The organism is Lysinibacillus sp. GW823-FHT06C08, assembly GCF_058795135.1.
On the sequence record NZ_JBXAHN010000003.1, the window covers coordinates 1 to 115,343 of the forward strand.

A 115,343-nucleotide genomic window follows, 5' to 3' on the forward strand; every position below is an offset into this window, starting at 1 on the left:
CAAATAAGCAAAAAGGGAAATCGAACAGCATCGATTTCCCTTTTATCTTGAATATTAGCTAGTTTTGTCCCAGCCTCATTTTTATGCCAACATTTGTGTTAATTAGTAATGATTATACGAATTGTCTATTATGATGCCTAACAACTTGACAGAAGTCTAAATGGGGAGTACTATACATTGGTCGCGAAAAAAGCTATCGTGGCGTAACATTATTTTAAATGCAATGCAATACTTATAATATAAGTTAATAGACATCAAGATTAAATTCAATAAGTACAAGGTAGGTGCAAGAAATGAGAAATTTATTAAGTAAAAAAGACGACCTATTGAATAACTTTTTTGGAATATATGTAGTAGCTGTTTTAATGTTATGGATTAAAACATACGTCTCTCAACAAACACAATTTGACCTAGGTGTAGAAGGAGTAATTCAACAATTCCTTTTACTATTAAATCCACTTGGCTCAGCCATGCTATTTTTAGGATTTTCATTTATCTTTAGAGGAAAACGAAAATATACATCACTTGTTTTAGTGTACACGCTGATGTCCATTCTTTTGTATGCTAATATTGTTTATTACCGATTTTTTAGTGATTTCATTACATTACCAACACTTTCTCAAACGCAGAACTTTGGTGATTTAGGTGGTAGTGTTCTTTCTTTATTAAAACCATATGATATCTTGTTCTTCGTTGATGTATTCGTAATGTTCTACCTACGATTCTCAAAAAGAATTCAAAAAGATACAAAACGTTTTGGCTATAAAAAGGCAATGGCGATCATTACATGTGCATTAGCTATTTCAATTCTTAATTTAGGGTTAGCTGAGGCTAATCGTCCACAGCTATTAACAAGAGGTTTTGATAGAAACTATATTGTGAAATATTTAGGAATGTATAACTATACGATCTATGATTCAGTAGAAACGATGAAAGCATCTTCACAAAGAGCTTTAGCGGATAGTAGTGATATTACAGAAGTGATTAACTATACTAAAGCCAACTACGCAAAGCCTAATGCTGATTATTTTGGTAAAGCAAAAGGAATGAACGTGATCTATTTACATTTAGAATCATTCCAAAACTTTCTTATCGACTATCAATTAAACGGTGAAGAAGTTACACCATTTCTAAACTCATTAGCAAAAGATAAAAATACATTGTATTTTGATAATTTCTTCCATCAAACTGGACAAGGTAAAACGTCCGATGCAGAATTTATGCTAGAAAATTCTTTATTTGGGTTACCGCAAGGTTCTGCTTATATTACAAAAGCACAAAATACGTACCAGGCAGCTCCTAGTATTTTAAAAGATTATGGTTATACATCGGCTGTATTCCATGGCAATAACGGAAGCTTCTGGAACAGAAACGTGATTTATAAATCCTTTGGTTTTGATAAGTTCTATGATGCTAGTTATTATAATACGGGGACTTCAGGTGACATGGCTGAGTATGGATTATTAGATAAACCATTCTTTGAACAATCGCAAAATCTTTTAAGTTCTTTACCACAACCGTTTTATACAAAATTAATTACGGTTGGGAATCACTACCCATATAAAATGAATCAAGACTTAGTAACAATCGATAAAGCAAATACAGGCGATGCAAGTGTTGATAATTATTTCCAAACTGCTCGTTATGCAGATGAAGCAATCGAACAAGTTTTCCAACAATTAAAAGAATCAGGTTTATATGATCATTCGATGATTGTTCTATATGGCGACCATTATGGTATTTCAGATAATCATAACGCAGCCATGAGTCAAGTAATTGGAAAAGATATTACACCATATGAAAGTGCTAATTTACAACGCGTTCCATTATTCATCCATGTTCCGGGTATGGAGGGTGGTACTAACCATACGTATGGTGGGCAAACAGACCTTCTTCCAACGTTATTACATTTACTAGGAATTGATACGCAACAATTTGTTCAATTTGGATCTGACCTATTGTCAGAAGAGCACCATGAAATTGTGCCATTTAGAAATGGCGATTTTGTCAGCCCAAAAATCTATTCAGTGAATGAAAAATTTTATGATAATGAAACAGGTTTACCACTAGATGATAGTCAATTAGAGTCTGCGAAAACAATTAAGAATGAAGTAGATCTTAAATTGCAACTATCTGATAAAGTCGTGAATGGTGACTTATTGAGATTCTATAAGCCAACAGGGTATACGCCAGTTGATCCATCTCAATATAATTACTCCAAAGAAGACGATGTAGAATCGAATTAATGGTAATCCTTTGCTAGGCAGGTTAAGAAAATGAGTAAGGTATCAAGGAGAGTATGTTTGAGTGCTCAGGATACCTTACCATTAGCTTGACCTGTTTTTTTATACCTGATGATTCAGCACGAAGTAAAATAATTAAGGTAAACCTTACAGCCACTAAGGTTGTAAGGCTTTTTATTTTTTTGTAGGAAAGATGCTGTGAGTTTAATGCAAATAGCGAGTATTAGCAATAATAACGCGAAAATTGTGAGAAAATGGAGGAAAACTATTCATATATGAAGAAGTAATAAAGGGCTATTATTTTATTTTCAAGAGGGGGATTTTTTTGCAATTATTGTTTAAATATAATTGGGTGGTAAGAGAAGATTGGTTCCGTTGGTGTGAAGAGTTGAGTGAAGAAGAACTTTTAGAAAATAGAACAGGTGGTATGGGTAATATACTACATACACTCTTCCACATAGTGGATGTAGAGTGGAGTTGGATACGTGTGCTACAAGGTAAAGATGATTTTCAGGAGAATTTTGATGACTATAAAAGCCTTGAAAAAGTTCGGAAATTAACAGATGAGTTTCATTTAGAAGTAGCAAGCTTTGTAAACAAATGGGATGCTAGTATGGAAGAGCGTTTACTTCATCTTCCATTAGAGGATGGAACAATCGAGACGCATACATGGGGTGAAATCGTTCGCCATACTATTGCACATGAAATTCACCATATAGGACAATTATCAATTTGGGCTAGGGAGATGGGGAAAAAGCCAGTTTCTGCAAACCTAATTAGACGAGGTCTTCCCTCAGCATTCGTGGATTCGGTAGATGCACTTCAAGCAGACCCAAAATAAAAAGCCACTCAGATGAGAGGCAATTGTCTTTGAATGGCTGAATAGATCAGTGATAAACCTCTCTCTTTAGGGTGAGGTTTATTTTTATGCAATTCGTTCCGTATTCTTTACAGAATGGGTGCCAAAATATAATCTAATAAATACTATCTTTTCATCTTACGAATATATGCTAATTGTCCAATATGGTAGGCATTATGAGTGGTGGCATTGGAGATGATAGCCCACCATTCGGCCTTCACTGGAAAACCATTTACATCAGATAGTAGTTGCTCCTCTTCAAGAAGTTCCTGCCACTGAAGTAGCGTTTTTAACAATTTATCCTTTAGCTCCAAGAAAGTGACCTCATCTCTAAGAAGAAAGGTATCATCATTGCTTTTAACTTGTGGAATGGCTTGGACATGATTTTCCTTATATCTGATTTGCCAAGTTTCATTCCAATAAATGAGATGTTGGACAATTTCAGCGATACTATGACTGGATTCATCGGGTTTCCAAAATGCATCTTCCTCAGAAAGTCCTTCAACTACTTCATGAAATGACATATACCAGCTACGATCATTTGCATTTGCTAGAAGTTGATCTAACAAAATAGTCTTAGCATCCATCATTCACGTTCCATCTCCTTCCTAGTATACTTCTTACTAGTTTATCATGTTAATGACTGGCCTGAAAACAATACATCAATACGAGCTATATCTGTACAAAACATTCGCATAAAAGACTTTTGATTACGATAGGCGAATTGTTATAATAAAAAATGCACCTATGACACAGATAAAAAAGGATTTGGAGGAAAAAAATGAATAAAGAGCAAATTATAGTGAAAGCTATTTGTGTATTTAGAAAAGAAGATGCAATACTTGTCTGTGAAGGCTTTGATGAAGTAAAGGGGACATTTTATTATCGACCAATAGGCGGAAAAATTGAATTTGGTGAAACGAGTTCGAAAGCGGTAAGGCGAGAAATATTGGAAGAAATCGAAGCGAATATTACTAACTTAAAGCATGTAGGTACAATTGAGAATATATTTACATATAATGGTGATAATGGGCATGAAATAGTGTTTGTCCATGAAGCAGAATTTATTGACATGTCCTTTTATGAAAAAGCTTCTTTTTGGGGGCTAGAAGATAATGGCATACGCTTTAAATTGCTGTGGAAGCCCATTAGTGACTTTTCAAACAATAAATGTAATTTAGTTCCGGATGGATTATTTGAATTGCTCTAGGTTTTACGTAATGACTATAAGTATCGTATGAAAACTAAGTTTAATGGGGTGAGGACATGAGTAAAACTAGGCTATTTGTGATATTTTTATTATTTGCATTTGTAGGCTTATTTGTAGCCGGTTTTTATTCTATTAATCATGTACAAGTTGAAAGCACCTATCTACTTGAAGAACAAAATATTGTCGAAAAGAACGGCCAATATTATTTGTTAATTGATGACCGAGAGCTGATTTTATCAAAGAACTTTTACGAAAAAATACAATTAGAAAAGTATAATGAATATAAAATTAATTATGTATATAATCGTTTAATCAATAACGATGGTGAAGTTGTGAAGCTTAAAAGATATGGTGAACAGCCATGGGGAAAATAACAAAGCGCTATGAAAGTTCAGCGTTAATTTTCATTGATAGTGGTTCACGACATTAAGATAGATCTGCAATTAATCTACCAACACCTCTAAACAACCAAAAAATTAATCTGAATGGCAATAAAATTAGCTCTGGTATCCAACAAAGCACATCTAGAAGTAATTCTAATAGGGAGTACTTATTATGTTCTTTGCTTTTTCTCGTTTTTCTTTTCTTACTTTGCCACCATTCAATCATAAAACAAACCCCGTTTCCCAAAATTCAGTCGAATCGTATAACTTTTATTAAATAAATTTACGTTCAAGATTGGATTTAGTTTCATTTTTTGTAGCGTTTCATTATTTTAAAATAGCTAGTTACTCATGACTATTCGAGTAACTGGCTATTTATTTAATCCATGGGATTAAGGAGATTATAATGGTATATAAAGTTTAATAATATGATTATGATTGTTCATAGCTGCTAGATCATCCCATTGTTCGATATCAAATGGACGCGGGGTTACATAGTTATGGTCTTCCAACCAATCATTCATAGCCATATAGGTATTATCGATATTTTCCTCAGGTCCTTGGTGCTTAAATACTAAAAATTCACCGTTAGGAATGGTATGTGTAATCATAGCGTTTGGTACAAATGAAAAATCACTTACTTCCACTGCTACAATATGTGTATAAGGGGTGTCAGGTGTCCATTCTTCTTCATCATATACTTGGATAAGAAAAATGCTATTATCTATCCTATTTTTGATGAAAGGAAGTTGAATTAAAACTTGTTCTCGTAGATTTTTTACAATGTTTAATTGAATGTCCTCGTTTAGACTGGCCTTCGTAGAAAATCCTATGAAATTCATCCTTTGTTTATGGACCTTTTCAACATCTTTTAATAACATTTACTCACTAACCTTTCACCTTTAGAATATCCTAACAAAAGCTTGTTGGTATATGGTCCAACATTCCATAGACAATTAATCTAGCACTTTCCTTTTTGTCATAATGAGTATAATCCCCCATGTTAAATATAGAATACAAGCCATTATAATGCTATCCAATAATACCGATATAGAGGTCGGTGCCCACACTTTAATAAAGGTCCAATTTAAACCGCCAAGTAATACTTCTGGTGCCATAAAAATCGCTGTTATCAGGATGGCAACGAGTAATGAATGGACCATTAATAAAATTATTTTCTTGTTAGTTAGCTTAGTCAATTGGCGTCTTTTTTTATAAATATTGGTGGCCGTTTTGATTAAAAGATAGCAAAGGATTAGACAGATTCCTATTATAATGATACTTATTATCGTGACGATTTTATCTAGCTTTTGATAGCTATTAGCATGTTGGGGAGCTGTTGTTTTACCTTCCCACAAATCCATGATTCCTTGGCCGATAGCAGTTGTCGAGCTTGTATTCATATTGGCTAAAATTGCAACCCCTATTTGCTCATCAGGCTGCATCATGAAATACGATGTAAACGTCGGATTTTCACCAGCATGGTAAATGTAGGGCTTGTTTTCATTGTCAACCACTGCCCAACCAGTAGCATAAAAAGTATTTGTATCAAAAGGTTCTACAGAGTGGTCAGGGGTATGGGATTCTTTAATGGTGTTAGCGTCAATCGAATAAATGTCACTATTGCCTAACTGTAATTTCAACCATTTTGCAATATCATTTGCGTTACTGATGATATAGCCAGCAGGGATATTTCCTCGGTAGATAGGGGCTGTAAAAGGTCGCTCTTTCATAAGCCCTATTTTATAACCCGAAGCCATATGAGGGGATTCTACTTGATGAATTCCTACAAACGATTCATACATACCGATAGGTTCTAAAATTTTATGTTTGACGTATTGATCATAGGGCATTTTGGATACTTGTTCAATGAGTAGTCCTAACACATCGTAATTAATCGTTGCATATTCAAAAGAGCTTCCTGGTTTTCGATTTAATGTTTGATGTAGTAATGTTTTGACCGTTTGTTCAAGGGCGTTTTTGTCAGTGCTTTCTGGAATTTGAACTATGGAATTAGAAGGAATCCCACTTGTATGCGACAGTAATTGCTGAATCGTTATAACTTCTTTTTTTCCATTATAGGTTAACGTTAGCCATGGGATATATGTTTGAATATCATCTGAACGTTTCAGTACTCCCTTTTTTTCCAATTGGAGAATGGCAAGGCCAGTAAAGGCTTTAGATGTCGAGCCTAGCTCAAAAAGAGTATCTGAAGTGACGGGTGTCTTTGACTTCGTATCTGCATACCCAAATCCTTTTTGATAAACGGTTACCCCCTTATCAACAATAATTACTGAAAGGCCAGGGATTTTACTAAGAGCTTGTTGTTCCTCAATAAAGTGTTCAATTTTACGGATTTTTTCTTTGGATGTTGCATGTGCGAATTGTGGTAACATCGTACAAAATACTAGCATTACAGCAATCATCACAGATTTTTTAATAAATAATGTCATGCTCATTTCTCCTTAACATATAAATTGCTTGTTACAACAAGGATTACTATATCAAGCAATTTATGGTCAAACTATCGATTAACATGACTATTCCATAGAATACATGACAATTTTGTCATATAAGAGAAAAGGGCTACTCCTATAGTAAATAGGAGAGCCCTAATAATATTATTTTGTTTGTTCTGGAAGTAAGTCATTCCCGTGAATGATTAATTTCGATGCCGAAATCAGAATGTCTCTATTTGCCAAATAATAGGGATCTAAAATTTTATAAAAGGCTTCCCATTGGGCAGCAGCCTTTTCATCTTCACCTTTTTGATCTAAGGCATTTGCTTCCTCATAGAGCTGTTTTAATTTTGTGTAATCCGATTCGCTAATGTCAAATTCGATATCTGACATATATTCTTCAAAGGAAACTGGCTTATAATATGAATTAATGACTTCGTAGAATTGATCCCATAGCTTGATGGAAAGCTCTTCGTTTTTATCTTTATCAGCTTTTTGAGCCTCCTCATAAATCGCCTTTAGCTTTACGAGATCCTCTTTTGTTATGTCTAAATCCATATCAGTCATATACTGCTCAAACGTTAGTGGAGGATATAGCTCTTGGAAGTATGCCTCTAAAATAGTAAAGATTTTATCTATTTTTTCTTGTGCCTCATCTGATTTATCTTCTTTAGTGAATTTTACCCAATCATCATAAAGTGCTTTAAGCTGTTCTTTATCTTGTTTTTTGATGACGATGTTTTGCTCAGCAAAAGCAGCTTCATTAATGAATTCTTCAAAAGGCTCAGGCTGCCAATTTGCCAATTCATAAGGTCTTGTAATTTTATTCATGGCCTCATAAACTCGGTCCATTTCTTCATAATTCTCTTCTTTTTCTGCTTTTTTCATGTCAGTGAAGAGCTTTTCTAATTGAACTAATTCTTCTTTTGTGACTTCTTTAGGTAAGCTTTTTTTATACACATCAAAAGTATAGAAATCTGAGTAATCTTCTACAATACTTCCTTCAACAGCGATTTCCTGTCCTTCTACTAGCTTCAATTGTTCGATTTGCTTGTCAGAGAATTTGTGTAAGCCAATAAAATAATTTTTGCCGTCAGCTCCTTTAATAGAAAGGCCATCGCCATCAAAGTACTTAATGGTACCTTTTATCTTTTGTTCTACTTGTATAGTGACTTGTTTAGTTGTATCCACTGATGTTGCACCAGCTTGAAGCGGGGTCATTACGGCCATTCCTAGTGTTAATGCGGAAGCTAAAATCCAAGTTTTCTTAAAAGGTTTTTTCATTTTTATCCATTCTCCTTTAGGTTAACTTCTGTTACCAATTATTAGACGTTTTACCAAAGGAAAAAGTTTTATCTTCTTTAAGAAAAATTTAAAAAGAATATGGTGGTGGTTTCTAAGGCAAAAAAGGCATCCCTTTTTAAGGGAATGCCTTTTTTATAATGAAATAAGGGTAAGCCATTGATTCTCATTACTCGGTCAAGCGATAGCACTACAACCATCGTGTGTGAACTTCTCGAAAGGCATCCCTTATTTATATTTCATCCTGGAAATAAATTTTATAAAATTTTCGATTTGTTGCCTCATCATAGCCAACTTCAATCAGCTCGTCTATTTGATCGATATGCTGAATATTGACTTGAATTTCAATATTGGAATCAAGCTTTATTTTGCGTTTATATTTCTTTTCAGCTTTTTCTAGTGCGCTGTCAGAAATAACGGTTTCATAAGGTTTGACTGAATTGACGAGGATATCCTTTTGGGTAGCATCCGCTTGCTTAAATACAGTGTCAATATAATGGTCAACTTGAAATTCCTCTTCATTTCTAAAATAATCTAACGTTTTATTTAAAAAGCCTAGCTTCTCTGTGTTCGAGTAATTCTCTTCTTTTAAAATATACTTCTTGCATTCATTAAGCGCTAAATCAGTTTTATGGTAATGCTCATCTGCTGCTTTAATTTTTAAAAATCGTTCCTGCCAATAGACAATATCCTCTTTTCGCTTCGTCTTTATAAATACAGCAGGGGGTTGCTCTTGTCCCATATCTACGATGATCGCCATATTATTAATTTTTTTCACATTAATGCCATCCACACCGTGAATGCTCATTTTATTATTGTCATTTTTGACATCTAAAAACATTTCTTTTTCATCAATTTTAACAATGGCAATGACCTTTTTAACCTCATTTAATAGAAAACAATTTTCAAACAAGCCAATAAATAGCTCTCCGCTTTTAATATTTGGGTGCTGGGATACACTATGTAAGTGCTTCGCCATATTTTGAGATTGTTCAAGAAAGCTACTGTCCTGCTCAAATATTTTTTGGGAATAGGCAAAAACTTCATTCAGCGCTATATCTGTTTCATGGAAAAATTCATATTGCTGCTCCAGCTCTATTTTACTAAATGCAAGCTGTGTAAAGGCAGCCTCTAGCATGAGCTCCGGCTGTGTAAATTCCTCTTCTCCTAAAAGAAGTGTCGACTCGCTCAAAAAATGGATACTATAGTGTGCTAATTTACTTTCATTAACTTCTAGCATATATGTCACCTTCTAATTTTTCATAGTAGCTAGTATACCATATCTTATTTTATAGATTTCAATGATTCGGATAAATAAAAGGGGATATAAAGGGCTGAGGAAAGCCCATGAATTTAATCATTAAGCTAAAAACACGCCTCAATGCGAGCACTTTGTCATGGAAAGATGTTGACGTTTAGAAGTTTAAAATAGGACTGCTTAGATAATGATAAAAACATGTAGTAATTCTATGTTCGATTGTATTAAAGAGGGTGATCATTATGTGGGAAAGGATAATATCCTACATACCACATTGGCAAGTTTTTATGCAGGGTTTTTTAGCATTCATTATTCCATTTTTGATTTTCAAATTATTTAATGGTTTAATACTTGAAAAAAAGAAGAATGGCAAGATCGATATGAAGGAATACACGAACCAAAAGGAAGCAGATCAGCCATTTAGTCAAGAAACAGTCGACCCGCTAACAGGTGATTTTAACAAAGATTTTGAACGAATAAAAAAAGAAATTGGGCATAATTGGGATGCCCACTTTAGAGAGTTTCACATAGGAAATACTGATATTCGTGCGGCCATCGTTTTTCTGGAAGGACTGGCAGATAAAATGCAAATCGAAGAGCATATTTTGACTTCGATTATGGAGCGTTTTTCGGACATATCCGCCTCTAATTTAACAGAAAAAGGAAATATACAGAACCTCATGAAAAATAATATACCTATCGGTGATGTCCTAGAAGAATCAACGATGCAAGGAACAATAAGTAAAGTACTAACAGGATATACAGCTTTATTTGTAGATGGTATGCCTAATGCTTTATTACTTTGTACGATAAATGGCAAGACGCGAAATATTGAAGAGCCTATTTCAGAAGCGGTAGTTAGAGGGCCAAGAGTAGGCTTTACAGAAAGATTAAGTGACAATACAGCTCTTCTAAGACAGCAAGGTGAAAATCAGCAATTATCTATCATTCAGATGGCGGTAGGGGAGAGGGTAAAAAAGGAGCTAGTCATTGCCTATATGGATGAGATAGTAGATCCAGAGTTGGTGGAGGAGGTAAAAAAACGGATACAAACAATCGATCTTGATAACCTATTAGAATCGGGCTATATAGAGCAATTAATTGAAGATAATTTTCTGAGCCCCTTTACACAAGTGCAGAACACGGAGCGTCCTGATCGCGTGTATGGGGCATTAATGGAGGGGCGAGTTGCCATTATATTAGATGGCACACCATTTGCTTTAATTGTACCAGTTACCATTAATATGCTACTACAATCGCCGGAAGATTATTATGAACGATGGTTTGCTAGTTCGCTTATCCGTCTTCTACGATACTTAGCAGCTGGGATTACTCTTTTTGGTCCATCCATGTATATTGCTTTTGTGTCGTTCCATCAGGGATTAATCCCAACTAAGCTAGCACTGTCTATGATGTCCACAAGGGAAGGAGTTCCATTTCCTGCGTTAATCGAGGCGCTTATTATGGAGGTAGCAATCGAAATTTTACGAGAAGCTGGACTTCGCTTGCCCAAACCGATAGGTCCTACAATGGGGATCGTCGGAGGTCTTGTTATTGGAGAAGCCGCCGTCCAAGCTGGAATTGTAAGTCCGATTATGGTGATCGTCGTTGCTTTAACCGCTATTTCATCCTTTGCCATCCCTCAATATAACGCTGGGATTACATTACGAATGCTCCGATTTGTGGCCATGTTTTTCGCTGCAATATTTGGTCTTTACGGGGTCATTTTATTTTTCCTGTTCCTGTGCAGTCATTTAGTGAAGCTGAAGAGTTTTGGTGTTCCTTATGTTAGTCCAACTGTCCCATATAGAGCAGGGGATTGGAAAGATTTTATGGTACGTATGCCATTAATGATGATGAAACGCCGACCAAAATTATTACAGCCAAAAGATTCTGTTCGTAAAGGGGAAATACGAGGAAAGGAAAATAGTAGCCATGATCACCAGTCCAAAAGATAAAATTACGACGTCCCAAACAATAGTCATTATTATTAATTATATTCTTGCAACTGGCATTCTCACCTTGCCTCGTGCCTCGGTAGAGAAGGTGAAAACACCAGATGTATGGATTAGTGTTTTTTTAGGCGGTCTTGTCGCCATGATTGCAGGTGTGATTATCGTCAAGCTAAGTCAACAATATCCAGATAAGACATTTTATCAATACAATCAAGATATTGTTGGGAAATGGCTAGGCTGGTTGATTAGCGCGCTTGTCATTACTTATTTCTTTACGATTTCTGCATTTGAGGTTCGAATCATGGCTGAAGTAACCTCCCTCTTTTTATTGGAGGGAACACCCACATGGGCTATTATTTTGCCTTTTTTATGGGTGGGGCTCTATTTGGTGAGTGGTGGGATTAATTCAATCGGTCGTTTATTCGAAATTATATTTCCCATTACCTTTGTGATTTTTTTACTTGTCGCTTTTTTAAGCTTAGGAATCTTTGAAATCGATCATCTTCGACCTGTTTTAGGGATGGGAGTCGTTCCGATATTGAAAGGAATCAAAACGGCGACTTTAGCGTTTCTAGGCCCTGAGATTATGCTACTCTTAGTGGCATTTATGTACCCATCTGATAAAAAGAAAGCAGTCAAAGTCGTCTTAGTGGGCATAGCGATTCCATTACTTTTTTATGTTATTACAGTTGTAATGGTGATAGGCGCTCTTTCCATCGAAGGGGTCATGACAAGAACATGGCCAACAATCGAACTCATGCGGAGTTTTGAAATTCCAGGATTAATTTTTGAGCGCTTCGAATCATTTTTACTTGTTATATGGATTATGCAAATCTTTGCTACCTTCACCATTACCTATTATGCTGCCGCTCTAGGATTATCTCAGCTTTTTAAGAAAAGCATGCACCCTTTTCTATATGGGTTATTACCGATTATTTATATTATCGCGATGACACCTAAAAATATTAATGACTTGTTTAAGTTTGGCGATAAAATCGGTCATGCTGCGTTATTTTTATTTGGTGTACTACCCATAACCTTACTCCTTATATCAAAACTGAAAGGCGATAAAACATGATGAGACTCTATCAATATTTGCGTATTTCTCTTATGGTAATGGTATCTCTCCTACTTACTGGCTGCTGGAGTAGTAAAGAGATTGAGGATTTAGGATTGATTGTTGGTACCTCATTAGATTTAGCAACAGGAGAGGCTACCACTGAGGAACAAACAGAGGCTAAATATGCTAATAGAACATTGCTTACCGTTACGAATCAATTGGTCACTTCTGAGACAACTGTTACTGGAATGAAAGATGGAACATTACGAGAAAAGGCATATAAAAATGTTTCTGAAACAGGGGATGTTGTTTTACCTACTTTACGAAATATGCTATTAAAGTCAGACAAACATTCATTTGCGGAGCATTCCAAGGTCACCATTATTGGCGATGAACTTGCTAGCACCATTAACCTGCAACAATTGTTGGACTTTTTTCTAAGAGAGCTCGAAATACGACCAAGCGGACTTCTTCTTATTGCTCAGGGGCGGGCAAGTGATACACTTGAAACGAATGAGCCAACGAAAATCCCTGCCTTTCAATTAGTTGAGATGATGGAGGGGCATGAAAGAACAACTAAAATTTTGCCACCTATGACCATTGCGAAATTAGAAGGAAAATTATATTCGGATTCAAGCTTTTTATTACAAAACGTTATTTCAGAAGATGGAGAAGTAAAATTTGTAGGCGCTGCTGTCATTGATGGGAAAACTAAAAAGCTTCGAGGTTTTCTGAATGAAAGTGACTTAGAGGGTATTTCATGGATCACAGGGAAAGGTGAAGGAGGTTTAGTAAAGAGTTTTGATGAAGACTCGAGCTCACCTATCGTTTATGAAATCATGTCTATGAAAAGTAAGATTGTACCAAAAGTAGAGGGTGACCATATTTCTTTTACAGTAAAAATTCAATCTGAAGGAAGAATTGCTGAACATTGGGTACTGTCAGATAAAGCATTTAATAATAAATTTTTAAAAAAAGCAGAGAAAACAATCGAGCAAGAAATTGAACGATTAGTCATGAAAACGTCGGAAAAGCTTCAACAGGAATATCAAACAGATGTTTCAGGATTCGGCAATAAAATAAGAATTAAGTATCCGAAAGAATGGGAAAAGATAAAAAAAGATTGGGATGAGATATTTAGTGAGGTACCTATAAAATGTGAAGTGAACGTAACCATCAAGGATTATGGAACGTCGGGTGATTAATACGTTAATCACCTTTTTTTTATTTATTCCTATATACTGGAATTAGGGAATGGGGATGATGGAATGCAATATATGATTCAACCAGTTGCTACAGTTAGCAATAGCCGGAAAACAATAAAAGATGATCATTGGGGAGAAATTATTTCAACCATTGAACTCTCAGAAAATTTGCATGAAGAGTCGTTGAAAGGATTAGAAGATTTTTCTCATATAGAGATCATTTTTTATTTTGATCAGGTTTCAGACGAACAAATTCAGTATGAAGCAAGGCATCCAAGAAATAATCAAAACTATCCAAAGGTCGGCATTTTCGCACAAAGAGGGAAAAATAGACCTAATAAAATAGGCATTACGATGGTTGAATTGGTAGAGGTCAAACAGAGGACTTTGATTGTAAAAGGACTTGATGCCATTGATGGGACGCCTATTATAGACATGAAGCCAGTGATGAAAGAATTCCTACCGAAAGGAGTTATTAAACAGCCAGCATGGTCAACGGATATAATGAAAGCATATTGGGAATGAATGTAACTAATGTGATATTAGCTTATTTTCGATTCAGATGCCTAATTCGATAGGCTAAAGGGGGAGTGGTCTGTTCCCCCTATTAAATAACTCCCTCTTGATATAAAATACTGATGGCATGAGTGCGATTTTTGGCCTGTAACTTTTTGATGGCGGATTTTACGTATTGATTGATCGTTAATTCACTTAAATTCATAAAATCGGCCATTTCCTTCGTACTATCTCCTAAAGCAATTTGTCTCATGACCTCTAATTCTCTCTTACTAAGTATACTTCCCTTTTTATGGTCTCTAGCTTGAATGATGAGCTGACCAATCACATTGCCAAAGGCTGTAAAGTCATCTAGTAGCTTTTCAGTTATTTTATCCATATCTATTTGTGTACTGCAAATATAACCAAACACATAATGTCCAATAAAGATAGGAACAATTAAAAAAGCGTTGTTTTGAGAGGAGATGGAATATTTAATACTAATGTTTTTTAAATAGTCCATGCCCGTACAAAATTTAGCTTTTTTCTCAACGATAGCTGAATAAATAATAGGGAAGCTTCGTATTTCCTCACGAATTTCTCCGATATGACTGCCACCTTCTTCATTTAAAAAAATAATACCTTCAGCGACAAAGCCTATCGGTGAATACCTTAATAAATAAGCATCCTTAATCGGAAAAGAATCTAGATATACCTGCAAAATGTGAATCAACAACTCTTCGTGATTGGAATAGTTTTGCACAGTGTCGAAACGTTTTTGAATGGTATAGAGATTGGACATGACCTATCCCCTTTTTTAAGTATATACTACGCTTAAAATAAGGAATTTTCAATATTTTCTGTAAGTTGTAGCATTTATGTTAAGAAAAGCTATTTTTTTCTTAATGTTCACTTGAGAATTTATTAGATGAGGGGGAATGATGTGAAAAATCAACCAATTAAAGAGGTAGATGCAGTTATTCTAGGCGCAGGATTTGCAGGCTTATATATGTTACATCAATTAAAGAGTAAAGGATTTTCAACGATCGTCTATGAAACTGGTGATGGTGTAGGAGGCGTTTGGTATTGGAATCGATATCCTGGTGCTAGATGTGACATTGAAAGTATTTATTATAATTATACTTTCTCTAAAGAATTATATGAAGAATGGACGTGGACATCTAGATTTCCTGAGCAAGAAGAAATATTACGGTATTTAAACTATGTGGCAGATCGTTTAAAATTACGATCCAATATTCAATTCAACACACGCGTCAAGGCTGCACATTTTGATGAGGAACAGCATAAATGGCTGGTTCATCTAAATGATGGGCATCAAGTTTTAGCGAAGTATTTTATTACAGGGATAGGCTGCCTTTCTGCAGCGAATGTTCCTAAGTTTCAAGGGTTAGATCAGTTTAGTGGAAAATGGTACCATACCGGGCATTGGCCACATGAAAAGGTAGATTTCACAGGCAAAAGAGTAGGGATTATTGGAACGGGCTCCAGTGGTATTCAAGCCATTCCGGTAATTGCTAAAGAAGCCAAGCATTTAACCGTCTTTCAACGAACACCACAGTATACAATTCCTGCTCGTAATCATCTGTATGATGAAGACTTTATACGAGAGACTAAGGGGAATTTCAAAAATCTAAAGCATGCAATGAGGAATTCTGTTTCAGGCACCCCTTTTGCCTATAACCACCCATCTGCCATTGAGGATAGTGATCATCATAGACAGGAAGTTTTTGAGGAAGCATGGGCACAGGGTGGTTTTGCCTTTGCATCGACTTACAAGGATTTATTAACAAATGAACAGTCGAATGAAAAGGCGGCAGCATTTATTCGTTCTAAAATACGCGAAACTGTTCAAGATCCGACCGTTGCAGAGAAGTTATGTCCCAAGTATATGTATGGTACAAAAAGACAAGTTTTAGATAGCGATTATTTTGAAACCTATAACAGAGATAATGTTTTATTGGTGGATGTAAAGGAATCGCCCATCTTAGAGATTACTGAAACAGGGGTCCAAACAGCTAGCGATCATTTCGAGTTAGATATTATCATATTTGCAACGGGCTATGACGGCATGACGGGTCCCTTATTTAAAATAGATATTCGTGGAAGGAATGGCGTGACATTAAAAGACAAATGGGAAAATGGTGCATCTGTTCAAACCTATCTTGGACTAGCTACAGCCAGCTTTCCAAATCTATTTATGATTACAGGTCCAGAAAGTCCTTCTGTCCTTGTAAATATGCCAATCGCTATAGAGCAACATGTAGAATGGATAGCACAATGCATCGATTATTTACGTGAACATGATATCGATGTCATGGAGACAAATGCGGAGGCAGAGCAGGCATGGAGTAAACATTGTCGAGAGATTGCGAATGAAACATTATATGTAAAAGGCGATTCGTGGTATACAGGCTCAAATATTGCAGGGAAACCACGTAGCTTCTTAATCTATCTAGGTGGCTTCGATTATTACACAAAACGCTGTCAGGAAGTTGCCCAAAATAATTATGAAGGCTTTCAGCTATTAAAATTAAAATCTATATCATAGTGTCTGAGGAAGGAGCATAAATAATATGGAGCAGCAAGTAGTGATTATTACTGGTGCGGGAAGCGGAATAGGTAGAGAAACAGCTAAACTACTAGCGACAAAAAACAAGGCATTAATATTAGTAGATTTTGATGAAAGGAGTGGTCAGGACACTTTAAAAGCTGTGAAAGAGCATCAGCAGCAGGCCATTTTTGTCCAAGCAGATGTTTCCAACAGTCAAGATGTAAGGAAGTATGTGGATGCTGCCAAGCAGGCTTTTGGTCGAATTGATGCTTTCATTAACAATGCGGGCATTTTAAGTCCACCCACATTGTTAGGTGATTTAGATGAGGAGATGTTTGATCGTGTAATCTCGGTCAATCTGAAAGGGGCATTTTTAGGTTTAAAGTATGTGCTAAAAGAGATGGAACAACAACAATCAGGTGTCATCGTGAATACCGCCTCAGCTGCTGGAATACAAGGGCAGCCCTATATGGGAGGCTATTCGGCAAGCAAGCATGGTGTCATCGGGCTAACTAAAACGGCTGCTATAGAATATGGACCTAGCGGCGTCCGCGTAAATGCTATATGCCCCGGTGGTGTTAGGACCAACATGACAAAGGGACTTGAAACAGGCCCTGAGGAGAATGGGCCTCTAAGAAGATTAGCAAACCCTACTGAAATCGCAAATGTAATCGCTTTCTTAATTTCGCAGGAGTCTTCCTATATGAATGGTGCAGTTGTGACAATTGATGGCGGACTTACATCATAAAGAATTGATAAAAGAGAGGATGAAGCTTAATGGAACATCGTATTGATCCGGAACTAAAAGAATTATTAGCTGTTTTTCCACCTTTAGACTTAGACAATGTACAAGCTACAAGAGATGGGATGGCGGCTGTAGCTGTACCAGCAACAATAGACGAGCAGATTATAGTTACTAATAAAATGATTCAAGGACCTGAAGAGGGTGTTGCACTGCGCATTAGAATCTACCAGCCAAAAGACCAAAGTGAAATTTACCCAGCATTGGTGTGGATTCATGGAGGTGGCTATGTTTTAGGAGCTCCAGAGGGCGATGATTTGCTTTGTCAGCGCTTCGTTACAGATGCAAAGTGCGTCGTTGTATCAGTAGACTACAGACTTGCACCTGAGTATCCTTACCCAGTACCACTCGAAGATTGTTATACTGCGTTAAAATGGGTGGCAGATCATGCAGATGCACTAAGGATTGATAATCAACGTATAGGGATAGCCGGGGCAAGTGCTGGGGGTGGGCTAACCGCTGCTCTTGCATTGCTAGCACGTGATCGCAATTATCCAAAGCTTAGCTTCCAAATGCCTTTATATCCAATGATAGATGATCGGAATAATACACCATCCGCCTTAGAAATTACTGGTCATATGATCTGGAACCATTCCCTTAATCAAAAGGGATGGGAAATGTATTTAAATGGAGAAAACGGTAGTGACAATGTGCCACCATACGCTGCTGCTGCAAGAGCCGATGACTTAACTGGGCTTCCCTTTACTTACACATGTGTTGGTCAGCTAGATCCGTTCCGTGATGAAACGTTACAATATGTAACGAAGCTCTGTCAGGCAGGTGTCGATGTTGAGTTTCATTTATATCCAGGATGCTATCATGGCTTTGAAAGCTTAGTGCCAACTGCCACGGTTAGCCTAAGAACTGTTACAGAATATGTAGAAGCCGCTAAATATGTTTTAAATCGAACAGTGTCAGTTCCTTTATAAATATTGACGAAAATCTCGATACCTTGTTAGTTTAGGGCTTCGGGATTTTTTTGCTGAATGCGAGAAATAGTTTGTAATTCCTCTTTTTAGGATAGACTTTTATTAAGTGAAAGGAGGAGGTTTCAAATTGCTACAGTTTGATTCAAAAATAGTTGGAAAAGAGATAGGCTATGGTTATTTGCGAGATCATATTATTGATCGCGGTTTTACAATTGGTGGGAATTGGGAGTATCATAAAGGGAGCTTTGACGCGGTACTATGGAGAGGTGGCGGCGAAACGATCTATTTGCGCGTGCCCTTTATCGTAACAGTTGGGGAATTAGATAATGAAGATGCCCAAATTCGATTTCAAAAGCCGTTTGTTATTAAACATGTTGCTAACGTTGGTTTAGATTATGATGAAGGCTCTTTACTGGATGCTACAGGAGCTAGTCAGTTCCAGACGCCGCTTGATAAGGATGGGCATATTCATGATAAAAGTAGATGGATACAGGCGGGTGAACAAGTTGTAGAAGAAAAAGTATTGCCTTTTTTTATCAACTAATTAGATAAATATGTATATTCTTTCGAGAAATCGTATGTCTTTTATCCTTGGATTTTTGGGAACTTATAATCAAAAATAGAAAATAGAATTGTCGTAAGAATTTACCAACCTTATAATAGTGTTAGCATACACTACTATAAGAGGTGAGTTTATGGATAAAATAACAATAGATGATTTTTATTATTCCTATCAAAAATTACGACAAGAACGACTCATCCATCGAAAAGAAGCTTATCTTAAAGTACTAGAGCACACAAAAACATTTGGTGAAATAATTATGTTTGAAAGTATAAAAATAAGTAAAAGAGACGTCTAGGGCCGACGTCTTTTTCTATTTTCAAAAAAGGAGGAGACAAGATGAAGCGAATGATTCCCATTTTGCTGCTAGCCATTTTTATGTGTGCGGCCTGTACTTCTACCAAGGAGAAGAATGAGAGGATGGTAAAACAAGAAGAACCCTCAAAAGTCATTCCAAACGTTGAAATAATAGCGAAGCAATTACGAACACCTTGGTCGATTGAAAAAAGCGATACAGCATTATATGTAACAGAAAGACCAGGCAATATTGTGAAGATCATGGAAGGTGAAGTTGCAAGACAACAGGTCCTATTAAAGAAGGAATTATCGACAGCTCCTGAAGCTGGCCTCCTAGGATTTGTGTTATCTCCTGATTTTACGACAACCCATATTGCTTATGCTTACTATACGTATGAAGAGGGATCAGCACAATTTAATCGGGTTGTAACATTAACGCTAATCGATAATAAGAGGCAGGAAACAGATCTCTTAATTGATCGAATACAGAGCGGTACATATCATCATGGCGGACGTTTAAAAATAGGTCCCGATAGGAAATTGTATGTTACTGTCGGAGATGCCACTCAGCCATCTTTAGCACAGGATTTAGATGCATTGGAAGGAAAGATTTTACGACTCAATTTGGACGGTTCCATACCGAATGATAATCCTTTTCCTCGTTCTTATGTGTATAGCTATGGGCATCGAAATCCGCAGGGATTAGCATGGGCAACGGATGGTACGATGTACGCAAGCGAACATGGCAATGCGGCCAATGACGAAATCAACATGATTGAAAAAGGGAAGAATTATGGTTGGCCACTTATGGAGGGAACAGACAAACAGCAACATATGGTCACGCCACTATTTACCTCAGGCTCGACGAAAACGTGGGCGCCATCTGGTATTACTGTAGTAGATGATCATTTATATGCTGCAGCACTAAGGGGGACTGCGGTGCTAACATTTGATGTAAACATGAAAAAACAAGATATGCTACTATCGGAATTTGGAAGAATACGAGATGTTTTTATGGATGGTAGCTACTTATACTTTATTAGTAATAATACGGATGGACGCGGCAATCCTCAACCCGATGACGATAAACTATACAGAATACCGTTATGATATAATATTTGTGAAAACATGGAATGGCATGATGAATGGAGAGGACTAAATATGGCTAATTATTTTAAAATCGCAGTAGCAATTGATTTCTCAGAACAATCATTGAAGGCTTTAGAAAGAGCGAGTCAAGTAGCAATGCAACACAATGCTACTTTGCAATTAGTGAATGTGATTGATACAAAATCTTTTGGAGCGGTGTCAGCATATGATTTAAAATATGCGGAAGAATTGAAGAAAGAAAACAAGAGCAAAATGGAAAGCTTAGAAAAGCAAGTGGTTCAGACAGGTGTTCAAAGTGTAGAATCTGTAGTAGAAACGGGTTCGCCAAAGGGGATCTTGACACAGCTTACGAATGTTGATTTGATCGTATGTGGGGCAACCGGGTTAAATCGAATGGAAAAAATGATGCTAGGGTCTGTAGCAGAAAAAGTAGTACGTCATGCTCATTGTGATGTATTAATCGTTCGATAATTTTACGGAAATCTTCGTCATATTTATATGGATAAAGACAAAACAAACCTGCTTGTAGATAGATGACAAGCAGGTTTGTTTATTATTCGATTGTTTGTGCGTTATCTACAATGCTTTGAGGAATATCAATTGTTTTAAGATGATTGAAATCAGTATAAGTAACGACTGATTTTGTATTCATTAACAATTCATCGCCTTCTACTGCCATTTTTAAATCAAAATTCATATCCATTTTTTTCGTATCGAAAGTCTCTTTATCAATGTGTAGCACATAGTTGATTTTTTCGATTGTTAATTGATCCATAGGGTTTTCTTCTAATCCCATGTCCTCTATTGATTTATTAATCTCAGAATCAATTAGCTCTTTAAATTTATCACCTTTTGCTTCTAATGTAAGGACATATTCTTTATCGGTTTGTTCAAATGTAAAATCATTAATAAACTTTTTAAGTTGTTCTAACTGTTCTTTAGCGTCAGCAGAAGCAGCCGTTTGATCTAAAATAGCATCAAAGTTCTCATCAGGAAGCTTTAACCAGCTGTCTGTAGTCACATCTTTCATGAAAAGGCCAGCGTCTTTTTTCATATACATTTCAATAGGCATGTCCGTTGTTTCTTGGCCTTCACTCATCATATCTGGCATCGACATAGAGCCTGATAAATGCATTGCTAGTGGGTCGACGATAATGTCCATTTCCATTTTAGAGTTAATAGAGAACTCCATCGCCTCTTCACCAGATCCAACCTTCGTTACCTGTGTCATATCCATATTGGCACTAGCACTTTTAATGTCAGACTGACGATCCACTGCCTTGTCATACACTTGTTCTAAAGTGAGGTTGCTAGTTTTAGTTGTGTCTTTCGTAGGTGTGGCACTTGAATTACAAGCAGCAAGCGTCAATGCTAGTGTTCCAACTGCTAGTACTTTAAAAATCTTCTTCATTACTTTCATCTCCTATTCTTGGTAAAAAACACTATCTACTAATATACGCCCAAGAAAAGGAAAAGTTTCGTTATTCTATAAAATGTATCTAAATACTTAGTAAAAAAACAATAATCTTGCAATAATGACCAGAAAGAAGCATGAAAATTAATAAAAAAGCTGTCACCAACCAATCGTTTAATACGAAAGTAGGTGACAGCTTTTTGAGGAGCTTTTCAATAAGCTCGAAAATATCTACATGTAATTGCTTAGTAACCCCAGATCATGGCGAACAATGTACCAATGATTGTTACAACACCTACGAATACTGAATATAAAATCGTTGTATATAACGTTTTCTTATCTTCAGATTCACCGATGTGCATGAATAACACTAACTGTACAGTTGCTTGTGCAAGGGCAGTGACAAGTAAAATAGCAAATGCCACTTTATAACTCATATCAAAGGTTACAACGGCTAAAGCGACAAGTGTCAGTAATAGTGAGAAGCCGAAGCCCATGACATGTTGTTTTGGGAATAATTCCTTCATCAGCTAATCAGTCCTTTCAAATAGACGAAGCTGAAGATGAAAATCCAAACAACGTCTAGGAAATGCCAGTACAATGAGAAGATAAACGCTTTGTTCGCTGTTTGTGGATTTAAACCACGTTTAGCTACTTGGATAATGATAGCTAGGCCCCAGAAGAAACCAAATGTTACGTGGGCACCGTGTGTTCCAAGTAATGTCATTAATGATGACAGGAATGCGCTTGTTTGAATTGTCGCACCTTCATGTACATAAGTGATGAACTCATCAATCTCAATAGCTAAGAAACCTAAGCCGAGTAAAAGGGTAATGATGAAGAAAGTCATCATTGCCTTTTTACGACCAATACGCATTGCATGAACACCCAGACCAATTGTGAAACTACTTGTTAATAATAAGAATGTTTCCCATAAAACTGGTGTTAACTCAAAGATTTCAGCACCATTCGGGCCACTACCTGTCCGTGTGTGAAGTGTGAAATACACAGTAAACAATGTGGCAAATAACACGATCTCGGCGCCAAGGAAAATCCAGAAACCAAAGATTTTTAGGCGATTTTCCTCTGTACTATATTCTAATGGAAGTGAAGAATCGATTTTCATATTATTTATCACCTCTCAAGCTTTTCTCAGTTGCCATGACTTCCTCAACTGAAATATAACGACCATGGTCTTTTTCGAAAGAACGATGGATCATGAAGCCAAATACACCAAGCATACTAATGATGGCTGGCACCCATAGATTGAATACAGCGAAGAATGCTGCAAGGAAGAAGAATCCACTCATCCAGAAAGGTGTGCCTGTATTATTTGGCATGTGAATTTTTTCAATTTTACCTGCTGTAATATCGCGACCTTCTTTTTTCGCGAACCAGAACTCATCTAAGCGAGTAACAGTTGGAACAACTGCAAAGTTGTATTCTGGTACTGGAGAATGAGTAGCCCATTCAAGTGTACGACCTTCCCATACATCTGCCTTTTCATTACGAGGCATATGTTTCCAGCTATAGTAGATATTGTAAACGATCAGCGCAAAGCCGACTGCAAGTCCTAAAGCACCAACGAATGATAACATGTTCAATGGTCCATAGCCTGTTGATTCTGAGTAAGTGTACATACGACGAGCATAACCATCTAAACCTAAAATGAATAGTGGGAAGAATGTTACGTTGAAGCTGATTGCAATGAACCAGAACGCAGTTTTCCCTAATTTTTCATTTAAACGGAAACCGAACATTTTTGGCCACCAGTAGTGGTAACCTGCAAGTACACCGAATACTGTACCTGGAATTAAAACGTAGTGGAAGTGGGCAACTAAGAACATCGTATTATGATATTGATAGTCAGCACTTGCCATCGCTAGCATTACCCCTGTAACCCCACCAATTGTGAAGATTGGAATAAAGCCAAGAGCATAAAGCATCGGTGTTGTAAATTGAATTTTCCCGTTCCTCATCGTCAGTAGCCAGTTAAATATTTTAACACCGGTTGGAACGGCGATTGCCATTGTTGTAATAGAGAATACGCTGTTTACCATTACCCCGTGACCCATTGTATAGAAGTGGTGGGCCCAAACTACGAATGATAGTAAAGAAATGACAACCATACTCATAACCATTGATTTATAGCCGTACAAGTTTTTACGCGCAAATGTTGCAATGATTTCTGAGAAAATACCGAAAGCAGGTAGAATAACGATATAAACTTCAGGATGTCCCCAAACCCAGAATAGGTTGGCCCAAAGCATATCCATACCGCCGTCTTGCATTGCAAAGAATTTAGTACCGAATTGACGGTCTAACATCATAAGAGCAAGCGCTACAGTTAATACTGGGAATGCGAATACAATAATTACGTTTGTAATTAAAATCGACCAAGTAAACATTGGCATTTTCATTAATTTCATACCAGGTGCACGCATTTTAATAATAGTCGTGATGAAGTTAACACCTGTCATTAATGTACCAATACCTGATAATTGAAGTGCTAAAGAATAATAGTTATTCCCTACAGTCGGACTGAAATCCGTACTGGCAAGAGGGAAGTAGGCTGTCCAACCAGCGTCTGGTGAACCACCGATAATGAATGATAAGTTTAATAAACCAGCACCTGCTGCGAATAGCCAAAAGCTGACAGCATTTAAACGTGGGAAAGCAACGTCACGTGCACCAATTTGAAGTGGGATGACAATGTTCATTAAACCAATAACAAATGGCATCGCCATAAATAAAATCATTAATAAACCGTGTGTTGTGAAAATTTCATTATAATGTTGTGCATCAAGAAGCCCGTTATCCGGAACAGCTGTTTGTGCACGCATTAATAGTGCATCGATACCACCGCGGAATAGCATTAATAATGCTACAGCGATATACATAATCCCGATTTTTTTATGGTCAACAGTTGATAGCCAGTTTTTGTAGAAATAGCCCCATTTTTTGAAATAAGTAAGGCCAGCTACGATAACGACTGCTCCAACTACGATACTAATAGCTGCCGCTAAAATCATCGGTTCTTGCATTGGATGGAATAATTCTTCCATACTCATTGGATGCGCTCCTTTCAAAATTAAAAATTAATATTCTACTCGTTCAAAGTTAAATGTAAATTAATGACCTGAATGTTCATTATTCATATCTTCTTCAGACATGTCACCATGGTCCATGTCACCCATTTTCATGTTTTTACCATGTTCCATTGGGGCAGGGCTGAATTCTAAGTGTGTAGATGAGAAGCTTTGGCGACCAACATGCTCAGCCTTTAATAGCTCATCAAATTTTTCTTCTGTTAATGGTTTTTCTTTTGCTTTAACATCAGCAACCCATTTATCGAAGTCTTCTTGTGTCATAGATTGTGCTTCAAATTCCATTTCTGCAAATCCACGTCCATTGAAGTTAGAGTTACGTCCCATGAATGAACCCACTTCATCTGCTGCAAGGTGGATAGTTGTTAACATATCACTCATGGCATATTTTTGACCTGCTAATTGAGGAATCCAGAAACTTGTAATCGGACCGAATGAGTATAATTTAAACTCAATTGGACGATCCACTGGAAGATTGACATAGTTAACTGTTTCAACACCTTCTTCAGGGTAACTAAAATGCCATTTCCAGTTTGATGATGATGCATAAATTACTAAAGGTTCTTTATCGTCATATCCTGCTGGCTGAGCCTCTACAGTAGATGTTGTTCTTACAGTTACAACAGCCAAGAATGCAACAATAATAATAGGAATTACTGTCCATGTGATTTCTAGAAGATGGCTACCCTCTTCATGAGGTGGCTCATAATCTGCAGATGCTTTTGACGCACGATATTTAGTTAGCATAAAGGCTAAAAGCACATACACGACTAGTAATATAAAGGCCATTGTAATAATGGATAAAATAATTGTGTTTGATAATGTTTCTGCATTTGGTCCTTTAGGATTGAACACTGTTAATGGCTCACATCCAGCAAGTAGTGCAAGGGCACCCAATGCTACAAACATTAAACTTAATTTTTTCTTCATGTTTGACTCCTTTCTATAGAACGGCTATTCATAAAATTCATGTGTTTTTTGTCAGTTCACATTTATAAATAGTGGATACTGAGGTCACCTCTTTTATCTTGGCGTACCAATCAACAACTTAAGAATTTACAATGGCATGGTTCAATATGAAACATAAATCTTGAAGTTGATTGGTCTAATGCAAGCGTTAGCAAAATCAATGATTTGTGCAATCGTTTCACATACGTACATGTCTATAACGATTGTCACAGCTTGTCGTTGTTTGCACATTGGATTATACGCCCTGTTTTTAAGAAAAAACATAATTTTGTTATGAAAATGATAGTAAAGATACATTGAATTTGAACATTTTTTGAACAAAAAACGTTATTTTAGTATTGGTATTTTAAGGTTTTGTTTATTAAACACTGTGGAAACGTTGAAAATACTGCATTCTTCATGTTTACCTAAGTAAATAGTTTTTTTTATGAAAAATTGCATTTCACATTTTGGACGCTGTTTTGTAATAAAATCCGTATCCCATCGGACATAATAATATATTTCATTTGCCTTTTTTCTATAAAAGGAGTAGAAGAAGACTCATTGTGTGGAAACATTAGGATGAACTATCAATGAAAGGAATGATTGAAAAGGGAATAAATGGGGAGTGTTATTAATTATGTTAATATAACAAATAGTTTTCTTGATTATACATAAATTTACATATTTATATTCTATTTGAAAAACAAAAAGCAAACTAAGTAAATTCTTAGTTTGCTAAAATGGTAGAAATTTTTTATGTTTGTGAGAAAGATACGTAACGAATCAGCATTTTTTAGTCAGTCACCAAGCTTGAGCCATTTGGCTACTTGCCCATAGATTGTATTTTGTAGTTTGGGGGCTTTATTATTCATTTTTAAAGAAAAATATAATGTCTTCATGAAGTTTAATGTACAAGTGCGCCCACTAAAAAAGCTATCATTATAACCGTGCGTCATTAAATGCATTTCAAACTTATCAAAGGCTTGTTCAACAAATTCGATCAAAGCTTCCTCCGAGTAGTTTTGTTGTAATAAAGCATCTACTATGTTGATTAATCGCTCTTCTTCATCATTGACATAGACAGTGCCTTTCCACGTGACAAGCTTAAGTGCATGTAAAATGGATGGAGCATATTGCAAATCGAATTTTGGGTGTTTAATAGTCATGGAGGCTAAATCAGCCCCATGTGAAATGCTATGAGCCCATCCTTTATCCTTTACGTAACCTCTTGTATCTTGTTCTAATAATAGATAACGTCCAATTTTTTTAAAGAACGGCTGCAACTCCTCATCTTTTAAAACAAGCATCTCGGCATCCTTTGCAAGTATACCTGCAATAAGCAGTGCAGAGAATGATCTAGTAAAGACACTGTCTGTTGGTGCTTGTCCGATATGTACATATAAAAATTCCTCACTTGTTGCTGTCTCAAATAATAATTGTAATTGTTGTGTGCTTAATAAATTATCACTCAGTAAATCAACAAACGTACGATAAATTAAATGATCACGCAATTCAGCATCAGTTGAGCCAATGTGCGTTAACATCTCCTGTAAGAGCCATTCTCCGTTGTCCTTCATCACTGACTGACGTTCATGCAGTGTCATAGTAGAAAAAGATTGTAGTGTTTCTTTTACATTCATATTTATGTGCCTCCATCATAAGGTTTGTTCTATTATTATAGCTCCTTTTTCAAGCAAATCGACCAATTTGCAATCCTGATGCAGGACGGAAAGACACTTACTATTTGAATCGACAATACAAACACTTTAATGTTTGTGGCTGTTATAATATTATTTCCAGAAACTATAGAAAGTTGTTATGATAGAAACGCAATAAAATGGAAAGGCTTAAATAAGAGTAACAAAAAAAGACATACGATGAAGTATGTCTATCTCTACCTATATTATGGCTGCAGATTTTATACCGATTGGCCATTCAATCAGTGAATGCTGGTTTGTCTTCAGCTCAACGAGAATATTGGTATTTTTTATAGCATCAATAAGCCATTCGCTGTAATGACGATTCGGCTCAGGATGTTGTAAAATTTGATGCATATCTTTTTTGTCCACATGTAACAGCTTGTCATTACATTCGATGTTTACTTTTTGAGGAATAATGGAAAGAGATTCATTTTGATGCCCAAGTGCAATAGAACCAGGAATTGTTCCAAGAATACGTAAAAGATAAGTGCTAGCTTCTTGCGTATACACATCAATTTTTGTACGTGTTAAAAATTCAAATTCGATCGGATTATCTTGAATAGGTCCGTCCGCTGTAGAAAATGAAATGACTTTAATCGATAATGCCTCGAATGCAGGTGAGATACAATGGTCAAATTCAGTGATTGTATCTAGTAATTGCATGTATTCCACTCCTTATTAAGAACTTGATTTTCTGTATGCAGATAACTAGGAATAGTCTGCGAATTGTAATAAATTTTAGACTATTCTAATTATAATACATTTTATTACAAAATATGAATGTAAAAGCAATTATTTTTTGTAAAAAATAAGAAAATTGTGGATTTTTTAGTAAATAATCGAAATGAAAAATAGAACAGAGGAGGTGAGGGAATTGACAAAACGTAAGCGTCATGTTATTAAACATGACAATATTATTGTTTTTCCAGGCGCTGTCCAAACATTAATACGTGAAGGGCATATGTTTGCTGAAAATTATCAATACGAGAAAGCTGTTGCAAGTTTTGAAAAGGCCTTTATATATGAAACGGGTGATGAATTTGCGCTTAGCGCCTATGCCTTTGCTTTATACGAATTAAAGGATTATGACAAGGCAAAAGGAGTTTGTGAACAGCTTTTTACAATGGGGACAACAATGTATGTGGAAGTCATGGAATTGTATATTACAATTTGCATGCAGTTGAAGGAATATCATCAAGTAGAGACGTTGATCACGACCCTCCTAGAGGAAAGTGTACTGCCAAGTGATCAAGTGGAGAAATTTGAACGATTAAAAAGTCTTAATAGAGAAGTATCCAAAAATCTTGAAAAAAAAGAAAATGCGCAACGGTTTATAGAAGAGCAGGAGTATGAGCTTGAAAAATTTAGTGCACTAGCTGCGAATGAGCAATCTATCAAATTACATCGTCTGATGGATACCAATGTAAGACAGTTAAAAACGGCATTGCAAGCAATTATTGAAAGTACAACCGTCCATCCTTTTGTCCAAAGCTTGGCTTTAATCCTATTAGTTGAACAGGAAGTTTCAATTGATATTACGGTTTCAAAATTGGGGCATTCAAAAACGATAAACCCCGCACAACTATCTTTACCTAATCAATTACCACAATATGGTGAAATAAAAAATATAGTTGAAAGTAAGTTGACACAAGACCCAACGACGTTGGAAATGGTACAATACTTAATGGCGAAACATGCCATTGTCACATTTCCCTTTGAATGGCATCCATTTGAGGCGGAAGATGTTGCCTATAGTTATATAGATTTTGTATCATCAATGCTAGGGAATGTGAAAGAAATGGACTATGAAATCGTAGACTTTTTACAAATGTTAGAAAAGCTAACAGAACTACATTAGGTATGAAAAAAGTTGAAACTATACACATCTATGTTATACTAAAATGGTTGTCAAAATCGTAGTTACGAATGAATTGTCTAACATCCTAAACTTGATTATTTATTTGGAGGTATTTATACATGTCAGCAAAATGGGAAAAACAAGAAGGTAATATCGGTACTCTTACAATTGAAGTACCAGCTGCAGAAGTAGATGCAGCAATGGACCAAGCGTTCAAAAAAGTTGTAAAACAAATTAACGTACCAGGTTTCCGTAAAGGTAAAATGCCTCGTAAAATGTTCGAACAACGTTTCGGTATCGAATCTTTATACCAAGATGCATTAGAAATTATCGTTCCTGATTCTTATGCAAAGGCAATCGATGAAGCTGGAATTATGCCAGTTGATTACCCAGAAATCTCTGGTACAGAAAACTTTGTACATGGTCAAGATTTCTCATTCACTGCACAAGTAACAGTTAAACCAGAACCAAAACTTGGTGACTACAAAGGTCTAGAAGTAGCTAAACTTCCAGTTGAAGTAACTGATGAAGAAGTAGACGCTCAAATTCAAGACCAATTAGCTCGTAAAGCTGAACTTGAAATTAAAGAAGACGAAGCAATCGTTGAAGGCGATACAGCAGTAATCGATTTCGAAGGTTTCGTTGGTGAAGAAGCTTTTGAAGGTGGTAAAGGTGAAGACTATCCACTAGAAATCGGTTCTGGTTCTTTCATTCCTGGTTTTGAAGAGCAATTAACAGGTGTGAAAGCTGGCGAATCTAAAGATGTAGTTGTTACATTCCCAGAAGAATACCATGCTGCTGAATTAGCAGGCAAAGAAGCTACTTTCAAAGTAACAGTGAAAGAAGTTAAAACAAAAGTTCTTCCTGAATTAAATGATGAATTCGCAAAAGAATTAGATTCAGAAGTAGAAAGCGTAGAAGCTTTACGCGCTAAAATTAAAGAACAAACAGAAGCACAAAAAGTAGCAGAATCTGATGCATCTCTTCGTGATGAGCTAGTAGAAAAAGCTTCTGAAAATGCTGAGTTTGAAGTACCAGCAGGAATGATTAACTCTGAAACTGATCGTATGTTGCAAGAGTTTGGTCAACGTCTACAAACACAAGGTATGAACTTAGATCTATACTACCAATTCTCTGGCCAATCTGAAGAAGATTTACGTGGTCAAATGAAAGAAGAAGCAGAAAGCCGTGTACGTGTATCTTTAACACTAGAAGCGATTGCTGAAGCTGAAAAAATTGAAGCAACTGAAGCTGATATTGAAGCAGAATTAGAAAAAATGGCTGCTCAATTCAACATGACAAAAGAGCAAATTACAGGTGCTTTAGGTGGTACAGCAGTACTTGAAAACGACATCAAAATCCAAAAAACAGTTGAATTTTTAGTAGAAAACGCTAAAATTACTGAATAAGATTTTGTGTAATTAGATAGCTAAAAAAAACAAGGTACGGCATTAAACCGTGCCTTGTTTTATCACATCAACTAAAAATCAGTCCCCTTAAAGTTTAGTACGACTCACTTTACACTTCACTTATACATAGTATTGTTTTTATTTTTACACGATGCTCATTTTACTTCATTCTGTAAGATCATAATAAAGACATTAACAATCAACATTTCTTCGAATGAAAAAAGCCTTGGTAGATGAATGTAGTAGATTTATAAATAAAAAGCTATGTAGCTGATCAAGATATCAGTAGTTGATGACAGCTTGAATCTTATATGTCAGTAGTGAAGAACCGAGACCTTAGAAACGAAAGGTCGCGCAAATGGGTTCCTGAAAAATATGCTGCAGACGGCGAATGAAGTAAACAACATGATGTTATAATCTACTTGCATGAATGCGAAGGCATAAATGATGCAGACAATTTATTTGATAAAGGTTCAATAATCTTGTAAGATTGTTGCTTGAATAGGGGTGAAACATATTGTTCAAATTTAATGATGAAAAAGGCAATTTAAAATGCTCATTCTGTGGAAAACCACAAGAACAAGTGCGTAAATTAGTAGCAGGTCCTGGTGTGTATATTTGTGATGAGTGTATTGAGCTTTGTTCAGAAATCGTTGTAGAGGAACTAGGTGTAGAAGAGGAAATCGAATTCCAAGATATCCCGAAACCAAAAGAGATTCTAACGATTTTAGATGAGTATGTAATTGGACAAGAGCGTGCTAAAAAAGCATTAGCAGTTGCGGTTTATAATCACTATAAACGCATCAATACAAACAGTAAAATTGATGATGTTGAACTGGCAAAATCGAACATTGTGTTAATCGGCCCGACTGGTAGCGGTAAAACATTATTAGCTCAAACGTTAGCACGTATATTAAATGTTCCATTCGCGATTGCGGATGCTACTTCATTAACTGAAGCAGGATATGTGGGTGAGGACGTTGAAAATATTTTATTAAAGCTAATCCAATCAGCAGATTATGATATCGAACGCGCTGAAAAAGGTATTATCTATATTGATGAAATCGATAAAGTTGCACGTAAGTCAGAAAACCCATCCATTACACGCGATGTTTCTGGCGAAGGTGTTCAGCAGGCACTTCTAAAGATTTTAGAAGGAACTGTTGCAAGTGTTCCACCACAAGGTGGCCGAAAACATCCTCATCAAGAGTTTTTACAAATCGATACAACCAATATTTTATTCATTGTTGGTGGAGCATTTGATGGCATTGAATCCATCATTAAACGTCGCCAAGGTGAAAAAATAATTGGATTTGGTTCAGATCCGAATATAGTGGACGTAGATGAAGGTTCTATCATGTCTAAGCTGATTCCTGAGGATTTACTGAAATTTGGTCTAATTCCAGAGTTCATTGGTCGATTACCAGTACTTGCTAGCCTAGAGCAATTAAATGAAGCTGCACTAGTACAAATTTTGACAGAGCCTAAAAATGCGTTAGCTAAGCAATATCAGAAAATGCTTGAACTAGACGGTGTTGAGCTTGAGTTTGATGAAGGTGCACTTGCGGAAATTGCGAAGGAAGCAATTGAGCGTAAAACAGGTGCACGTGGTCTTCGTTCAATAATTGAGTCAACGATGCTTGATGTAATGTACGAACTGCCTTCACGTGAAGACGTAAAAAAATGTATCATTACTGCAAAAACAATTACGGATAAAGAAAAACCGAAATTGCTTCTTGAAGATGGCACTGAACTCGATGAAGGTAGCGACACAAAAACTTCAGCATAGCGTATAGATTTGGCTGTCTACCGTTATGAGATAAAGAGTAATTAGCTGACTTCGATTGTGCAATGTTCGCACATATCGACAGTCAGCTTTTTATTCATTCTTACATATTGGCCAACTGACTTGTAGAAATTTTTGGCTCGTTTCAATAACTAGTGTGAATCAGTTTTTTAAACACATACTAGTAGCGCGGGAATTGAACATGAAAATTTTGACGGAGGTGAATACCCGCATGGTAACTATACAAAAAACAACAAATGTACCATTATTACCTTTACGTGGACTTTTAGTATTCCCATCGATGGTGTTACATATTGATGTGGGTAGAAATCGTTCTGTAGCAGCGCTAGAACAGGCAATGTTAGAGGACCAGATGATTTTATTGGTAACACAAAAGGAAATGCACGATGAACAGCCAGAAGAACAAGATTTATACGCGATTGGTACAATGGCTTATGTCAAACAAATGTTAAAATTACCAAATGGCACATTGCGAATTTTAGTTGAGGGAGTCGCGCGTGCATCTTGGAAAAACTATCGTGCCTTAGAAAATTTTACATTTGTTGATATCGACGTAAAAGAGGATTTGTTAGGTAAGGATGTAGAAACGCAAGCTTTAATGCGTACACTATTAACGTATTTTGAAAAATATGCTAAATCCTCTAATAAAATAACAGCCGAGACCATCAACACTGTAGCAGATATTGAGGAACCAGGAAGATTAGCAGACATTATTGCATCACATTTACCATTTAAAATTGCAGATAAGCAAGAAGTGTTGGAAATGCTGAATGTGAAGAAACGACTAGATCACTTAATTATTCGTTTGCACGATGAACAAGAAGTACTCGATCTGGAAAAGAAGATCAATTCAAAAGTGAAGCAATCGATGGAGCGTACGCAAAAAGAATATTATTTACGTGAACAGATGAAGGCTATCCAAACCGAGCTTGGCGACCGTGAAGGAAAAACGGGTGAAGTAGCAGAGTTACGTAAATCAATTGATGCGTCAGGGATGCCTGAGTCAACAAAAGAAGTGGCACTGAAGGAATTAGATAGATATGAAAAAATTCCAGGTGCTAGTGCTGAAAGTGGCGTTATCCGAAATTACATCGATTGGCTCATTTCATTACCTTGGACAAAAGCAACTGAGGATCGCATGAATATTGATCATGCTGAGAACATTTTGAATCGGGATCATGATGGATTAGAAAAAGTTAAAGAACGGGTTCTTGAATATTTAGCTGTCCGTCAGCTGAAAAATTCACTTCGTGGACCGATACTTTGCTTAGCGGGACCTCCAGGTGTGGGGAAAACATCATTAGCTCGCTCTATCGCGGAAAGCTTAGACCGCAAATTTATTCGTATTTCATTAGGTGGGGTTCGTGATGAATCTGAAATTCGTGGGCACCGTCGTACGTATGTAGGAGCTATGCCAGGTCGTATTATCCAAGGAATGAAAAAGGCTGGTACCATTAATCCGGTATTTTTATTAGATGAAATTGATAAAATGTCTAATGACTTTAGAGGAGATCCTGCTGCAGCGATGCTAGAAGTTTTAGATCCTGCGCAAAACAATACATTTAGTGATCACTATATTGAGGAAACATATGATTTATCAAATGTCCTATTTATTGCCACTGCCAATGATTTGAGTAGCATCCCAGGACCATTGTTAGACCGTATGGAAGTAATTTCTATAGCAGGCTATACAGAAATTGAAAAAGCGCAGATTACGAATAATCATTTAATTCCGAAGCAATTGAAAGAACATGGTTTGAAAAAGTCACAAGTTATTATTAAGGATGAAGCCGTAATTGATATTATCCGTTATTATACACGTGAGGCTGGAGTACGTGGTTTAGAACGTCAAATTGCTACGCTTTGTCGTAAAATTGCCAAGATAATTGTCTCGGGTGAGAAAAAACGGGTAACGGTTAACTCGAAATCAATCCAAGAATTGCTTGGTAAACATCGTTTCCGTTACGGACAGGCTGAAAAGGAAAATCAAGTAGGTGTTGCAACTGGTCTTGCTTACACAACAGTTGGTGGCGACACATTACAAATTGAAGTATCCTTAACACCTGGAAAAGGGAAATTGCAACTAACAGGTAAGCTGGGAGATGTCATGAAAGAATCAGCTCAAACAGCCTTATCCTATGTTCGAACAAAAATGGAGAAACTTCAAGTAGATCCAGAATATTTTGATACACATGATATCCATATTCACGTTCCAGAAGGTGCTGTCCCTAAAGACGGGCCATCTGCAGGTATTACAATGGCGACAGCTATTGTCTCTGCAATTCTAAACCGACCGATTCGCAGAGAAGTGGGGATGACAGGTGAGATCACATTACGTGGTCGAGTACTACCAATTGGTGGTTTGAAAGAAAAAACATTAAGTGCTCACCGTGCAGGATTAACAACTATTATTTGTCCACAGGATAATGAACGCGATATAGAAGATATTCCTGACAGTGTCCGTGAGCAACTTACATTTAAACTAGTGTCATCGGCAGATGAAGTATTAGCCTATGCACTGGACGGAGGTATTTAGAAAAATGAAAGTCCATAATGTCGAAATGGTCATTAGTGCGGTAAGACCAGACCAATATCCAGAAGATGGACTGCCAGAATTTGCATTAGCTGGTCGTTCAAATGTAGGGAAATCTTCCTTCATTAATCGAATGATCGGACGTAAAGCTTTAGCGCGTATTTCGTCTAAACCTGGTAAAACACAAACCCTGAACTTTTATAAAATTGAAGAACAATTATTTTTTGTAGATGTTCCGGGCTATGGTTATGCAAAGGTTTCGAAATCAGAGCGTGAAGCGTGGGGAAAAATGATTGAGCGTTACTTTACAGGGCGTCAAGAATTAAAAGCAGTTGTACAAATTATTGATTTGCGTCATCCTCCAACAGCGGATGATCGCATGATGTATGATTTTTTAAAGCATTATAATATTCCTTGCATTGTGATTGCAACGAAGGCAGATAAAATTCCAAAAGGTAAATGGGATAAGCATAAAAAAATTGTCAAAGAGACATTGGAGATGGAAAAAAATGATCCACTTATTGTCTTTTCTTCAGAAACAGGCCTTGGTTTTGAAGAGGCTTGGCGTACTATCGAAAATAGAATGTAAAAAAAAGCATCTATTGGTTCTAATGAATTAGGACTGTAGATGCTTTTTATTTTTACTAATGAAGTATGGAGAAACTTGGAGAATATGCTTGAGAAATAAAAAAATTTGCCGATAAGGTAGATAGGAGGTGGACTGTATGGATATAGCGGCTTTATCGATAGCAATGAATCAAGCGACACTTATGCAAAACGTATCCTTGGCTGTAACAAAACAAGCGATGGATATGCAGCAGCAAAACACAGAACAATTAGTTGAAATGTTAGATGCTCCACATCCGACAGCTGGACATACAATTGATGTTCAGGTCTGAGCAGGCAAGGTAGCTTTAATTGAAAGCTACCTTTACTTTTAAAGTTATCGGTTAAGATAGAAATTGTAACTTTTTGAATGAGAAAAACTACCAATAATACGATATACTATTCATGACTAAAATTTAGCAAGGAGGCAGAATTTTTGAAAAAGATATCATACATACTATCGATTATGTTACTGATGGTTCTAGTTTTTTCCTTTAACCAAACAGCTAAGGCTGCCCAATTAGTAACTGGTACCTTTGTTGATGTAACATATTCAGAATATACCAAGCCAGATGGCACGATAGAAAAGCAACTGAGTAAAGTGACATTGCAAAATGATCGAGGCCGTTCTGTAACCTACAATATTAGTAAGAACACACGCTTATTTATTAATAATACGTCCACAACTATAGAAGGTTTTAAAATGGGCATGGAAGTGGAAGCTGACATTTCTTTAAGAAGTGTTGTGGAACTACGAGGTAAATCTAATTTACCAACAGAAACGAATGTTCCATCAACTGGAGGCAACAGTACCACAATTGCTGGTGTCGTAACAAGTATCGATCCTAATGGATTATTTATTATGGTTAAGCCAGATGTTGGTGCAGAGACTACTTACTATATTAATAAAGAAACCGTTTATCAAAAAAGCTCATCTGCAACGGATATCAGTGCACTATATGTTGGAGATCGAATTAAATTGAGCTTGAAAAATAAAAATACTTCTATTGTTACAAAAATAGCAATAAGTGAAACGGGTACGCTTGTAGAAAACCTATATAAAGGGGAAATACAAGCAGTTAATCCTAATGCCAATAAATTAACTGTCAAAAACCAGCATGCTTTTGTTAACTGGCAATTTGGCTCTCAAATAACTGCAGACCTTTCAACAATGCCTTTTACTTCCAAGGTACCGATATATGTGGGAAATACTAAGGTAGAGAAAGGTCAACTGAAAAATTATATTGGTAGTGAAGCTTACTACGCGACTGTAAAACAATTTGGGAAAGAAGTTATTGAGAAAATTGTAGTATTGAAAAATAATGAACGAACTTATTATGAACCAATGCTATCTGTTGATACAGATTACAAACTGTTAAAACTTAAAACAGCAGGCTCAATGTATTTCCATAATGGAACTATTTTAATTCGTAATGGGCGTTTAATTGAACCGACGGGGCTTATGGCTTATGGTACAGCATTTGTAATTACAGATGGTGCTGCTCGTGATCACTATGCACAAGTAGTGCAAGTGACGAGTGATAGCTTTATGTCTCCAAACTTAGCTGGTCATGAATTATATTATGGACGATTATCTCAAGCTGATGGATACCTTATTGAAATTGACGATGCTATGAAAATAGAATCCAATGTTTTCAAGAAAACAGATCGTACAGTTCTGTCGGTTAGTAATTCAACAAAGGCAAAGGTAGATGACGGAAGTAGAACATATAATGTCATGCCTGATATTGAACTTTATTTATCTGAAGGGGATTATGGTTACTTCTATGTGAAGGATGGTCATGTACAGGCCCTTCATATGTTAGATAATGCCAAACCCGTTGCACCATTAATGCTTACAGGGAAGTTACAATCTGTGAAATCTACGTATCCTGCTGTTATAAACGTCAAGAGTGTTAGTCAATGGCAAAATGGCCATTGGTATGAAGCAGGTGAGATGATTAATATGAATATTGATCAAGCGACACTGATAAAAGCAGGTAAAGTGATTCAGGCATCTGATTTACAGCCATCGGATCGTTTAGTTGTACTATCGGATCGATTTGTAAAGGGACATTTTATTTTAGTAGATTAATGTCAATAACAAACTAAAATCTGCGAGTCTAATGCGAATAGTATTAGCAAAAAGGCGATGTATTCATAATCTAAAAAAGGAATCTTCGCTTCGGCTTATGGGCTAAATTGTCAATACTTTCGAAAGATAAGCAGATTTTTGCTTTAGAAATTTTTAAAGCTAGCATCATGATTCACTTTATGTATAGTGAAAGAGAGGATAAGCGCATGCCAAAAAATTGGTCAAAATTAGTGTTAGTCATTCTGGCTATTTTTGTAATTAATTCGATTACACCATTCCATGCATCAGCTGCTTCATTAGAAACAACAGGTGCCGTGAAAAATGAATATACATATGAGGAAGCGGTATTTCTTTCAGGATCACCCGTCATTTTCAAAGGAACAAGTAAAGATATTAAAATTACACAAAAAGAATCGAAGGGCAAATTAACTGAAACGTATAGTATGAAGTTAACTGGCAACAATGGCGCAACATTAACAAGAAACATTGCCTACGAGTCAGATGTTGTGGATTATGCAAGTATTGGTCAAAAAACTTCTAATGGAGAGGTTAAGAAATATACTGAAAAAATTACAATCGGATCGATTACTTATTCTTTAGTCGATTATCAATTTTCCCAAGGAACTGTTACAGATAATCGGGCAGCTTCTGATTATTACTCGGGAAATGTAATTTCAAGAAAGACCTATGCCTATGAAACTGGCAAAGGGAAAAATGCGGTTCAAAACACCATAACGATTGAAACTGATAGCAGACATGCAGGCTATGAAAACTTTTGGGGAGCAACTGAAACACAAATCACAGAGTCTGTATATTCATTCAGTGATGGTAAGACAAGCCATGTAAAAAATCGCGTATCTACTAGTAAATCACGTATCCTGAATTACGAGGAGAACCTAGGTACTTTAGGTAGCTTCGAAGGTGGCTATGCCGTTGTCAGTGAAAAGGACGTTATATCGGAGTACACTTATAATTTAGCTTCTGGACAAAAAGGTACACTGGATTTAGATACAGAATATATGCCAACTATTGAACGTCTTATTATTCCTAAATTTCGGGACTTAACAAATCATTATGCGAAAGAAGCAATTGAGAAACTGTATTCTCTAGGTATTTATTCAGATTCAAGTAATTTCTTCTCTCCTAAAACACCAATGAAACGCATTGATTTTACTACAGCCATTGGTAAAGCGGTTGACCTACGCGTGTTTGAAGAAAAGAAATCAAGAAAAGCTCCTACTACAAGTGTCTTTAAGGATTTAAAACGATCTACTAAAGACTATTTCTATATTGAATCAGCTTTAAATAAAGGGATCATTAAAGGGGTTTCATCGGATTACTTCATGCCTGATGGTGCTATCACAAGAGCACAGGCGGCAACTATCTTTGTTCGTGCCTTAGGCCTGGAAAATAGAGCGCCGAATCCTGGCTTTTTAACGAAATTTACGGATGACAACCAAATTCCAAACTATGCAAGAGATGGTATCTATATTGCCAATGAGCTTGGATTGATGATTGGCGATTCTGCTGGACGTTTTAATCCAAATAAACCACTGTCTCGAGCAGAAGCTTCCGTTGTTCTAGAACGTTTCTTGAAATATTTAGAAGATGACTTGAAACAAAATTATCGTGATGACATATTGTTCTTTAACTAAAGAAAGGACTGAACAACCATGACATATGTAAAAAAAGCATTGCTTACTATGCTGTGCTTCATGCTGCTTTTGATGACAGCAACACCTGTTGTTACGCAAGCAGCTACAACAATTAGAGATGTTCCGACGAATAGTAGTAATTACAAAGCCATTTCTTGGGCGGTTGACAATGAATTGATGTCTTTGAACAATGCCAATAACTTTTTACCGAGTGAGCAAGTGACAGATCGAGAGCTTGTCCTCATGTTTGCGAAGCTAGATCGTAACTATCCATTATCTTATATTGATAGTGTGGCTTATAACTTTTATAGTGATTTTTATTTACCGTTTAATGGAACACATGTAAATGCCAATCGATCAAAAGCGATTACTCGTGGTCAATTTGCACAAATTTATGCCGCTTTTAAAGGATTGGATTTAGATGAACCACAAGCTGTTCAATATTTATATTCAAACAATTTATCGACAAGTAGTTCAGGTAAAAAAACATTTGCAAGCTTTAATCCATCAACAAAATTAACGCGTGGTGATGTAGCGACATTCTTATATAGAGCAGTCCAAAATGGTAACTTTGCCGTACAAGGATTAACGCGAAGTGCAGCTGGTCGTGATAATGATAGTATTACATTACCTCCAGGATTCATGGGCTCCAATAGTGCGGATTTTGAAGAACCAAAGGATAACTCCAATGATTTTACTGGACCTGATTATGTAAATAATGCATTGCAAAGCATTGTAGTGGAAAAACCAGATTTAATTGCGAATGAAGTGGATTCAACACTTGTGACTGTATCTTTAAAGGCTTGTAATGGAGACCCTATTGCGGATGATAAATCTTATACATTCCGTGTGACGTCAACTTACGGTACGATTATCGATACTTCCGGCGAAGCGGTTAGAACCGTCCAATCTGATGGTTCGACTGTATCAGCTATTGTTGTAGCGCCAAAATTAACAAAATCTGCTCGTGATACCATTTCCTTTGAATTGGTTAATAACACAGATCCAGCAATGAAGTGTCTTGTGGGGCAAAAATTAAAAGCAGAGGTGCGTTATTCACCACAACCTGAATTGCGTATAGATTACCAAGTCTATGATCCTACTAATACAGATGATGATAATGGGAATGTGACACCACCGTATATTCCATATGAGAAGTTGCCAGAGTTCTTCACACAAAACATAATTGATGTGTATTCACCAATTCCATTGAAGTATGATGGGGATAAAAAACTATTTAGTATTGGGCAGCAAACTAATGTAACAGACGCCTTGGGCAATGTTCAAAATGTTTATTTACGTTACGGAGGCTCAGACCCTAGATATCCAGCACTAGGGTATGAAAATGCTATTTTACAATTTGAAAACTACAATATTTCTGTTTACCTTTTTGAGGAACTGTTAAATCGTCGTTTAGATAATTCTGTCACATCGCCAGCTAAAACTGAAATTATGTATATGATTTCTGAAGATGGCCGTCCGATTTATCGTGTTCAAGGGATTGATGATGAAATCGCCTCTCAGGTAGAAAACATTAATCCAGTTGGAGCTATCATCCAGCTTATGAACCATATGCCAGAAGAAAAAAAATTGACACTTGAACATTATGATAGTGTCATGAAAATTTATTCTATTTTTACAAACTTAAGTAACTATGATCGTACGGTGTTATTAAAATATCAAGGCGGGAAGCTACTTGGACAAGTAGAGGCTTATAAAAAACGAGTAGAGGCATTGAAAGAAAGTGCTGATGCTGCCTCTAGACCATCGGGCAAGGATCGCTATACAAAAGTCATGGTGACGTTAGTTCGTCCTGGTGGAGAACCAGTTACGGATTATCAAGGAACAGTCAAAATCAAGTATGATGGAGTGGAAAAAACAGCTTCATTTATTACGAATACTTCAGATCCATTAAACAATACAGGCAGTCCAGGTACAGCTGTTGCATACTTTGACTCTATCATCTATGGAAAATCCAAAGTAGAAGCAACACTTGTCAATCCGATAGACCCTCGTTATGCAACGATTTTGAAGGGTTTAAAAGATAAAACAGTAAGCAAAGATATTTTTACTAATCCGTACTTCAGTAAAAATTCATGCTCATTAGCAACAGAAGTTGCTTATGTAGTGGACTATTCTTCTTCTATGAAGGCTGTTGATCCAACTAATTATCGTGGCAAGAAAATGATTGAATTTATCAATCAATTGAAGGCGAAAAATAACATCGTCATCGAAACAAACACAAAGGCAACAATTCTTGGTGAGGGTACAACAGATGCTGTATTGAAGAAAGACCTTTATAAAGCGTCTAAAGAGAAAGGTGCTACGGATATTTTTGCAGGTATTGATATTGCATTAACGAAATTCTCAAACGATACAAAAACGGCTAAAGCTATTGTGGTTGTATCTGATGGGAAAACAAGTAAATCAAAAATGACAAAAGTGATCAATGAAGCGAAAAAGCAAGGTGTGAAAATATACACAGTAAGTATGGGCAAGAAATCACAAATAAATGATGCTACTTTAATGCAAGTGTCTACAGAAACTGGCGGAGCTTATTATCACGCGCTTGATAATTTACAATTGCATCAGGTGTTCCAAAAGTTAATTGATGCGATTTTATGTAAAACTCCGGCATCAAGCTGTATCAACCCGGATGATTTATTTGAAGATGCAAATGTATCATTACGAAAAGGCTATCTTACAATGAGTGCTCGTATTGATGGTAATTGTCCAAACGTTGCGAAGATTAATGTACGTTATAAATCGATTAGTGGTGATGTACAATTCGAGTTGCTAAAACGTAGTGATCATGTGTTTATGTTAACGAAAACAGTACAAACTATGCAGGACTTTAAAGTTAATAATGAAATTGATTTGATCGCATATGATAAAGATGGAAATATTATTTCAATGAAAACTATTTCTATAACAAATTAATGATGAAAACTGCCTCCTATTGCGGGGCAGTTTTTTAATTTGAAACAAAACGTATAATTTGTTACACTTAGTTTATAATAATTCTAATGTAGATGACGAAATGCAGTTCTTCATGACATGTTCACAAATTATAGATGAACTATTGTCGAACTGTGCTATAATGAAATTTGTGAATTAGAACGTGTGAGGTGTTATTCATGCATACCATCGTAGTAGGCTTGAATTATAAAACAGCGCCTGTTGAAATAAGAGAGAAGTTATCATTCATTGAGAGTGAACTACCTCAGGCAATGGAAGCGCTGCAAAAGCAGAAAAGTATTTTAGAAAACGTTATTGTTTCGACATGTAACCGTACAGAAATTTATGCTGTTGTGGATCAATTGCATACTGGACGTCATTTTGTGAAACAATTTTTAGCTGATTGGTTTGACTTGCCTGTGGAGACATTTTCTTCGTATTTAACAATTCGTGAAGAGGATGAGGCAGTCGAACATTTATTTAAAGTGACAGCTGGGATCGATTCAATGGTTCTAGGTGAAACGCAAATTTTAGGGCAAGTAAAAAAAAGCTTTTTAAGTGGACAAGAGATTGGCACGACAGGAACGGTTTACAATCAACTATTTAAACAAGCGGTAACATTTGCAAAGCGAGCACATAATGAAACAGCTATCGGCGAGAATGCGGTATCAGTTTCTTATGCAGCAGTAGAATTAGCAAAGAAAATTTTTGGCTCTTTACAACGCAAGCATGTAGCTATTCTAGGTGCAGGGAAAATGGGGGAGCTTGCGATTGAAAACCTCTACGGCAGTGGAGTAGGAAAAGTAACAGTAATTAACCGTACGTTTGAAAAGGCGGAAAGTCTAGCTGCAAAATTCCATGGTCAAGCTAAATCAATGAAGGAATTACAGTGCTCCTTATTAGAAGCAGATATTTTAATTACATCGACTGGTGCAACTGATTATGTCATTGATTATGAGCTCATGCAATTCGTGGAACGTTTACGTAAAGGGAAACCATTATTTATGGTAGATATCGCTGTTCCTCGTGATATCGATCCACGTGTTGGCGATTTACCAAATGTTTTCTTATATGATATTGATGATTTACAAGGTATTGTCGAAGCCAATTTAGCGGAACGCGAACGTGCTGCTGCTGATATTACGGATATGATTGGGCATGAAGTGCTCCAATTTAAAGATTGGGTGTCTACGCTTGGTGTCGTACCTGTGATTTCTGCATTACGGAAAAAAGCAAATCGTATTCAAGAAGAGACCATGACTAGTATCGAGAATAAAATGCCAGATTTAACGGAACGTGAACGTAAAATTTTAAGTAAACATACAAAATCAATTATTAATCAATTGTTAAAAGAGCCAATCTTACAAGCTAAAGAAATGGCTAATTCACCAAAAGCAAATGAACAGTTACGTTTATTCCAACAAATTTTTGGTATAGAAGAAGCTGTGGAAGCTGAAGTTCAAGAGATGACGAAGCAAGAGCTTGAGCGTAAAGAACGCGCACAGGCAACTCAAACTTCTGCTGAACCAAAGTATTCTTTCTAAATAATCTAATGCGTTTTGTACACTGAAGTTGTACGAAGTGGTGTTGCGCTATTGGATTCTCTACTGATATTACATGAGGCGTTTTCGTATCTGTATGGTAAACTTAGGATACGAAAACGTTTTTTGTTTTCTTATTTATAGCTTTACAATTTCACTACAAAGAAGGGATGTCTATTGGCTGATTTGACCATGACAAGGCTATATGAGGTGATGATCGTCTTGTATGCGATCAGTCTAGTTTTTTACTTTACTGATTATTTTTATAAGCAAGTACGAGCAAGGCGCATTGCTTTCTGGCTTGTTTCATTTGTATGGATGATTCAAAGTGCCATTATTATTTTAACGTTTGTGGAAACAAAACGCTTTCCGATCTTATCATTGTCAGAGGGGATTCTATTTTACTCCTGGTTACTTGTGACGTTATCCATTATCCTACATTGCATTGCAAGAGTAGACTTACCGGTATTTATTATAAATATATTAGGATTTTTGTTTGCTAGTATATTTACATTTATGCCTAAACGTCCTACGGGAACTGTCGGAGATACATTAATTTCGGAAATGCTTTTTATTCATATATCATTTGCGATATTGTCATATGCAGCATTCACATTAACATTTGTGTTTGCCATTTTATATCTAGTTTTATATCGATTACTGAAGAAGAAAAAGTGGTCGCATCTTTGGACAAGACTGCCATCTTTACAGCAAACGAGCAACTGGATGAATGTATCATTCTTTATTGGAATCCCAATGCTATTTATAAGTTTAATATTAGGGTTTGAATGGGCATTATTAACATTAGAGAGTCTTTCGATTTTCGATGCGAAGATCATAGGATCCTTCATTATTTTAATTTTGTATTGCTTTATCTTATATGTGAATCGCAAAAGCAAGCTGATAGGTACAACTTATGCATGGGTACATATTTATGCCTATCTATTAGTTGTTGTGAACTTCTTCTTAGGAAGTAGTTTATCGCGATTCCATTTATGGTATTAGAGGAAAGGTTGGAGACTGTTGAGAAAAATTATTGTAGGTTCTAGGAGAAGTAAGCTAGCACTAACGCAAACAAATTGGTTCATTAATGAATTAAAGGCTGCTGGTGCTCCATTTGAATTTGAAGTAAAAGAAATCGTGACAAAAGGTGATCAAATTTTAGATGTACAGCTTTCAAAGGTAGGGGGAAAAGGATTGTTCGTTAAAGAAATTGAACAAGCCCTTTACGATAAAGAGATTGATTTTGCTGTCCATTCTATGAAAGATATGCCTGCTGTATTGCCGGAAGGTTTAGTAATTGGCTGTATTCCTCCACGTGAAGATGCACGTGACGCTTTTATTTCGAAGGGACATGTTAAATTTGCTGATCTTCCTGCAGGAGCTGTAGTCGGGACAAGTTCTTTACGTCGTAGTGCACAGCTACTAACAGTACGTCCGGATCTTGAAATTAAATGGATTAGAGGAAACGTTGATACACGTTTAGCTAAGCTTGAGACCGAAGAATACGACGCGATTATTTTAGCAGCAGCCGGTTTAAAACGACTTGGTTGGAGTGAAGATGTTGTCACTGAATTTTTATCAGTAGAAGATTGTTTGCCAGCCGTAGCACAAGGTTCTCTTGGTATTGAATGCCGTGGAGATGATACTGAGCTATTAGCCGAGTTAGCTAAATTAACAGACCAATTAACATGGCAAGAGGCACATGCTGAACGAGCATTCTTGGCGGCCATGGATGGCGGGTGCCAAGTACCAATCGCTGGCTATGCTACATCAAATGGGGATGAAATTACTTTAACTGGTCTTGTTGCTGCACCTGATGCATCAGTTGTATATAAAGAAACAGTAGTTGGTTCAGACGCACAAAAAATAGGGGAAGAGCTGGCTACTATTTTAACGAAACAAGGAGCTTTCGATTTAATTCAACGTGTGAAGGCAGAGCAAGATGCAAAATGATTTACCTTTAAGAGGTAAAACGGTACTTTTAACAGGTACATCTAAAACAACAGCTATTGTAGATGATATTGCAGCTTTAGGTGGCCATGCAGTAATTGCCCCATTAATTGAAACATGCGAACGTATGGACAACGATGATGCAAAACTGTTGAATAGTGCGCTTCAATTTGACTGGGTTATCTTTACGAGTCAAAATGCTGTAGATGCATTTGCTAATAAGATGGAGCGGCATCAATTAAGTGCCAAAAATTTTCAAGCGAAAATTGCTTCCATTGGGACAAAAACAACTACAGCGTTAGAAAATCTAGGATTTCAAGTGAGCTTTATGCCTTCCGTATTTAGTGCTGATATTTTCGTCAAGGAATTTCCAAGTATAGCTGGCGACCATCCAAGTTGTCTGTTTATTCGTGGAGAAAAGGCGAAAAGTACATTGAAGGATGGACTGCCCTTTAATTTGAAAGAATGGACAGTTTATGAAACGGTAGAACGACATGATCAAATATCAGCTATTATTAATTGCATTCATCACAATGAGGACGTCACAGTGATTTTTGCTAGTCCTTCAGCTGTTGATGTATATGCAAAAAGTGTAGCAGTACATGTTGGATGGCAAGCAACTAGGGTTGCAGCCATCGGCCATATTACGGAAGCAGCTCTTGAACAATACGGTGCAACTGTGGATATTATGCCAAGTGTATATACAATGCAAGCAGTCATCGAAGAATTAATGAAAGTAGGGGACAAATCATGACAAAACTACAATTTCAAAGACATCGTCGTTTGCGTGCCAATGCAACGATGCGATCAATGGTAAAAGAAACATACTTACATAAAGAGGACCTGATTTATCCTATTTTTGTAATAGAGGGCGAAAATATTAAAAATGAAGTACTATCTATGCCTGGTGTTTTTCAATTTTCATTAGATAAGCTAGAAGCAGAAATTGATGAGGTTGTTGCATTAGGAATCCCAGCTGTAATTTTATTTGGTTTACCGGCTGAAAAAGATGCTGTTGGAACTGGTGCATTCCATGATCATGGTATTGTCCAAGAGGCGACTCGCTTAATTAAAACGCGTCATCCTGAGCTTTTAGTCATTGCGGATACATGCTTATGTGAGTTTACGGATCATGGTCATTGTGGCTTAATTGAAGGCGATCAAATTTTAAATGACCCTTCCTTAGATGTTTTAGCTCGTACAGCAGTATCACAAGCAAAGGCAGGCGCAGATATAATTGCTCCATCTAATATGATGGATGGTTTTGTTGCAGCCATTCGTGCTGGTCTTGATGAAGCGGGCTTTGAGCATATTCCAATCATGTCATATGCTGTGAAATATGCGTCAAGTTACTATGGCCCATTCCGTGACGCGGCAGATGGTGCTCCACAATTTGGTGATCGTAAATCCTATCAAATGGACCCATCAAACCGTTTAGAGGCATTCCGTGAGGCAGAATCTGATATCGAAGAGGGTGCGGATTTCTTAATTGTTAAGCCAGCCCTAAGTTATTTAGATATTATTCGAGATATGAAAAATAATTATCCATTACCACTTGTTGCGTATAATGTCTCAGGGGAGTATGCGATGATTAAAGCAGCTGCTATTAATGGGTGGATTGAAGAGAAAAAAGTTGTGCTTGAAACATTATTAGGCATGAAACGTGCAGGTTCTGATTTAATTATTACGTATCATGCAAAAGATGTTGCACGTTGGTTGGAGGAGAAATAAATGACACGTTCTTACGAAAAATCAAAGCAAGCCTATGCTGAAGCTGTTCAGTTAATGCCAGGTGGTGTCAACAGCCCCGTTCGTGCATTCAAATCAGTAAATATGGACCCAATTTTCATGGAATCAGGCCATGGGGCTATCATTAAAGATATTGATGGTAATGAATATATAGATTATGTATTATCTTGGGGCCCACTCATTTTAGGACATACACATCCAGAGGTTGTCAAAGCAATTGCTGAAACTGCAGCAAAAGGCTCTTCCTTTGGTGCACCAAGCTATACAGAAAATCGTTTAGCTCAATTAGTGTTAGATCGTCTTCCAGGCATGGAAATGATTCGCTTCGTTTCTTCGGGAACAGAAGCTACTATGTCTGCATTACGTGTAGCACGCGGTGTTACAGGTCGTGATAAGATTTTAAAATTTGAAGGCTCTTATCATGGCCATGGTGATTCATTATTAATTAAAGCAGGATCTGGAGTTGCTACATTGGGTCTTCCTGATAGCCCTGGCGTACCTGCAGATATCGCTCGTAATACGTTAACTGTAGCCTATAATGATTTAGAAGGCGCTAAAGCTGTTTTCGAAAAATTTGGAGCAGAGTTAGCAGCAGTTATTGTAGAGCCAGTTGCAGGGAATATGGGTGTTGTACCACCACAATCAGGTTTCTTAGAGGGCTTACGCGAATTAACAACTTCACATGGTGCGTTATTAATCTTTGATGAGGTTATGACGGGCTTCCGTGTTGATTATGGTTGTGCACAAGGTTACTTCGGAGTTACACCTGATATTACGACGTTAGGGAAAGTAATTGGCGGAGGCCTTCCAGTGGGTGCGTTTGCTGGTACTAAAAAAATTATGGAGCAAGTAGCACCAGCTGGACCAATTTATCAAGCAGGTACACTTTCAGGGAATCCATTAGCTATGACAGCGGGCTATGAAACGCTATCACGTTTAGATCACAGTACTTATGAATACTTTAAACAACTAGGCGATCAGCTAGAGGCTGGTTTCCGTGAAGCGGCGACGAAGTACAAAATTCCTCACACTGTTAATCGTGCAGGTTCTATGATTGGCTTCTTCTTTACGAATGAAGAGGTCATTGATTTTGCAACTGCTAAATCATCGGATTTAGCCTTATTTGCTGAATACTTCCGTTTGATGGCTGAGGAAGGAATTTTCCTACCACCGTCTCAGTTTGAAGGGTTGTTTATCTCTACTGCACATACAGAGGAGCATATCGCAAAAACGGTTGATGCCTTCCATAAAGTATTTGCACAATTAGCTAAGTAATTGATAGGGCATGCTAGAAAAAAATCTAGCATGCCCTTTTGTATACATAAGTTAGAAGTCATTGTAGTACTTGAGCAATAAAAGAACAAAAGAGAAAATATAGCATATATTAACTAGTAAGGACAATCATCTATACTGGATGAAGGACCTGCTTTTGTCAAAATTATATCTTTCAGCATAGCCAAAATGTGGACGATATCGTTTATAATATAGCTATTCATAAAAGAAAGTAGTGAATTGATATGGCAACAGGCACACATACGGTCGAAGTACCCGTAGGAATTGAACATGTATGGGATTTCGTCAGTGATATGGAGAAATGGGCAAAGCTAGTCCCAGGTTATAACGCACATGAAATGATTGATGACAAACATTCAACATGGACTTTTAAAGGAAATGTGGGAGTTCTGAAAAAAACAGTTGAAGTAGAAATTATTATTTTAGAGTGGGTATCCCCGTCCAAAGTGACATTTGAACTTAAAGGTCTTTCGGATAATTTCACAGGAAATGGCTATTTCCTTGCAGAAAGCATGGATGCTGAAAACACAAAAATGACAGGCTTCTTAGAGGTTATTGCTGGTGGATTAGCTGGACCTGTTTTAAACCCAATTTTCAAACCGATTGTACCAAAGGCAACGCAAATGTTAACAGATCGTGTAGCAAATAAAATCAAATTAGTACATGTTTAATGGATGTAAGTACATTCATAAAAATGGCATGCTAGAAGTAATGTTCTAGCATGCCATTTTTATATGAATTTCCTCTTTTTTTATACGGTTGAATAGGAAGCTTTCTAGCATACTATCCCCTCATAAGTCATATGATGCAAAGGGAGGGATTATTATCGAACACAAAACTTGGAATATGAGTGAAACATTTTGTTTTCCTGGGTACGGCTGCCCAACAGAAATAGCAGCTGTGCAAATTAAGCCACAGTGGCAGGCAATGCAGTTAGAGGATTCACTTCGACTAGTAGGCATCTATCATATCACCGCACATGTACGCTTCGATTTTCAAAATATGCAAGCTTTTACAGGCGATGAAGAATTAATTTCAATTGATGCCCTAGATGTCCAAGGAGATACAGGTTATTTTGAGTATGCCGTGCCATTACATGTCGATTTACCAAAGGAATCAAACCTTAAGGATATAATGGTCAAAGATATTCGCCCAAGCTTGACGAATCAGAAATGTCAGCTTGAATGGACAGTCACAAGCATCTTTAACGAATACGAGCCAGTTGTTGAAAATGACCATGTATTAGAAGATCAGTCCTTTACTGCCAGTGCCTATGAACATGAAGAGATACTTACTGTGCCAGAAGAAAGCATGCAAGTGAAAAAACAAACTACCGCAGTAGTAGCAGCTTCACACCAAGTGAAGACTCCAACAGTTGACCAAAAAACAAGTTTGAGAGAATCCTCAAGTCATATTGTTGTACGTGAGTCCAGCACTTGGCATGAAGTGCCTTCCATGATTTGGGATCTAACTGAAGAATATACACCGCTTAAAGTTCGTGTATCAAATGATGTCTTTCAAAAGTAAATAGCTGAGAAGTAGCAAGAGTAATAAGAAAATTAAATCACCGGATGTTGGAACAATAATGACACGGATAAATTGAAAACCACAAATCGGCACGATAATCGTTCTACAGTAAAAACGAACTTGCCTTATCCAAGGTGGTAAAAGCCAGGGGTTATACTTGCGTCGACGCATTTGAATATTCACTTCCTTTTCTATTTACTTTACTCTTATTAAAAGATGACTAAATCACTTGAAAAATTACACGTTTCTGCGGTACAATAAGGAAAATCAAATACAGATGCTATGATAGGGAAGAGTAAATTATGTTACATTTTCAGAGAGGAAACGGTAGCTGAGAAGTTTCTATTTGTACTTAATTGAAGGTAGCCCTTGAGCAGCTTTAGTGAACTAACAGTAGTTAAAGCCGGTTAAACACCGTTACCGAATTAAGAGCCAGTAGATAAGGCTGAGAAATGTATTCGATGATCATTTCCTTAACCGCTGCTGGAATTAAAGGTGGTACCGCGAACTAAAACTCCTTCGTCCTTTTAGACGAGAGGAGTTTTTTTATTTGGTGAAGTGATTGCTTTATCAATAGTCTTCAAATATTAGGAGGAGTCAATATGACAGAAAACATTTCAATGCCAACTAAATATGACCCACAGTCCATTGAAGCCGGTCGCTACGAATGGTGGTTGCAAGGGAAATTTTTTGAGGCACAGCCAGAAAGTGGGAAAGAACCTTATTCAATCGTTATTCCACCACCGAACGTAACAGGTAAATTGCACCTTGGTCATGCATGGGATACAACTTTACAAGATATCCTCATTCGTATGAAACGTATGCAAGGATATGATGCACTTTGGTTACCAGGTATGGACCATGCAGGTATTGCTACACAGGCAAAAGTAGAAGCAAAGCTACGTGAGGATAATATTACACGTTATGATTTAGGACGTGAAAAATTCCTCGAGAAAACATGGGAATGGAAAGAAGAATATGCTGGGCATATCCGTGATCAATGGGCAAAGCTTGGCCTTGGATTAGACTACACACGTGAGCGTTTCACACTTGATAAAGGTCTTTCGGAGGCAGTTAATACAGTTTTTGTTCAATTATATGAAAAAGGCCTAATCTATCGTGGTGAACGCATTATTAACTGGGATCCAGCTGCTAAAACAGCATTGTCTGATATCGAGGTTATTTACCAAGATGTGCAAGGTGCCTTCTATCATATGAAATATCCTTTAGCTGATGGCTCAGGATATGTAGAAGTTGCGACAACACGTCCTGAAACGATGCTTGGTGACTCTGGCGTAGCTGTTCACCCGAAAGATGAACGTTATCAGCATTTAATTGGTAAAACGGTTATTTTACCGATTGTAGGTCGGGAAATTCCGATTGTAGCAGATGACTATGTTGATATGGAATTTGGAACAGGGGTTGTAAAAATGACACCTGCCCATGATCCAAATGACTTTGAAGTTGGTAATCGTCACAATCTTGAGCGTATCCTCGTGATGAATGAAGATGGCACAATGAACGAACTTGCTGGCAAATACAACGGTATGGATCGTTTTGAATGTCGTAAGCAAATTGTTGCTGATTTACAAGAAGCGGGTGTGTTAATACGCATTGAAGAACATATGCATTCAGTAGGGCATTCTGAACGTTCTGGTGCTGTTGTAGAGCCCTATCTTTCAGCACAATGGTTCGTTAAAATGCAACCACTTGCAGATTCTTCATTAGAGCTTCAAAAAGACCAAGAAGGTAAAGTGAACTTTGTTCCGGCTCGTTTTGAAAATACTTATTCTCGCTGGATGGAGAATATTCGTGATTGGTGTATTTCTCGCCAATTATGGTGGGGCCATCAAATCCCGGCTTGGTACCATAATGAAACAGGTGAAATTTACGTAGGAAAAGAAGCACCGGCTGATGCAGACAATTGGACACAAGATGAGGATGTACTAGATACATGGTTCTCTTCAGCGCTATGGCCGTTTTCTACAATGGGCTGGCCAGACGAGGCAAATGAAGAATATAAACGTTACTACCCAACAAATACACTCGTAACAGGCTATGATATTATTTTCTTCTGGGTATCTCGAATGATTTTCCAAGGTCTTGAATTTACAGAGCAACGTCCGTTTAAAGATGTGTTAATTCATGGTTTAGTTCGTGATGGTGAAGGGCGTAAAATGAGTAAGTCACTTGGCAATGGTGTAGATCCAATGGATGTTATTGAGCAATACGGTGCAGACTCATTACGCTACTTCTTAGCAACAGGTTCATCACCTGGTCAAGATTTACGTTATACTACTGAGAAGGTAGAGGCTGTATGGAATTTCTCTAATAAGATTTGGAATGCATCCCGTTTTGCCCTTATGAATATGGATGGAATGACATATGATGAAATCGACTTAACAGGTGAAAAATCGGTTGCTGACAAATGGATTTTAACACGCTTAAATGAGACGATTGAACGTGTAACATCTTTGGCAGAGCGCTATGAATTTGGTGAGGTTGGTCGCGAACTTTATAATTTCATTTGGGATGATTTCTGTTCTTGGTATATTGAAATGGCAAAATTACCATTATACGGTGAGGATGAAACTGCTAAAAAGACAACTCGTTCTATTTTAGCGTACGTACTCGATCAAACGATGCGTCTATTGCATCCATTTATGCCATTCATTACAGAGGAAATCTGGCAACACTTACCTCATGATGGTGAATCGATTACAGTGGCTGCATGGCCAACAGTACGCACGGATCTTCATTTTGCTGACGAAGCAGATAATATGAAGCTCCTAATGGATATTATACGTTCAGTACGTAATATTCGTGCGGAAGTAAACACGCCAATGAGCAAAAAAGTACCGTTATTTATCTCTGCGAAAGATGCTGCAACAGTGGCAGTACTTGAAGCGAATAAAGCCTATTTAGAGAAATTCTGTAACCCAGATACGTTAACAATTGGTGAAGGCTTAGAGGCACCTGGTCAATCGATGACAGCAGTTATTACAGGTGCTCAAGTTTTCCTACCGCTTGTTGGGCTTATTAACTTAGAGGAAGAAATCGCTCGTCTTGAAAAAGAGTTAGAGAAATGGGCAAAAGAAGTGAAGTTAGTGACAGGTAAGCTTTCAAATGAAAAGTTCGTATCGAAAGCACCTGAGGCATTAGTAAATGTAGAACGTGAAAAATTAGCGGATTATGAAAATAAGCACGCGGTTGTATTAAAACGTTTAGAGGAATTAAAAAATATGTGATAGTAGAGCAATGGATGACGATAAAGTCATCCATTGCTTTTTTTATGTAGAGAAAAAGTTATGCATTGAAATGGGTAAATATATGTAGTACCATTTAGAATAATTAGTCTAATAGGTTAGGTGAATTATTATTATAGTAGGAAACAAAACCTAACACAATATTATGTTGACGGAAAAGAAATGGTCTTTAATGGAATCGCTATACCAAAGCAATGGCTTTTTTTCGGGTTTATGGTATGAATGGAGATGTGAAATGACAGGTAATATGACAACGTATATTACGAAAGTCAATAAAGCATGTGATGACTTAGATTTTGTTAGTGCAAGGGTATTGATTGAAACAAATCTATTGAAATTATCAGATGCGAAATATTATCGTTTATTAAACACAAGTGCGCGTGTGCTTATTAAACATGTATTAGCAAATAGGCAAACTCAACAGGAATGTACAAAACTCTCACGGGCAGATATGTTAACCATCAATAAAATAAATGAGTATTGCTCAAATTTTGATATTTCAATGTTGAAAAGAACATTAAAAAACTCCTTTGAATTAGTACAACGTTCAGATGTTATGCCTTTATTAAACAATGATGCAAAAATCATTTTGGACAATATGGGTGCATTGCTAGGGGCTCACCAAGTACATAACAAAAATACTTATCAAACACGCAGTGGCTAGCTGTGTGTTTTTTCTATTGTTTTGTAATTAATCTATGTTATTAAACGTTACTTGTACTAAAATAGAGATATTGCAGTAAGAGGGAGTGTTTCTTTTGTTTAACACAATGAACGAATGTACGGAATTTATTTTTACACTAAAAGCCGTTGATCATAAACGTGCACCGCTTGTACTAATGAAAGAAGTACTAGCACATTTAGAGAATCCTCACAATAAACTACGCGTAATTCATGTGGCTGGTTCAAATGGGAAAGGTTCTACAGTGAATGCCCTTAGAGAAATGCTACAGCACACTGGGCACCAAGTAGGGGCATTTACTTCCCCACATTTAGAGCGAGTCAATGAACGAATGACTATTAATGGTGAGCCGATTACGGATGAACAATTTTTATACTATTTCAATAAACTAGCTAAGATTATAGAAGAACAATATAATGGTGATTTTCCAAGCTTTTTTGAAGTAGTCACACTCATAATGTTTCAGTTTTTTGCCGATCAGGAAATGGATATTGCGCTTATTGAAACGGGGCTTGGAGGGCGTTTAGATGCGACCAATGTCGTAACGCCACTACTTGCCATTATTACAACCATTTCACTTGAGCATACGGCCCTTTTAGGTGATACATTTGCCAAGATTGCCTCTGAAAAGGCAGGCATCATAAAAAGGGGTGTTCCAGTTGTTGTAGGGGTTAGCAATGAAGAAGCATTAGCTGTTATTAAAGAAACGGCGGATGCACAGCAGGCACCATGCTTCATTTTAGGACAAGATTTTACTGTTTCAGATATATTACAAGGTACAGACGTTCAGCAATTCACCTATGAAAAAGGAAATATTGTGATGACTGATATAGCTTTAAAAATGGCAGGTCCCCATCAAATCAACAATGCAAGTCTGGCCATTACAGCAATCCTTGCATTACGTGAAGGGGCAGCTATTACTATATCAGACTCATCCATTCGGTATGGACTTCGATATGCACATTGGGCTGGCCGCTTCGAACAATGGCCTCAAAAAATTGTTTTAGATGGCGCCCATAATTCTGAAGGGACGGCTGCACTTATCCAAACACTCAAAAATGTATTTCCAAAAAGCCATTATCGTTTTGTGTATGCAGCATTAGCAGATAAGGATCATGCCAATAGCATTGCACTAATGGATGATGTTGCAACGTCGATTGCTTTTACACAACTCAATCTGCCTAATGCAATGCCTGCTGAAGACTTAGTCGTGTTATCAACAAATGCCGATAAATCGTACTATGAGGATTGGCTGGAATCGGTACAAACTGTACTACGTGAAAGAGCTGAAGAGGATATTGTGGTGATTACAGGCTCTTTATACTTCATTGCGGGTGTTCGCCAGTGGCTACAGGAGGAAGGACGATGATACCAGGATTTGATCATTATAAAAAGAAGTGGGCTGTCCACAGTGATGATGTCATAAAACCTGGTCTTGTGGCGATGGAGGAGGCTTTGCTATTAGCTGGAAACCCTCAGCAAGCCCTACATGTCGTACACTTGGCTGGCACAAATGGGAAGGGCTCCACATTAACCTTCCTTGAGGCTATCGCCAAAGAGCATGAATTACGTGTGGGCAAATTTATGTCACCCTGTATAGTCGATGTGCACGACCAAATTCAAATAGATGGTCAACCTATTACCGAGGCTGATATGGATGCTGTTTTTCGTCAAATGCATGCGGCTGGATTAAGCGGGAAACTAACTGATTTTGAACTTTTGACTGTAGTAGCATTTTTATATTTTGTGAATAAAGAAGTTGATATTTCTTTAATTGAAGCGGGTATGGGAGGATTATTGGATAGTACAAATGTAGTAACACCCATCGTATCCATTATCCCAAGCATCGCTCTAGAGCATACAAAATTTCTAGGCGATACAATCGACAGTATTGCGCGTCATAAAGCAGGTATTATTAAACAAAATCGTCCTGTCATTATCGGTAATTTGCCAGAAGATGCGAAACGTGTTGTTTATGAAGAGGCATCTCATAAAAAAGCTGCAGTTTTAGAAATAGGTAATCATTTTTCATTACACTCATTTGCTGAAGGAGACTGTTATAGAAATGACGAACAACATGTCCAATTCTCTCATCTAACCCGTTCAATGAAAGGGGCTCATCAGGGCGATAACATGGCACTTGCTATTACAGCATTCCTAGAAGTAGCAGCATTTCTTAATGTGTCTGTGAATCCAACTGCAATTCAGAAAGCTGTGAAACAAGCCGCCATTTTAGGTCGTTTTGAAGAAATCATACCATTTGTGATTGTCGATGGGGCGCATAACCCGGCAAGTGCTGAAAAATTAGTAGAAACGATTAAGGGTGAGTTTCCTGGGGAACGAATCACATTTGTTGTGGGTATATTAGCAGACAAAGACGTTCAACAAATTCTTCGACTGTTAGAGCAAGTTAGTGATGAATTTTATTTCGTTGATTTTGATAATCCACGAGCGATGGCTGCGCAAAATTTGCTGGAGCTTTCCAAAGCGACATCTAAAAATATCTTAGTGGATTATGCACAATTTTTACAGGTGCAATCAGACAACAAACAAAGAACGATCGTATCGGGCTCATTATATTTATTAACAGCAGTAAGAAATAGCTTGAAAATATGAAATGACTAGGACTCCTATTTGGAAGTCCTAGTTTTTTTATGAATGTATGCCGTTTTTGTTATGAATCAAATCTCAATAAATTCGCATTTACACTTCTAATTCTACATATACTTTTATATATTGAAATCTCGTTTTTATTGAAACGTGTACGGATAGGTGGAAGGATGAGGTGATAGATGGATGAAAATTGTAAGTCATGTAATGAAAAAACAAATATTTCGGGCAATGATTATTGGTGGATTTGTAGGTTTGTTAGGTGTTGCCATTTTTTTAGGTGTTTTACAAGCCAGTACCCAGTTACCGATAAAGAATAATGGCAGTGATGTGGCCACTAATCAATCACAATCAGAAACCATTCCTACTGCCGGTGAGAACACTAGTACATCAAATGCACCTATGTTTTATGCTAGTCAAGCAGGCGTGTATTCAAACTATGAGAGTGCAAGTGCATTTGTTGCCGAATACCCTGCATTAAAAGAGAGCGCAATTGTTGAGGTTGATGGCAAGTTTTATGTTTGGACAAGCATGGAGATTGAAGAAAGTCAGCTTAAATTTTTACAGGAACCCGCAACCTTTAAAAAAGCATTTAGTGTCAGTGGTGATAGCTGTAAGGAGCCAACCCTTGCGGAGGTGACAACTGCATTAGCAGACAAAAATGCTACAAAATTAAATTTTAAGGAGAAAGGGAAGGATTCAACTTTACCTGAGGATTGGCAGACAATTGGAGCAGCTGCTTCTACTATTTCCAACGATGTCAGCGTCATCCGTTTGCAAGTTTTTGCTCATTATCAGGCTAAAAATACATGTCTTCAAGTGAAATTTTAAAAGTAAAAGATAGTAAAATCATTATTATCTTGATTTTTAGAAAATTTTCAAATTGAACATTCTTCGGTATCATGAGGATAAGGAAGGATGGTCGGATCATATCATGTTAAAAACAAACCATAAACTTATACTTGCCTCTGCTTCACCAAGACGAAAGGAATTGCTGGGTATGCTAGCACTTCCGTTTGGGGTTCTGACAAGTGAAGTTGAAGAAACAAGTGTACAAGCCAGTTCAATGCAGGAATATGTAAAAGGAGTAGCTCTCTTAAAAACACGGGATGTAGCGAAAAAAGCAACCAATGCAACAATCATTGGTGCTGATACAATCGTAGTCGACAATGATGAGCTGCTACATAAACCAAAATCTCGGGAGGAAGCTATTGCCCATTTATTACGGTTATCTAATCGCGAACATGTTGTGATGACAGCGGTCGCTATTATTGAACCTAGTGGGAAAGAAAACATCTTTGTGGAAGAAACCACGGTTGTTTTTCATTCTCTATCCAAGGAATTGATAGAAGCCTATGTCGATTCTGGAGACCCTTTCGACAAAGCAGGAGGTTATGGTATCCAGACGATAGGCACACTTTTAGTGAAACGAATTGAAGGAGATTACAACAATGTTGTAGGCTTACCACTTGCAGCGTTGTTTTCGCAATTGGTAAACCTACAAATTGTCCAATTTGCGAAGGAGTGAGCATTTTTGCTAGATAAGGCTTTGCCTACGTTGATGTTACGTGATGTTCATTTGGAAGATCGCCCTCGTGAAAGACTGATACGACAAGGGGCGGAAAGTCTATCCAATCAAGAGCTACTTGCTATTTTATTGAGGACAGGCACAAAAGAAGAATCGGTTCTTGTCCTCGCGAATCGAGTATTAACTGTTTTTGAACGTCTCCATCATTTAAAACACGCAACCATTGAAGAAATGGTCGCTATTAAAGGGATCGGTGAGGTGAAGGCTATTCAAATATTAGCCGCCATTGAACTTGGCCGACGATTGGCTCAAAAGCAGAATGATGAGAAATTTACTATTCGTTCTCCACAAGATGCTGCTGCTTATTTAATGCCTGATATGACTTCACTTAATCAGGAACATTTTGTTGTTCTTTTTTTAAATATTAAAAACCAAATTATTCACAGACAAACGATTTTCATAGGTAGTTTAAATGCCTCCATCGTGCACCCTAGGGAAATTTTTCGAGAGGCCGTGAAGCGATCTGCTGCATCAATTATTTGTGCACATAATCATCCTAGTGGAGTACCAACTCCTAGTGCGGAGGACATTGATGTCACAAAGCGAATTGAAGAGGCTGGTTATATTATGGGGATTGAATTAATTGATCATGTAATTATCGGCGATCATCAATTTATCAGTTTGAAGGAAAAAGGATATTTTTAACTCTGCAAGAAATTTGCAGAGTTTTTTTATCTTGAGCAGATGTCTTAGAGAAGCATTACGAACAAACTCGAAATATTTTAGCGCTATGACATTAGTGGCATATTCCTAAAATTTTTGTATTTTTTTGTGGTTTAATGGCGAACCTTTTTCGATTCAAATCGTTAATGTATTCTAGAAACTGATATTATCTTCACAAAAATTGGTAGCCTGATACACATTGTCTTATGTGAATAAAAATTATATGCTAATCTATACGTACTATTTTTAGTTTAAGAGGGAATTAAAATAGTATCTTTTCTGTGAGATAAAGTATGTGACACTACAAATTCTTGCGCTTTTCCGTTATAATGAACGGTATGAATTTTATCTTGATTCAGGAAAGACTCCCATCGAAATTGGTGGTGAGCTAAATAAGTGTGTATTTTTTTCAAGGTGTGAAACACTAACTGATGAAGATAAAAACTTTGACGGAGTGCTATGGGTTTTGAGGAGGAGTCAATTGTATTTTTATACAATTCAATTTCCTGTACATGACTGTCAAAGATAATGGATGTCAACGAAAGTATGGCTTAAATAGAAAGGGAGTACACAATTTGTTTGGACTAGGAAGCAAAGATGTCGGGATTGACCTCGGCACAGCGAATACATTAGTGTTTATTAAAGGAAAGGGAATCGTTTTACGCGAACCTTCAGTAGTAGCAAAAAATACGAAAACAGGAGATATCGTTGCCGTTGGTAATGATGCTAAAAATATGATTGGTCGTACACCTGGCTCAATCGTAGCAATTCGCCCAATGAAAGATGGCGTTATCGCTGATTTCGATATTACAACAGCAATGATTCAGTACTATTTAAGAGAAGCCTCTAAAAATTCTGGCGGCAATTGGAAAAAACCGAATGTTATGATTTGCGTGCCTTATGGTATTACTTCAGTGGAACAACGTGCGGTTATTGATGCTGCTCGACAAGCGGGCGCAAAAGAGGCTTTCACAATCGAAGAGCCATTTGCAGCGGCGATCGGATCAAATTTACCAGTTTGGGATCCAACAGGGTCAATGGTAGTTGACATCGGTGGTGGTACAACAGAAGTAGCTGTTATTTCTCTAGGCGGTATTGTAACAAGTGAGTCCGTACGTGTTGGTGGGGATGCTATGGATCAATCTATCATTTCATATATCCGTAAAACGTATAATTTAACAATCGGTGAACGTACTGCAGAAGCAGTAAAAATGGAAATTGGTACGGCATTAGCTGAAGGACCAGAAGAAAAGATGGAAATTAGAGGTCGTGACCTTCTAACAGGTTTACCAAAAACAATTGAAATCTCTTCACAAGAAATTTCTGAGTCATTACGCGAAGCAGTTTCATCAATTATTGATGGCGTTCGAAAAACATTAGAACAGACACCTCCCGAATTATCTGCGGACGTTATGGAGCGCGGTATCGTATTAACTGGCGGTGGCGCACTATTAACGAACTTAGATAAAGTGATTAGTAAAGAAACAAATATGCCAGTATTTATCGCAGAAGATCCTTTAGACTGTGTTGCAATTGGTACGGGTAAAGCTTTAGATCATATGGACTTAATTCGTCAACAACAGGTTAAAGGGTAAGGAGGTTTAGGCAATGCCACATTTTTTTTTCAATAAGAAAGTAATTTTGCTGCTCGTAGGCATGGTTTTTCTTGTGGCATTGATTAGCTTCTCATTACGTGATCGGACGAATGCTACTTTACCAGAGCAAATTATTAAAGATACTGTCGGCGTCGCACAATCGCTTGTTGCGAAGCCGGCGAATTATGTTAATGGTATTTTTAATAGTATTGACTCCCTCTTAAACACGTACGAAGAAAATAAACGTTTAAAAGCACGCCTAGAAGATTTTGCAGTTGTACAAGCTGAGGCTACGGATTTAAAATCAGAGAATGCAAAGCTTCGTGAGCTTTTGGATAAAGCTGAAAGCTTAAAGGCATATAATCCTATTCAAGCAACAGTGATTGCTAGAAATCCTGACCAATGGGAAGAGAAAATCATTTTAGACAAAGGATCTTCTCATGGAGTTCAAAAAAACATGGCAGTTATGACGGCGAAGGGGCTAGTTGGGAAAATTACACTAGTTACGCCTTTCACTTCTGAGGTAGAGCTTTTAAATACAAATAATCCTAACTATCGTGTTTCTGCAATGGTGTTAGGTGAAAAAGAAGCATACGGTTTAATCGAGGGCTTTGATGAAGAACGTAATGAACTCATTATGAAGCGAATCGATTCTAGTTTGAAGGTTAAAGAAGGCGAGCAGGTAGTTTCTTCAGGACTCGGAGGTATTTTCCCTAAAGGTGTCCCTATCGGAGAAATTACAGAGGTTAGTACAGATGATCATGGCTTAACAAAAATGGCGTATGTCAGACCATCTGCTGATTTTTCGATTTTAGAGCATGTTGTTATTGCCAAACGTACATCTACAGTCATTGATGGTTCAGATGGCAGCTCAACGAACGAAGATTTAACAAACCCGCAAGATACGAATGAAGAGGAGGCGGAATGATGGTTCGTTTTCTCATTCCTTCTGTGGCGGTTTTACTATTCTTACTAGAACCAGAGTTTGCGATGCTTTCTCCAATTGAAATTAAGGGAGAAGTGTATTTTCTAGTACCGCGTTTTTTAATCTTATATCTCATTTTTATCTCCATCTATTACAGCCGTCAACGCGCGGTAATGTATGGACTTTTTTTTGGTGTCTTGTATGATGTGTTTTACATTGATATTATTGGATTATATTCAGTTCTATATCCACTTATATGTTTTTTAGCAGGGTCTATCGTGAAAGTTATACATCAGCACTTAGTCGTAACAACAACTATTTCAGTTGTGTTAGTAGCCATTTTAGAATTTATACTCTATCAATTTTTCTTCTTGATCGATTTCACAGCAATACCTTTAGCGGATTTCTTACGTTCACGACTATTGCCAACAATCATTGCAAATGCTTTATTTTTAATGATTCTTGGTTGGGCCTTCAAGTATCTAATTAATGCGCGTGTCTTACAGAGAGCACGTGAGGTTTCTTAACAAAGAACAACGTGAGGTGAGGCATTCATGAAAAAACAATTAGTTAATATGAAGGGAACGAAGGACGGATTTGTACTGCGTCTTGACGACCAATGTGCTTATAGCGATTTGGTAGAAGAATTAAAGAAAAAAGTGTTAGAAGGCGGTATCGATGGTAAAGTAGATGTACAATTATACTTAGGCTATCGATACTGTACTGATGAACAGATCGATGAACTTATTCATATTGTGCAGGAAACAGAGCAACTCATTGTAGCGAATGTACAAAGCGAAGTACTGACTGTCCATGAAAGCAACCAGAAAATGATTGAAAGTCAACAGGATACATATTTAGGTGTGGTCAGATCAGGGCAGATTCTACGTTCATCAGGGGACATTATCATTGTAGGAAATGTCAATCCAAACGGTCGGGTTGAGGCTGGTGGTAATGTGTATGTCTTAGGTAAACTAAAAGGGATAGTACATGCTGGTGTGCAGGGCAATAAAGAGGCTATCATTGCCGCCTCTCGATTTGAGGCTACACATATTATGATTGCTGATCAGGTGGAAGCAATGTCAGATGAGCATGTGAAAGAAATCGATCAAGCAGAAATGACTTGTGCATTTATTGGTTACGATGGACGCATTACGTACGATCAAATTCACGCCTTAAAAAATATTCGACCATTGTTAAATGTGTCTAAGGGAGGAAGCTAGTGTGGGAGAAGCGATCGTCATAACTTCGGGTAAAGGTGGTGTCGGAAAAACAACGACATCGGCTAACCTTGGGACTGCATTGGCTCTACAAGGTAAAAAAGTATGTTTAGTTGATACAGATATTGGCCTGCGTAATTTAGATGTTATTTTGGGCCTAGAAAATCGTATTATTTATGATCTAGTCGATGTAGTGGAAGGGCGCTGTAAAATACATCAGGCATTGATTAAAGATAAGCGCGTGGATGATAAACTATTTTTATTACCTGCTGCTCAAACGACAGATAAAAATGCTGTTACCCCTGAGCAAATGAAGAGCTTAATAGAGGAATTAAAAAGAGACTATGATTATGTATTAATAGATTGTCCTGCAGGTATTGAACAAGGCTATAGAAATGCCGTTGCAGGTGCAGATCATGCGATTGTTGTCACAACACCTGAAATTTCTGCTGTTCGAGATGCAGATCGAATTATTGGTTTATTAGAACAGGAAGACATAACTGCTCCGAAGCTCATCATCAACCGTATTCGACAACATATGATGAAGAGCGGCGACACTTTGGATGTGAATGAAATTACAACTCATTTGTCTATTGATCTATTAGGAATTATTGTTGATAGTGAAGGTGTTATTTCATCCTCCAATAAAGGAGAACCAATCGTTATGGACCCTTCTAATAAAGCATCTTTGGGCTATCGAAATATTGCTCGTCGTATTTTGGGTGAGTCGGTTCCATTAATGGCTATTCAAGATGAGCAAAGAGGTATGTTTTCAAAACTTAAATCATTATTTTCAAGATAATTTAAAACCTTTTCGTGCATTTGTGCGAGAAGGCTTTTTTGTGCATGTTTGGACATGCAATCACATATAGTGTGGAAAAAAGGATGAGGGCTTGTTTAAAAAATGGAAATGGTTTTTCACAATACTACTTGTGGCAGCAACTATGCTTGTAATTCGTTTAGAAGATCAGGGTGTAGTTGATACGCCTGTTCGAAAGATGGTCACAACTTCGGCAGATTTAACGTACTTAAGTGAGCTGGGGCAAAGTTGGTTTGATAAAGAAAATGAGACCATTACAGTTTCTAGTGATGTGGGGCAAGCAGACCTTTTAACTTTTGCTAATGCCCAGGTTTTTAAAGAGGGATATTTATTGCAGTATGATGTTGGCTTACCAGTTTATGCTGGACAGAACGGTTTAGTCGTGTTCACGGGCCATACAAAATATACTGGTAAGACCATGACCATTAGTTATGATGATGGTACAACTGTCTCTTATGGCATGCTAGATAGTTTAGCGCAGCTACCTTATACATCCATACAGGCAAATGATTTGATTGGTATGAAAGAAGCTGGGCAACTTTATCTTTCCATTGAAAAGGGAGATGCTCATTACGATTTAGAGCAAATTGTACAATGGTTGGAAACGATGGAGACCCATGAAGATTAAATTACATCTTCTCTGTATTCCTCTCGTATTTGTCATGATTTTTAGTGGACAACTTGCTTATTACGCTATTATTTTTTTCTCGCTAATGTGGCATGAAGCAGGTCACTTATTAGCAGCCCTACTGTGCGGCGTAAGAGTGAAATCATGTGTTATTGCACCTTACGGGGGGGAAATTCAATTTGAAAATCCAGCGGTTGTGCAAGCAACGTCACTCCTGTGGATTGCATTAGGAGGACCAATCGCTACTATTTTAGGGATTGGCCTCACTTTTTTTATGCCCGAACTAATCGCAGGTAAGCTAATAAGCGTTCAACTTGTGCTATTATTTGTGAATATGATCCCTATCCTACCATTAGATGGTGGCAGGATATTGTTAGCGTGGTTATTTTTATATAATCCAAAAGCTCGAGTGGTGGAATTGTATTATTGGCTGTCGTTCATGGTTGCTACGACGTTATTTCTGATAACTTTAAATTTCTTACCCCAATCTATTTTTTTAGCAATCATTTGTTTATTCATTTGGCTTCAAGTTTTAAAAGAATGGCGTTATCGAAAATATCGTATAGCTTTTGAAAAATATGTTATGAATAGATTGACTTAAATAAAGCCATGTGGTAATATTTTAATGTTATTGTTTGTAGCACCCGTGCTACTACAACCGCTCTGAGAAGGTATAAGTATCTTGCTATAAGATCACCTTTATAAACAGGCGAGTCTGAGTCTAAGAGGAGGTGCAGTAAAATGTACGCAATTATTGAAACTGGTGGTAAACAAATCAAAGTAGAAGCTGGTCAAGAAATCTACATTGAAAAATTAGGCGTAGAAGCTGACGAGGTTGTAACTTTTGATAAAGTTTTATTCGTAGGTGGCGAAAACGTTAAAGTTGGTGCTCCATTCGTAGATGGTGCTACTGTAACAGCGAAAGTTGTTAAAGAAGGCCGTGCGAAAAAAATCGTTGTTTTCAAATTGAAAGCTAAAAAGAACTACCGTCGTAAACAAGGTCACCGTCAACCTTACACAAAATTAGTTGTTGAAGCAATCAACGCTTAATAGTGAGGTGTAGCGAATGATACAAGTTACGATTCATCACGATGAAAATAGACATGTGTCAGCATTCGAATTTTCAGGACATGCTGGGTACGATGAATCTGGGAAAGATTTAGTATGTGCAGGGGCATCTACCATTGCCATTGGTACGGTAAATGCTATTTATGCATTACTACAAATCCAGCCAGAAGTCGAACAAGCTGCTGAAGGTGGAGGCTATCTTAAGGTAGATCTACCATCAGATATAGAGCCTGAAGTAGATGCAAAACTACAGTTAATTGTTCAAGTAATGACTGCCCAAGTGTATTCTATGGTGCAGAATTACGGACAATACATCCAAATCAACTACAACCAAGTAGGAGGTGGAACTCGATGAAATTATTATTAGCATTAGACCTTCAACTTTTCGCATCGAAAAAGGGTGTAGGTTCTACTAAAAACGGACGTGACTCTGAGTCTAAACGACTTGGTGCAAAACGTGCTGATGGCCAATTCGTAACTGGTGGTTCAATTCTTTACCGTCAACGCGGTACAAAAATTTACCCAGGTACAAACGTAGGTCGTGGTGGTGACGATACACTATTTGCTAAAGTGGACGGCGTTGTTAAATTCGAACGTTTAGGTCGCGATCGCAAACAAGTATCTGTATACCCAGCACCACAAGAAGCTTAATCTTTTAAAAGATATCATAAAGCGGAGGACTGCATTTATTGCAGTCCTTTTTTTGGCTAAATTTCAGCCACTTTCAACAGATGGCTTTTAATCAAACATGTAGCAACAGCAGGTACGTGATGAAATATAGGCGGTTTTCATTTGTTTAGTAGCGTCAAAAGCCACTGAAATAAAGAAATTCTGACTATGGTCGCCATGTCCTGTAGCAACGACTAACCAACTTCTCGTTGGCCCAAAATAGAGCGATTTCAGACGCAATTATGCCTGGGCATAATTGAATAAAGAATTAAGGGAAAAATACAGCAAAACTTGTTATACTAGTAAAGATAACTTTATTGGAGTGAATGGGATGAACAATCAATCACTAACCATTAGTGAAGTATTACGTTTTGCAAATCATGATTTTGTGAATCAATTGCAATTGATTCGCATGAATTTAGATTTAGGTAGAGTTGATGAATCAAAGGAACTTATTCAGCATTTTTCAGAACAGTTAAGAGTGTTTTCTATCCTCAATCGACTACAATTACCACAAACAATCGAATGGCTCCAAACAGCAGGATGGCGTTTCCCTTCCTTAGCTTGGAAAATAAACGGCGACATAAAAAAGCCCGTGACCAATAAGATTGATCAGGAAATTGTAGATTACTTAAACAAAACAGTTATGCATGTTTATGATACATTAGATCCATTTACAGAGCAGATCCTCACGCTTGATGTACGTGTTGACGATCATACATTTGCCGTGACATTCACGCTAAATGGGCTATGGAGTGCTGATGCATTCACCGAAAAAGGTTTGAAACAATTCGACATTCAAACAATTGAGCAGACAAATACACGCTGGCAATATGTCTTGAGTGCAAATAGGGAGTGAACTAAATGTTTGTCGATCACGTAAAGATTTATGTTAAAGGTGGCGACGGCGGAGATGGCATGGTTGCCTTTCGTCGAGAAAAATATGTACCGAACGGTGGTCCAGCTGGTGGAGATGGTGGACATGGCGGTAATGTCGTATTTGAAGTAGAGGAAGGCTTACGTACGTTAATGGATTTCCGCTATAAACGCCATTTTAAAGCACCGCGTGGCGAGCATGGTATGAGTAAAGGCATGCACGGTAAAAATGCGGAAGATTTAATTGTTAAAGTTCCACCAGGTACAGTGGTTATGAATGAAGAAACAAATGCCGTTATTGCTGACTTAGTCGAGCATGGGCAAAGAGCCGTGATTGCGAAAGCAGGACGTGGTGGACGTGGGAATTCTCGCTTTGCTACACCTGCCAACCCAGCGCCAGAACTTTCTGAAAAAGGTGAGCCAGGACAAGAATTAAATGTTATATTAGAGTTAAAAGTTTTAGCAGATGTAGGGTTAGTTGGTTTCCCAAGTGTTGGCAAATCAACACTTTTATCGGTTGTTTCTGCTGCTAAGCCAAAAATTGGTGCTTATCATTTCACGACAATTGTACCGAATTTAGGCATGATTGAAACGGATGATCACCGAAGCTTTGCAATGGCAGATTTACCAGGGCTAATTGAAGGAGCTCATGAAGGGGTAGGATTAGGCCACCAATTTTTACGACATATTGAACGTACACGCGTTATCGTCCATGTGATTGATATGTCAGGAATGGAAGGTCGCGATCCTTATGAAGATTATTTAACAATTAATGATGAGCTAAAACAATATAATCTTCGTTTAACAGAGCGTCCACAAATTATTGTGGCCAATAAAATGGATATGCCTGATGCAGAGGAAAACTTAACAGCATTCCGCCAAAAGGTAGGAGAAGACGTTCAAATTTTCCCAATTTCTGCTGTTTCACGTCAAGGGTTAAAAGAGCTGTTGTTTGCTATTGCGGATCTATTAGAAGTAACGCCTGAATTCCCACTGTATGATGAAGTAGAGGAACAATCAGACGCAACGGTTATGTACAAGCATGAGGCAAAAGGTGAAGATTTCGAAATCACTCGTGACGATGACGGTACATTTATTATTAGTGGCTATGCTATTGAGCGCTTATTTAAAATGACGGACTTTAGCCGAGAAGATGGTATACGTCGTTTTGCTCGTCAATTGCGTGCAATGGGTGTGGACGAGGCTCTACGTGAACGTGGAGCACAGGATGGCGATACAGTTCGCCTACAAGAGTTTGAATTTGAATTTGTCGATTAAGACATGAGTTTTAGGGGGAAGCGTATGAAGAATGTTGCGAATCAGCGATATTATTTAGTTCGTGAGGATGTTTTAACGGATGCAATGCAAAAAACTTTGGAGGCGAAACACTTATTATCAAGTGGTTCAGTATCTTCCATATGGGATGCGGTAAAGCAGGTGGATTTATCGCGAAGTGCGTTTTACAAATATCGTGATGCGGTTTTTCCTTTTCATTCAATCGTGCAGGAACGCATTTTAACAGTCTTTTTACAGCTTCAAGATAGAAAAGGAACACTTGCTAAGCTTCTAGAAACTGTGACAATTACACATTGTAACGTATTGACGATTCATCAAACAATCCCTATTCAGGGGCGTGCCAATGTTACATTATCACTAGATGTAACAAGTATGACATGTGATCTTGATGACCTAATTCAGCAATTAAAACGGTTAGATTTTGTTGAGTCAGCGGAAGTCATTAGTTCTGGTGCTTTATAATCATAGTAAGGTGTTCGATCCTTTAATTTTTGACAAAAATGACAATTATCGTGTTTAATAATCCATATGCTCTTGAAGCACTGGAGTAATAATACGATACCAAAGCTCAAATAAGGAGCTGTCCCTCAGTGATACATCAATCGCTAGGGACTGCTCCTTATTCCATAAAGGAGGTTTTTGCAATGACAAAGCAACAATGGGAAAATCGAATCGCATATTTAGGACCGGAAGCATCATTTACATACTTAGCAACAAAGGCTACTTTTCCAAATGAGTGGCTTGTACCTTGTGCAACGATTCCTGAATGTATTGAGGCAGTAGCAGAGGGAAAGGTAGATTTAGCCGTTGTACCATTAGAAAATGCCTTAGAAGGTTCAGTTACGCTTACACTTGATTACTTATTCCATGAAGCATCACTATATGTAACAGGTGAATTATTACTGAAAATACAGCAGCATTTAATGGTCAATAAAGCGCAAATGGATAATTGGCAGTCTATCGAAGGGGTCTATTCCCATCCACATGCTCTAGCGCAATGCCATAAATATTTATTTTATCGTTTCAGTCATGTGCCCCTTCAACAAACAACTTCAACAGCAGCTGCCGCTAAATATGTATCCGAAAACCCAGAGCAATGTATAGCAGCGGTTGGAAATGCAGCTGCCGCAGAAAAATATGGCCTTGAAATAGTAGAGTCCGATATCCATGATTTCCATTTTAACCATACTCGTTTCTTTGTTCTGTCTAAGAAAAATCAACGTTTGCCACAAGAATTATCCGAGGGGCAAGCGAAAACAACTTTAATGATTACATTGCCAACTGACCGTTCAGGGGCATTACATCAAGTGCTTTCTGTCTTTGCATGGCGTCAACTGAATTTAAGTAAAATCGAATCGCGTCCATTAAAGACAGGACTAGGTGATTATTTCTTCATGATAGATGTGCTAGCGGATGAAAAAGTACCAATGATGCGCGGTGCAATGGAAGAACTTGCTGCACTAGGTTGCAAAGTAAAGTCATTAGGTACATACTTTACGTATCTTACATCTGACGAAGCATAATAGCTCTAAGGGGGAAATATAATGCGTGGGATCATTTTATTTGATGGTATCTGTAACTTTTGTGATAGCACCGTTCAATTTATTATCAAACATGATCAAGCAGGTTATTTTCAATTTGCGTCATTACAAAGTGATGTCGGTCAAGCATTACTCCGACAGTTTAATATATCCGAAAAAATAGATAGTGTGATCCTCATTGAAGATGGGAAAGTATATGTTGAGTCGACGGCAGCTTTAAAAATAGCCAAAAATTTGGAGAAGGTTTGGCCTTGCTATTATCTGTTCATTCTGGTACCCCCAATTATTCGCAATTTGTTATATAGACGGTTTGCGAAGCACCGCTATCGTTTATTTGGCACCAAAAAGGAATGCCTTTTACCTACCCCCTCACAAAGACAACGATTTCTCTCCTAATAGATTGGGGGAGTGGAACGAGTCATCATCGAATGAAATAATAAAGCACAGTATGAGAAAATACTGTGCTTTTTTTATTGGTCTGTCACCAAATAGCCCTTTTTGTGTAAGGCTTGTTCAATTAATGTTAATACTTCCACAGAGGGGGCTGTAATGACATGAAGATGAATGCCTCCTGTTAGTGCAGATAAATAATTAGCCTGAGTGGCATTAACTCGTTCAATAAATTGTTTTACCTCATGACGGTTTGACACCATGATAGAGGCCGTTAGTTCGCCATAAATAGGATGTTCAACCATAACATTTTTGACGGTTCCCCCACAATCTACAATCGTCATTAGCTCATCTTCTGTTTGCTCAGATGTGTGTATGCATGGTAATGTGCGTTCAACAGTTTGCTGTAATTGCTCCTGATGCATATAAAGATAACCCTGACTTGTAGCGATAATAGGTTCGTTTCTCGCCTTCAATAAAGTCATATCATTGACAATAACTTGCCTAGAAACATTGGCGAATTTAGCTAAGTCTGTCCCTGTTATAGGTGCTTTACTTTTTTGTAATTGCGCTAATAGCTGCAGTCGGCGTTCCTCGCCTAACATTTTTTTCATAAGAGATCACCTCTGCCCGTAATAATGGAAACAGTATTCCCTATAGGTTAGTGTACCATGAAGCATTTCTAACTTGTTGAAATTTTTGTATCCAAATGGAACATTGAACATATGATACGTAGAGAGGAAGGGAGGAAAAAATTGCGTATTCATATTGTTCAAAAGGGAGACACATTGTGGAAGATTGCGAAAGAGTACGGCATTTCGTTTGAAGATTTGAAGCGGCTCAATGTCCATCTTGCCAACCCAGATTATATTGTCCCGGGCATGGAAATTATTTTGCCTGAAAAAATAAACAAAGAGCCACATAGAGAGTCACATAAAGAAATGCCAAAAAAGGAATCACAAATGCATAAGGAGACACCTAAGGAAGTTCCGAAAAAAGAGGTACAGAGGCCAATGCCTCCACCACCACCAATTGTACCGCCAGCTCCAATGCCAATGCCAGAGCCACAAATGATTCCAATACCTATACCAATGCCTATGCCAATGCAGATGCCACAACAACCGATGTGGGTTCCACAGCCTGTAGAAATGAATTGGCACCAACAATTAGTCATGCCACAAATAGAGCAAACAGTCACACCACCACCACCAGTACAAATACAACCAGCGCCACCGCCACCACCACCACCACCTGTAGCGAAGCCAATGCCACATCCAATGCCACAGCCAGCACCACCGCCAATGCATATCATGCCACATATGCCTGCTGTACCACATTGCTCAAGCTGCCATCAACCAATTTATCATCATCAAATGTGGTGGCCAATGCCAATGCAGCCACAGGCCGAGCAGTATATGATGCCGCAGCAGCCGATGTCCTTTGAGATGCCAGAAAATAAAGTGGGCGGGATGGAAGACTTCTTGGAGTCCACATCACCATTTTTCCACACGCCTAATCAACAAATGCAGCCACAATTTAATATGATGCCTGAAATGAGCATGGGCAAATCATGTGGCTGTGATGCACAACCTTGTGGCTGTCAATCACAACCGATGCCGATGCCAATGCCTGCATGGCAAATGGATCCATGTCATTGTCCACCACCACCATGCCCAACGCATTGTCCACCGCCGTGCCCGTCATCAGTAGGACCTTGGATGTCACCGCATTATTTCCCAGGCGGGATGACGCCTTATCGATGGTGAAAAAGCGTATATTGTCGAAGAGGTAAAATCAAATATTTGGAAATATAGATATCGATCGAATACTTATTTTGTCAAACGAGCAAAACAACTAGAGATTGCAGAGAAGGTAAGAACAATTCATCGCCAGCTAGGTCGAATTGAACCTAACCTTATCCTACCATTAGTCCGGAGTGATGATGAGCAGCTCATAGTGCAAGAATGGCAAGAAGGAAGCCATGGTGCCAATTTTGCTCATAAAAAGGATCGGAAGGAATCTCTTCAACTACTAATAGCTTTACATGACACATATAAAAAAATCGCTTGGCAACGCTTGCCTGGCTTGCATACCTATTCACAACTTTTAAAATGGCAAATGCGTCATATGCGTTTTAAAAGCAGAAGAAATGAGTTTCGGGCTTTCTTAACGAAAGAAGAAATCGACCAAATTTTGCATTATAGTGATAAATCGCTGCAGTTAATTGCCCTAGAGGATGTAGCTGAAAAAGAAATTACACTATTGCACGGGGATGTTGTACATCATAATTTTTTATGGTGCACGGACGGACAATTGCGTTTAATTGATTTTGATTTGGCGCATCTTGGAGAAGCCGATGACGAATATATTTTATGGTTGCATCGGGTACTACCTGCAGTCGATTATGATTTAGCTAAAGTCTTTGCGGAGTTACCAGAGCTGAAACGACTTGATAAAAGAAAGCTTCATCGTTTAAAATATCCGAATGAACTGTTGCGAGAATGGCTTTTTGCTGTGGATTTGCCACTTGATCAGCAACTAGTATTTTTAGATTATTTAGTACCATTTACTAAACGAGCCCTCACCTATTGGCCAAAACTGTGGTACGATATTGATAGATTTGTGAAGAAATGACCGTCATTTGGCGGTCATTTTTGTCTTGAACAGCGTTTTGGATACTACTTTCTGTCGAGCATTCGTTCGCTATATGCTATAATCGAAGACGATGATTGTGAGGGAATATAGATGTATGATTATTTAAAAGGACTAATTACTCGTATTACACCAGAATATATTGTGCTAGAACAACAGGGGATTGGCTGGCAATTGAATACACCCAATCCGTTTGCATTTCGAACATCAGCGCTTGAACAACAAATTTATGTTCATTTACATGTACGAGAGGACGCACAAATGCTTTACGGTTTCCCGAATCTAGATCAACGTGAGCTGTTTCGTAAGTTAATTTTAGTATCTGGAATAGGTCCAAAGGGGGCACTAGCTATTTTAGCGACTGGCAACCCACAGCAGGTTATCAGTGCGATTGAACGGGAAGATGAAGCGTTTTTAGTGAAGTTCCCTGGAGTAGGTAAAAAAACCGCACGTCAGATGATATTAGATTTAAAAGGGAAGCTAGGCTCTTTATTAGAGACAATTGAACTGCCGAGTACAGAAGATGAACTGCCATTGTTTGGCGTTAATGCTTATAAACACGAATTAGAAGAAGCGATACTTGCTTTAATGGCACTTGGTTATTCTGAAAAGGAGCTCGAAAAAATTCGCCCGCAGCTTGAGGATAACGACAAGCTTGAAACGACAGATGCCTTTATGAAACAAGCGTTACAACTATTATTAAAATTAAAATAAGGAAAGGAGGGAAGAGGCATGTCTGAACGTATGATGGCTAGTGAGGCAAGTGGCTATGATGAACAGTTTGAATTATCTTTACGCCCACAAAGGTTAGCCCAATACATAGGGCAGCATAAAGTAAAGGAAAATTTACAAATTTTCATTGAGGCAGCAAAACTTCGGCAGGAAAGTTTAGATCATGTGTTGTTATATGGACCACCAGGGCTTGGTAAAACGACATTGGCTGCTGTTATAGCAAATGAGATGAGTGTCAATGTGCGCATGACAAGTGGTCCTGCAATTGAACGTCCAGGAGATTTAGCTGCGATTTTAAGCTCACTAGAGCCTGGCGATGTTTTATTTATTGATGAGATTCATCGACTACCTCGTGCTATTGAAGAAGTGTTATATCCAGCAATGGAGGACTTCTGTTTAGATATTGTGGTGGGAAAAGGTCCTGAAGCACGTTCTGTACGACTTGACTTACCTCCCTTTACCCTTGTAGGTGCTACCACAAGAGCTGGCGCCTTATCAGCCCCTCTGAGAGATCGCTTTGGTGTATTATTACGCTTAGAGTACTATGATGATATTTCTCTTGCTGAAATTGTTGCTCGCAGTGCCCATTTATTTGAGGTAGAAATTGAGCAAATAGCAGCAATGGAGATGGCGAGACGTTCTCGTGGTACACCTCGAATTGCCAATCGCCTATTGAAACGAGTACGTGATTATGCACAGGTGCTTGGAGATGGTATGATAACGGAGGGTCTTGCAAAGCAAGCTTTAGAGCTGTTACAAGTGGATCCAAGAGGGCTTGATCATATTGACCATAAACTTGTCACGAACATGATTGAGCGCTTTCGAGGAGGTCCTGTAGGCTTAGATACGCTTGCGGCATCAATTGGTGAGGAACGGGTGACGATAGAAGATGTATATGAACCCTATCTCATGCAAATTGGGCTTATTCAACGCACACCACGAGGAAGAGTGGCGACACATTTAGCCTACGAACATTTTGGATATGAGTATCCCCAACAAACATAAAGAAGGAAGTTTTTTTCATGCGTGTAGAAGATTTTGATTTTGAATTACCAGAGGAGCTTATTGCCCAAACACCATTAGTAGATCGTACAGCTAGTCGATTAATGGTTGTGACACCTGGCTCAATTGAAGTTGAGCATCACCATTTTGCACATGTCTTAGATGAGCTACGTGCGGGAGATTGTCTTGTGTTAAATGATACAAGGGTCTTACCGGCTCGCTTAATGGGTGTAAAAGAGGAGACAGGCGCCCATATTGAGGTATTATTACTGAAGCAATTGGCAGGTTCAGACGAGTGGGAAACCCTTGTAAAACCAGCAAAACGCGTAAAAGTAGGGACAGTTATCACATTTGGAGATGGGTTGCTGACAGCTACTTGTACAGGTGAGCTTGACCATGGTGGACGAACATTTGAATTTCATTACGATGGAATCTTTTATGAAATATTAGAGCAGCTTGGTGAAATGCCATTACCGCCTTATATTCGAGAAAAATTAGAAGACAAAGATCGCTATCAAACGGTCTATGCGAAAGAACGTGGCTCAGCTGCTGCTCCAACGGCGGGTCTACATTTTACAGAAGAATTATTAGAACAAGTAAAGGCAAAAGGGGTAGAGGTTGTCTTTATTACTCTTCATGTCGGACTTGGTACATTCCGTCCTGTTAGTGTGGATTCCATTGAAAACCATGAAATGCATGCCGAATTTTATAGTGTGACGGACGAAGCGGCAGACACGATTAATCGTGTAAAGCGTAATGGCGGTAAGGTAATAGCTGTTGGGACAACCTCCACACGTACATTAGAGACAATTGGCTCTAAATATGGTGGTGAGGTACGACCAGAGCAAGGTTGGACATCTATTTTCATCTATCCAGGCTATACGTTTTCTGTGGTGGATGGTTTAATTACAAACTTCCATTTGCCAAAGTCAACACTTGTTATGCTAGTGAGTACGCTAGCCACTAGAGAAACTATTTTAAGTGCCTATCAGCAAGCTGTAGAAGAAAAATATCGCTTCTTTAGTTTTGGTGATGCTATGTTTATTCGACCAAAAGAATAAAAAAGAAATAATCGGAGTACTGTTTTTACTTCAGATCAGAGAGGGTTTTTATTTTTATGACACAACCAGCAATTCGCTATGAATTACTTCATACATGTAAACAAACAGGAGCACGTCTTGGTATCGTGCATACACCACATGGCTCTTTTGAAACGCCAGCATTTATGCCAGTTGGGACACAAGCAACGGTTAAAACAATGTCTCCTGAGGAATTAAAAGAAATGAATGCCGGTATTATCTTATCTAACACGTATCATTTATGGCTTCGTCCAGGCAATGATATCGTCAAGGAAGCAGGCGGACTGCATAAATTTATGAACTGGGATCGACCAATTTTAACAGATTCAGGCGGTTTCCAAGTATTCTCGCTAAGTCAGTTCCGTAAAATTGAAGAGGAAGGCGTTCATTTCCGTAATCATCTTAATGGGGATAAATTATTCCTAAGTCCAGAAAAAGCGATGGAAATTCAAAATGACTTAGGCTCGGATATCATGATGGCCTTCGATGAATGTCCACCGTATCCTGCAACACATGAATATATGCTGCAATCAGTAGATCGTACAACACGTTGGGCAAAAAGATGCAAAGAAGCTCATAATCGTCCGGAAGAACAAGGGTTATTCGGAATTATTCAAGGCGGTGAGTACGAGGATCTACGCCGTCGTTCTGCAGAAGCATTAGTCGAGTTAGATTTCCCAGGCTACGCTATAGGCGGATTATCTGTTGGAGAACCGAAAGATATTATGAACCGTGTTCTTGAGTTCACAACACCGTTAATGCCAGCAAATAAACCTCGATATTTAATGGGAGTGGGTTCACCAGATTCATTAATCGATGGTGCCATTCGTGGTGTTGATATGTTTGACTGTGTTCTGCCAACACGTATTGCGCGTAATGGTACACTGATGACATCAGAAGGTCGTTTAGTCGTTAAGAATGCAAAATATGCTCGTGATTTTGGGCCAATTGATCCGAACTGTGATTGCTATACATGTAAAAACTATTCACGTGCTTATATTCGTCACTTGATTCGCACAGAAGAGACATTCGGTATTCGTTTAACGTCTTATCATAATTTACATTTCCTATTAAAGCTAATGGAACAAGTACGTGAGGCAATTCGACAAGATCGTCTTGGTGATTTCCGAGAAGAGTTTTTCGAGAAATATGGCTTTAATGGACCAGATGCGAAAAACTTTTAACCAATTACTTTTGTAAGGATAATAAAGTGGACGAGTTTTTCATAAAAAAGGGCATTAGAAATCCTCTAATGTCCTAAATGAATAGCCATAGTATGGCAATATCATTCAAAACTTTGTAAAAAGTGAATATTTCTAGCAAAATATTGTCAATCATAGAAAAAATATTAGTAAATGAGAAAATTTTTGGGCTTGTCCATCGCTTTTTAATGGTGGAATAGTCTATACTAAAAAAGTGAGATTTGGAAAGGGGGCAAGAAGTATTATGGATCAATTATTAGGCTTAGCACCAATATTATTAATGTTCGTTGCTATGTGGTTTATCTTAATCCGTCCAGCTAAAAAAAGACAGCAGGAAACACAAAATATGCAAGGTAGTTTGCAACGTGGAGATAAAGTCATTACAATCGGTGGCATGCATGGTGTCATTGATGCAATTGAGGACACTTCAGTAACATTAAAGATCGCTGATAATGTACGTGTGAAATTTGACCGACAAGCAATCGGCCGAGTTGAGAAGGACATGTAATCATTAAAAGGAAAAAGGCTTACAATAGGCAATAGCTATATTGTAAGCCTTTTCTTATGATGTTGAAGCAGAATGGATAACTTCCTACTGCTTCTTATTTCAGTGTATTTATTTTATGAATTAAGTCGGCACCTGAATCATTGCCATTTACAATGATTCTACTCAGTGCAAATAATCCATCACCCTTTTTAACATATTTATTTTGAATGACAAAGCCCATTTTAAAACCAGCCTCCTGTGCTAATTTAATGGTGGCGGCAGATTGAATACCATATGGATAGCTAATGGCGATGGGCTCATAGCCTAATTTTTCTTTAAATATGTTTCTGGAGTGAATAAAATCATCTTTGACCCTTGCTTCGTACTGCTCTTGACTTTCTAATTGTCCATTCAAATAGCTTGGACCGTAAATGGCCCCATTTTGTCTGCCATATTTTGAAGGTAATTTATAATGCGAGTCCCAAGTATGGCTTTGGATCGTTATATAATCTTGCATTTCTTTTAATTGTTCCCAATTCATTTTAGCAATTTCATGTGGATAGGCAATACCCTTACTTGTATCGACTATTCGGCTTGCAATAACAAAGATTTCTGCATGTAGGTCATATTTTTTCAAAATCGGATAAGCCATTTCGTAATTGCTGAGATAGCCATCATCAAAAGTAATCAATACAGGCTTTTCAGGTAATTTGATTTGGCTTGTTAAGTAATCGTGTAATTCTTTGACCGAAATCGCATGATACCCTTCTTCCTTAAGTGCTCTCATCTGTTTATCAAAATTAGTGGGTGAAATAACCGTATTATTGTTTATATTGTCCGCTAAATGGTGGTACATAAGAACGGGTATAGTCTGTTCTTCGTATCCATAAGTAAGGAATGGATACGTGAACAGAACGATATAAACAACAACGAAAGCAATAATTTTCCTAATCATTTTCTCACCTTATTTGCTGTTTATAGTTTAAAGTATGTCGTTCTTTATATTTTGTACGAACAACTAAAGACTATTCCTTGAATAAAATCATTTTTCAGCAATATGACACCATCATTCTGTATAAAAAACAAAAATAAGGTCACCTTGATAGTATGGGGGTGTATGCTAATGGAAGAATATTTCCATATTATTTTTAGAACCTGTTTTTTATATGTGTTTATTATCATCGTCTTTCGATTGATGGGTAAACGAGAAGTGGGTGAGCTATCTGTCATCGATTTAGTTGTATTTGTTTTAATTGCAGAAGTGGCTGCCTTTGCATTAGATGATTATAAAAATCCTCTTTTTAATGCTATTCTACCCATTATTATTTTGCTTTGTATACAAATATTAAGTGCTTATTTATCGTTGAAATTCAAGGGAATCCGCGACCTAGTTGACGGTGATCCAGCATTACTAGTAAAAGACGGTGTGATTTTAGAGAGTGAAATGCGGAAACACCGTTATAATTTAGATGATTTATGTCAGCAATTACGAGAAAGTGGTATCGCCTCTGTCTCCGATGTTGCATTTGCCTATTTAGAACCTTCGGGCAATCTTTCCGTTTACAAAAAAGATGAAAAACCATTTGTTTATCCATTGATTATTGACGGAGATATTCAAGAAAGACATTTATTAACGATGCATAAAGATGTGGAATGGTTGAAGAATGAACTAGCTAAAAATAATATTACAGATAGTGAGACAGTGTTTTTTTGTATTTGGGAAGACGAGCGACTGTATATCCAATTAAAAGAAAGCTAAACTTTCTTTGCTAATTTACGGATATAGCGGAAATCCGTTATACGTAATTGATTGGTAAATAATAAACTCGTAAATAGTAAAAATAATGTGACACAGCTATTTAAAATAAATGGTAGTGATAGTAATGGCATAAGGAAGTACTGGGCGATACAAACGGCAATAAAGCAACTATAAGGTACGACAAACATTCTAAAGCCTGCTCGTAAGTTTTTCCGTTGTCTAACAGTTGCTATATGCAAGAAAGACGTCATTAAAACGCCAAAGCCAATAGCTACCACAGCCCCTTTTTCTTGAATACCGGGCTGAGAGGCAAGTACAAACATAACAAATAATTTTCCTAGGCCACCATAGATAGAGTTCATCATCGCAGCCCGAGCTTCTCCAATTGCCTGAAGGATGGAGTGTAAAGGGCTTTGAATATAATAGAAATAAAAAATGGGGGCTAAAATTTTTACGTAACCACGATTTTCTTCTAAATGGAAAAGCTTCATAGCCAATTCATCACCATGTACAAAGAAATATGTAGCGGCAAAACAGCCCACTAAAGAAGATAATCGTAAGGAAACCGAAATCCGCTCCTGTAGCAAAGAAGTGTGCTGACGAGCGACGGCATCACTGACCGCTGGAATAAGAACAATCGATAAAGCTGTTGACACAAACGCAGGAAATAGCAGTAATGGCACTAACACACCTGAGATGACACCGTATAGAATGGTAGCTGCAGATGCCGTTAATCCTGCCACTGTTAAAGCTTTCAAAAAGATGATTGGTTCTAAAAACCAAGTGAAAGAACCAAAAAGCTTACTGCCTGCGGAAGGTAGTGCTATACGGAGCATTGGCGATGAAGGATACCCTTCGATTTTTGTTTTGCGCGGAATTAGTTTATTTTTTGAAATTATATAGTGCAGCCATAAATAGAGGAATGCTACTACCTCTGCAGCAAGCGTAATACCCATTGCAGCAGCTGCCGTCACAGCAGCATTATTATAGTTAGCCACATATGGAAGCATTAGTGTAATAAAGCTAATACGCACCACTTGTTCAATCATTTGTGACCAGGCGGTCGGTGTAATTTTAGCGATTCCCTGTAAATAAGCGCGTAATAAACCAGATCCTACTGATACTGGTACTGCAAAGAGTGCAATCCATAAGGTGAAAGTTGTATGTTCATTATGTAAGAGTGTCGTAGAAATATATGGTATAGTAAGTGCAACGAGTGGCATAAAAACGATCATGCCAATAAATGACCAAAGAATAGCAGTACGCATGACGCCAAATATGCTTTCGCGTTTATTTTTTGCTAGTAATTCTGCCACAATTTTAGCTACAGCAATAGGTAGTCCAAGTTGAATGAGTGAGATGAAGAAAATAAAAGCTGGATAGACGGTCATATAAATGCCGACTGCCTCTTCACCAGCAATTCGCATAAATTGCATTCTATAAAAGAAGCCAAAAAGTTTAGATAAAAAAATGACAAACATTAAAAATAAAGTACCCCGTACAAAAGAACTCATGCCATCCGTCCCTTCTCAAGCCGCAAAAATTCATTTACACTATTTGTATGCAAGCATGTCTTACGTTACGACTTTGATTGGAGATGATTCAAAATGAGTATGCAATATGAGCAACTATTTGAAAAAATTCGTCCTGCAATTGATAGTAAGATAGCAGAGTTCAAGTATTTTCATTATGATGCTATAACGGCAGAAGAGCTTTGGCGGTACTGTGTTGAAAAAAAATGGCGGAAAAAGAAAGTAGATCAACTACGCTTATATGAGGTGATTGCGACCATATTCTCGGTATCACCATCTGATATCGTCTCATTTAATCAAGTAGAGTTTTTACAAAGTGATAATTGGTTTGAAGAACTGAATACAGAAGAATTACAATTACTGCTTGGTCCAGTCAGAACATAAATGACGATGTGTCAAATTTTGCAAGAATTCAAAGAAACCTATATGTGTTGAATTGACACCAAGCGCAACCTGTTTCATAATAAGTGTGTTGCGCTTTTTTTATTTTGAAAAACTGTTTACTTACATAAACCGCCCATGCGATGTTACTTGCATTAGGAAGGTTAGTACCTAATAATACAAAGATAAACTTGCGCGTTATGAACGAATGAAATAAGTGAAGCTACCTTTTTGAGACACAGGTAACATGATTCTAAGAAAAAGGAGGATTAATCGTTTCAAAAGGTATTGCTAGTTACTTGTTTGGCGTGTAAGGACAACCCTTACACCATTTCGAGGAGGATTTTCAATGAAACTAAAAAGTCGTATAGTTGCATTCCTATTAATTCTTGTGCTTTTGGTAGCAGGAATTAGTACGACTGTAAACGGCGTCTTAAAGGACATTAAGCTTGGTCTTGACTTACAAGGCGGGTTTGAGGTTCTTTACGAGGTAAATGAATTAAAAGAAGGACAAAAAATCACGCCGGAAGTTGTGGCTGCTACGGCAACAGCCCTTGGTAACCGTGTCAATGCGATTGGTGTTAGTGAACCAAGCATTCAGGTTGAGGGAGAAAACCGTATCCGTGTGCAATTAGCTGGTGTTGAAGATCAGGAATCTGCACGTAAGTTACTATCTACTTCTGCGAATTTAACATTCCGTGATGTGGATGATAATTTATTATTAGATGGGAATGATTTAGCGGAAAATGGAGCTAGTGCTTCCTTTGACCAGCAAAATCGCCCAATCGTATCTTTAAAATTAAAAGATGCGAAAAAATTTGCAGATGTAACAAGTAAAATTGCTGCGAAACCTGTAGGACAAAATTTATTAGTTGTATGGTTAGACTTTGAAGAGGGTGTTGATTCCTATAAAGCGGAATCACAAAAAGCGAAGCCTCGCTATTCATCAGCAGCAACAGTTAGTCAAACGTTAAATACTACAGACGTTATGATAAGTGGTAATTTCTCTGTTGATGAAACAAAAAATTTATCAGGAATTTTAAATGCAGGGGCACTACCTGTTAAGCTTGATGAAATTTACTCCACTTCTGTTGGTGCTCAGTTTGGTGATGAGGCACTGAAAAGTACCATTTTTGCAGGTATTGTCGGCGTAGTAATTATTTTCTTATTCATGTTATTTTACTATCGTTTACCAGGCTTTATTTCCATCATTACACTTGTTGTATTCACTTTCTTAGTCTTGGTTGTATTTGATTGGATAAACGCCGTATTAACGCTTCCGGGTATTGCTGCTATTGTACTCGGTATAGGGATGGCTGTGGACGCCAACATTCTAGCAGCAGAACGTATACGAGAAGAGCTTCGAGTAGGGTATTCTGCTAAACAGGCGTTCCAAATTGGGTCTAAACAATCTTTATCAGCGATTGTCGATGCACAGTTGACGACTCTATTAGCAGCGGGCATTCTATTTTACTTCGGGACAAGCTCTGTCAAAGGATTCGCAACTACATTAATTATTAGTATTTTATTGAGCTTCTTAACAGCAGTTTGGGGTTCTCGCGTTCTATTAGGAGTCCTTGTTAACAGTGGCTATTTCAATAATCCAGCATGGTATGGTATTGCCAAAACAAAACAACATAGTTTAGATGAAAACATTGGCACATTAGATTTATCAACGAAATTTGATCGTTTCGATTTTGTTCACAACCGTAAGAAATTTTATACATTCTCTTTAGCCATTTTAGTGGCTGGGATAGTGGTTATGGGTATTTTCCGTCTAAACCTTGGTATTGATTTCTCTAGTGGTACACGTATTCAAATTGAAGCAGAACAAACGTTAACACAAGAAGAAGTAGCAAAATTCGTTGATAGCATTGGTTTCCCTTCGGAGGATATTGTCCTTTCAGGAGAAAAGAGTACATCTGCAGTTGTACGTTATAAATCCGATTTATCACAAGCAGATATTTTAAAATTCCAAAAAGAAACAACTGATAAATATGGTCATAAACCTACTGTAAGTACGGTATCGCCAACAGTTGGTAAGGAATTGGTGAAAAATGCTATTAAAGCATTGGCACTTTCAGCACTAGGAATCATCATTTATGTAGCAATTCGTTTTGAATGGCGAATGGGCATTGGTGCAATTGTTTCATTATTGCATGATGTATTCTTAATCGTTGCCGTCTTTAGCTTCATGCGTTTAGAGGTAGATATTACATTTATTGCGGCTGTGTTAACCATTGTTGGTTACTCCATTAATGATACGATTGTTACCTTTGACCGTATGCGTGAAAACTTAGATCGTTATGATACAATTAATGACCGTGAAGTATTGGCGAACATTGTAAATAAATCATTACGCCAAACAATGGGACGTTCTGTTAATACAGTCCTAACAGTTATTATTGTTGTTATAGCTTTATTAATTTTTGGTGCACCATCTATTCAAAACTTCTCGATCGCGTTATTGATTGGTTTAATTACAGGTATGTATTCTTCCATCTGTATCGCAGCTCAAATCTGGTATTCATTAAAAATTCGTGAAATGAAAAAATCAGATGGGCAGCTACACAAGAAAGAGAAAAAACAATGGGGTACAGACGAACCTACTGTATAATTTAAATGGGCAGGGGTAGAAAACAAATTGTTTTCTATACCCTGCTTTTATGATGCAAAAAAATCTGCTGGCTTTCTAAAAAGCAGCAGATTTTCTTTCTTATATTTTAAATTGTTGAAGTAATGTTTGTAGCTGCTGGGCATGTTGACTTAACTCCTCAGCGACCGCGTTCACTTGCTGCATTGTTGCGACTTGTTCATCAACAGACTCACCAATTATTTGTGAATTGCTGGCTGATTGATTTGATACACTAGCTATTTCCGTGACAGAGGCTGCAACCTGTTCAGCACTGGCGGAAATTTCCTCAGATGTAGCAGATATTTCTTCAATTTGCTCAGTAAATGCAGTCACGGCTGATGTGATGGAGTAGAAAGCATCCCCTGCCTCGTGAATTTTATTTACGCCATCTTTTACAGACGCTAGTCCATGATCGACGGCAACTGCAACATTGCGTGTATCTGTCAGAATTTCTTTTGTAATGGCAACTATTTGATTGGCAGACTGATTAGATTCCTCAGCAAGTTTACGTACTTCATCAGCTACTACTGCAAAGCCCTTACCGTGTTCCCCAGCTCTTGCCGCTTCAATTGCCGCATTTAATGCCAGTAAATTTGTTTGCTCTGAAATGGCTGTGATAACGGTTGTAATTTGTCCAATTTCTTCTGATTGTTTACTTAACTTTTCGGTTAATGTAGCAATTTCAGAGGTAGCCACAGAAATGATAGACATTTGTTCTTTCGCTATGGAAATAGTTGTTCCTCCTGTTTGTGCGAGCTCAGTCATACTTTCTGCATTGGAATGAAGGCTTTGTGTCGCTTCTGCAATGCGTTGGACACCGGCTGCTGTTTCATCCATTGCTACAGCACTTTGCTGTGAAGCACTAGCGGATGAAACGATATGTGTTGAGTTTTCTTGAATTCGTTGGGCAATATCCTCAGAAGTCGCCGTCACTTCCTCCGTGCTAGCAGATAGCTCTTCAGAGACAGCTGATAGGTGGGAGGCACTATCTTGGATGTTTGACATTAAGCCTGTTAGACTGTGCTTTAACGTATTGACAGCCACGGCTAGTGTACCAATTTCATCTTTTGATTGGTGAGTCAGCTCATCAATCGTTAAATCTCCTTGTGCTAATGTATCAGCCGCTCCAATAGCCTGACGCAATGGCTGAACAATCGACCTTTTAACAAAAAACATAAAGTATACACCAATAACGACACTAGCCAATAGTAGCGTGATGGAAATAATAATTGCTCGTGCAACCGTTTGATTCACTTCAGCATCAACCTTTTGAAGCTGTTCATTATGATACTCTAACATTTCCTTCGTCAATTGGAAGATTTCCTTATTATCTTTTGTCACATCATTATTTATGTAAGAGAGTGCTAAATCTACATTTCCATTATTGAAGGCTTGGACCGCCTCTTCGGAATGAGTAAGTAAATCTTTTTGTAGTGCTGTGATTTGCTGCATGATATTTTTTGTGTAATCAGAACGAACAAGCGTAGAAAGTTCATTCACCGATTCTGGTAAAAGCTTTTCATAGCGCTCTAAATTAGCTTTAGCTGTCTCATCCTTTTGATTTAAAATATAGGAACGTAAAAATAAACCTTGCGATGCGAGTTCTTGCTGAATTTTCACTGTTAATTGCATTTGAACTATACGATGTTGCAGCACTTCTTCTAGATCATTTTGCGTAGCTTTAAATTGAAGAAAGCTCACAATGCTTGAAATGAAGAGTAAACATGTTAATGAAATGAAGCCCAGATTTAGTTTTTTACGAACGGACATAGACGTTCCTACCTTCTTTTGTTATATAGAAAAAATAAATGTTCTGAAATTACTATAACTTGATATTTTTACAAGGTCAATACTCAGAAAATTTTCAATAGCAGGAGTAGTATTTCCTTTTTAAGGAATTTCAAAAGGGTTATATACCTATATAAAAAGCTTCTGAAATCCATGTCAACCACTTGATTCTTCAAAATTGATTGACAATTGTATTTGTTTGTCATAGAATTAAGGCTAACTTTTTGTTCGGTCAAGGTAGAAGGCTACGGGAGCGTGGTCAGCCTAAGAACAGATGAGCTGAGTTTAGATGAGAATAGCTGAGAAATTGTTGAATAAGAGTAGTAGCATAGGTGTGCAATATAGAGAGTCAGTGGCTGGTGAGAACTGATTTGTAGCTTATGTGAATGGACTTATGAGAGTCGCCTTTAAAAAAGCGAACGTGAATCCCCACGTTATAGGGAATGCTTGAACGATATATGGCTATAGCTATCTAACCGATTAGCTATGGACGTAGCAGGAGCAGGCATTAAAGTGAGAGCAATATGCTCTAATATGAGGTGGCAACGCGGTCATGATCGTCCTCTGCAATTAGGAATAATCCTTTTTGCAGGGGATTTTTTTATTTTCATTCAACAGTGCAATTTTTCTTCATTCGACTAGACATTAGCTAAAGGAAATCTTTGGAGAAGGAGATTGAAAGCTATGCAAACAATGAGTTCAAGAACAAAAATGAAAACCATCAATGGCGATTCTTTAACACCGATTTTAATTTTTAGACGTTTACAAGGTAAGCATAAATTTTTGCTGGAAAGTTCAGCCCAGCATGAGGGTGCGGGAAGGTTTTCCTTTATCGGTGCGAATCCAAGAAAAACATATAAAGGTGTCGGGCAAGAAATTCAGGAGTATTCCTATCAAACAGGAAAAACCTATGTCCATAAAGGTGAGCTCTTTGCTCTACTGAAAAGACTCATGCCACGCATTTCCCATACGACTGAATTTCCGTTCTCTGGTGGTGCCGTTGGTTATATAGGTCATGGAGGAACATCGATGCTGCCAACCGATGAAAAGGATCTCCCAGATGTTCATTTTCATGTCTATGAAACAATCATTATGTTTGACCATGTAACGGATGAAGTGACACTGATTCATACAAATATAGATGTGGAAAAACAAGAGCCTGACTTGGAGGATTTAGCCCAACAGTTGTTACAGGGGCATGCAAGTGAAGAAGCAACTTACACCTATCAAACGCTTGATACTTCTACACAGGATCAATTTACAAATGCTCTACAAAACATTCAACGTAATTTACAAGGGGAAATGACAAGAGTCATATTACCGAAGCGCTATATGGCAAAGTTTCAAGGAGACGCTTTTTCGTTATATAGACAGCTCCGTAAAAAAAAGCCAGCTGCCTATATGTATTATGTAGAATTTGAAGATTATGTAGTTTTAGGAACATCTCCTGAAAGTCTAATACGAGTGACAGGAGAACGAGTAATTGCAACCCCGACAGAGGGAACATACCCACGAGGAGGAACGAAAAGCGACGACTTAGAAAATGAACGAAAACTATGTAATCATCTAGAGATTAGAAAATCACATGCCCTCCTTGTGAGCGCAGTGCAGCAAGAGCTACAGTCAGTTTGTTTTCGGGATTCCCTTCAGGTGATTGATGCTATGCGTATTGAGAGATCGAAGCAAGCTTTACACATGACTTCTAGAATAGAGGGACGTCTGTTGCCAATGCTTCATGCCCTTGATGTATTAGCAGCAATGCTACCACCATATTCAACTACAGGGATACCTAAGGAACAGGAAACCTATTATTTGGAAAAATGGCATCATAATGCGGGTATTTTTGGCGGAGCTCTCGGCTTCATTGGTTTTAATGGGCAGTTGGATTTTGCTTTAGCTGGGCAATCCATTGTGGTGAAACAGACAATGATGCATTTGCAATCGACCATTGCGGTTACAAAATATACGGACGTATTAAGAGTTTTACAGCAGGTGGAAGAGGAAGAACGAGTATATTTACAGTTATTGGCGAATAATGGAGGGCAAAACGAATGAAGCATTTACAGCGGAAAGTGTTGCAAGGAGAGCATTTAATGTATGAAGAAATGCTGGAGGTGGCGCAATGGATATTTCAGGATGACACCCCTAAAGATGAAATCGCAAGCTTTTTAACAGCCCTATCTATAAAGGGGGAGACGGCTCATGAAGTAGCGGCATTAGCAACAACTATGCGGTCATTTGCCCGTGATGTTCCGGTAAAAGAAGGGGATTACATGGATAATTGCGGTACTGGTGGTGATGGTCTTCATACATTTAATATCAGTACTGCCTCTGCATTCGTGCTAGCGGGAGCTGGTGTTAAAATCGCCAAGCATGGAAATCGTAAAATTTCGTCTTCCTCTGGCAGCTCGGACGTTTTAGAGGCATTAGGCATTCATACAGATATGACAATTCCACAAACGGTAGATTTATTGGAGAAAGAAGGCATTGCTTTTTTATATGCACCGAATATCCATCCTAAACTAAGAAGGATTGGAGAGGTGCGACGTGCACTAGGTCGACCAACCATCTTTAATCTAGTTGGCCCTTTAACAAATCCTGTAACCCTTTCAACACAATTTACAGGCATTAATCGTCCCCATTTTGTCATGGAGTATGCTTCTGTTCTACAAATGCTAGGACGGGAGCGTGCCATTGTAGTATCAGGTCCTCAAGGGCTAGACGAAGCTTCCTTAGCAGGGCAAAATACATTGGTTTTACTAGATAAAGGAGATTTGATTCCATTCTCATTGACCGCAGAGGATGTCGGTCTTCGCTCGGCACCATTAGAGGCCATTCGTGGTGGCAATGCTGATGAAAATGCGGTAATAATGAAAAAATTATTGGCTGGGGAGCAGAGTGCCTACTTAAATACGGTATTGTTAAATGCCGGAATTGGATTATTCGGTTATGGTCAGGCAGAAACGATTAAAGAGGGTGTGGCTATGGCGAAAGACAGTATTAGCAGTGGGCGAGCCCTACAAAAATTAGCAAGGGTTGTAGCTTATAGTGAGCAATTAAAAGGAGTGAAGGTTGGACAATGAATATTCTTCAAAAAATACTTCAGCAAAAGAGGATAGAGGTAGGAGCATTATTAGAGCAGCCTGATCCTTTAGCGAATTTTTCAGAACAGCAACGCCCTTCGTTATTCCAATCATTACGGCAAGCAAACACATTGCAAGTGATTGCTGAAATGAAACGTGCTTCACCTTCCAAAGGGTTAATTGCTGGTGGGGCAGACCCAGTTGCCCAAGCAAAAGTTTATGCTCAGGCAGGAGCAGCAGCTATTTCTGTATTAACGGACAAGGAATTTTTTAAAGGTTCCTTTGAAGATTTAGCTGCAGTTGCTCGTACTGTGGATACGCCACTTCTTTGTAAAGATTTTATGGTGGATCGAGTGCAAATTCGATTTGCGAAGGCAGCAGGCGCATCAATAATTTTATTGATCGTGGCAGCATTAACGGATGAAGCTTTACGTGATTTATATAGCTACGCAACGAGCTTAGGCTTAGAGGTTTTAGTGGAAGTGCATGATAGTGAGGAGCTCGAACGTGCCCTTGCAGTCGATGCGAAATTGATTGGCGTTAATAATCGAGATTTACGCACTTTTGAAGTCAATTTACAGCGAACAAAGGAGATTGCAGAAGCCTTTCCGTTTGATGAGGAACATCTATTAATTAGTGAAAGTGGTATTTGGTCGCAGGACGATGCGAAACAAGTGGCGGCTATGGGCGCTAGTGGCGTTCTTGTTGGAGAAGCATTAATGCGGAGCGGAGATGTAGGGCTAGCACTCAGACGTTTACAAGTTCAAACCGAGGAGACGTCAGTATGACAAAAGTTAAAATTTGTGGATTACAAGAATTAGAACATATCCAAACAGCAATTCATGCTGGTGCAGATGCTGTGGGCTTTGTTTTTGCACCAAGTAAACGTCGTGTATCCATTGAACAAGCACAGCTGTTAGCAAAGCAAGTGCCACAAGGTATTTTGAAAATTGGTGTCTTTGTCAATCCAACTCCTGCTGAATTACAGGAAGCAGTTGAGCGAGTGCCTTTAGATTACGTGCAATACCATGGAGAGGAAACAGCAGCATTCATTGCTGAACAAGGTTATCCGGCTATAAAAGCATTATCTATACGGACAAAAGAGGATGTGCAAGCCGCTGCTAATTATCAGGTGGACTATTATTTATTCGATGCCCCTGGGACTGATTTTAAGGGTGGAAGTGGTCGAACTTTTGACTGGACTTTACTTGATGAAGTGGGAATTCCACGAGAAAGATTAATACTTGCTGGTGGATTGAAGGCGGAGAATATTGAAGGAGCCATTACAGATGTAGACCCTCACATGGTGGATGTATCCAGTGGTGTAGAAACAAATGGCATAAAGGATCATAAAAAAATACGGACATTTTTACAAATGGCAAAGAGGGGGCATAGATAATGACAGTTTCGATAGCCAATAGTGTACCAACAAAGGATGGGCGGTTCGGCCAATTTGGTGGGCGGTTTGTACCTGAAACATTAATGACAGCCTTGCTAGAATTAGAGACTGCTTATGAGGAAGCAATAAAAGATGCAGCGTTTACAGAGGAGCTATCCTATTATTTAAAGGACTATGTGGGACGTGAAACCCCGCTTTATTTCGCAGAAAATTTAACAAAGAAGCTTGGTGGAGCGAAAATCTATTTAAAGCGTGAAGATTTAAATCATACAGGTGCTCATAAAATTAATAACGCGATCGGCCAGGCCCTCCTTGCCAAACGAATGGGGAAAAAGAAAATTGTTGCGGAGACAGGCGCTGGGCAACATGGAGTAGCAACGGCTACCGCTTGTGCCTTATTAAATCTTGAATGTGTAGTTTTTATGGGCGCTGAAGACATCAAACGTCAGCAGTTAAATGTTTTTCGTATGGAGCTACTTGGAACGAAGGTTCAGTCGGTGGAAAGCGGGTCAAAAACTTTAAAGGATGCTGTAAATGCTGCTTTGCGCTACTGGGTAACAAATGTGGAGGATACGCATTATATTTTAGGCTCTGCGTTAGGCCCACACCCATTTCCAAAAATTGTCCGGGACTTTCAGCGTATTATCGGGGTAGAAACAAGGACACAAATTTTGCAAAAGGAAGGTCGTTTACCAGATGCAGTTGTAGCTTGTATTGGTGGAGGTAGTAATGCAATTGGCATGTTTCATCCATTCGTTGACGATGAATCAGTTGCCTTATATGGTGTAGAGGCAGCAGGAAGTGGTCTTGAAACGGGGCGGCATGCTGCAGCCATTGCAGGTGGACAATTGGGTGTATTACATGGTGCTTACATGTATTTATTACAAGATGAAAATGGCTTTGTTCAAGAAGCACACTCTATTTCAGCAGGATTAGACTATCCAGGAAAAGGGCCGGAACATTGTTATTTACATGAGATGGGTCGAGCGCAATTTGACTCTATCACAGATGCTGAAGCATTAGAAGGCTTACAATTATTAAGTCGAACAGAGGGCATACTTCCCGCACTGGAAAGTTCCCACGCTATTGCTTATACAGCAAAGCTTGCTAAAACTATGCCGAATGACAGCATTATTGTGGTGTGCTTATCTGGCCGAGGGGATAAAGATGTACACACGGTTCGTGCGTCACTAGGGGGGGATCTGAAATGACGACTTTACAACAGGCGATTGACCAGACAAAGCTTGCAGGACATAAGGCTTTTATACCGTATATGATGGCAGGCGATGGGGGATTAGAAACAGTCAAGCCAACGATCTTAAAGCTACAGCAGCTGGGTGTAACAGCTATTGAAGTAGGCATTCCCTTTACAGACCCTGTTGCAGATGGTCCAACAATTGAACGGGCTGGAGAACGAGCATTAGTAGCGGGTGTAACGTTGAGGAAAGTATTACAAGCTCTCGCTTCATTTAAAGAGGAAATAACTGTCCCATTAGTCATCATGACTTATTTTAATCCCGTATTAGCATATGGCTTGGAGGCTTTTGCTCAAGCTTGTGTAGCTGGAGGAGTCAAAGGAATAATCGTACCCGATGTGCCATTAGAGGAAAGTGGGATTTTACGAGAGGCCTTAAATCCACATAGCATTGATGTCATCCAGCTTGTATCATTAACAAGTCCTCCTGAACGCATTACTCGTATTGCTGCTGCAAGCCAAGGATTTGTTTACGCAGTCACTGTAAATGGAATTACAGGGGAACGATCCAATTTTGCTACTAATTTAGAACAACATTTTGCAAGCTTGCGTCAGGCAAGTCCAATCCCAGTACTAGCGGGATTTGGCATTTCAACGCCAGAGCAAGTGAAAAGTATGGGAATGTTGGGAGATGGGGTCATCGTTGGAAGTGCCGTTGTGACAGCCTTACATGAAGGCAGGATGGAAGCAATAGAAGCATTAATAGCCGCTTCAAAAGGCATTTATGAAAAGTCTACTCTTTACTAGAGTGGGCTTTTTTGCTGTGTAGTGGATAGCGTGGGGGGGAGTGATGGATAGAAGGGTCAAAGTGATGGATAGCAAGGGGAAAGTGACGGATAGAAGGAGCAAAGTGACGGATAGCAAGGGGGAAGTGACGGATAGCAGGAGCAAAGTGATGGATAGCATGCTGAAACAGAGACATAGCCTTACTTGGATAAAACTATCAATCTTACGGATAGTGCGTATCGTGTAGAATTTCGGTATAATAGCTTTCGTAAGGAAGTGAGAAGATGATTCTATCGAAAAAAAGATGGCAAGTGGAGCGCCCAGACGTAAATCTTGTACAAGCATTACAAAATGACTTACAACTTTCTGCGATTGCAGCAAAAATTTTAGCAGCGCGAGGCTGTGAAACAACAGCTGATGCAGAAAGCTTATTAAATATGACAGAAGCGAATGTCCATGATCCTTTTCTCATGCACGGTATGACGGAAGCGGTGGCACGAATTGAGCAAGCTCTTGATAATGGAGAGAAAATTTTAGTCTACGGCGATTATGATGCCGATGGTGTGACAAGTACGACGGTCATGCTAAATGTTCTATTAAATCTTGGTGCTGATGTATCGTTTAAAATACCGAATCGTTTTATTCATGGTTATGGGCCACATGAGGCTCTTTTCAGGGAAGCATATGAGGAGGGTGTGCAGTTAATTATCACTGTGGATAATGGGATTTCGGGGATTGAACCTATTCGTGTAGCGAAGGAGCTTGGGCTGGATGTCATTGTGACCGATCACCATGAACCAGGGGAGGAATTACCACCAGCAGATATCATTTTACATCCACGTATACCTGAAGGGCATTATCCTTTTGGAGAGCTTGCTGGTGTAGGTGTAGCTTTTAAGCTTGCACATGCTCTATACGGAGAACTACCAACTCATTTATTAGAATATGTTGCGATTGGCACGGTGGCTGATTTGGTGCCATTAGTGGATGAAAATCGTTATCTCGTTAAACGAGGGATAGAGGAAATGCGTCGTTCTCTTAGTCCATGGGTACAAGCCATGTGTGATATTGCGAGTACGGAGCAAGCAAAAATTAATGAGGAAACGATTGGCTTTTATTTTGGTCCACGCTTTAATGCAGTGGGGCGTCTCGGTGATGCATCGCCAGGTGTCGAATTATTAATGGCAGAGGATAGCGCAAAGGCAACAGCATTGGCCAAACAGCTAAATGCCTGCAATACCGAGCGTAAGGATATTGTCAAAAGTATAACGGATGAAGCCATTGCCCTAATTGAAGCAGAGAAGAAAATTAGCGATTCTTTAGTCCTTGTTGTAGCAGGAGAAGGCTGGAATGCAGGGGTTGTAGGAATCGTTGCTTCACGTCTTGTTGAACAATATTATCGTCCGACGATTGTCCTTTCACTTGACCCTGATAAAGGCACAGCAAAAGGCTCTGCACGCAGTATTGAAGGCTTCCATTTATATAATGAATTGGCCAAAAATCGTGATATTTTACCTCATTTTGGAGGCCATCCGATGGCAGCGGGGATGACTTTATCAATTGAGCATGTGGATGAACTACGGTCACGCTTGGATACACAGGCAAGAGCATGTTTAACAGAAGAGCAGTTAACACCTGTGGTACACATTGATATCCCTCTAAGCCTAGATGAAATTTCTGCAGATGCTATTGAAGAAATATCAACACTTGGCCCGTATGGTACAGATTTTCCGAAGCCAGTTTATGTGCTTGAGGACGTTGAAATATCTTCGATGCGAAAAATTGGAGCAGCTGAGAACCATATAAAAATGGAATTAACGAATGGCTATGACAAATTAGATAGTGTTGGTTTCCATAAGGGCCATTTACATGATGAATTAACGTATGGCATAAAAGTGTCCTTTATTGGTGATTTGCAAATTAACGAGTGGCAGGGTCGTAAAAAAGCTCAATTTATGATTGAAGATGTTCAAACCACTGAATGGCAGCTTTTTGATATTCGTGGTATTCGTCAAACGGCTCGCTGGCTCAATACAGTGCCAAAGGAAGAGGCGACATTTATAGCCTTTCGTCCAACAACAATGACCTATTATCAATCGTTAATTGATGTTCCTATAATAGTCGTTGATCCAACTCTTTCAAACATCGGACAAAGTGAATATATTGTTCTTTTAGATTTGCCTGAAAACATTCAAAAGCTAGAAGAGGTTTTACAGAAAACAGCCCCTTCACGCATCTATGCGCATTTTTATATGCCAGATTCACAATACTTTAATGTTTTACCTACCCGAGAGCAATTTGCATGGTATTATAAATTCTTGAAAAATCGACCAGCATTTCCACTTGATATGCATGTAGCGGACATAGCTAAGCATACTGGATGGCCATTAGAAACATTAAAATTTATGACACAGGTGTTTTTTGAGCTTGATTTTGTTAAAATGGAGAGTGGACTGACGACTGTCAACGTGGATGCTCCAAAACAAGCATTGACCGAGGCACCGTCGTACAAACAACGTTCAGAACAGATTGAAATGGAGCAAATGCTTGTCTATGCTCCTTATATAGAATTAAAACAATGGTTTGATGAACGAATACATGACTAGACGAATACGTTTCGTAGGAGGAGCAATAAAATGGATTTAAAGCAATACGTTACAACGGTTGAAAACTGGCCGAAAGAGGGTATTACATTCAGAGATATAACTACAATTATGGATCATGGACCGGCATACAAATATGCAACAGATCAAATTGTAGAATATGCAAAAGAACTAGGTGCAGAAATTGTAGTGGGTCCTGAAGCACGTGGTTTTATTATTGGGTGCCCAGTTGCCTATGCCCTTGAAATCGGCTTTGCACCTGTTCGCAAACCGGGTAAATTACCACGCGAGGTTATTAGTGCAGACTATGGTCTTGAATATGGCAAAGATACATTAACTATGCATAATGATGCGATTAAGCCTGGTCAAAAGGTACTAATCTGTGATGATTTACTAGCAACAGGCGGTACGGTAGAAGCCACTGTTCGTCTAGTGGAACAATTAGGTGGTCAAGTAGTGGGTTGTGCCTTCTTAATTGAACTTTTAGAATTAAATGGTCGTGACAAGCTGGGCGACTTAAATATTAAAACTCTTATTCAATATTAAGAGCATTGAAAAAAAGCGCCATCACATGGGCGCTTTTTTATTGTTCATCGTAGGACTGAATGATCTTTTGCATTGTTCGCAAAGTATCATAGAAATCAGCATATTTTTCGACACCAATATCATCAACGATTTTATCTTGAATCGTTTTCCAAATGGGTGCAGCCTCATGCAGCTTCTCTAACCCTTTTTCAGTGAGCATTATATTTTTAGTGCGAGCGTCATGGGGATCACGCTTTAACTCGACGTAGCCATATTGCTTTAATAGATTGATATTACGTGTCACGGTCGTTTGGTCAAGCAATAAAATTTCACCTAAACGACTAATGGAAACAGCTTGTTGGAGGTCGATATGTGCCAGCATAGAATATTGAGTCACTTTTAAACCGGTAGGCTGAAGTAATTTATCATATAACTGCGTCACGACCCTTGTTTTTTTTCGAAGGTTTGCACAAACACATATTTGTGTGTAATCGATAGTATTCTGTTGATTTTTCATGGTCAGTACTCCTTTGAGGGATTCTACTAATTTTAAGTATACACCTAAGCGCTAAAAAATACTTATTGACAGCTATCTAATGGAATGGTTACTATCATTATACATGTATATACATATAAATGAACGAATATACTCTAAAACATGTATATACATGCTTTTAGAGTGACTTTGACAAGAAAAGTAGGTGGAATAATGAAGCGGATTCATTACAGTTGGTTTATTTTAGTGGTCACGTTTTTCTCCATTATTGTTGCTGGAATTACAATGTCATCATCTGGTGTGTTTATTGATCCTTTAGAAAGGGAGTTTCAATGGGATCGATCGACGATTGCGCTAGCATTTGCCGTCAGCTTATTTTTATATGGCATCTCTGGACCATTTATGGCAGCTTTGCTTGAAGTGATAGGTTTAAAAAAGATGATGATAAGTGCTATGTCTACATTAGTGTTAGGAATGTCTTTAACATTTTTCATGAATCAATCATGGCAATTAATCATTATTTGGGGTGGAATCATTGGTCTCGGCGCAAGCCTCTTTTTAACGGTGCTCAGTCCTTATGTAGCCAATCATTGGTTCGTCAAAAGAAGAGGGCTGGCAGTAGGGATTTTAACGGCTAGTACAGCCACGGGTCAGCTTATTTTATTGCCAGTGCTTGCTATTATCATTGACCACTATTCATGGAGATGGGCAATCGGCTTTATTCTACTTTTGAGTATAGTGATGTTAATCATAATTGCTATTTTTATCAAAAACAAACCGCAGGATTTGGGCTTAACGCCTTATGGACAGGATGAGATATTTGAAAATCCCCATGTGCAGCTCAAGAAAAATCCAATTAGTATGGCCTTCAATGGCTTATTAGAAGCGGTTAAAGTCAAAACTTTTTGGCTGTTAGCAGGGAGCTTTTTCATTTGCGGTCTTTCAACGAGTGGTTTAATCGGTACTCATTTTGTCTCTTATTGCATTAGCTTTGGTATTCCATTAGTAACCGCTGCATCGCTCCTTTCTTTTATGGGTGTATTTAATTTACTAGGTACTACTGCATCTGGTTGGCTATCAGATCGCTTTGATAATCGTTGGTTATTATTTTGGTATTATCTGTTAAGAGGAGCTTCCCTCCTGTTACTCCCATATGCTTTGGCACAGGGCTCCTTTGTTTTATTAACTATTTTTACTATCTTTTATGGCCTTGATTGGATTGCAACAGTGCCACCTACGATTAGTATTGCCCGACAAACTTTTGGCGTACAAAAGAGTAGTATTATTTACGGATGGATTTTTGCCTCTCATCAAGCGGGAGCGGCAGTCGCTGCATATGGTGGTGGGTTGATTTATAAATTTTTCAATTCCTATACATGGGCTTTTTTTCTTGCAGGGGCTTTTTGTGCATTGGCGAGCCTATTCGTTATCATCGTCAAAAAACAAGCTTCTCCAGAAGCACAAACGAACTAAACATGAAAAGTTGAACCTCTGTATGAAAGGTTCAACTTTTTTTTGACAAAACTCAAACAAAAGTTTATAATGTAAACAAATATAATAAAAGGTGATGCTATGAATGAAAGAGAACAGGCGGTGCTTGCTTTAATTCGCCAAAATCCGTTTATGTCTCAGCAAGAGATGGCGGATGCCATGAATTTATCTCGTCCCGTACTTGCTAATTTAGTGTCTAGTTTAACGAAGGAAGGAAAAATAGTAGGTCGTGCTTATATTTTACCCGAGGCAAATGAAATTATTTGTATCGGTGGAGCTAACTTAGACCGAAAATTCCACGTGAAGGGCAATGTTCAATTTGGAACATCTAACCCTGCTAGTTCTTCCTTTAGTGTAGGTGGTGTCGGTCGAAACATTGCTGAAAACTTAGGCCGATTAAACCATCAAGTGACATTGCTCACAACAGCTGGTAAAGATGCGGATTGGCAAGTGATCCAAGATGCTTCAGAATCGTTTATGAATCTACGATATGTGGAGCAGTTACCTGAAGCTTCAACTGGTTCTTATACAGCCATTATGGATGAGCAGGGCGAGCTAGCACTAGCTGTAGCCAATATGGAAGTATATGACTTATTATTGCCTAATTTGTTAAAAAAGCATGAGACGATGCTTGTGAACGCTGGCTGCTTTATTTTGGACTTAAACTGTCCGAAAGAAACAGTGGCTTATATCCAGCAAGTAGCTATTGCTCGTGAAATTCCACTGGTCATTGTGCCAGTATCCTCGCCTAAAATGAATCGACTACCTGAAACATTACAAGGCGTAACATGGTTTATTTGTAACACGGATGAAGCAGAAACAATTGTAGGACATACAATTGAAAACGTGAGTCATTATGAAAAAGCATTACAACAGCTCCTACAATTAGGTGCTGAGCATGTAATTATCACTGCTGGCAGTAAGGGCGTATATGCGGCTTCAACAACTATTGCGCCTAGTCATTTTGCTGCCAAAGTAATTGATAAGATTGAAGATGTGACAGGTGCTGGAGATGCCTTTGTTAGTGCTGTTATTCACGGCTGGCTGACAGGACAATCCTTTGCGACATGTCTTGATGCAGGGTTAACCAATGCAAAAAATACCTTAGCATCTCCTTATACAGTGAGACCTGAATTATCTGTAGATTTGTTAAAAAGTGAAATGGAGGAATAACAACATGAAAGAATTCATCGTATTATCAGAAGAAGTAAAATCAGGACAAGCAAAGGGCTTACCAATCGTGGCTTTAGAATCAACGATTATTTCACACGGGATGCCATACCCACAAAACGTACAAACTGCTCGCGAGGTTGAGCAAATTATTCGCGATAATGGTGCGGTACCTGCAACAATTGCATTAATTGATGGGAAAATTAAAATTGGTTTATCAGATGAAGAGCTTGAAATGTTCGGTAATGCACAAGGTGTTGCTAAAGCTTCACGCCGTGACCTAGGCTACTTACTTGCTACAAAAAAACTTGGAGCGACAACAGTTGCAGCTACAATGATCTGTGCAGAGCTAGCAGGTATTGAAATCTTTGTAACAGGTGGTATTGGTGGCGTTCACCGTGGTGCTGAAACGACAATGGATGTCTCTGCTGACTTAGAAGAATTAGCACAAACAAATGTTGCTGTCATTTGTGCTGGTGCAAAATCTATTTTAGATATCGGCCTTACATTAGAATATCTTGAAACAAAAGGTGTACCTGTAGTTGGTTATGGTACGGATGAATTACCAGCATTCTACACACGTCAAAGTGGATTCGATGTAAACTTCCAGCTTGATACACCACAAGAAATTGCAGAAATGCTAAGTGCGAAGTGGGCATTAGGTTTAAAAGGTGGAGCTGTTATTGCTAACCCAATCCCTGAAGCTGAAGCTTTAGAGCATGCGTTTATTACGAATATAATTGAAAAAGCTTTAGCTGAAGCTGAAGAAAATGGTATTCAAGGTAAAAACGTGACACCATTCTTACTAGGTAAAGTAAAAGAATTAACAGAAGGTAAAAGCCTTGATGCCAACATTGCATTAGTGAAAAACAATGCAGTAGTGGGCGCGAAAATTGCTGTAGCTTTCAATCAATTACACTAATTCTCTTGTCGAAACAAAGACTCTTTGTGACATAACGTCGCAGAGGGTCTTTTTTATTAAAAAGAAGAATATTTTTTCCATTTTTAATGCTGTTCACGAGATTAACTAAACTAAATGACACAGTCTCTTTACAATAGGCTACAAAATTTTATACAATTAAGTTTATATCTAATCTGAAAAATTTGACGAGCAAGGTGGACATGTTATGGCGAAAGAGCAAATTTTGACTCCTGAGGACGTTTTTGAGTTAGTCAAATCCTACATGAATGATGAAAATGTCGCATTCGTGAAAAAAGCATATGAATTAGCAAGGGATGCCCATATTGAGCAATTCCGTAGCTCTGGTGAACCGTATATTATTCACCCAGTACAAGTAGCGGGTATTCTAGCTGAATTACAAATGGACCCAGAAACTGTAGCGGCAGGTTTTTTACATGATGTTGTCGAAGATACAGATTTTACGCGGGATGATTTGGTACGGGAATTTGGCGAAGAAGTAGCAGTACTTGTGGACGGAGTTACAAAATTAGGGAAAATTAAGTATTTATCAAAAGAGGCGCAGCAAGCAGAAAATCATCGAAAAATGTTTGTAGCCATGGCGCAGGACATCCGTGTCATTTTAATAAAGCTAGCAGACCGTCTTCACAATATGCGTACGCTAAAGCATTTGCCTGCCGAAAAGCAGAGACGTATTTCGAAAGAAACTTTAGAAATTTTTGCACCGCTTGCACATCGTCTTGGAATATCGACTGTCAAATGGGAGCTTGAAGATACAGCACTTCGCTATTTAAACCCACAGCAATATTATCGTATTGTCAGTTTGATGAAGAAAAAGCGAGATGAGCGTGAGGCATATCTAGACAATGTCATGGCTGAAATGAAATCACAGCTGAATGAAGTTGAAATTGATGCAGATGTATATGGACGTCCAAAGCATATTTACAGTATTTATCGAAAAATGGTGCTACAAAAGAAACAGTTTAATGAAATTTATGATTTGTTAGCCATTCGTGTATTGGTCGATAGTATTAAAGATTGCTATGCCGTATTAGGGATTGTGCATACGTTGTGGAAGCCAATGCCAGGACGTTTTAAAGATTATATTGCTATGCCAAAACAAAATCTATATCAATCCTTACACACAACTGTTATTGGTCCGTATGGAGATCCATTAGAGGTACAGATTCGTACAAAGGAAATGCATAAGATTGCTGAGTACGGGATTGCGGCACACTGGGCGTATAAAGAGGGTAGGAAGGTTGACCATCAAAAGCAAAATGTCGACCAAAAATTAACATGGTTCCGTGAAATATTAGAATTCCAAAATGAGTCTTCCAACGCGGAAGAGTTTATGGAATCCTTAAAATTTGATCTGTTTTCAGATATGGTGTACGTCTTTACCCCTGAAGGTGACGTCATTGAATTACCTGCTGGTTCAGTCCCGATTGATTTCGCCTATCGTGTCCATTCTGAGGTCGGAAATCGTACAATAGGGGCGAAAATTAATGGCAAAATGGTGCCGCTTGATACACCGCTGAAAACGGGCGACATCATTGAAATTTTAACATCTAAGCAATCCTTTGGACCAAGCCGAGATTGGCTGAAAATAGCACAATCCTCACAGGCAAAAAATAAAATAAAGCAATTTTTCAAACGTCATTTACGTGAGGAAAATATTGTCAAAGGTAAAGAGATGATTGAAAAAGAAATCCGTGCACAGGATTTCGATTTAAAGGAAACAATGTCAGCTGAAAATCTAAAACGAGTATGCGATAAGTTTAATTATACGAATGAAGAGGACTTATATGCAGCTGTTGGTGTGAGCGGAATAACGGCACAACAAGTTGTGAATCGTTTAGCTGAAAAACGCCGAAAAGAGCGTGAACAGGAAGAAGCCTTAGAAAAAATCGAACAAAAAATGAAAAATCCGATCCCACAAAAACGTACGGAATCAGGTGTCATTGTGAAGGGCATTGATAATATGCTCATTCGACTTTCGCGCTGCTGTACGCCTGTTCCAGGAGATGACATTGTTGGCTTTATTACAAAGGGTCGTGGTGTATCCGTGCATCGTGCAGACTGTCCTAATATTCAAATTGAGGATGAGCAGGAGCGTTTAATTGAAGTCGAGTGGGAGCATGGTGTCATCCCTGAGAAAAAGGAATACCCAGTGGATATTGAGGTTTCTGCTTTTGATCGACCTGGTATTTTAAATGAGATTATGCAAATTGTTAGTGAAACTAAAACAAATATTTTAGCGGTAAGTGGCCGTGCTGATCGTGATAAAATGGCCACAATTCATTTAACAATCTCTATTTCGAATATTTCGCATTTGCATAAGGTTGTGGAGCGAATTAAACAAACACCTGATATTTATTCGGTGCAACGAGTTATCAATTAAGCAATAGTTAGAATTGGGGTTATTGACGTATGAAGGTAGTATTACAGCGTAGTAAAACAGCTTCTGTAACAGTTGACGGAACTGTTACAGGAGCCATCGATAGTGGCTATGTTCTTCTAGTTGGTATTACACATGAAGATACGCAGGAAGATGTCGAATACTTAGCGAAAAAAGTAGCCAATTTACGCCTTTGGGAAGATGCTGATGGAAAAATGAATCATTCTATTTTGGAGCAAGGTGGCGCTATTTTATCCGTCTCGCAATTTACGTTATATGGGTATGCAAAAAAAGGGAATCGTCCAAGTTTCACAAGTGCTGCAAGACCAGAAGTAGCAGAGCCGCTGTGGGAAGCTTTTAATCAAGCATTACGGGAACACGGTTTACATGTGGAGACAGGCATTTTTGGTGCAATGATGGATGTTGCACTCATTAATGATGGGCCAGTAACAATACTTCTAGAGTCAAAATAAATGGTACATTTCCTATCATTCCTTCATATACTAAAGAGTATGGTTAGTTTTATAGGAGGGAGTGTCAAGAACATGGCGCAGATAGGAAGTATATCCAATCCATATTTATACGAAACTCTTAAAATGATGGTTGGTCAGGCTATTGTAGTGCAAACAGAAAAAAATATTCAACAAGGTATTTTATTATCAATATTACCTGACCATATTATTTTAGAGATTAGTCGTACACCATTCTTCATACAGTTGGAGGAAATTGTGTGGGTTACATTGGAAACAACCAAAAAATGAGTATGTGTGAACCTTCGATGATGGAAGGTTCTTTTTTTATATATTTACGTTATAATGAATGAACTTAATTATTAGAATATTTGATTTATTAGAGAGGTTGAAAATTATGCAAACAATAGCGATTTTAGGTTCTTTGTTTTTTTGGAATAATATAAAGGAGCATTTCGCAGTATTTCCTCACGTACAATTTATTCATTTTCCATATACGCATCCTGAACAGTGTGTGGATTTTATTGAAGAAGCTGCATCTCAATCGGATATTGTATTATTTGCTGGCTCCATTCCCTATTACTATTGCTACGAAAAAATAAAGGCATTATCTATACAAGCGACATATCTCCCTTTTGATGAATTGACTTTAGCCCTTTCGCTATTATCCCTACACCATCATGAACGAGTAGGATTGAGCGAATTATCGATAGATTTGCCTAAAATGAATAGCTTTTATCAAGTGATGAAGGAGGCAGGAATTGCATCTACAGATGTGTATGTAAAAGATTATGCATGGGTCCATGAAAAACCTGAAAAAATAGCAAATTTAAATATGGCTGATTATGTTCATTATCATAAGGAGTTATACGAAGCTGGAAAGACTAAAGTAGCTCTTACTAGCCTTCATGCTGTTTTTATAGAGCTTGAACAATTAGGGATACCTGCGAAGTATATGGTTGAAAGCAAACAAACGTTTGCAGCGGCGGTTACTAGAGCCTTAGATGCGTATCATCATCAATTATTGGCGTCCTCGCAAATTGCCGTTGTCTCCATTCATTGCCAAGAAAATTTATCACACCTTCATCCAGTATTTCTAAGTACTTTAGAAACATTAAGCGATCGTTTGCATGCAAAGGTCATGCCAGCACAGCAGGAGCCTTATTTAATTATTTCAACAAGAGGGGTAATTGAAAAGCTTGAACCTTCTTATTTACGTTCCCTAAAAGAACAGTATGAACAGCAATTTGGTACTATTTTCAGAGTGGGTGTTGGCTATGGCTATTCTTTACATGAGGCGGAGGCACATTCATCACAGGCTTTGTTTTTTACAACCAAATATAGCGAGACTTCTACGGTAATGTGCTTGGTGGATGAACAGAATCGATTATATGGACCATTATTTGAAAATAATAATAAAGTAGCTTTAAGTAGCAATAATAAACATATTTTAGAGATTGCTGAAAAAGTGAAAATGAGTGCTAAAAATATTAACGTTATGAAGCAATTCATGTTGGTAACCAATAATCGTCCTTTTTCCGCTGCTGAATTAGCAGACTATATGAATCTGTCACGTAGATCTGCTGAGCGCATTATTAATCGTTTAATTGAACAGAACTATTTTACGTTTGCAGGGGAGGAGCACCCTTATCATCAGGGCCGTCCTAGGAAGCTTTATAAGGCAACGACAAAATGGGAAATCTGAAATAATAGAAAATTAATACTTTACAATAAATTTGAACTAATGTATATTTATTTTCAATTAACGACATATAGCGACAAAGTAGGAAGGGGGCTTTGATAGAGTTTGCTAGTGTCAAAATCTATCAATAGGTTGGTGATATTTTGGAAAATGAACAGCGTGTAAAAAAGAAGAGTTGGCTGAAAGTACCTCATACATATACGATTATTTTTGCTATTATTTTTCTAGCAGGTATTGCAAGCTATATTATTCCAGCAGGTGAGTTTGACCGAGTAGAAGATCCAGAAGGACGTATGCTCGTTGTGGATGGAAGCTATCATCATATTGACAGTAATCCAGTTTCCATTTTTGAAATGTTTACAGCAGTACCGATGGGCCTTGAAAAAGGTGCTCAAATTATCTTCTATATTTTCTTAGTTAGTGGTGTATTTGGTATTATTCGTTCGACAGGTGCTATCGAAGCTGGTGTTTATAAAGGTGTGAAAGCATTAGAGGGTAGAGAAAAGCTCTTAATTCCACTATCTATGATTCTATTCTCTGTTGGTGGTTTTACAATGGGGATGGCGGAAGAAACGATTATTTTCGTACCAATTGGCGTAGCAATCGCTCGTGCTATGGGCTTTGATGCGGTAACAGGAACTGCCATGATTACACTAGGAGCAGCTAGTGGATTTTTTGGGGGGATGCTTAATCCCTTTACGGTTGGCGTTGCTCAATCATTAGCAGATGTACCTTTATTCTCAGGGATTGGTTTCCGTGCAGTTGTCTATATTTTTGTATTAAGTTTTGCTATCTTCTATGTGTCTCGCTATGCTTTTAAGGTGAAAAAGAACCCGCAGGCAAGTGTGATTTATGAAATTGAACAACAGGCTAAATCCAATGTATCTGCGATTGACATTCCTTCATTAACAGGAAAACATAAGCTAGTATTTATTGTAATGGCATGTGGCATTGGATTTAATATTTATGGTGTTTTTAATTGGGATTGGTTTTTAACACAATTAACGGCTTCATTTTTAATTATGGGCTTACTTGCAGGTCTAATTGGCGGTTTAAAACCTGGCACTATTTTCGACTCCTTTATTGATGGGGCAAAGGCTGTAACATTCGGTGCTCTCATCGTAGGTTTTGCACGTGCTATTACAGTCGTTTTAGAGCAAGGGAAAATCATAGATACAATTGTTTATGCAGCATCAGAGACAATCGGACATTTACCGCATGCTATTAGTGCAATCGGTATGCTGTTTATTCAAGCCCTTTTAAATTTATTTATTTCATCTGGTAGTGGACAGGCGGCAGCAACCATGCCAATTATGATTCCGATTACTGATTTATTAGGATTAGAACGACAAGTAGCAGTCTTAGCATTCCAGTACGGAGATTCATTAACAAACTCCATTATTCCTACTTCATCTGCATTAATGGCGTATTTAGCCGTAGCAGGTATTCCATATGAAAAGTGGATTAAATTCATTTGGAAGATGATTCTTGGCTGGGCATTGATTGCATGTGTAGCATTAATAGCTGCAGTAGCATTAGGTATTTCTTAAAACATGAAAAGAGCTGTGGAAAATGATGATCATTCCACAGCTTTTTTGTATTATTCTTCATTCGCATTAAAGTAATTTAAGATGCCTTGATAAATACCAAGAGTAGCCTGTTCACGGAATTTAGCCGTGGTGATGGCACGCTCTTCACTAGCATTACTTAAGTAACCCAGCTCAATAAGCACGGCTCTTTGTCGATTCTCACGTAGTACTAAATAGTTGCCTTGTTGGGTTCCACGATCTCTCAAATCAATTTTACTCGAAAGTCCATCATGTATTGCCTCCGCAAGCCCTTTTTGATTACTATTCATATAATAGGATGTGAAGCCGTTAATAGAGCTATCATCGGTAGCGTCATAATGAAGACTAATAAAAGCGTCTGCCTCATACTGGTGGGCAATCGAGACACGCTTCCGCAATGCCACATATTCGTCAGACTCTCTTGTCATAACAACATTGGCACCCGCTGCACTTAGCTTAGAAGCAAGGAGAGTAGCTGTTTTCAAAGTAATCCCTTTTTCTTCTGTTCCACGTTGACCTGTTGTTCCATGGTCATTGCCTCCATGCCCAGCATCTACAACAATGGTTAATCCATTTAATGTTCCCTTTTTACGAGGCTCTTGTTGATCCTTTTGTGGGATAGAAGTTTTATTGGAGCTCGTAGTAACAACCCAATTCGCAACAAACGCTGTTTCTTTGTCTAGTTGAATTTCGTAAAAATCATTTTTTACGCCGACAATAGGATAGGTTTTACCAGCGTTTACTCGCTCCACAACTTCAGCAGCAGTTGACGCATCAGTTCGTAAGTTTGTCCCATTATAAATAATAGTAACGGATTCTAAATCTTTTGAAGAGGACGATTTAGATGTGCTCTTTACTTTATTTGAAAAAGTACCGTAAAAACTATAAACCCATCCAGCTTTTTTATCATTATACTGAATTTGTACCCAATTGTGCTCATGTGCAAGGACCTTGTAAGCCTTTCCCTTTGTCACTGTGCCAATTTTTTTGGCATTCAAATCAGGTTTTTTACGAACATTCAATGCATCCACCAATATCGTAAAAGTAGTATCTTTATTAACAGGTGTAGTAGTTGTAGATACTTCTACAGAATCCTCTTTTGGCTCTTTTTCTTTTTTAGGACTGTCGTTAATTGTCACATAATCCTTAGAAACCCAACCAGATAGTCCATTCCAATCAATTTTTGCCCATTCATTATTTTCCTCAAGGAGGTTTGCTTGATTGCCCGTAGAAAGCTGTCCAAGAACAGCTGAAGAAATATCTGGATCAGTGCGAATATTTAAACGGTCAACCTGTGAAATAACAGTTTTATCAATGGTTTTTTGAGTGCTTGTAGAGGTAGTTAGCCAGGATGCTACCCAGCCTTCATAGCTACCTGCTTTTACCTGTATCCAATCACCTTCACGAGCGATCGAAGTTAAAGGATCACCTTCATCTAAAGTCGTAATAATTGGATAAGACAATCCAGGACCCTCTCGTAAATGAAGAATCGTACCTGATACTTTTAGATCACTCGTATCAGCGGAAGCATTTTGAATAAAGTTCTTATTTGGAATCGCAATTGTTACTATTAGTACGAAGATGATAATACTATGTAAAATTTTTGTCCTCATCAGATTCCTCCTATTCCTTGTGCTATTTTACCATGCTTTTGTATAAAAATTCGTGGTAAAAAGGTAATGGAATTTGTTATTTTCGTTACTGTCTTATGAAAAATACAAAAATAGTTGACATTGGGTTAGCTAGTGACTAACATAAAGGGTAATCGAAAAATGATTAATCGCTTATGACCAAGCAAGTAGCGTGTACCTCTATTGGAACAGAGAAGGAAAGACTTAGGCTGCAATCTTTCCTACAAAAATGTATAACGTGAATAACACTTGAGAGGCTTTTTTCTGAAAAGCAGTGCTTAGTAGGAAAAAACGGAATCGGCCGTTATCCGATTACGAGGAGGACACATATAAAAATTTGTGTCAACTAGGGTGGAACCGCGGAAGCTTATATAGCTCTCGTCCCTTGCATACGCAAGGCGACGAGAGCTTTTTTGTGTTGTCAAAAACATGAAATGCTTTTAAAGAGGCAGTTTACTTAATATGAGAATGTCGGCCACTTACGTTGGAGGAGGGGCCTCGCTCAGCATAAGTAGAACCCGCTTAGTCTCGATGAAAATGGCTCAATCATAGGCAATCAATATAGGAGGGAATTACATGAGTTTTAAAGTGCCAAGAGGGACACAAGATATTTTGCCAGGTCAATCTGAAAAATGGCAGAAGGTTGAAGCAATTATTCGTGATATTTGTCGCGTTTATCGCTACAACGAAATTCGCACACCGATTTTCGAGCAGACTGATTTATTTGCACGTGGTGTAGGGGAAACAACGGATGTTGTTCAAAAAGAAATGTATACATTTGAGGATCGTGGAGGTCGCTCACTAACACTTCGTCCTGAAAATACAGCTGGTGTTGTACGTGCGTATGTGGAACATAAAATGTTTGGCGCTCCAGATCAACCTGTAAAGCTGTCATATTTAGGACCAATGTTCCGCTATGAGCGCCAACAAGCTGGTCGCTATCGCCAATTTGTTCAATTTGGTGTAGAGGCAATTGGTTCAGCAGATCCTGCAATTGATGCAGAAGTCATTGCGCTTGCAATGGATGTCTATGAATCAGCTGGCTTAAAGGATTTAAAATTAGTGATCAATTCACTAGGTGATAAAGAAACACGTGATACGCACCGTACAGCTTTATTACAACATTTTGAGCCACATATTCATGAGTTTTGCTCAGATTGCCAAAATCGTTTACAAAAGAACCCATTGCGTATTTTAGATTGTAAGGTGGATCGTGAGCACCCATTAATGAAAACGGCTCCTGCATTAACAGAGTTCCTTACAGAGGAATCGGCTGCTTATTTTGCTCAAGTGAAATCATATTTAGATACTCTTGGCATTACGTATGAGGTTGATCCTAACCTTGTAAGAGGACTGGATTATTACAACCATACGACCTTCGAAATTATGTCAACGGCATCTGGCTTCGGAGCTATTACAACACTTTGTGGTGGTGGACGATACAATGGTCTAGTGCAAGAAATAGGCGGTCCAGATGTTCCTGGTATTGGTTTCGCTTTAAGTATTGAACGTTTGTTATTAGCGCTTGAAGCAGAAGGTGTTGAATTAGATACGGCTTCTGGATTAGACGTTTATATTATTGCCATGGGCGATGGTGCAAAGCAAAAGGCGGTAGAGTTAACTAGTACTTTCCGTGCAAAGGGCCTTGCAACAGAGATGGATTATTTAGATCGTAAAATGAAAGCCCAAATGAAATCAGCCGACCGTCTGGGGGCCAAGTATACAATTGTCCTTGGTGAAACAGAGCTTGAAGAGCAATCAGCTGCCGTAAAGCATATGGAATCTGGTGAGCAGCACAAGGTTGCATTTTCAGAGTTAGTCAATTATTTATCACAACAAACCTAAACAAAGATATGGCATTTCTCGTTAAATGCTACATAAATTGAATATATTTTGGAGGAATTTAACAATGGCTACAAGAACACATGCTAGTAACGAGCTTTCAGAAACGTTACAAGGCGAAAAAGTCGTATTAAAAGGATGGGTACAGCGTCGTCGTGACCTTGGTGGATTAATTTTCATTGATTTACGTGACCGTACAGGTATTACACAAGTAGTCTTTAGTCCAGACGTTGCAGAAGCGCATGCATTGGCGGATAAAGTGCGTAGTGAGTATGTAATTGAAATAGAAGGAACAGTTATCCTACGTACAGAGGACCAAATCAACCCGAATGTACCAAACGGTAAAATCGAGGTGGAGGCGACGAATTTAGTCGTCATTAATACAGCAAAAACTACACCATTCCAAATTGAAGATCGCACTGACGTATCAGAAGATCTACGTTTAAAATACCGTTATCTTGACCTACGTCGTCCAGTTATGTTCGATACTTTCAAAATGCGTTCGGACGTTACGCGTACAATCCGTAACTTCTTACAAAACGAAGGCTTCCTAGAGGTTGAAACTCCGATTTTAACAAAATCAACGCCAGAGGGTGCTCGTGACTATTTAGTACCATCACGTGTCCATGAAGGTGAATTTTATGCTTTACCACAATCACCTCAGCTATTTAAACAATTATTAATGGTTGCTGGCTTTGAGAAGTATTTCCAAATTGCACGTTGCTTCCGTGATGAAGACTTACGTGCTGACCGTCAACCTGAGTTTACACAGGTGGACATTGAAACAAGCTTCTTAACACAAGAAGAAGTTTTAGAAATGAACGAGCGATTAATCCAAGCAGTCATGAAAGAAGTAAAAGGGATTGATATTCCTGCACCATTCCAACGTATGAAGTATCAGGAAGCAATGGATCGTTATGGTTCTGATAAACCAGATGTACGCTTTGGATTAGAATTAGTAGCTTTAAATGATGTTTTTGAAGACTGTGGTTTCAAAGTGTTCGCTGATACAGTGGCACAAGGAAAACAAGTTAAAAGTATCAATATTAAAGGTGCGGCTGACAAATACTCTCGTAAAGACATGGATGAACTAACTAAGTTCGTTGGTATTTACGGCGCTAAAGGACTTGCTTGGTTAAAGGTAACAGAGGAAGGCTTAAATGGCCCAATCGCAAAATTCTTCGATGAGGCGTTAGCGGCAGCATTAATCGAACGAATGGGTGCAGAAGTTGGCGATATTCTAGTATTCGTTGCGGATAAAGCATCTGTTGTAGCGGCTTCTTTAGGGGCACTTCGTTCGAAATTAGGTCAAGACTTAGAATTAATCGACGAATCACAATTTGCATTCCTATGGATTACAGACTGGCCATTATTTGAATACTCTGAGGAGGACGGTCGTTATTATGCAGCTCACCATCCATTTACACGTCCGTTTGACGAGGATATTCCGTTAATGGATACAGATCCAGGAGCTGTTCGTGCACAGGCATATGATATCGTATTAAACGGCTATGAGCTTGGTGGTGGTTCACTACGTATTTATGAACGTGACCTACAAGAAAAAATGTTTGAATTACTTGGTTTCTCCGAAGAAGAAGCTCAAGCCCAATTCGGTTTCTTATTAGAAGCATTTGAATATGGTGTGCCACCACATGCTGGACTTGCATTTGGTCTTGATCGCTTTGTGATGCTATTAGCAGGTCGTCACAATTTACGTGATACAATTGCATTCCCGAAAACAGCAAGTGCAAGCTGCTTAATGACAGAAGCACCAAGTGAAGTATCTACTGAGCAACTTAGCGAATTAAGCTTGGCAATTAAACCTTTTAGAAAATAATTTATAATGCAAAATACCTGGATTTCCTAGCAAAAATTGTTGGGAATCTAGGTATTTTTTGCGTTTTCTCAAGAAATTATAGATTATTAGATAAAATCGTTTGAATTATCAGAAAAGTGGTGCTATGATAACTGTAATACGAATCCTGATGTGTTTGTCTAACTGCTAATTCTACTTCACAGTTTTGACCGAACACTATCGAATCGGGAGCCTTCATTTTGTGGTCGCAAACATGCCCCTAGCGGAGCGGGACGTTTAAAGCTGCAAAGCAGGCACCCCCCTGCAAATTGCGGGTTCAAAACGAATGTTTCTTGGCATTACGGCACAATTGGGATTCGTCCTATACATAGGATTGAAAAGGAGCTTATAAAAAAGCTCCTTTTTTATGTGCAAATGTATATATACCAACCCCTCACGTATCTTAGCTTTTTTATCCAGAACTATTTCAAGGGACAAAACAGTGTATGAAAAATTTAGAAAATAGAAAAAATAGCTTTTTATTTTTGGAAAATGAGCATATAATTGGTATAGACAACTATACCTTATAAGAAATGGTGAAAATTCCTCGAAGCTTTAAAAATTTAGCTGGAGGTGAAATTTTGAAGGATACGCTATTAATCTCCCATGTCACAATGATTAATCCTGAAGGGAAACCATTTGAGGGTGATCTCTTTATTCAGGACGGGGAAATTGCTCAAATAGGCTGTAACTTAAATATCGAGGCAGCTCACTATATAGATGGTACAGATCAGGATTGGTTTCTGCTCCCAGGTTATATTGATATGCATATTCATGGATCAGCAGGCCATGATACGATGGATGCTACTCAACAGTCTTTACATGCGATGGCTAGCTCTTTAGTGCAAGAAGGTGTTACAAGTTTTCTGGCTACGACAATGACGCAATCCATCAGTAAAATTGAAAGCGCTTTATTGAATGTAGCGGAATTCCAACGTCATGAAGGAGAAGCCAATGTATTGGGTATACATGTGGAAGGTCCATTTGTTTCAAAAATTCGCGCTGGTGCTCAGCCAGTAGCTTACATGATTAGTCCTACGATTGAGCAATTTGCCCATTGGCAAAATATTAGTAACCATCAAATAAGACAAATCACGATAGCACCAGAAATAGAGGGTGGCTTTCCATTTCTTGAAGCACTAAGAGACTTTCAGGTCATTCCATCTATTGGTCACTCTGACGCTTCAATAGATGAAGTCCATAAAGCAGTAGCTTTAGGAGTAAATCAGGCCACTCATTTATATAATCAAATGCGGCCTTTTCATCATCGTGACCCTGGTGTTGTCGGTGGGGCTTTACTAGATGAAAAGATTAAAGTTGAACTCATTGTCGATTTTGTGCATAGTCATCCTCAATCAGTCATGTTGGCTTATCGTTTGAAAGGTGCAAAGGGCATTATTCTTATTACGGATGCGATGCGCGCGAAAGGATTACAGTATGGCGAATATGATTTAGGCGGGCAAACAGTGTCTGTGAGTGAAAAAGGTGCTCATTTAGCAAATGGTGCATTAGCTGGCAGTATTTTAACGATGGAACAGGCAGTAAAAAATATGAAGGCTGTTACAAATTGTTCACTTCAAGAAATAGTCGCCATGTCCTCTACAAATGCTGCGGAGCAGTTAAGGTTGTCCAAGAAGGGGCGAATCAAAGAAGGTTTTGATGCAGATTTTGTATTGCTTGATCAAAAATTAAATGTGCAAAAAACTATTTGTCGAGGTAAAGTTGTATTTGAGAAATCATAAATGAGGCGATAAGGAAGGTGCAAGAATTGTTAGAGAAAAATTCTCATATACCTATCTATATACAAATAGAAGAGATTATTAAACAACGAATTTATTTAGAAGAATACAAAATTGGAGAAACAATACCTTCAGAACGAGAGCTTTCTGCACAGTTTGATGTTAGTAGAATGACTGTTCGTCAATCCATTACCAATCTAGTGAATAGCGGTTTGCTATATCGTGAAAAAGGAAGAGGTACTTATGTTGCCAATCCAAAATTAGAGCAACCGTTAAAAGGCTTAACAAGTTTTACTGAGGATATGCGAGCAAGAGGAATGGAACCGAGTAGTAAAGTATTACGTTTTGAAAAAATTATACCGCCAGTGGATATTGCAAGGGATTTAATGATGGAGCCCGGAGAAGAAGTGTTTTTTGTCGTGCGAATAAGAAATGCTGATTCCAAGCCAATGGCGATTGAAAAAACGTATATACCTGTGAAAGTATATCCAGAGTTGGATGAGAAGCAAATAATGGGCTCGTTATATGCATTAATCGAAGCAAAATTCCATCAGAAAATTGGTAATGCCGTCCAACAAATGGAAGCAGCGATTGTGTCGAAAGAGGATGGAAAGTTTTTGCAAATTAATCAAACAGCGCCTGTTTTAATTATTAAACGTACGAGTTATCTATCTGACGGTCGGCCATTTGAGCTTGTACGTAGTACGTATCGTGCGGATCGTTACAAATTTATAAGTGAAATAAAAAGGTGATTATATGGATGCATATTTTTCTGAAATTGAAAAGCTGATCCAGGTTGTGAAGGAGCAGGAGTCTGCTTGTATAAAGGAAGCGGCACAAATTATTGTGCAACGCCTTCAAAAAGGTGGGATTATCCAATTATTCGGTTGTGGTCATTCACAGCTATTAGCACAGGAGGCATTTTATCGTGCGGGTGGTTTAGTACCTGTACGTCCGATTTTTATTGAACCTCTAGCATTACATGCAGGAGCTATAGCCTCTTCTATTAACGAAAAGGACCCAGCAATTATTGAACAACATAAAGAGCAATTTGACTTTCGTGAAAATGATATTTGTATTGTGATTTCAACTTCTGGTAGAAATGCAGCACCGATTGATGCAGCTTTATTAGCCAAACATGCAAACGTATTTGTCCTATCTCTCCAATCACTTGATTATAGGGAGCAGGCAACACGTCATCATTGTGGACTACGACTGGAAGAAGTGGTAGATCTAGTTATTAACACTCATATACCTATTGGTGATGGAGTTCTACATGCACATGCTCAAAACATGCAATATGCACCTGCATCGACAGTGATCGGTTCGCTGCTATTGAATGCTTTATTCAGCGAAGTTATTGAGGAAATTGCCAAGACTTCAACCGAGCTGCCCATTTTTGTTAGCAATAATGTAGACTCCGATTGGTCACATAATGAGATAATGATTGCCAATTATCAAGATCGAATAGATTTTACATGAAAATGGAGGCATTATGAATGAAGAAAATATATAAAATTACTACACCCGAAGGAATACATGCAAGACCCGCTGCATTACTAGTCACTGCGGTTACACCATTCGAAAGTGATATTACCTTAACTTTTCAAGAGAAGGCCGTAAATTTAAAGTCTATTATGGGTGTTATGTCATTAGGGGTTAAACCAGGAAGTGTAGTGGAAATATCAGCGGATGGACCAGATGTTGAAAAAGTATTTCAAACTATAACAGATATTATGGTATCCAAGGAAATAGGGGAAATGCTTTAAGGATTCTAGCAGTGGTTGATTTACAAACCACTGCAGTTGAATCTCCTTTAACAGATTTTTAGCTATTTAATTATAAGAATATTCAGTTCTAAAAGGGGTGGTTATATGGACATTCGTATCGTCTCACCGAACGATTATGGGCAGATCCATCAATTACGAGATTATTGTTTTCCAAATAAATACACTGGGCCACGTAGAGAGGATTTTCACTATTGGATTGAGCATAGTGCAACACTAGGTGCCTATGATGCCAAAAAGGTAGTGGGGCAGCTATTAATTCTACCACTCAATATGACCGTGCATGGTATTAGCTACAAGATGGGAGGCATAGGGTTTGTCGCTACCTATCCTGAGTATCGTCAGCAGGGAATTATAAAAAAATTGATGACAGAAGCTCTACAAAATATGCGTGAAAATGGGCAAATCATTTCTGTGTTAGCACCATTTTCTGTGTCCTTCTATCGTCATTTCGGATGGGAGTTGTTCTTTGAGAAATTATATTACACAATACCACAATCGATGTTCCCTTCATTTGGGAAGCAATTAGATGTCGTCAAACGGATGAGCTTTGAATGGCCAGACTCCGAGCTTTTCGAAAAGATCAAGGAATTTCATCAGGCAATGGCTATTGCTCAAAATGGTGGTATGATTCGTGATGATGCATGGTGGAAAAGAATTGAAAGAAGGAACCCTGATAGTCATTTTGCTGCCTATTTTAACGAGGGTCATTTAGAGGGATATATCCGTTATACGATC

General features: G+C 38.1%; 109 protein-coding genes, 1 other RNA gene and 4 other annotated features (1 of these 114 running past the window's edge). Of the genes, 89 read left to right on the plus strand and 21 right to left on the minus strand.

The window, feature by feature from the left end; translation table 11 throughout:
• Window positions 1-293 precede the first annotated feature (293 nt).
• Both ltaS and AC1Q6O_RS10065 read left to right on the plus strand, forming a co-directional pair.
• Window positions 294-2,246, plus strand: coding sequence for a lipoteichoic acid synthase (gene ltaS / locus AC1Q6O_RS10060; protein WP_492401102.1), 1,953 nt, complete (start codon window positions 294-296; stop codon window positions 2,244-2,246).
• Between the two features lie 322 nt (window positions 2,247-2,568).
• Window positions 2,569-3,084 carry a DinB family protein gene (locus AC1Q6O_RS10065; protein ID WP_089987134.1) on the plus strand — a complete coding sequence of 172 codons (516 nt, stop codon included), beginning with the start codon at window positions 2,569-2,571 and terminating at the stop codon, window positions 3,082-3,084.
• 143 nt (window positions 3,085-3,227) lie between these two features.
• Here the strand turns inward: AC1Q6O_RS10065 and AC1Q6O_RS10070 are convergent, their stop codons facing one another.
• Window positions 3,228-3,692, minus strand: a complete 465-nt coding sequence (locus AC1Q6O_RS10070) for a DinB family protein (RefSeq protein WP_089987135.1) — start codon at window positions 3,690-3,692, stop codon at window positions 3,228-3,230.
• Between the two features lie 191 nt (window positions 3,693-3,883).
• On the opposite strand from AC1Q6O_RS10070, the gene AC1Q6O_RS10075 reads away from it, so the two are divergent.
• A complete protein-coding gene (locus tag AC1Q6O_RS10075; protein ID WP_089987136.1) occupies window positions 3,884-4,312 on the plus strand; it encodes an NUDIX hydrolase in 429 nt (142 codons plus the stop codon).
• A 56-nt stretch (window positions 4,313-4,368) separates the two neighbouring features.
• Window positions 4,369-4,686 (plus strand): hypothetical protein, encoded by a 318-nt coding sequence (locus AC1Q6O_RS10080; RefSeq protein WP_008180809.1) that lies wholly within the window; start codon window positions 4,369-4,371, stop codon window positions 4,684-4,686.
• Between the two features lie 52 nt (window positions 4,687-4,738).
• Here the strand turns inward: AC1Q6O_RS10080 and AC1Q6O_RS10085 are convergent, their stop codons facing one another.
• The 5 genes from AC1Q6O_RS10085 to AC1Q6O_RS10105 all read right to left on the minus strand — a co-directional run bounded on the left by AC1Q6O_RS10085 (window position 4,739) and on the right by AC1Q6O_RS10105 (window position 9,696).
• Window positions 4,739-4,921: a hypothetical protein gene (locus AC1Q6O_RS10085; RefSeq protein WP_008180810.1), complete on the minus strand. Its 183-nt coding sequence runs from the start codon at window positions 4,919-4,921 to the stop codon at window positions 4,739-4,741.
• Window positions 4,922-5,096: 175 nt separating this feature from the next.
• Window positions 5,097-5,576 (minus strand): GyrI-like domain-containing protein, encoded by a 480-nt coding sequence (locus tag AC1Q6O_RS10090; protein ID WP_492401103.1) that lies wholly within the window; start codon window positions 5,574-5,576, stop codon window positions 5,097-5,099.
• A gap of 75 nt (window positions 5,577-5,651) precedes the next feature.
• The gene (locus AC1Q6O_RS10095) at window positions 5,652-7,148 is read right to left on the minus strand and encodes a serine hydrolase domain-containing protein (RefSeq protein ID WP_492401104.1); all 1,497 of its coding nucleotides are present in this window, start codon (window positions 7,146-7,148) and stop codon (window positions 5,652-5,654) included.
• A 168-nt stretch (window positions 7,149-7,316) separates the two neighbouring features.
• On the minus strand, window positions 7,317-8,438 hold the full coding sequence (locus AC1Q6O_RS10100; RefSeq protein ID WP_342530272.1) for a hypothetical protein: 1,122 nt from the start codon (window positions 8,436-8,438) through the stop codon (window positions 7,317-7,319).
• A 250-nt stretch (window positions 8,439-8,688) separates the two neighbouring features.
• Window positions 8,689-9,696, minus strand: coding sequence for a nucleoid-associated protein (locus tag AC1Q6O_RS10105; RefSeq protein WP_492401105.1), 1,008 nt, complete (start codon window positions 9,694-9,696; stop codon window positions 8,689-8,691).
• A 305-nt stretch (window positions 9,697-10,001) separates the two neighbouring features.
• On the opposite strand from AC1Q6O_RS10105, the gene AC1Q6O_RS10110 reads away from it, so the two are divergent.
• The 4 genes from AC1Q6O_RS10110 to tsaA all read left to right on the plus strand — a co-directional run bounded on the left by AC1Q6O_RS10110 (window position 10,002) and on the right by tsaA (window position 14,459).
• Window positions 10,002-11,672 carry a spore germination protein gene (locus AC1Q6O_RS10110; RefSeq protein WP_492401106.1) on the plus strand — a complete coding sequence of 557 codons (1,671 nt, stop codon included), beginning with the start codon at window positions 10,002-10,004 and terminating at the stop codon, window positions 11,670-11,672.
• Entirely contained in the window at window positions 11,650-12,747 is a 1,098-nt protein-coding gene (locus AC1Q6O_RS10115; protein WP_008180822.1) for a spore germination protein, read from the plus strand. The genes AC1Q6O_RS10110 and AC1Q6O_RS10115 overlap by 23 nt, the downstream gene beginning before the upstream one ends.
• On the plus strand, window positions 12,747-13,934 hold the full coding sequence (locus AC1Q6O_RS10120; protein WP_090002924.1) for a Ger(x)C family spore germination protein: 1,188 nt from the start codon (window positions 12,747-12,749) through the stop codon (window positions 13,932-13,934). The genes AC1Q6O_RS10115 and AC1Q6O_RS10120 overlap by 1 nt, the downstream gene beginning before the upstream one ends.
• A gap of 63 nt (window positions 13,935-13,997) precedes the next feature.
• The gene (gene tsaA / locus AC1Q6O_RS10125) at window positions 13,998-14,459 is read left to right on the plus strand and encodes a tRNA (N6-threonylcarbamoyladenosine(37)-N6)-methyltransferase TrmO (protein ID WP_171365521.1); all 462 of its coding nucleotides are present in this window, start codon (window positions 13,998-14,000) and stop codon (window positions 14,457-14,459) included.
• An 82-nt stretch (window positions 14,460-14,541) separates the two neighbouring features.
• Here the strand turns inward: tsaA and AC1Q6O_RS10130 are convergent, their stop codons facing one another.
• Window positions 14,542-15,231: a response regulator transcription factor gene (locus tag AC1Q6O_RS10130; protein WP_008180826.1), complete on the minus strand. Its 690-nt coding sequence runs from the start codon at window positions 15,229-15,231 to the stop codon at window positions 14,542-14,544.
• Between the two features lie 141 nt (window positions 15,232-15,372).
• Between AC1Q6O_RS10130 and AC1Q6O_RS10135 the strand changes: the two genes are divergently transcribed.
• From AC1Q6O_RS10135 to AC1Q6O_RS10165, 7 genes are all read left to right on the plus strand, one after another.
• Window positions 15,373-16,998: a flavin-containing monooxygenase gene (locus AC1Q6O_RS10135; protein WP_366669048.1), complete on the plus strand. Its 1,626-nt coding sequence runs from the start codon at window positions 15,373-15,375 to the stop codon at window positions 16,996-16,998.
• A gap of 25 nt (window positions 16,999-17,023) precedes the next feature.
• Window positions 17,024-17,749, plus strand: coding sequence for an SDR family NAD(P)-dependent oxidoreductase (locus AC1Q6O_RS10140; RefSeq protein WP_107922034.1), 726 nt, complete (start codon window positions 17,024-17,026; stop codon window positions 17,747-17,749).
• Window positions 17,750-17,778: 29 nt separating this feature from the next.
• Window positions 17,779-18,732, plus strand: a complete 954-nt coding sequence (locus tag AC1Q6O_RS10145; protein WP_090002887.1) for an alpha/beta hydrolase — start codon at window positions 17,779-17,781, stop codon at window positions 18,730-18,732.
• A 127-nt stretch (window positions 18,733-18,859) separates the two neighbouring features.
• Window positions 18,860-19,276: a YugN family protein gene (locus AC1Q6O_RS10150; RefSeq protein ID WP_089986701.1), complete on the plus strand. Its 417-nt coding sequence runs from the start codon at window positions 18,860-18,862 to the stop codon at window positions 19,274-19,276.
• A gap of 151 nt (window positions 19,277-19,427) precedes the next feature.
• Window positions 19,428-19,592: a hypothetical protein gene (locus tag AC1Q6O_RS10155; protein WP_008180835.1), complete on the plus strand. Its 165-nt coding sequence runs from the start codon at window positions 19,428-19,430 to the stop codon at window positions 19,590-19,592.
• 41 nt (window positions 19,593-19,633) lie between these two features.
• Complete coding sequence (locus AC1Q6O_RS10160; RefSeq protein WP_492401108.1) at window positions 19,634-20,701, plus strand: PQQ-dependent sugar dehydrogenase; 1,068 nt, start codon at window positions 19,634-19,636, stop codon at window positions 20,699-20,701.
• Window positions 20,702-20,752: 51 nt separating this feature from the next.
• On the plus strand, window positions 20,753-21,172 hold the full coding sequence (locus AC1Q6O_RS10165) for a universal stress protein (RefSeq protein WP_090002889.1): 420 nt from the start codon (window positions 20,753-20,755) through the stop codon (window positions 21,170-21,172).
• An 82-nt stretch (window positions 21,173-21,254) separates the two neighbouring features.
• Here the strand turns inward: AC1Q6O_RS10165 and AC1Q6O_RS10170 are convergent, their stop codons facing one another.
• From AC1Q6O_RS10170 to AC1Q6O_RS10200, 7 genes are all read right to left on the minus strand, one after another.
• On the minus strand, window positions 21,255-22,112 hold the full coding sequence (locus AC1Q6O_RS10170) for a DUF6612 family protein (protein WP_036119322.1): 858 nt from the start codon (window positions 22,110-22,112) through the stop codon (window positions 21,255-21,257).
• 248 nt (window positions 22,113-22,360) lie between these two features.
• Window positions 22,361-22,642 (minus strand): cytochrome aa3 quinol oxidase subunit IV, encoded by a 282-nt coding sequence (gene qoxD / locus AC1Q6O_RS10175; protein WP_008180843.1) that lies wholly within the window; start codon window positions 22,640-22,642, stop codon window positions 22,361-22,363.
• Window positions 22,642-23,241 (minus strand): cytochrome aa3 quinol oxidase subunit III, encoded by a 600-nt coding sequence (gene qoxC / locus AC1Q6O_RS10180; RefSeq protein WP_025114588.1) that lies wholly within the window; start codon window positions 23,239-23,241, stop codon window positions 22,642-22,644. Before qoxC ends, qoxD begins: the two co-directional genes overlap by 1 nt.
• 1 nt (window position 23,242) lies before the next feature.
• The gene (qoxB, locus tag AC1Q6O_RS10185) at window positions 23,243-25,186 is read right to left on the minus strand and encodes a cytochrome aa3 quinol oxidase subunit I (RefSeq protein ID WP_089986698.1); all 1,944 of its coding nucleotides are present in this window, start codon (window positions 25,184-25,186) and stop codon (window positions 23,243-23,245) included.
• A 60-nt stretch (window positions 25,187-25,246) separates the two neighbouring features.
• Window positions 25,247-26,152, minus strand: coding sequence for a cytochrome aa3 quinol oxidase subunit II (qoxA, locus tag AC1Q6O_RS10190; protein WP_008180850.1), 906 nt, complete (start codon window positions 26,150-26,152; stop codon window positions 25,247-25,249).
• 818 nt (window positions 26,153-26,970) lie between these two features.
• Window positions 26,971-27,813, minus strand: coding sequence for a DUF2785 domain-containing protein (locus AC1Q6O_RS10195; RefSeq protein WP_171365518.1), 843 nt, complete (start codon window positions 27,811-27,813; stop codon window positions 26,971-26,973).
• Between the two features lie 258 nt (window positions 27,814-28,071).
• Window positions 28,072-28,536 (minus strand): hypothetical protein, encoded by a 465-nt coding sequence (locus tag AC1Q6O_RS10200; protein ID WP_089986695.1) that lies wholly within the window; start codon window positions 28,534-28,536, stop codon window positions 28,072-28,074.
• Window positions 28,537-28,738: 202 nt separating this feature from the next.
• Here AC1Q6O_RS10200 and AC1Q6O_RS10205 point away from each other — a divergent pair, with 202 nt between their 5' ends.
• The 17 genes from AC1Q6O_RS10205 to AC1Q6O_RS10285 all read left to right on the plus strand — a co-directional run bounded on the left by AC1Q6O_RS10205 (window position 28,739) and on the right by AC1Q6O_RS10285 (window position 50,857).
• Entirely contained in the window at window positions 28,739-29,731 is a 993-nt protein-coding gene (locus AC1Q6O_RS10205; RefSeq protein ID WP_255250382.1) for a DUF3196 family protein, read from the plus strand.
• 119 nt (window positions 29,732-29,850) lie between these two features.
• A complete protein-coding gene (gene tig / locus AC1Q6O_RS10210) occupies window positions 29,851-31,140 on the plus strand; it encodes a trigger factor (RefSeq protein ID WP_036119311.1) in 1,290 nt (429 codons plus the stop codon).
• 517 nt (window positions 31,141-31,657) lie between these two features.
• Window positions 31,658-32,929 carry an ATP-dependent protease ATP-binding subunit ClpX gene (gene clpX / locus AC1Q6O_RS10215; protein WP_008180649.1) on the plus strand — a complete coding sequence of 424 codons (1,272 nt, stop codon included), beginning with the start codon at window positions 31,658-31,660 and terminating at the stop codon, window positions 32,927-32,929.
• A gap of 229 nt (window positions 32,930-33,158) precedes the next feature.
• The gene (gene lon / locus AC1Q6O_RS10220; protein WP_043990746.1) at window positions 33,159-35,483 is read left to right on the plus strand and encodes an endopeptidase La; all 2,325 of its coding nucleotides are present in this window, start codon (window positions 33,159-33,161) and stop codon (window positions 35,481-35,483) included.
• Window positions 35,484-35,487: 4 nt separating this feature from the next.
• Window positions 35,488-36,069: a ribosome biogenesis GTP-binding protein YihA/YsxC gene (yihA, locus tag AC1Q6O_RS10225; RefSeq protein WP_008180654.1), complete on the plus strand. Its 582-nt coding sequence runs from the start codon at window positions 35,488-35,490 to the stop codon at window positions 36,067-36,069.
• Window positions 36,070-36,205: 136 nt separating this feature from the next.
• Entirely contained in the window at window positions 36,206-36,379 is a 174-nt protein-coding gene (locus AC1Q6O_RS10230; protein ID WP_008180656.1) for a YjfB family protein, read from the plus strand.
• Between the two features lie 143 nt (window positions 36,380-36,522).
• Window positions 36,523-38,181 carry a DUF5666 domain-containing protein gene (locus AC1Q6O_RS10235; protein WP_043990747.1) on the plus strand — a complete coding sequence of 553 codons (1,659 nt, stop codon included), beginning with the start codon at window positions 36,523-36,525 and terminating at the stop codon, window positions 38,179-38,181.
• A gap of 206 nt (window positions 38,182-38,387) precedes the next feature.
• A complete protein-coding gene (locus AC1Q6O_RS10240) occupies window positions 38,388-39,836 on the plus strand; it encodes an S-layer homology domain-containing protein (RefSeq protein ID WP_346037715.1) in 1,449 nt (482 codons plus the stop codon).
• 18 nt (window positions 39,837-39,854) lie between these two features.
• Window positions 39,855-42,776: a VWA domain-containing protein gene (locus AC1Q6O_RS10245; protein WP_090002892.1), complete on the plus strand. Its 2,922-nt coding sequence runs from the start codon at window positions 39,855-39,857 to the stop codon at window positions 42,774-42,776.
• 197 nt (window positions 42,777-42,973) lie between these two features.
• On the plus strand, window positions 42,974-44,338 hold the full coding sequence (gene hemA, locus AC1Q6O_RS10250; RefSeq protein WP_008180664.1) for a glutamyl-tRNA reductase: 1,365 nt from the start codon (window positions 42,974-42,976) through the stop codon (window positions 44,336-44,338).
• Between the two features lie 189 nt (window positions 44,339-44,527).
• A complete protein-coding gene (locus AC1Q6O_RS10255) occupies window positions 44,528-45,340 on the plus strand; it encodes a cytochrome C assembly family protein (RefSeq protein WP_008180665.1) in 813 nt (270 codons plus the stop codon).
• Between the two features lie 18 nt (window positions 45,341-45,358).
• Entirely contained in the window at window positions 45,359-46,291 is a 933-nt protein-coding gene (hemC, locus tag AC1Q6O_RS10260; RefSeq protein ID WP_008180666.1) for a hydroxymethylbilane synthase, read from the plus strand.
• Window positions 46,281-47,042 (plus strand): uroporphyrinogen-III synthase, encoded by a 762-nt coding sequence (locus AC1Q6O_RS10265; protein ID WP_008180668.1) that lies wholly within the window; start codon window positions 46,281-46,283, stop codon window positions 47,040-47,042. Before hemC ends, AC1Q6O_RS10265 begins: the two co-directional genes overlap by 11 nt.
• Window positions 47,039-48,019, plus strand: coding sequence for a porphobilinogen synthase (gene hemB, locus AC1Q6O_RS10270; protein ID WP_008180670.1), 981 nt, complete (start codon window positions 47,039-47,041; stop codon window positions 48,017-48,019). The genes AC1Q6O_RS10265 and hemB overlap by 4 nt, the downstream gene beginning before the upstream one ends.
• A complete protein-coding gene (gene hemL, locus AC1Q6O_RS10275) occupies window positions 48,020-49,312 on the plus strand; it encodes a glutamate-1-semialdehyde 2,1-aminomutase (protein WP_008180672.1) in 1,293 nt (430 codons plus the stop codon). It begins immediately after the preceding gene.
• Window positions 49,313-49,554: 242 nt separating this feature from the next.
• Window positions 49,555-50,001: an SRPBCC family protein gene (locus AC1Q6O_RS10280; protein ID WP_008180674.1), complete on the plus strand. Its 447-nt coding sequence runs from the start codon at window positions 49,555-49,557 to the stop codon at window positions 49,999-50,001.
• A gap of 175 nt (window positions 50,002-50,176) precedes the next feature.
• Complete coding sequence (locus AC1Q6O_RS10285; protein ID WP_008180676.1) at window positions 50,177-50,857, plus strand: hypothetical protein; 681 nt, start codon at window positions 50,177-50,179, stop codon at window positions 50,855-50,857.
• Here the strand turns inward: AC1Q6O_RS10285 and AC1Q6O_RS10290 are convergent.
• Window positions 50,834-51,028, minus strand: coding sequence for a YszA family small membrane protein (locus AC1Q6O_RS10290; RefSeq protein ID WP_083796525.1), 195 nt, complete (start codon window positions 51,026-51,028; stop codon window positions 50,834-50,836). The genes AC1Q6O_RS10285 and AC1Q6O_RS10290 overlap by 24 nt on opposite strands.
• 102 nt (window positions 51,029-51,130) lie before the next feature.
• Window positions 51,131-51,387 (plus strand) — a binding site (T-box leader).
• A gap of 72 nt (window positions 51,388-51,459) precedes the next feature.
• Between AC1Q6O_RS10290 and AC1Q6O_RS10295 the strand changes: the two genes are divergently transcribed.
• The 22 genes from AC1Q6O_RS10295 to AC1Q6O_RS10400 all read left to right on the plus strand — a co-directional run bounded on the left by AC1Q6O_RS10295 (window position 51,460) and on the right by AC1Q6O_RS10400 (window position 70,700).
• Window positions 51,460-54,105: a valine--tRNA ligase gene (locus tag AC1Q6O_RS10295; protein ID WP_089986693.1), complete on the plus strand. Its 2,646-nt coding sequence runs from the start codon at window positions 51,460-51,462 to the stop codon at window positions 54,103-54,105.
• A 253-nt stretch (window positions 54,106-54,358) separates the two neighbouring features.
• On the plus strand, window positions 54,359-54,787 hold the full coding sequence (locus AC1Q6O_RS10300; protein ID WP_043990749.1) for a hypothetical protein: 429 nt from the start codon (window positions 54,359-54,361) through the stop codon (window positions 54,785-54,787).
• 106 nt (window positions 54,788-54,893) lie between these two features.
• Complete coding sequence (locus AC1Q6O_RS10305; protein WP_492401116.1) at window positions 54,894-56,174, plus strand: bifunctional folylpolyglutamate synthase/dihydrofolate synthase; 1,281 nt, start codon at window positions 54,894-54,896, stop codon at window positions 56,172-56,174.
• Window positions 56,171-57,421, plus strand: a complete 1,251-nt coding sequence (locus tag AC1Q6O_RS10310; RefSeq protein ID WP_089986691.1) for a bifunctional folylpolyglutamate synthase/dihydrofolate synthase — start codon at window positions 56,171-56,173, stop codon at window positions 57,419-57,421. The genes AC1Q6O_RS10305 and AC1Q6O_RS10310 overlap by 4 nt, the downstream gene beginning before the upstream one ends.
• Before the next feature lie 180 nt (window positions 57,422-57,601).
• Window positions 57,602-58,246: a hypothetical protein gene (locus AC1Q6O_RS10315; RefSeq protein WP_008180689.1), complete on the plus strand. Its 645-nt coding sequence runs from the start codon at window positions 57,602-57,604 to the stop codon at window positions 58,244-58,246.
• A 103-nt stretch (window positions 58,247-58,349) separates the two neighbouring features.
• Window positions 58,350-58,943, plus strand: a complete 594-nt coding sequence (locus AC1Q6O_RS10320) for a Maf family protein (protein WP_492401119.1) — start codon at window positions 58,350-58,352, stop codon at window positions 58,941-58,943.
• Window positions 58,944-58,976: 33 nt separating this feature from the next.
• A complete protein-coding gene (gene radC, locus AC1Q6O_RS10325) occupies window positions 58,977-59,648 on the plus strand; it encodes a RadC family protein (protein WP_008180693.1) in 672 nt (223 codons plus the stop codon).
• A gap of 593 nt (window positions 59,649-60,241) precedes the next feature.
• Window positions 60,242-61,261 (plus strand): rod shape-determining protein, encoded by a 1,020-nt coding sequence (locus tag AC1Q6O_RS10330; protein WP_008180696.1) that lies wholly within the window; start codon window positions 60,242-60,244, stop codon window positions 61,259-61,261.
• Window positions 61,262-61,274: 13 nt separating this feature from the next.
• Window positions 61,275-62,189 (plus strand): rod shape-determining protein MreC, encoded by a 915-nt coding sequence (gene mreC, locus AC1Q6O_RS10335; protein ID WP_008180698.1) that lies wholly within the window; start codon window positions 61,275-61,277, stop codon window positions 62,187-62,189.
• The gene (gene mreD / locus AC1Q6O_RS10340; RefSeq protein WP_004226656.1) at window positions 62,189-62,713 is read left to right on the plus strand and encodes a rod shape-determining protein MreD; all 525 of its coding nucleotides are present in this window, start codon (window positions 62,189-62,191) and stop codon (window positions 62,711-62,713) included. The genes mreC and mreD overlap by 1 nt, the downstream gene beginning before the upstream one ends.
• A 27-nt stretch (window positions 62,714-62,740) precedes the next feature.
• A complete protein-coding gene (minC, locus tag AC1Q6O_RS10345; RefSeq protein ID WP_008180702.1) occupies window positions 62,741-63,409 on the plus strand; it encodes a septum site-determining protein MinC in 669 nt (222 codons plus the stop codon).
• 1 nt (window position 63,410) lies between these two features.
• Entirely contained in the window at window positions 63,411-64,208 is a 798-nt protein-coding gene (gene minD / locus AC1Q6O_RS10350; protein ID WP_008180704.1) for a septum site-determining protein MinD, read from the plus strand.
• Window positions 64,209-64,299: 91 nt separating this feature from the next.
• Window positions 64,300-64,854, plus strand: coding sequence for a M23 family metallopeptidase (locus AC1Q6O_RS10355; RefSeq protein ID WP_008180705.1), 555 nt, complete (start codon window positions 64,300-64,302; stop codon window positions 64,852-64,854).
• Window positions 64,844-65,455, plus strand: coding sequence for a zinc metalloprotease (locus tag AC1Q6O_RS10360; RefSeq protein ID WP_239355003.1), 612 nt, complete (start codon window positions 64,844-64,846; stop codon window positions 65,453-65,455). The genes AC1Q6O_RS10355 and AC1Q6O_RS10360 overlap by 11 nt, the downstream gene beginning before the upstream one ends.
• Window positions 65,456-65,500: 45 nt before the next feature.
• Window positions 65,501-65,581: a sequence feature (ribosomal protein L21 leader region), on the plus strand.
• Between the two features lie 14 nt (window positions 65,582-65,595).
• Entirely contained in the window at window positions 65,596-65,904 is a 309-nt protein-coding gene (gene rplU / locus AC1Q6O_RS10365) for a 50S ribosomal protein L21 (RefSeq protein ID WP_025114620.1), read from the plus strand.
• A 16-nt stretch (window positions 65,905-65,920) separates the two neighbouring features.
• Window positions 65,921-66,277 carry a ribosomal-processing cysteine protease Prp gene (locus AC1Q6O_RS10370; RefSeq protein ID WP_089986689.1) on the plus strand — a complete coding sequence of 119 codons (357 nt, stop codon included), beginning with the start codon at window positions 65,921-65,923 and terminating at the stop codon, window positions 66,275-66,277.
• Entirely contained in the window at window positions 66,274-66,573 is a 300-nt protein-coding gene (gene rpmA, locus AC1Q6O_RS10375) for a 50S ribosomal protein L27 (protein WP_004226673.1), read from the plus strand. Before AC1Q6O_RS10370 ends, rpmA begins: the two co-directional genes overlap by 4 nt.
• 349 nt (window positions 66,574-66,922) lie before the next feature.
• On the plus strand, window positions 66,923-67,450 hold the full coding sequence (locus tag AC1Q6O_RS10380; RefSeq protein WP_089986688.1) for a Spo0B domain-containing protein: 528 nt from the start codon (window positions 66,923-66,925) through the stop codon (window positions 67,448-67,450).
• 5 nt (window positions 67,451-67,455) lie between these two features.
• Window positions 67,456-68,745, plus strand: a complete 1,290-nt coding sequence (gene obgE, locus AC1Q6O_RS10385) for a GTPase ObgE (RefSeq protein WP_036119237.1) — start codon at window positions 67,456-67,458, stop codon at window positions 68,743-68,745.
• Between the two features lie 24 nt (window positions 68,746-68,769).
• On the plus strand, window positions 68,770-69,225 hold the full coding sequence (locus AC1Q6O_RS10390; protein ID WP_004226679.1) for an ACT domain-containing protein: 456 nt from the start codon (window positions 68,770-68,772) through the stop codon (window positions 69,223-69,225).
• Between the two features lie 182 nt (window positions 69,226-69,407).
• Complete coding sequence (pheA, locus tag AC1Q6O_RS10395; protein WP_089986687.1) at window positions 69,408-70,286, plus strand: prephenate dehydratase; 879 nt, start codon at window positions 69,408-69,410, stop codon at window positions 70,284-70,286.
• Window positions 70,287-70,307: 21 nt separating this feature from the next.
• Complete coding sequence (locus tag AC1Q6O_RS10400) at window positions 70,308-70,700, plus strand: thiol-disulfide oxidoreductase DCC family protein (RefSeq protein ID WP_008181193.1); 393 nt, start codon at window positions 70,308-70,310, stop codon at window positions 70,698-70,700.
• A 74-nt stretch (window positions 70,701-70,774) separates the two neighbouring features.
• Here AC1Q6O_RS10400 and AC1Q6O_RS10405 read toward each other — a convergent pair whose 3' ends face one another.
• A complete protein-coding gene (locus tag AC1Q6O_RS10405) occupies window positions 70,775-71,308 on the minus strand; it encodes a transcription repressor NadR (protein WP_089986686.1) in 534 nt (177 codons plus the stop codon).
• Window positions 71,309-71,449: 141 nt separating this feature from the next.
• Here AC1Q6O_RS10405 and AC1Q6O_RS10410 point away from each other — a divergent pair, with 141 nt between their 5' ends.
• The 7 genes from AC1Q6O_RS10410 to yajC all read left to right on the plus strand — a co-directional run bounded on the left by AC1Q6O_RS10410 (window position 71,450) and on the right by yajC (window position 77,869).
• Window positions 71,450-72,460, plus strand: a complete 1,011-nt coding sequence (locus tag AC1Q6O_RS10410) for a LysM peptidoglycan-binding domain-containing protein (protein ID WP_492401128.1) — start codon at window positions 71,450-71,452, stop codon at window positions 72,458-72,460.
• A 34-nt stretch (window positions 72,461-72,494) separates the two neighbouring features.
• The gene (locus AC1Q6O_RS10415; RefSeq protein WP_083796527.1) at window positions 72,495-73,328 is read left to right on the plus strand and encodes a phosphotransferase; all 834 of its coding nucleotides are present in this window, start codon (window positions 72,495-72,497) and stop codon (window positions 73,326-73,328) included.
• 111 nt (window positions 73,329-73,439) lie between these two features.
• Window positions 73,440-74,060, plus strand: coding sequence for a Holliday junction branch migration protein RuvA (gene ruvA, locus AC1Q6O_RS10420; protein ID WP_008181187.1), 621 nt, complete (start codon window positions 73,440-73,442; stop codon window positions 74,058-74,060).
• A gap of 18 nt (window positions 74,061-74,078) precedes the next feature.
• Window positions 74,079-75,083, plus strand: coding sequence for a Holliday junction branch migration DNA helicase RuvB (gene ruvB / locus AC1Q6O_RS10425; protein ID WP_008181185.1), 1,005 nt, complete (start codon window positions 74,079-74,081; stop codon window positions 75,081-75,083).
• A gap of 17 nt (window positions 75,084-75,100) precedes the next feature.
• Complete coding sequence (gene queA, locus AC1Q6O_RS10430) at window positions 75,101-76,141, plus strand: tRNA preQ1(34) S-adenosylmethionine ribosyltransferase-isomerase QueA (protein ID WP_008181183.1); 1,041 nt, start codon at window positions 75,101-75,103, stop codon at window positions 76,139-76,141.
• Window positions 76,142-76,197: 56 nt separating this feature from the next.
• On the plus strand, window positions 76,198-77,343 hold the full coding sequence (gene tgt / locus AC1Q6O_RS10435; RefSeq protein WP_008181181.1) for a tRNA guanosine(34) transglycosylase Tgt: 1,146 nt from the start codon (window positions 76,198-76,200) through the stop codon (window positions 77,341-77,343).
• 262 nt (window positions 77,344-77,605) lie between these two features.
• A complete protein-coding gene (gene yajC, locus AC1Q6O_RS10440) occupies window positions 77,606-77,869 on the plus strand; it encodes a preprotein translocase subunit YajC (protein WP_008181179.1) in 264 nt (87 codons plus the stop codon).
• Window positions 77,870-77,963: 94 nt separating this feature from the next.
• Here yajC and AC1Q6O_RS10445 read toward each other — a convergent pair whose 3' ends face one another.
• Window positions 77,964-78,803 (minus strand): polysaccharide deacetylase family protein, encoded by an 840-nt coding sequence (locus AC1Q6O_RS10445; protein ID WP_492401131.1) that lies wholly within the window; start codon window positions 78,801-78,803, stop codon window positions 77,964-77,966.
• Between the two features lie 168 nt (window positions 78,804-78,971).
• Between AC1Q6O_RS10445 and AC1Q6O_RS10450 the strand changes: the two genes are divergently transcribed.
• Window positions 78,972-79,607 (plus strand): DUF421 domain-containing protein, encoded by a 636-nt coding sequence (locus AC1Q6O_RS10450; protein WP_043990784.1) that lies wholly within the window; start codon window positions 78,972-78,974, stop codon window positions 79,605-79,607.
• Here AC1Q6O_RS10450 and AC1Q6O_RS10455 read toward each other — a convergent pair.
• Window positions 79,604-81,121: a putative polysaccharide biosynthesis protein gene (locus tag AC1Q6O_RS10455; protein WP_090002900.1), complete on the minus strand. Its 1,518-nt coding sequence runs from the start codon at window positions 81,119-81,121 to the stop codon at window positions 79,604-79,606. The two genes, AC1Q6O_RS10450 and AC1Q6O_RS10455, sit on opposite strands and share 4 nt — an antisense overlap.
• A gap of 93 nt (window positions 81,122-81,214) precedes the next feature.
• On the opposite strand from AC1Q6O_RS10455, the gene AC1Q6O_RS10460 reads away from it, so the two are divergent.
• Together AC1Q6O_RS10460 and secDF are read left to right on the plus strand one after the other, a co-directional pair.
• Complete coding sequence (locus AC1Q6O_RS10460; RefSeq protein ID WP_008181166.1) at window positions 81,215-81,523, plus strand: post-transcriptional regulator; 309 nt, start codon at window positions 81,215-81,217, stop codon at window positions 81,521-81,523.
• Between the two features lie 346 nt (window positions 81,524-81,869).
• On the plus strand, window positions 81,870-84,137 hold the full coding sequence (gene secDF, locus AC1Q6O_RS10465; RefSeq protein WP_089986680.1) for a protein translocase subunit SecDF: 2,268 nt from the start codon (window positions 81,870-81,872) through the stop codon (window positions 84,135-84,137).
• A 99-nt stretch (window positions 84,138-84,236) separates the two neighbouring features.
• On the opposite strand, the gene AC1Q6O_RS10470 is transcribed toward secDF, so the two are convergent.
• Window positions 84,237-85,925: a methyl-accepting chemotaxis protein gene (locus AC1Q6O_RS10470; protein WP_492401134.1), complete on the minus strand. Its 1,689-nt coding sequence runs from the start codon at window positions 85,923-85,925 to the stop codon at window positions 84,237-84,239.
• 319 nt (window positions 85,926-86,244) lie between these two features.
• Window positions 86,245-86,511 (plus strand) — a binding site (T-box leader).
• Window positions 86,512-86,636: 125 nt separating this feature from the next.
• On the opposite strand from AC1Q6O_RS10470, the gene AC1Q6O_RS10475 reads away from it, so the two are divergent.
• Genes AC1Q6O_RS10475 through AC1Q6O_RS10515 form a run of 9 tightly spaced genes read left to right on the plus strand, consistent with a single transcriptional unit; the run spans window position 86,637 to window position 95,555 of the window.
• Window positions 86,637-87,998 (plus strand): chorismate-binding protein, encoded by a 1,362-nt coding sequence (locus AC1Q6O_RS10475; RefSeq protein ID WP_492401136.1) that lies wholly within the window; start codon window positions 86,637-86,639, stop codon window positions 87,996-87,998.
• Window positions 87,995-89,026 carry an anthranilate phosphoribosyltransferase gene (gene trpD, locus AC1Q6O_RS10480; RefSeq protein ID WP_090002903.1) on the plus strand — a complete coding sequence of 344 codons (1,032 nt, stop codon included), beginning with the start codon at window positions 87,995-87,997 and terminating at the stop codon, window positions 89,024-89,026. Before AC1Q6O_RS10475 ends, trpD begins: the two co-directional genes overlap by 4 nt.
• Entirely contained in the window at window positions 89,023-89,814 is a 792-nt protein-coding gene (trpC, locus tag AC1Q6O_RS10485; RefSeq protein WP_008181109.1) for an indole-3-glycerol phosphate synthase TrpC, read from the plus strand. Before trpD ends, trpC begins: the two co-directional genes overlap by 4 nt.
• Entirely contained in the window at window positions 89,811-90,425 is a 615-nt protein-coding gene (locus AC1Q6O_RS10490; protein WP_008181108.1) for a phosphoribosylanthranilate isomerase, read from the plus strand. Before trpC ends, AC1Q6O_RS10490 begins: the two co-directional genes overlap by 4 nt.
• Window positions 90,425-91,636: a tryptophan synthase subunit beta gene (gene trpB / locus AC1Q6O_RS10495; protein WP_492401139.1), complete on the plus strand. Its 1,212-nt coding sequence runs from the start codon at window positions 90,425-90,427 to the stop codon at window positions 91,634-91,636. The genes AC1Q6O_RS10490 and trpB overlap by 1 nt, the downstream gene beginning before the upstream one ends.
• Window positions 91,633-92,427, plus strand: coding sequence for a tryptophan synthase subunit alpha (trpA, locus tag AC1Q6O_RS10500; RefSeq protein ID WP_096365177.1), 795 nt, complete (start codon window positions 91,633-91,635; stop codon window positions 92,425-92,427). Before trpB ends, trpA begins: the two co-directional genes overlap by 4 nt.
• Before the next feature lie 43 nt (window positions 92,428-92,470).
• Window positions 92,471-92,653, plus strand: a complete 183-nt coding sequence (locus tag AC1Q6O_RS10505) for a hypothetical protein (protein ID WP_492401141.1) — start codon at window positions 92,471-92,473, stop codon at window positions 92,651-92,653.
• A gap of 37 nt (window positions 92,654-92,690) precedes the next feature.
• Window positions 92,691-95,012 carry a single-stranded-DNA-specific exonuclease RecJ gene (recJ, locus tag AC1Q6O_RS10510; RefSeq protein ID WP_008181100.1) on the plus strand — a complete coding sequence of 774 codons (2,322 nt, stop codon included), beginning with the start codon at window positions 92,691-92,693 and terminating at the stop codon, window positions 95,010-95,012.
• 30 nt (window positions 95,013-95,042) lie between these two features.
• Window positions 95,043-95,555: an adenine phosphoribosyltransferase gene (locus tag AC1Q6O_RS10515; protein WP_008181098.1), complete on the plus strand. Its 513-nt coding sequence runs from the start codon at window positions 95,043-95,045 to the stop codon at window positions 95,553-95,555.
• A gap of 37 nt (window positions 95,556-95,592) precedes the next feature.
• Here the strand turns inward: AC1Q6O_RS10515 and AC1Q6O_RS10520 are convergent, their stop codons facing one another.
• Window positions 95,593-96,051 (minus strand): MarR family winged helix-turn-helix transcriptional regulator, encoded by a 459-nt coding sequence (locus AC1Q6O_RS10520; RefSeq protein WP_008181096.1) that lies wholly within the window; start codon window positions 96,049-96,051, stop codon window positions 95,593-95,595.
• 192 nt (window positions 96,052-96,243) lie between these two features.
• Here AC1Q6O_RS10520 and AC1Q6O_RS10525 point away from each other — a divergent pair, with 192 nt between their 5' ends.
• From AC1Q6O_RS10525 to AC1Q6O_RS10560, 8 genes are all read left to right on the plus strand, one after another.
• Window positions 96,244-97,503, plus strand: a complete 1,260-nt coding sequence (locus AC1Q6O_RS10525; protein ID WP_171365504.1) for an MFS transporter — start codon at window positions 96,244-96,246, stop codon at window positions 97,501-97,503.
• A 99-nt stretch (window positions 97,504-97,602) separates the two neighbouring features.
• Window positions 97,603-98,694 (plus strand): carbohydrate kinase, encoded by a 1,092-nt coding sequence (locus tag AC1Q6O_RS10530; RefSeq protein WP_008181093.1) that lies wholly within the window; start codon window positions 97,603-97,605, stop codon window positions 98,692-98,694.
• Between the two features lie 4 nt (window positions 98,695-98,698).
• The gene (locus tag AC1Q6O_RS10535; protein WP_008181091.1) at window positions 98,699-99,613 is read left to right on the plus strand and encodes a pseudouridine-5'-phosphate glycosidase; all 915 of its coding nucleotides are present in this window, start codon (window positions 98,699-98,701) and stop codon (window positions 99,611-99,613) included.
• Window positions 99,614-99,818: 205 nt separating this feature from the next.
• Complete coding sequence (locus AC1Q6O_RS10540; RefSeq protein ID WP_008181090.1) at window positions 99,819-102,014, plus strand: RelA/SpoT family protein; 2,196 nt, start codon at window positions 99,819-99,821, stop codon at window positions 102,012-102,014.
• Between the two features lie 29 nt (window positions 102,015-102,043).
• Complete coding sequence (dtd, locus tag AC1Q6O_RS10545) at window positions 102,044-102,484, plus strand: D-aminoacyl-tRNA deacylase (protein WP_492401145.1); 441 nt, start codon at window positions 102,044-102,046, stop codon at window positions 102,482-102,484.
• A 72-nt stretch (window positions 102,485-102,556) separates the two neighbouring features.
• Window positions 102,557-102,772 carry a DUF2642 domain-containing protein gene (locus tag AC1Q6O_RS10550; protein WP_036119154.1) on the plus strand — a complete coding sequence of 72 codons (216 nt, stop codon included), beginning with the start codon at window positions 102,557-102,559 and terminating at the stop codon, window positions 102,770-102,772.
• Between the two features lie 58 nt (window positions 102,773-102,830).
• A complete protein-coding gene (locus AC1Q6O_RS10555; protein WP_008181084.1) occupies window positions 102,831-104,186 on the plus strand; it encodes a MarR family transcriptional regulator in 1,356 nt (451 codons plus the stop codon).
• A gap of 140 nt (window positions 104,187-104,326) precedes the next feature.
• Complete coding sequence (locus AC1Q6O_RS10560) at window positions 104,327-105,733, plus strand: YfcC family protein (protein WP_008181082.1); 1,407 nt, start codon at window positions 104,327-104,329, stop codon at window positions 105,731-105,733.
• A 50-nt stretch (window positions 105,734-105,783) separates the two neighbouring features.
• On the opposite strand, the gene AC1Q6O_RS10565 is transcribed toward AC1Q6O_RS10560, so the two are convergent.
• Window positions 105,784-107,364: an N-acetylmuramoyl-L-alanine amidase family protein gene (locus AC1Q6O_RS10565; protein WP_492401148.1), complete on the minus strand. Its 1,581-nt coding sequence runs from the start codon at window positions 107,362-107,364 to the stop codon at window positions 105,784-105,786.
• Window positions 107,365-107,528: 164 nt separating this feature from the next.
• Window positions 107,529-107,771, plus strand: a binding site (T-box leader).
• 187 nt (window positions 107,772-107,958) lie between these two features.
• On the opposite strand from AC1Q6O_RS10565, the gene hisS reads away from it, so the two are divergent.
• The 8 genes from hisS to AC1Q6O_RS10605 form a co-directional block, all read left to right on the plus strand.
• Window positions 107,959-109,227, plus strand: coding sequence for a histidine--tRNA ligase (gene hisS, locus AC1Q6O_RS10570; RefSeq protein WP_090002908.1), 1,269 nt, complete (start codon window positions 107,959-107,961; stop codon window positions 109,225-109,227).
• A 64-nt stretch (window positions 109,228-109,291) separates the two neighbouring features.
• A complete protein-coding gene (aspS, locus tag AC1Q6O_RS10575; RefSeq protein ID WP_008181154.1) occupies window positions 109,292-111,061 on the plus strand; it encodes an aspartate--tRNA ligase in 1,770 nt (589 codons plus the stop codon).
• Window positions 111,062-111,200: 139 nt separating this feature from the next.
• Window positions 111,201-111,400, plus strand: a non-coding RNA gene (ssrS, locus tag AC1Q6O_RS10580) — 6S RNA.
• Between the two features lie 260 nt (window positions 111,401-111,660).
• Window positions 111,661-112,821, plus strand: coding sequence for an N-acetylglucosamine-6-phosphate deacetylase (gene nagA, locus AC1Q6O_RS10585; protein WP_346037728.1), 1,161 nt, complete (start codon window positions 111,661-111,663; stop codon window positions 112,819-112,821).
• Between the two features lie 26 nt (window positions 112,822-112,847).
• The gene (locus AC1Q6O_RS10590; RefSeq protein ID WP_025114380.1) at window positions 112,848-113,570 is read left to right on the plus strand and encodes a GntR family transcriptional regulator; all 723 of its coding nucleotides are present in this window, start codon (window positions 112,848-112,850) and stop codon (window positions 113,568-113,570) included.
• Between the two features lie 4 nt (window positions 113,571-113,574).
• The gene (locus AC1Q6O_RS10595; RefSeq protein ID WP_008181147.1) at window positions 113,575-114,300 is read left to right on the plus strand and encodes a sugar isomerase domain-containing protein; all 726 of its coding nucleotides are present in this window, start codon (window positions 113,575-113,577) and stop codon (window positions 114,298-114,300) included.
• 17 nt (window positions 114,301-114,317) lie between these two features.
• Window positions 114,318-114,587 carry an HPr family phosphocarrier protein gene (locus AC1Q6O_RS10600; protein WP_008181145.1) on the plus strand — a complete coding sequence of 90 codons (270 nt, stop codon included), beginning with the start codon at window positions 114,318-114,320 and terminating at the stop codon, window positions 114,585-114,587.
• A 105-nt stretch (window positions 114,588-114,692) separates the two neighbouring features.
• Window positions 114,693-115,343: the 5' portion of a GNAT family N-acetyltransferase gene (locus AC1Q6O_RS10605; RefSeq protein ID WP_089986671.1), read on the plus strand. It continues 525 nt past the right edge of the window; only the first 651 of its 1,176 coding nucleotides appear in the window; its start codon is at window positions 114,693-114,695; its stop codon lies off the right edge, out of view.

Bases quoted from the DNA above. Each gene is read 5' to 3' on its own strand.
- ltaS (WP_492401102.1), top strand. From the start codon at position 294: ATGAGAAATTTATTAAGTAAAAAAGACGACCTATTGAATAACTTTTTT.
- AC1Q6O_RS10070 (WP_089987135.1), bottom strand. From the start codon at position 3,692: ATGATGGATGCTAAGACTATTTTGTTAGATCAACTTCTAGCAAATGCA.
- AC1Q6O_RS10075 (WP_089987136.1), top strand. From the start codon at position 3,884: ATGAATAAAGAGCAAATTATAGTGAAAGCTATTTGTGTATTTAGAAAA.
- AC1Q6O_RS10080 (WP_008180809.1), top strand. From the start codon at position 4,369: ATGAGTAAAACTAGGCTATTTGTGATATTTTTATTATTTGCATTTGTA.
- AC1Q6O_RS10085 (WP_008180810.1), bottom strand. From the start codon at position 4,921: ATGATTGAATGGTGGCAAAGTAAGAAAAGAAAAACGAGAAAAAGCAAA.
- AC1Q6O_RS10090 (WP_492401103.1), bottom strand. From the start codon at position 5,576: ATGTTATTAAAAGATGTTGAAAAGGTCCATAAACAAAGGATGAATTTC.
- AC1Q6O_RS10095 (WP_492401104.1), bottom strand. From the start codon at position 7,148: ATGACATTATTTATTAAAAAATCTGTGATGATTGCTGTAATGCTAGTA.
- AC1Q6O_RS10100 (WP_342530272.1), bottom strand. From the start codon at position 8,438: ATGAAAAAACCTTTTAAGAAAACTTGGATTTTAGCTTCCGCATTAACA.
- AC1Q6O_RS10105 (WP_492401105.1), bottom strand. From the start codon at position 9,696: ATGCTAGAAGTTAATGAAAGTAAATTAGCACACTATAGTATCCATTTT.
- AC1Q6O_RS10110 (WP_492401106.1), top strand. From the start codon at position 10,002: ATGCAGGGTTTTTTAGCATTCATTATTCCATTTTTGATTTTCAAATTA.
- AC1Q6O_RS10115 (WP_008180822.1), top strand. From the start codon at position 11,650: ATGATCACCAGTCCAAAAGATAAAATTACGACGTCCCAAACAATAGTC.
- AC1Q6O_RS10120 (WP_090002924.1), top strand. From the start codon at position 12,747: ATGAGACTCTATCAATATTTGCGTATTTCTCTTATGGTAATGGTATCT.
- tsaA (WP_171365521.1), top strand. From the start codon at position 13,998: ATGCAATATATGATTCAACCAGTTGCTACAGTTAGCAATAGCCGGAAA.
- AC1Q6O_RS10130 (WP_008180826.1), bottom strand. From the start codon at position 15,231: ATGTCCAATCTCTATACCATTCAAAAACGTTTCGACACTGTGCAAAAC.
- AC1Q6O_RS10140 (WP_107922034.1), top strand. From the start codon at position 17,024: ATGGAGCAGCAAGTAGTGATTATTACTGGTGCGGGAAGCGGAATAGGT.
- AC1Q6O_RS10145 (WP_090002887.1), top strand. From the start codon at position 17,779: ATGGAACATCGTATTGATCCGGAACTAAAAGAATTATTAGCTGTTTTT.
- AC1Q6O_RS10155 (WP_008180835.1), top strand. From the start codon at position 19,428: ATGGATAAAATAACAATAGATGATTTTTATTATTCCTATCAAAAATTA.
- AC1Q6O_RS10160 (WP_492401108.1), top strand. From the start codon at position 19,634: ATGAAGCGAATGATTCCCATTTTGCTGCTAGCCATTTTTATGTGTGCG.
- AC1Q6O_RS10165 (WP_090002889.1), top strand. From the start codon at position 20,753: ATGGCTAATTATTTTAAAATCGCAGTAGCAATTGATTTCTCAGAACAA.
- AC1Q6O_RS10170 (WP_036119322.1), bottom strand. From the start codon at position 22,112: ATGAAGAAGATTTTTAAAGTACTAGCAGTTGGAACACTAGCATTGACG.
- qoxD (WP_008180843.1), bottom strand. From the start codon at position 22,642: ATGAAGGAATTATTCCCAAAACAACATGTCATGGGCTTCGGCTTCTCA.
- qoxC (WP_025114588.1), bottom strand. From the start codon at position 23,241: ATGAAAATCGATTCTTCACTTCCATTAGAATATAGTACAGAGGAAAAT.
- qoxB (WP_089986698.1), bottom strand. From the start codon at position 25,186: ATGAGTATGGAAGAATTATTCCATCCAATGCAAGAACCGATGATTTTA.
- qoxA (WP_008180850.1), bottom strand. From the start codon at position 26,152: ATGAAGAAAAAATTAAGTTTAATGTTTGTAGCATTGGGTGCCCTTGCA.
- AC1Q6O_RS10195 (WP_171365518.1), bottom strand. From the start codon at position 27,813: ATGAATGTAAAAGAAACACTACAATCTTTTTCTACTATGACACTGCAT.
- AC1Q6O_RS10200 (WP_089986695.1), bottom strand. From the start codon at position 28,536: ATGCAATTACTAGATACAATCACTGAATTTGACCATTGTATCTCACCT.
- tig (WP_036119311.1), top strand. From the start codon at position 29,851: ATGTCAGCAAAATGGGAAAAACAAGAAGGTAATATCGGTACTCTTACA.
- lon (WP_043990746.1), top strand. From the start codon at position 33,159: ATGGTAACTATACAAAAAACAACAAATGTACCATTATTACCTTTACGT.
- yihA (WP_008180654.1), top strand. From the start codon at position 35,488: ATGAAAGTCCATAATGTCGAAATGGTCATTAGTGCGGTAAGACCAGAC.
- AC1Q6O_RS10230 (WP_008180656.1), top strand. From the start codon at position 36,206: ATGGATATAGCGGCTTTATCGATAGCAATGAATCAAGCGACACTTATG.
- AC1Q6O_RS10240 (WP_346037715.1), top strand. From the start codon at position 38,388: ATGCCAAAAAATTGGTCAAAATTAGTGTTAGTCATTCTGGCTATTTTT.
- AC1Q6O_RS10245 (WP_090002892.1), top strand. From the start codon at position 39,855: ATGACATATGTAAAAAAAGCATTGCTTACTATGCTGTGCTTCATGCTG.
- hemA (WP_008180664.1), top strand. From the start codon at position 42,974: ATGCATACCATCGTAGTAGGCTTGAATTATAAAACAGCGCCTGTTGAA.
- AC1Q6O_RS10255 (WP_008180665.1), top strand. From the start codon at position 44,528: ATGACAAGGCTATATGAGGTGATGATCGTCTTGTATGCGATCAGTCTA.
- AC1Q6O_RS10265 (WP_008180668.1), top strand. From the start codon at position 46,281: ATGCAAAATGATTTACCTTTAAGAGGTAAAACGGTACTTTTAACAGGT.
- hemB (WP_008180670.1), top strand. From the start codon at position 47,039: ATGACAAAACTACAATTTCAAAGACATCGTCGTTTGCGTGCCAATGCA.
- hemL (WP_008180672.1), top strand. From the start codon at position 48,020: ATGACACGTTCTTACGAAAAATCAAAGCAAGCCTATGCTGAAGCTGTT.
- AC1Q6O_RS10280 (WP_008180674.1), top strand. From the start codon at position 49,555: ATGGCAACAGGCACACATACGGTCGAAGTACCCGTAGGAATTGAACAT.
- AC1Q6O_RS10285 (WP_008180676.1), top strand. From the start codon at position 50,177: ATGAGTGAAACATTTTGTTTTCCTGGGTACGGCTGCCCAACAGAAATA.
- AC1Q6O_RS10290 (WP_083796525.1), bottom strand. From the start codon at position 51,028: ATGCGTCGACGCAAGTATAACCCCTGGCTTTTACCACCTTGGATAAGG.
- AC1Q6O_RS10295 (WP_089986693.1), top strand. From the start codon at position 51,460: ATGACAGAAAACATTTCAATGCCAACTAAATATGACCCACAGTCCATT.
- AC1Q6O_RS10300 (WP_043990749.1), top strand. From the start codon at position 54,359: ATGACAGGTAATATGACAACGTATATTACGAAAGTCAATAAAGCATGT.
- AC1Q6O_RS10305 (WP_492401116.1), top strand. From the start codon at position 54,894: ATGAACGAATGTACGGAATTTATTTTTACACTAAAAGCCGTTGATCAT.
- AC1Q6O_RS10310 (WP_089986691.1), top strand. From the start codon at position 56,171: ATGATACCAGGATTTGATCATTATAAAAAGAAGTGGGCTGTCCACAGT.
- AC1Q6O_RS10315 (WP_008180689.1), top strand. From the start codon at position 57,602: ATGAAAATTGTAAGTCATGTAATGAAAAAACAAATATTTCGGGCAATG.
- AC1Q6O_RS10320 (WP_492401119.1), top strand. From the start codon at position 58,350: ATGTTAAAAACAAACCATAAACTTATACTTGCCTCTGCTTCACCAAGA.
- radC (WP_008180693.1), top strand. From the start codon at position 58,977: ATGTTACGTGATGTTCATTTGGAAGATCGCCCTCGTGAAAGACTGATA.
- mreC (WP_008180698.1), top strand. From the start codon at position 61,275: ATGCCACATTTTTTTTTCAATAAGAAAGTAATTTTGCTGCTCGTAGGC.
- mreD (WP_004226656.1), top strand. From the start codon at position 62,189: ATGGTTCGTTTTCTCATTCCTTCTGTGGCGGTTTTACTATTCTTACTA.
- minC (WP_008180702.1), top strand. From the start codon at position 62,741: ATGAAAAAACAATTAGTTAATATGAAGGGAACGAAGGACGGATTTGTA.
- AC1Q6O_RS10360 (WP_239355003.1), top strand. From the start codon at position 64,844: ATGAAGATTAAATTACATCTTCTCTGTATTCCTCTCGTATTTGTCATG.
- rplU (WP_025114620.1), top strand. From the start codon at position 65,596: ATGTACGCAATTATTGAAACTGGTGGTAAACAAATCAAAGTAGAAGCT.
- AC1Q6O_RS10370 (WP_089986689.1), top strand. From the start codon at position 65,921: ATGATACAAGTTACGATTCATCACGATGAAAATAGACATGTGTCAGCA.
- rpmA (WP_004226673.1), top strand. From the start codon at position 66,274: ATGAAATTATTATTAGCATTAGACCTTCAACTTTTCGCATCGAAAAAG.
- AC1Q6O_RS10380 (WP_089986688.1), top strand. From the start codon at position 66,923: ATGAACAATCAATCACTAACCATTAGTGAAGTATTACGTTTTGCAAAT.
- obgE (WP_036119237.1), top strand. From the start codon at position 67,456: ATGTTTGTCGATCACGTAAAGATTTATGTTAAAGGTGGCGACGGCGGA.
- AC1Q6O_RS10390 (WP_004226679.1), top strand. From the start codon at position 68,770: ATGAAGAATGTTGCGAATCAGCGATATTATTTAGTTCGTGAGGATGTT.
- pheA (WP_089986687.1), top strand. From the start codon at position 69,408: ATGACAAAGCAACAATGGGAAAATCGAATCGCATATTTAGGACCGGAA.
- AC1Q6O_RS10400 (WP_008181193.1), top strand. From the start codon at position 70,308: ATGCGTGGGATCATTTTATTTGATGGTATCTGTAACTTTTGTGATAGC.
- AC1Q6O_RS10405 (WP_089986686.1), bottom strand. From the start codon at position 71,308: ATGAAAAAAATGTTAGGCGAGGAACGCCGACTGCAGCTATTAGCGCAA.
- ruvA (WP_008181187.1), top strand. From the start codon at position 73,440: ATGTATGATTATTTAAAAGGACTAATTACTCGTATTACACCAGAATAT.
- ruvB (WP_008181185.1), top strand. From the start codon at position 74,079: ATGTCTGAACGTATGATGGCTAGTGAGGCAAGTGGCTATGATGAACAG.
- queA (WP_008181183.1), top strand. From the start codon at position 75,101: ATGCGTGTAGAAGATTTTGATTTTGAATTACCAGAGGAGCTTATTGCC.
- tgt (WP_008181181.1), top strand. From the start codon at position 76,198: ATGACACAACCAGCAATTCGCTATGAATTACTTCATACATGTAAACAA.
- yajC (WP_008181179.1), top strand. From the start codon at position 77,606: ATGGATCAATTATTAGGCTTAGCACCAATATTATTAATGTTCGTTGCT.
- AC1Q6O_RS10445 (WP_492401131.1), bottom strand. From the start codon at position 78,803: ATGATTAGGAAAATTATTGCTTTCGTTGTTGTTTATATCGTTCTGTTC.
- AC1Q6O_RS10450 (WP_043990784.1), top strand. From the start codon at position 78,972: ATGGAAGAATATTTCCATATTATTTTTAGAACCTGTTTTTTATATGTG.
- AC1Q6O_RS10455 (WP_090002900.1), bottom strand. From the start codon at position 81,121: ATGAGTTCTTTTGTACGGGGTACTTTATTTTTAATGTTTGTCATTTTT.
- AC1Q6O_RS10460 (WP_008181166.1), top strand. From the start codon at position 81,215: ATGAGTATGCAATATGAGCAACTATTTGAAAAAATTCGTCCTGCAATT.
- secDF (WP_089986680.1), top strand. From the start codon at position 81,870: ATGAAACTAAAAAGTCGTATAGTTGCATTCCTATTAATTCTTGTGCTT.
- AC1Q6O_RS10470 (WP_492401134.1), bottom strand. From the start codon at position 85,925: ATGTCCGTTCGTAAAAAACTAAATCTGGGCTTCATTTCATTAACATGT.
- AC1Q6O_RS10475 (WP_492401136.1), top strand. From the start codon at position 86,637: ATGAGTTCAAGAACAAAAATGAAAACCATCAATGGCGATTCTTTAACA.
- trpD (WP_090002903.1), top strand. From the start codon at position 87,995: ATGAAGCATTTACAGCGGAAAGTGTTGCAAGGAGAGCATTTAATGTAT.
- trpC (WP_008181109.1), top strand. From the start codon at position 89,023: ATGAATATTCTTCAAAAAATACTTCAGCAAAAGAGGATAGAGGTAGGA.
- AC1Q6O_RS10490 (WP_008181108.1), top strand. From the start codon at position 89,811: ATGACAAAAGTTAAAATTTGTGGATTACAAGAATTAGAACATATCCAA.
- trpB (WP_492401139.1), top strand. From the start codon at position 90,425: ATGACAGTTTCGATAGCCAATAGTGTACCAACAAAGGATGGGCGGTTC.
- trpA (WP_096365177.1), top strand. From the start codon at position 91,633: ATGACGACTTTACAACAGGCGATTGACCAGACAAAGCTTGCAGGACAT.
- AC1Q6O_RS10505 (WP_492401141.1), top strand. From the start codon at position 92,471: ATGGATAGAAGGGTCAAAGTGATGGATAGCAAGGGGAAAGTGACGGAT.
- recJ (WP_008181100.1), top strand. From the start codon at position 92,691: ATGATTCTATCGAAAAAAAGATGGCAAGTGGAGCGCCCAGACGTAAAT.
- AC1Q6O_RS10515 (WP_008181098.1), top strand. From the start codon at position 95,043: ATGGATTTAAAGCAATACGTTACAACGGTTGAAAACTGGCCGAAAGAG.
- AC1Q6O_RS10520 (WP_008181096.1), bottom strand. From the start codon at position 96,051: ATGAAAAATCAACAGAATACTATCGATTACACACAAATATGTGTTTGT.
- AC1Q6O_RS10525 (WP_171365504.1), top strand. From the start codon at position 96,244: ATGAAGCGGATTCATTACAGTTGGTTTATTTTAGTGGTCACGTTTTTC.
- AC1Q6O_RS10530 (WP_008181093.1), top strand. From the start codon at position 97,603: ATGAATGAAAGAGAACAGGCGGTGCTTGCTTTAATTCGCCAAAATCCG.
- AC1Q6O_RS10535 (WP_008181091.1), top strand. From the start codon at position 98,699: ATGAAAGAATTCATCGTATTATCAGAAGAAGTAAAATCAGGACAAGCA.
- AC1Q6O_RS10540 (WP_008181090.1), top strand. From the start codon at position 99,819: ATGGCGAAAGAGCAAATTTTGACTCCTGAGGACGTTTTTGAGTTAGTC.
- dtd (WP_492401145.1), top strand. From the start codon at position 102,044: ATGAAGGTAGTATTACAGCGTAGTAAAACAGCTTCTGTAACAGTTGAC.
- AC1Q6O_RS10550 (WP_036119154.1), top strand. From the start codon at position 102,557: ATGGCGCAGATAGGAAGTATATCCAATCCATATTTATACGAAACTCTT.
- AC1Q6O_RS10555 (WP_008181084.1), top strand. From the start codon at position 102,831: ATGAACTTAATTATTAGAATATTTGATTTATTAGAGAGGTTGAAAATT.
- AC1Q6O_RS10565 (WP_492401148.1), bottom strand. From the start codon at position 107,364: ATGAGGACAAAAATTTTACATAGTATTATCATCTTCGTACTAATAGTA.
- hisS (WP_090002908.1), top strand. From the start codon at position 107,959: ATGAGTTTTAAAGTGCCAAGAGGGACACAAGATATTTTGCCAGGTCAA.
- aspS (WP_008181154.1), top strand. From the start codon at position 109,292: ATGGCTACAAGAACACATGCTAGTAACGAGCTTTCAGAAACGTTACAA.
- AC1Q6O_RS10595 (WP_008181147.1), top strand. From the start codon at position 113,575: ATGGATGCATATTTTTCTGAAATTGAAAAGCTGATCCAGGTTGTGAAG.
- AC1Q6O_RS10600 (WP_008181145.1), top strand. From the start codon at position 114,318: ATGAAGAAAATATATAAAATTACTACACCCGAAGGAATACATGCAAGA.